The organism is Ruegeria sp. HKCCD7296 (assembly GCF_013110775.1).
In the GTDB taxonomy this organism is placed as follows: domain Bacteria; phylum Pseudomonadota; class Alphaproteobacteria; order Rhodobacterales; family Rhodobacteraceae; genus Ruegeria.
In genome coordinates this window covers 1-115,343 of sequence record NZ_WVRF01000014.1, presented here as the reverse complement: position 1 = coordinate 115,343, position 115,343 = coordinate 1, and the positions used below count along the sequence as shown (strand labels likewise).

Below are 115,343 nucleotides of genomic sequence, written 5' to 3'. Positions count from 1 at the left end.
GGCAAAAATTTCGAATCCTGCATGAAATGCGACCAAGTCTGCATGCCGAATACTTGGAGGATGACGTTCTTTGGGTCAACAACTGATCCAAGGGATGCGCGCTATGCAGTTTGGTTTGTCCGAAGAACAAGAGATGATCGTTTCGACCGTCCGCAGCTTTGTTGAAAACGAAATCTACCCGCATGAAGAGGCCGTCGAACGCAGCGGTACGGTCCCGCTGGAGCTGGGCAACGAAATCAAACAAAAATGCATCGATCTGGGTTTTTATGCCTGTAACTTCCCTGAAGAGGTCGGTGGCGCGGGCTTATCCCATCTGGATTTCACCCTTGTTGAGCGCGAGCTTGGCCGAGGCTCGATGGCACTGACGCATTTCTTTGGACGCCCTCAAAACATCCTGATGGCCTGCAACGAAGAGCAACGCGAACGCTATCTGCTGCCCGCCGTGCGCGGCGAAAAGATGGATGCTTTGGCGATGACCGAACCGGATGCCGGGTCGGATGTGCGCGGTATGAAATGTCAGGCGGCGCGCGATGGTGGTGACTGGGTTGTAAACGGTTCGAAACACTTCATCTCGGGCGCGGAACACGCGGATTTCTTCATCGTCTTTATCGCAACAGGCGTGGACGAGACCCCCAAGGGCCCCAAAAAGCGCATCACTACTTTCCTGGTGGATCGCGGCACCCCGGGCTTTGAAGTGCGCGAAGGGTACAACTCGGTAAGCCACAAGGGCTACAAGAACTATATCCTGTATTTCGATAATTGCCGTCTGCCGGATGCGCAGGTTCTGGGCGAAGTCGATGGTGGTTTTGCCGTGATGAACGAATGGCTCTACGCAACCCGCCTGACGGTTGCGGCGTTCTCGGTTGGGCGCGCGCGGCGCTGCTTTGACTATGCGCTGAACTATGCGGCCGAGCGCAAGCAGTTCGGCCAGCCTATCGGAAAGTTTCAGGGCATCGGCTTCCAGATCGCAGACATGATCACCGAGATCGACGCCGCCGACTGGCTGACCCTCGCCGCCGCCTGGCGGCTGGATCAGAACCTGCCATCGAACCGTGAAATTGCCTCGGCCAAGCTTTACGCCTCGGAAATGCTGGCGCGGGTGACGGATGTGACGCTGCAAATCTATGGTGGTATGGGCCTTATGGACGACTTCCCGATCGAACGGTTCTGGCGCGATGCGCGCGTTGAACGCATCTGGGACGGCACCAGTGAGATTCAGCGCCATATCATCAGTCGTGATCTTCTGCGTCCACTGGGCGCCTGACCATGAACAAAGACCTAACTCGGCTGCTGCGCCCCAAAACCATCGCTGTCATTGGCGGTGGTGCCTGGTGCCAGCAGGTCATTCTGCAATCCGAACGTATGGGCTATGCCGGGCAGATTTGGCCAGTGCATCCCAAAGCCAACGAGATCGCGGGACACAAGGTTTATGGCCACATCGAAGACCTGCCTGAAGCCCCGGATGCGGTGTTCATTGGCATCAACCGCCACGCCACGATTGAGGCGGTTCAGGTCCTCTCCAGCATGGGCGCGGGCGGGGCGGTCTGCTTCGCCTCGGGTTTTTCCGAAGCCGTCGCTGAAGATGATAGCGGCGGGGACTTGCAGGCGCAGCTGATCGCCGCAGCCGGTGAAATGCCCATTCTTGGCCCTAACTGCTATGGCTACATCAACGCGCTAGACGGAGCCCTGCTGTGGCCTGACCAGCACGGGGCGACGCCGGTGGACAAAGGCGTGGCGATCCTGACGCAAAGTTCGAACATCTCGATCAATCTGACCATGCAGAAACGCGGTTTGCCGATTGCCTATATGGTGGCCTGCGGAAATATGGCTCAGACCAGCCAGGCGCAGATTGCTGCGGCCCTGCTAGATGATCCACGCGTGACAGCCGTGGGCCTGCATATCGAAGGCTTCAAGGACATCCGCGAGTGGGAGGCGCTGGCCGTCAAGGGGCATGAAAAGGGCATCCCGCTTGTTGCCCTCAAGGTCGGTGCATCGGAACAGGCGCAGGCAGCGACTGTCTCTCATACGGCATCTTTGGCGGGCAGTGATGCAGGCGCGCAGGCGCTGTTGGACCGGCTTGGCATCCCGCGCCTGACTGCGCTTCCGGATTTCCTCGAAACGCTCAAACTTCTGCATTGCTACGGGCCGCTTCCCGGCGGCCGTATCGCTTCGATCAGCTGTTCCGGCGGGGAAGCAAGCCTGATTGCAGACATGACGGTTGGCACTGACCTGACTTTCCCAATGTTAAGCGATGATAAAAAGGTTCGCTTGCGAGACGCGCTCGGTCCGATGGTCGCGTTGAATAACCCGCTGGACTATCACACCTATATCTGGCGCGATGAAGAGGCGATGGCCCGGGCATGGTCAGGTATGACTGGCGCGGATATCGATTTGACGTTTTCTATTGTCGACTACCCGACCACCGATCCAACTGACTGGGCCAGCGCGACCCGAGCGGCTTTGAAGGTGCGCGCTGACACTGGAGCGCGTTTTGCTGTTGTCGCTACATTGCCAGAACTGCTGCCGGAGGATGTCGCGCAAGACTTGATGGCTGGCGGAGTGGTGCCATTTATGGGCTTGCGCGAAGCGCTGGCCGCAACACGCGCAGCGGGTCAGATCTGTGCGCCTTGTGTACAGCCTGTTTTGCTGCCGGGCTGTGCCGAGGTGTCCCGAACCCTGACCGAAGGTGAGTCGAAACAGGCGCTGGCCAAGTTTGGTTTACGTATCCCGCAAAACCGTTCGGTCAGAGGTAGGGAAGAGGCCCGCGCGGCGGCTCAGGACATGAACGGCCCCTTTGCTGTAAAAGGCGTGGGGCTTGCTCACAAATCAGAACACGCCGCCGTTCGGTTGGGCATTCAGGCGGAAGATGTTGCCGCTGTTGCCGCTGAAATCGGCACGGAAATCATTCTGATAGAAGAGATGATCACCGGCACTGTCGCCGAACTTTTAATTGGCGTCTTTCGGGACCCAGCGCATGGATTTGTGCTGACATTGGGGGCAGGGGGCGTGTTGACCGAACTGCTGCGCGATACGGTTTCGTTGTTGGTGCCCAGCTCTCCTGCGGAGATCCGCAGCGCCCTTGGCACATTGAAGATAGCACCCTTGCTAGAAGGCTATCGCGGTCAACCTGCGGCTGATATGGATGCGATCATTGCCGCAGTCCAGGCCGTACAGGCCTATGTCACGCAAAATGCCGACGCGCTTGGCGAGGTCGAAATTAACCCGCTTCTGTGCACGCCTGAAAAGGCGGTTGCTGTGGATGCTTTGATAAGAAAGGCCTGAGAATTGGACCCGATCAAAACCCGACGTGATGGAACGATCCTTGAAGTGACGCTAGACCGACCCAAGGCCAATGCCATCGATCTGGCCACCAGCCGCAGAATGGGTGAGGTTTTTGCCGAGTTCCGCGATGACCCGGACCTGCGCGTGGCCATTCTGACCGGCGCGGGCGAGAAATTCTTTTGCCCCGGCTGGGATCTGAAAGCTGCTGCTGATGGTGACGCGGTGGACGGAGATTATGGCGTTGGCGGGTTTGGAGGTCTGCAAGAGCTGCGCGACCTGAACAAGCCTGTGATCGCAGCCGTAAACGGCATCGCGTGCGGGGGCGGGCTAGAGCTGGCCCTGTCAGCGGACATGATCCTTGCCGCTGATCACGCCACTTTTGCTTTGCCGGAAATCCGATCAGGCACTGTGGCTGATGCAGCCAGTGTCAAGCTGCCAAAACGCATTCCCTATCACATCGCCATGGAACTGCTTTTGACCGGGCGCTGGTTCGATGCTGAAGAAGCTAATCGCTGGGGTTTGGTGAATGAGATTGTCACCGCAGATCAACTTATGGACCGCGCGTCGGAACTGGCGCGTTTGTTGGCGTCGGGACCGCCCCTGGTTTACGCCGCAATCAAAGAGATCGTGCGCGATGCGGAAGATTCCAAGTTCCAGGATGCGATGAACCATATCACCAAACGTCAGCTGCGCACTGTGGACGTACTCTATGCCAGTGAAGATCAACTGGAAGGTGCCCGCGCCTTTGCCGAAAAACGTGATCCGGTGTGGAAAGGGAAATAAACAAACCCGGCGATCAGTAGGTGAATTTGCCATTTACTGATCCACGCTGCGGGTGCACATTAAGTTATGCCTTATTTCGAGCGTAAACCCTACGAAAACCCGTCGCGCGTAATTAGCTCTGTTGCATCGCAGCCGGACACGCAACCGATTTCGGATATCGCGCGCCGCGTGCTTGAGACAGAGCGCGGCAACCAAAAACACCTCAAAGGGCCTTTTACCTGTCGCAAGATCTGCCATCCCGGCGGTACGGCCACAATCTTGTTGTCCTTTGCTGCGGCTGAAGGTGACGAGCCGGTTGAAATGCAGTTCGAACCTGGTGATCTGACCAATCCGAATGGGGATATTCTGCCTGCGAACCGCGTCAACGTTATTCCGCCCCAGATTCGATTGGCCGCAGGTGAGGCCACAGATGTAGCGGTAGTTGTCACTGTACCGGACCTGACGGAACCGGGCGCTTATCATGGTCGGATCGCCTGCACCGGGACCGAGCAGACTTCGATCGTTGTGGTGTTTGAGGTTGCAGGTGCTCAGACCTGACGGGTCACGAGGTAATCCATGAACTGCGCGAGAAATGCACGCGGGGTGTCTTGGGTGCCTGCAAATACCTGCGCAAATTCCTGACGGGCGGAAGCAAGAAGATCGTTGGCCGCATCTTGCGCAAATCGGATGCTGCCATAGTGATCCATACGCTCAAGCACCCATTCAACATCTTGACTTGAGCGATTTTCGCGCGGGTTTGATAGCAGTTCGGCCAATCGCTTCTGTTCCGGCTCATCTGCGTGCAGACCAAGTTGCCCCAACATCAGCGTACGCTTGCCCTCATAGATGTCGCCGCCAATTTCCTTGCCGTATTTATCTTGCGAACCAACAAGGTTGAGAACGTCATCCTGAATTTGAAACGCCGCGCCCAGAAAGAAACCGAACGCGTTGAAGTCATCCAAATTCAGTGTGCCCGAGGCGACATCCTGCGGCCGTGCAATCAATGCGCCGATCCGCATGGGGTGAATGAAACTGTACCAGCAGGTCTTTTTGAGACACATCCGCAGATAGTCCGAGGCGCCCACGTTTAGCCGATTGTCCCGTATCCAACCCAGCTCCAACGCCTGACCTTCGATGGACTGCTGTAGCAGATGGTCGAACTCGTCCACGACACGCATCCCGGTTTCCAGTCCAAGCGACCCCAGATTTTGCCGCAACAGCCGCAGGGCCAGCGCCTGCATCCCGTCGCCTGTATTTATGGCCAAAGGGATCCCAAGCCGCTGGTGCATACATGCACGCCCACGCCTGAAATCGCTTTGGTCTTCGATATCATCGTGGATCAGAAAGGCATTGTGCAAAAGCTCCAGCACAGCTGCGGACACTCGTGCTTCCTCGGTGTTGCCGCCAAAGGCTTCGCATGTGGCCAGCAATAGCGCGGGCCGTAGTCCTTTGCCTGATGTTTCGATGTAATCCCGTATCGGACCATACAGGTAAGCCTGGGGTTCACCCGTTGGCAAAAGCCCCAACAGAGTTTCGCGCGCGCGATCCCCGTAAGAGGTCAGCTGTTTCAGAAACTCCTGCTGTGCCGCAGGGTCCAGATGCGCGGTTCCGGGTTTCAAAGGTTAACCCTTCTGCGTGATGATCACGCGAGGTTTGCTGCTCTGCGCGCTGGCGGGGGCAAACCCGGTTCCAGCAGAGGCAAAGGGTGCATCCGTTATCGGCAGGGCTCTGGACAGCACATCAGACTGACCGCTGTCCCGGCCCAGATCATAGGCCACATCTTCGGCAACCTCATCTCCGGGTATCGGAAGATCTGCCGTTGGTTCATAGCTGGCCATCAGATCAAACAGTTCTTTTGGCGGGCAAATCATGCGCAGCGCTTCGGCAATGGCCGGGTCTTCGATGATACCGCCGGGTTTTGAATACTCTGCAGCCGGTTCACCGATGGCTGCCAATGGCCCGTCACCACCGCGATCAATCCCTGCGGTGTCTTGGCCCATTTTCAGTGCAGCTTCGACCGCGACAGCAAACCTGTTGTCCCACGGCAGACCCGCTTGATAACGCGCGTAGTCATAGGCGCGCAGCGGTTTCAGGATATCAGGCTCGTGCAGGTCCCAGATCTGGCAGGGCTCGGCATCCGATCCGCTGCGTTGCAGGATCGCGTTGACTGCCCGGCGCGCGGCCTCATTCGCCCCTTCCATTGTGGCAAGGTCAGTAAAGGTGCGCACATAGTCGGATGCCAGAAAGAAATTCGGGATCAGCGTGGCCGCATCTGGCCGCAATCGCCAACTGTTGATGCGGTTGACAAGCAGAGGTTCCACATTGCTTTGGCGTTTGGGATCTTCGGGGTCCTGCACGATGTCGGGATCAAGGAACCAGTAGTGCATATCCTCATCCCGCAGCAGAGTCTCGCCATCCACGTTGAGACTGCGTTTGAGCTGCTCCCAAACTTCTTTTGCAATCTCTTCCCGGGTGCAATTGCGCGCGGTCTTTCCGTTCAAGCCCGGCTTGTCCCATTCCGAAATATCAATTGAAAGCAGGCCTTTGGTTTTGCCTTCAGCCCAGTTGTCAAAGTTGATCCCCGGCCAAAACTGTTTTTGCGACACGGCGGTCAGAGCCCACGGGCTATCGATGAAGATCACATGCCCGTTTGTAAGTGTGACCTCTTTGGTCAGATAGAACTGAATACCGTTCATCCACTGAACGTCGTTTGCTAGCAGTGGCAGTTTGGCAAGCGCCGGATCGGCTGCCATCATCTCGGGCGTGAGAAGTGGCGCGATGCGCTCGATCGGCATGGCACTGATGAACCAGTCGCCTGTTACGTTCTGTTCTCTGCCATCCTGTTCAACCGTCGCACCGGTGATCCGCCCGTTTTGGCATTCGATGCCTGTTACCTTGGACTCGAAGTTGTAAACGACCCCCTTGCTTTTGAGGTAATCCAGCCAGGGCTGAATCCATACTAAGTTGGTCGGTCCGTTCAGCAACCTGTTGCAATGCGGCTCAGGCGTGGCAATGCCCAACTGCAGCTGCACGGCAATGTCGCCAACGGTCTTGGTGCTGGCAGTCGTGGCTTTAGCGGCCACCAGAGACCGTGTCAGGCCGATGGCAAGAAATTTCTGATACGCTTCCGAACGGTCTTCCGCCCCGATGAAATCCCACCATCCGATCCGTTCATATTCGTCGAACCGGCGTTCCTTGCAGGACGTCGCTATCCGCCACATGCAGGCAACGAAATGCTCGACATCCTCATATGCTATCTGGTCCCTTGGCGAGAGCGCGAAGGCAATTGTCTTGAACGCATCCGCCACGTCTTTGAGGGTGCGAGGAAATCGCTCGGGTACAATGATGCCGGGCTTGTCGAACTGACTGACCAGAACCTGAGTGGTCGGCACCAGATTATCAAAGCACGTGCCTTTGTCGTAATAAGGCGTACGGGCCATCGTGTCGGTAATATGTCGATAGAAGTTCGGGAAGAACCGGAACCCATGCTCGCCTGGCAACCATGGGCGTTTCACTCCGGGCGGATAGCTGGCCCCGTCCATCTCGGCCCAATTCTCCAGCGCTTTGATATGCTTTGCCTTCGAGCCGTGATCGCCTTCACCCTTCATCACAGGGATACTGCGTGCCTTGCCGCCGGGGATCATTTGGCGTTCGTGGATCTCAACCTCGAAACCGCGTTCGATCAGTTCGTGCGCGGCGCTCATGCCGGCCACGCCACCCCCAAGAATGACAACCTTTTCAGCCATCTGATGTTCCTTTCGCGGAATAGACGTCAAAGCGCAGGGTTATGTCCGACAGGCTGGCTTCGCCAATGCCAAACCCCTGCACCCGATTCATCCAGCTGTAATGCAGGTTCGAGGTCAGGTAGCGCGACGCCACCCGTACAGGGGCCGACGCAGGCAGGTTCCCCTTCAACAGTGCGGCATAACCATCGGGGCCAAACTCACACATGCCGGTATCTTCAAACAGGATCGGAGCGCCGCCGTCCGCTGGCTTGATCAGCGCTTTGGCATGGAGAAGCCCCACGCCGTCAGGACGCACACGCATCCAGTCGCCTCCAACCGGTTCAATCACCCCATTCAAATGAGGGCCTTCGACCGTACCGCCTTCCTTGATGGCGAAATGCAACCAAACCCCGTCCGGCGTCTCGCCCGAAGGGTGGAAATCGCTGGCGAAGGGGACAACGAACTTGGCGATATGGTCCAAAACCGGTGGTTGTGGCGCGGGGTTTGGCTTTTGCACCGGTGCTGTCTTGGGGGCAGTGTCCGGTCCTGGGTCATACTCATGGCCGCCAGACGTCAATACCGGACGCCAGCAAAGTGTCTTGTCCTGTGCTACCGAGGGAAGGGTTGCCGCAAAGCGCTGAAGCCCGGTTTTCTTATCATAGCTCAAAGGCCAGCCGCGAATGGCCCGCTCGGGGCCGCCATCCGGTGAACAGATCAGCCGCATTGTGTCATGAGGCGAAACGGATGGTCCAGCTTCTATCAAAGCTCGCTTGTCACCGGTTGCACTGATCGTTTCTGACCAGCGCAGGGTTACACCCCGGTCTGTAAACTCGCGCACAGCCAAGCCTCCGGTCAGCAGGTGAGGGTGCAGATGGCCTGTTCTTCCTTTATCCGCAGGCGGAATTTCTGTTGCACACGGAAGACATGCTCACCTTCCGACGAAGTCTGCAAGTACTTGACCGCGATTTCAGATGGCACCACGATTTCAACAGGTGCGCCTTGCAGCGACACAAGCGCTGCGTTATTCGCGGGCAGGGTGCCCGAACGCAGCAACGGACCATCCAGAAACGGCAGAATGCTGTCCCGCGGCAGCACCATCGAGTTTTCCAGCGGCGTCGTCACGGCCTGGAACAGGCCATTGCCCATCACACAGGCATAGGGGCCCAGATACCCGCGCGATTCCAGTTCATTGATACCCGCAACCACCGCTTCGAACACTTTGGTGCCGGTGTAGGTTGTCTTCTTTGCTGACGACGAACCAGAAGATGTCTCACCCGCTTCCAGCAAGCCTTCGTATTTGCCGCCGCCGCTGACGGTATAGATCGGTGGCAAAGAGGTGGGCGCGCTAGAGTTGGGTTTGGGACCTTGCCCGGTGCCCGGTTGGCCGTTGAAGATGATGTCGTCTTCGACCCGTGCCACAATCGCAGCCGCACGGCGGAACATGATCAACGCCGCGGACAGCTCGGGGTCGGCCATCTGCGCGCTTTTCAGATAGACGTTCACAGACACAGTGGTCAGGCGCGTGGTGTCAAAGTCGTTGACACCAAGGCGTTTTGCAGTGCCGTTTTCGTTGTCGACCAGTTCAAGCCGGTTCAGCGGGACCGATTGTGTATCAGCGGGGAGCGGCCCGTATAGTGGCAGAAAACTTGCGGCCACCCGCGCGCGGAGCGCCTCATCATGGACGGCTTTGTTCACGGCGTTCCACTGGGCGTCGCCCCAGTCCAATGCATCGGTCATGTCAAATCCCTCTTGGTTTTGCCGCCATATTTGGCGGTTCACTTGGTTTTGTTCAATTTTTTTTCGGTCAGTTGGTCCAGAAATTGTCTGGCCCGATCTTCCTGCACAATAGCCCCAATGCTGCGCGCCAGCGTTAGTGCCTGCACGGCTTCAGCCCTGGCTGCATCTATTTTCCCGCTTGCCGCGAAGGCCTTGGCTCGCACGCGGTGATATTCAGGCTTGTTTAGCGTTTCTCCGCGTTCCCAGCCGGGTGCGCAGACCGCCTCGAGCCGGTCCATCGCCCTATCGAGGTCACCATGATCGATCATTATTTCCGACAATACGATCTGATTCTGCGGGAAAGTGAAGTTGCCGCCTGATTTCGAAATCAGGTTCATGCGCGCTTCGATCTGTTCGGGCACATCAGCAAGGTCGCCTTTCCCGGCCTGTGCAAGACCCATATAGATGTCCTGCATGGCGTGCAGATACAGGAACCCTTCCTCATCTGCGATCTTGCGGGCTTCCTTCATCGTTACGTCCATCCTGTCCCACTCACCAGCGTAAGGCAGGAACATGCAGCAGGCACCCATGATATAGACCAGATTGGGCGCGTGGTTCAGCGCCCTGCTGACTTCAATGGACTTAAGACGCGCAGTTTCAGCTTTGTCGAACTTACCTTGCTGCCATAGCAGGCATCCTTGAATCGCCAACAGCGAAGCCATGGTCGAAGACTGCGTCATCGGCATCATCGCCATATCAAGTTCTGGCGATATCAGGGCAAAGGCCCGGTCAAGCTGACGCTCACATTCGGCGAACTCACCACGGAAGTAATGGGTGAAGCTCAGCGCGCGGGCGGTGAGAACGTTGGCAACCGGATCCCCGGTCATTCCAGCCATCGCATCCAGCGCCTGTCCCATCTCCATTGCGTGATTCATTTGGCCACCAACAAAGAAATTGGTCCAACGGCAGAAGGTTGCAGCGAAAAGCGTCTCTCCATCACCCAGAGACTGGGCAAGCTCCATGGCGCGCGCGGCTGTCTCTCCGACCTGATCAGCAGACCAGCCATAGATCGCCATGTAAGCGGGCAGAATGTTCATCTGAACGCGCAATTCGAACCCGTCACGTTCGGCAGTTGCGGGCATGGACCCGAGATTGCGCAGCGCCGCCCGAAAGGCTGAGATCGCGGGCAAGTTCGCGAGTCGGGACAGGGCTTGCTCGCCTGCGGTGAACCAGTGGGCGACAGCTTCGTCCTTTAAACCACCCAAATCGCAGTGATGCGCGATGGTGTCAGGGGCTGGGTTGCCAAAGGCCTTGTGCTTTTCAAGTAGGGCTTTGCCAATTTTCAGATGCAGTTTTTGACGATCGTCGCGTAGCAGAGAGTTATAGGCGGTATCCTGAACAAGCGCGTGGCTGAACGTATAGGTGGCGGACCCTTCGTCGCTGGTCGCCAACAGTACACCGGCCGCCATCAATTCCAGCAAGGCTTTGTCGACATCCATGCTGTCCTGGGCGACCGCGTCGATCATGCGTGCTGAAAAGCTGCGCCCGATGACTGATCCCAACTGCGCAACAGGTTTGGCGTTTTCCATTCTGTCAAGGCGTGACATCAACGAATCCTGCAGCGTGGATGGAACGCTCAGCGCATCCAGCACCTCGGCATTGATCGGCGCGTCGGCGGGTAGCTGATCCAGAACCGCCTTTGTTATTTCCTCAATGAACAGAGGAACCCCATCCGCTTTTTCAATGATCTGACGGATCAGAATAACTGGCAGACTAAAGGGCTCGGCCACACGGCGTACCAACTCGGATGCCTCTGTCCTTGCAAGCGGTGACAGATCGACGGTTGCCGCCTTGTCCAGGTAATGCTCTGGCGGCTCGTATTCAGGCCGGTGTGACAGAACCATAAGTACCGGGAAACCTGCCAGATTGGCAGCAAGTGTGTCCAGAAAATCCAATGTGGTGGCATCTGCCCAGTGAACATCTTCTATAACCAACAGCAACGTGCCGCGCCTGTCGCATATGCTGGCAAGGCTGCGCAGAAGCACATCCATGGATTTCCGCGCCTTTTTCAGCGGATCAGGTTCGGCGGGCGCGCCCGAGTCGACACCTGCCAAATCCAGCAGGACGGGCAAGTCCGTTTCGTTCACACGCGAGGCGGATTGAACAAAACCTGTTACCGCAGCCTGGATATTTTCGTCGGATTGGTCGCCTGACACACGTCGTAACTCGTTTATTATAGGGTGTAGAGGTAGACTGGTCAGGTGTGGCGTACATTGTAGGGTAAGCGGTTTGACCCCGACCGTTTCAGACAGCGACTTGATCAGTCTCGACTTGCCTATACCTGCCGCGCCGCCGACAAGTGCCATTCTGCCGGCCCCTTCCTGTGCTGCAGACCAAAGCTGAGTCAAAGTCGACAGGTCGTCGTGCCGTGCCACCAGTTTGACTGCAGATTGTCCGGTCCGGGCCTCAAATCGACTGGCAGATACGGTTTCCTTGAGCACGCAAAAGACTTTGCGCTGGTCTTCGAACCCTTTCAAATCATGGCTACCGCGCGGCTCGAATTCGAACGTTCCCTGTGTCAGCCGCATTGTTTCTGATGAGACGATCACCTCCCCAGGCTTAGCGAGCCCTTGCAACCGGGACGCAAGGTTCGCCGTCTCGCCAACCAAAAATTCCTCAGACCCAAGGCTTTTCGAGGACACGATGCCAACAACGACCATTCCGGTTGCGATTCCTGCACGCAGATTAAGTTTTTCACCGAATTTGTTGTCCAGGTTTTGAACAGCCTCAATGGTTTCCAAAACTGCCCTTACAGCCCGCTCAGCGTCGTCTTCCATTGCTTTGGGATACCCAAAATACACCATGATGCCATCGCCCTGACGATAGGCCAGATGACAGCCATGCTGTTTCAAGGTGCCGATGGCTGTATCCAAGTACAGATTCATGATCTGCATCAGGTCTTCGGGATCATAGCGCTGTGCAAGCTGCGTGGATCCGACGAGGTCGCAAAAGACCAGAGTCAGTTGCCTTCGTTCGGCCTCGGACTTTACTCCATCTCGGCTTGACGCGTCTTTGCTTTTGAGTTCCGCCTGAGCTTTGCGAAACCTTTTTCTTTCCCCAACGCTCAACCCAAGGTCGCGCAGTTCCGGGTCGGTCAGATCGTCCAAAAGCTGGTCGTCCACGCCTTCTTGCCGGAACATCGATAAATGATCCGTCAGACCGGCCAGATTTAGAACTTTGGAAATACGTTTTGCCTCAAGGACCCGCGTCATAGTCTTGCGATCCCGCCCATATTTTTCCCCTCATAGTCCCCACAGTTTATATTGTATTTGCATAGGCAAAAATAGAGAGGATTTTTTAGAAGGCGCTTGACGCAAGGGCAACTTCGTTAACGAGTTATCTTGTTTGAAGAAATCCTGTTGAAATTTCAACCCGCCTTTGCTGCCTTCAGTTGGGAATAGTGAGTCAGGGTATCAAAGCGATATTGGAAAGGGGGAATCCCGTTCCACAGGTTCGTTTTTGCTGCTCAGCTTGCCAATTGAAATCGGTTAAGAAATGAATTGCAGCAACCCAATGACAAAGAACGAGGCCGCGTGTTGAATTAGAACGCTACGAGGTACTCGACCCAAACAGCGTTCAAGGCCAACAGGATCGCTGATTGACAAATACCCGGCCCTCGCTCAATGCAGTAGGTATGATCACAAGTCTGAATTCACGGAGCGCGGCCCCAAAAATGCCCAATCTCACCCAGCTGGCCAAAAAACACGGTACCGACAAGGGACTGACGGATCTGGCTCATGGTTACACGCGGCTGTACGAGCTTCTGTTTCACCCGCTTCGGGACAAGCCTATTCGGTTGCTTGAAATGGGGTTGTTGCGCGGTGGCCCCGAGGTGCGGGGGCGTCGGGCAGACCGTGAAACGGATCGCGTTCCATCGGTTGATATGTGGCTGGAATATTTCGAACATGCTCATGTCACGGGTCTGGATATCTCGGACTTTTCTTGGCGCAAGGGGCCTAGGTTTGATTTCGTCCAATGCGATATGGAAAAGCGTGAGAACATCAAAGCTGCAGCGGCCCAGTTTGAACAGCCCTTTGATGTGATCATCGACGACGCTTCGCACGCCTCGCATCATCAGCAATTCGCGCTTTTGGAGATGTGGCCAAAACTCAAGGATGGTGGGATTTACATTATCGAGGACCTCCACTGGCAACCGGGCACGTTTGAGAACCCGGATTTTCCCAAGACGGGAGATCTATTCCATGACTTCCAACGTACCCGTAGGTTTGCGCACTCTGATCAGGAGATCGAGCGCGATCTGAACGCTCTTGCGGATGAAATCGGGTTCGCCTTCGTCTTCCCCGACAAGTTCAAGCGACGCGGCGCACCCAAAATCCTAGCGATGCAAAAAGTACTTGGTCAATATGATTGATAGCCTATCGCTCTCGATACCTTTCGGCCCATTTTTGCGTTCAAGTTATGACCCGCAGGATTGTGTCGGATGACCAGCGACAAAAAAATGGCTGTCGTGCTGTGCACGGACGAAAACCAGATTTGGCAGGCGGCCTATGCGTTGGTGCGATCATTCTTGCTCGACACGACCAACGAGATTCAGCATTACCTTTATGTCTCGGCTCAGGTAGATCCGCGGTTGGAAACTCTGTTTTCAAGATATTTCAGGATCGTCTATTGTTTGGACGATATTGTCCCGCCCGAAAAATTCAAGTCGCATGGTTACGTGTCCCAGGCGACTTTGCTCAGGCTAAAAGCACTAGGCGATCTGTCTCATTTGCACGAATTTGTACTGTATCTTGATAATGACATCGTGCAACGTTGGGGGTCGCCGTCAGACCTGATGCAGTTGCAGGGTTTTGAACAGCCCATTGCGGCCGTGGCCGATAACACCCGCTGGACGCAGGGCCGGTTCTGGAAAAACGCAGACTTCAATTTATTACCTGCAGGCGCGCAGCAAAAGTACTTCAATGCCGGTATGCTGTTCGTCAACAGCAGGGCTTTGATTGCGGAAAACATCTTTGAAAAGGCGCTTGGCGCGTTGACTGGTGCGAGTGATCCTCTGCCCTTGGCCGACCAAAGCGCACTTAACATTGCTGTGGACGGAAACTGGCTAGAGTTGTCGCCATCGTGGAATTGGCAGCACTCATACCTGCCGGGCAAGATCATAGCTTTGCTGAACCCCCGTTACGTTCACTTTACAGGACCAGTCAAACCCTGGGCCAACACGACCCGCGAAATAGAAGAGATCTATACCCTGTCCCTTTTGGCTTTTCTAAAGCACTTCGGACTTGATGATGTGCATAATGAAATCGCGGCTGAGAATTTTCCGAAGAAACGTCTGACGCACTACATGAAAAGAACGCATGGCATTTCGGAGAAAACGTTGTCCAGATACGACAAAAGCTTGCCCTACTTTTCAGACGGCACATTTGCAGACCGCCAATCCGGCATTCTTGCTTTTGGGGCGGATGCCGAAAGGCAGGACTACCCGTTTCCTGAACTGTTTAACTTCCTTGGATTGAATCCAGATTGAGCCCTAAGGTCTGTTGGCGTGTGTCGGTCCCGCCGGGGTGGCGGAACCGGATCTATGTCAGGCCGTAGAACCCTTGAGTCGAATGGCCGTGCCCAAGCTGCCTGCGCAGACACCGACCACGACGGCGATGACAAGCTCTAAACCTTCGACTTGCGCGAATTGAAAGCCAGCAAACACCAGCGTTTCGAATATACCGACTGCGCCACCCAATGCCGCGCCCAGCCACAGCTTGCGGGTCATCATGCCAAGGGCCAGCCCCAGAATGCCGGGCAGGCTTAGGATGTTGCCGCCTATCGTTCCCAGTATCTCTAGCATCTCCGCTCCCCCTTCAATTCGAGCTGTTGTTCAGGAAGTCACGGATATCGTCGCCAGATGCGGTCGCATGTTCTTCCAGAACTTCGCCTTCAAGTCCCGCGGTCACATTCTCATATGTTTCCAGGTAGTTCGGCGGCAGGCTGTGCGCGATACCCTGGTGGCAATCGATACAGGTCATGCCTGTGTCGATAGCGCGCTGGTGTTCCGACGCGGCGCGGGTTTCCTGAATGGTAAAGTCCATATAGTCGAAGTTGTGACAGTTGCGGCATTCGCGGCTGTCGGACGCTTTCATCTTTTTCCACACCGCCGAGGCCATTGCCAGCCGGTGATCCTCGTATTTCTCGGGCGTGCTGATGGTTCCGGCAAGCTCGTGATAGACGTCTTTCACGGCCATGATCTTGGCTTTGATCTTGTGGTTCCACTCATCCGGAACGTGGCAATCGGAACAGATCGCACGCACACCGGAATGGTTGTTGTAGTGGATCGTCTCGCGGTATTCGCCCAGATTCGTTTCCATGGTGTGGCACGAAACACAAAACTCTTCTGTATTGGTCAATTCCAGGGTCCAGTGAAACCCACCCCAGAACAGGATACCGGCCAGAAATCCTGCAAGGATCAGAAAGCCCGAGCTGAACATTACCGCCGGTGTCCAGATCGCGTTCCACAGTCGACCTAAAAAGCCGCGTTTTTCGGGGGAGTCTGCCATGTCGCTGCTCCTTTCAGTCTTGAGTTGAATCAGTTGCCAGTTGAGGGCTGGAACACGTTATCGACCAGCGGCGGCGCGTCCGCTTGCGGAACGTGGCACTGATTGCAGAAATACCGGGTTCCTGCGATGCGATCCAACTCGCGGCCTTCGCGGTCCAGATAGTGGGTCATCGAAAGGGTCGGTGCATTTCTCTCGCCAGCTTTGGACCAGTCATGGCAGGACAGGCACTGATTGGTGCGCACATCGATCTGATATTGTTCGATCGAGTGTGGGATCAGCGGCGGCTGCTGGCGATAATTGCGCTGCATCCGTCCTTCTACATTTTTGTGGATTTGATCCAGCGGGATCGGTTCGTCCACGTCCGCGCCTCGCAGGGTTTCAACTTGTACGGATTGCGCGAGGGCCCATCCGCTCAGCAACAATACGGGTAGAAGGGCAATTCCGCCTGTAACGATTGATCTTTTCATCTTGGCACTCCCCTAGATAGGTCTGGCAGCGCGCGGTTCAGGCGCGGCAACTGGATCGGAAGGTTGAACGACGTGGTCGTCAAACCGGTGAGTAAAGTTAAAAACGTCGACTGCGCAGACATCGATGCAACGTCCGCAGTTTGTGCAGTCGGGTGACAGGATCAGTGGCGTGTGTCCCGACTTGCCTTTCAGCGCGGGTGAGATCACCTGATTTTCCGGACAGACCGCATAGCAATCCATGCAGTCGTCACAGGCGGCGCGATTGGTGGCGCTTACACGTAGCAGGCTTTTTGACCCGATCAGGCCATAGAACGCACCGACTGGACACAGATGACCACACCAGCCATGACGTGAGACAATCACGTCAAAGATAAAGATCGCGGCAATCATGGCCCAAACAAAACCCATGCCGAAAACCAGTCCGCGATGGAGCATGGTGATCGGATTTACCAGCTCCCACGCGATCACACCGCTCAGGCCCGACACAAGCAAGACAGTTGCCAGAACCCACAGGCGCGAACTGCGCTTGGGCTGCCAACCTTTGGGCAGATCCAGCTTGCGATGCAGCCAGTTCGCGGCATCCGTCACCGGGTTGATAGGGCAAACCCAGGAACAATAGACCCGACCGCCGATCAGCGCATAAACCGCCAAAACGATCAGCCCGCCGATCAGTGCCGTCACCTCAGGCAAATGACCCGCAACGAAGCTTTGCAACAGGATGAAAGGGTCTGTCAGGGGCAACACGCCCAGCGTCAGCGACCCCGCCAGGTTTCCTTCCACGATCCATATGCCGAACCACGGACCCAGCAGAAACAGAACCAGAAAGAACAGCTGACTTACGCGGCGCAATAACAGATAGCGATGTGCGCCGATCCAACCTTTGCTTTCGACTGCCTCGTGACCTACAGGCATATGCGTGCGGGCGCTCATTGTCCGACTCCGGGTAGTTCATATCCGGGGGCAAACCCGCCCGGAGAAACCAAGTTGTCGGTGCCAGGTCCTGGCAAACGGTCGGGCAAATCAATGATCCCTTCGACAACCGGCGCGCCCTTGGCAGCCTTTTCTTCCCAGCCTTTCCGGTAGTGTTCTGCCGAACTACCACGCGCCAGCCGCGTAGGCAGAACCTTGATGGCTGCTTCGGGTAGAACACAGCTTTTTTCGCACATGCCGCAGCCAGTGCAGCGATCGGAATGGACGGTCGGAATGAACAGCGCGTGATGACCGGATCGAGTATTATGCTCGGTCTCGAGCGTGATCGCTTCATCAATCACCGGACAAACGCGGTAACAGACATCGCAACGCAGGCCGAGGAAGTTCAGGCAGTTCTCTTGATCGACCAGCACCGCGACGCCCATTTTGGCATCGTCGATATTGTCCAACCCGGGGTCCAATGCCCCTGTTGGACATGCGGTCACACAAGGAATGTCGTCGCACATTTCGCAGGGAATATCCCGCGCGGTGAAAAACGGCGTTCCGGTTGCTACCGCATCCGATCCAAGTTCGGCCAGCTTCAGGGTGTCGTAGGGGCAATCCCGCACACACAGACCGCAGCGGATGCAGGCCGACAGAAACTCCTTTTCCGGCAATGCGCCGGGCGGGCGCAAAGCCTCGGCTGGCAGCGCGCGGGCGTCGCGGGCCAGATAGGCCAGCACCGACCCGGCGACAACGCAGCCGCCCGCCGCGCGGGCCGAGTCCTGCAGGAACCGGCGCCGTTGCGGCGAAAGGGGTGTGTCGACAAGAGGCATGGGAATTACCCGTACAATCCTTGCTGGTTACGCGCGCTCGACCTTGCAGGCGCACTTCTTGAAGTCGGTCTCTTTCGAAAGCGGGCAGGTCGCGTCCAGCGTCAGTTTGTTGGTTAACTGATGCTCGTCGAACCAGGGCATGAAGACCAAACCACGCGGCACCTTGTTCCGGCCTCGGGTCTCCACTCGGCTGGTGACTTCCCCGCGACGGGTGGACAGGACAATCTCTTGCCCGCGCCGCAAGCCGCGATCACGCGCGTCTTCTGGGTGCATGTACACCACAGCCGACGGATAAGCGCGGTGCAGTTCCGGAACCCGGCGAGTCATCGAGCCCGAGTGCCAGTGCTCCAGAACGCGGCCCGTTGACAGCCACAGATCGTACTCCTCATCGGGCACTTCGGCGGCAGGTTCGTACGGCGCAAAGATGATCTTGGCTTTACCGTCTTTGTGACCGTAGAACTTCACATCCGCGCCTTCGGGCACGTAGGGGTCATATCCTTCGCGGAAGCGATAGAGCGTTTCCTTGCCATCCACGACCGGCCAACGCATGCCGCGTGCCTGATGATACATGTCGAACGGAGCAAGGTCATGCGCATGACCACGCCCGAAATCGGCATATTCCTCGAACAAACCTTTCTGGACGTAGTAACCGAAATGCTCGGCATCGTCGTTGTCGAAGCCTTCCGCAGTTTCGGACAGCGGGAATTGGTCAACCTTGCCGTTGGCGAACAGCACGTCATACATGGTCTTGCCGCGATGTTCGGGCATCTTGGCCAGCAGCTCTTCGCCCCAGACCTCTTCGACGGTGAAGCGTTTCGAAAACTCCATCAACTGCCACAGGTCGGATTTCGCTTCGCCCGGCGCCTTGACTTGTTGACGCCAGAATTGGGTGCGGCGTTCCGCGTTGCCATATGCACCTTCCTTCTCGACCCACATCGCGGTGGGCAAGATCAGGTCGGCAGACACCGCCGTAACTGTCGGATAAGGATCAGATACGGTGATGAAGTTTTCCGGATTGCGGTAACCGGGATAGCCTTCTTCGTTGATGTTGGGCGCAGCCTGCATGTTGTTGTTGCACTGAACCCAGTAAGCGTTCAGCTCACCATCTTTCAGTTTGCGGTGCTGCAACACGGCGTGGAAGCCGGGCTTTGGCGGGATGGTGCCAGCCGGAATGTTCCAAGCGGTTTCGCAAATTTCCCTGTGCTCATCATTCGCGACGACCATGTCGGCGGGCAGGCGATGGGCAAAGGTGCCGACCTCACGCGCGGTGCCACAGGCCGAGGGCTGACCGGTCAGCGAGAAGGGCGAGTTGCCGGGTTCCGATATCTTACCCACCAGCAGGTGCACGTTGTACATCAGAGAGTTCACCCAGGACCCGCGTGTGTGCTGGTTGAAGCCCATGGTCCACAGGCTCATGACCTTGCGTGTTGGGTCTGCATATTGCTGCGCCAGTTTTTCCAGCTTATCCGCAGGGACGCCGGACAGCTCGGAAGTGTACTCCAGCGTGTAGGGTGCGACAGCCTCGGCGTATTCCTCGAAACTGATGGTTTCCAGCTTGCCCGAGTTCGGGTTCGCGGCTTCCTGCTGCAACGCATTGGTTTCACGCAGGCCATAACCGATATCGGTTGCGGTCTTAGTGATATTGACGTGGTTACGCACGAAATACTCGTTCACCGCGCCATTCTGGATGATGTAGTTGGCGATATAATTCAGGATTGCCAGGTCTGTCTGTGGTTCGAACACCATTCCGTTGTCGGCCAGTTCGAACGAGCGATGCTCGAAGGTCGACAGTACATGCACTTCGCATCCCGGTTTTGTCAGGCGCGTATCCGTCAGGCGCGACCACAGGATCGGGTGCATCTCGGCCATGTTCGAACCCCACAGCACGAAGGTATCGGCGTGTTCCAGATCGTCATAGCACCCCATCGGCTCGTCGATGCCAAAGGTACGCATGAAACCCACAACAGCCGAGGCCATGCAATGGCGTGCATTGGGGTCGATATTATTTGACCGGAAGCCTGCTTTCATCATTTTGGCCGCAGCGTAACCTTCCCAGACGGTCCATTGGCCCGAGCCGAACATGCCGACGCTGGTCGGGCCTTTCTTGGCCAGGGCCTCTTTCCATTTGGCGGCCATGACATCAAAGGCTTCATCCCAGCTGACGGGCTCAAATTCACCGTTCTTGTCGTATTCGCCGTTGGTTTTGCGCAGCAGTGGGGTGGTCAGGCGATCCTTGCCGTACATGATCTTGGACAGGAAATAGCCTTTGATGCAGTTCAGACCCCGGTTCACGGGTGCGTCGGGGTCGCCTTGTGTGGCGACAACGCGGCCATCCTTGGTGCCAACCAGAACCGAGCATCCAGTGCCGCAGAAACGGCAAGCGGCCTTGTCCCAGCGAATATCGGGCGCATCGGCCTGCGCATTGGCCTGACCGGCGGCCATCGGAATGCCAGCGGCCGAGGCCGTTGCGGCAGCGGCGGATGCCTTTAGAAAAGTACGACGGGATTCAGAAACAGTCATTGCATGGGCCTCCTGCTGGTCGGTTGGCTTTGGGCATTTGATTGCGGAGATGTCTCCGCCGGATCTTCGAAATGGTGATATGTCAGCGACAAAGAGATCACGCCGGGGATCTGGTGCAGATCCATAATGGTGTCCGAGGCCAGCTTTTCAGCGGTATCCTCGACAACCACTACAAACCGGCCATCCTCGGCTTCGGCATGAAGCTCGACGCCTTGGGTTCCAGTCATTGCCGCACGCGCGGCGTCGGTGTGATCTGGGGCGATGTGGACGAGACAGCCACAGATATTCATTAGGTCACCTCCGGGTGTTGTGGGGTGGGGCGGTGCATCGAGATGGCCCCGGCGGGGCAGGCAGCAGAGCAGCTTCCGCAACCGATACAGACTTCGGTATCAAGCGCAGGCTCCGCCCGTCCGCCCAGTTGCAGACGAAAGCGGATGGCGTCTTGCTCGCAATTGTCCTGGCATACGCGGCAGCTGACCCCGTTCATTGACAGGCAGCTTGCCGCATCAACTTGTGCACGCCACGGCCATTGGGCCACACGTTCGGGCAACAGCGCAAGTGTTGGGCACGCTTGGGCGCAGTCTCCACATAGGGTGCAACCATCTGCGGAAAAGTCGAGAGTGGGAAAACCACCGTCATCGAATGTGATGACGTTTTCGGGGCAAGCCGAGGCGCAATCCTCGCAGCGTGTGCACAGATCTGCAAAGTCCGAAACGGCCGCGCCCGGCGGGCGGATCGCATCGCGATCTTCCCTAAGTATGCGCGCGCTGAGAAAAGCGCGTCTACTCGTCATCTGGCTCATGGCTGGTGACTCGAATGTGGACATTTTTTGTTCGCGTGTTTGTTTTGATAACCGCCAAGTCGCGAATCTGACTTGATCCAAGTCATATTCGTTCAGAAATTTTATTGATCACTTTGACACTTTGGCGGCTTTCTTAGGCGTTCAATTCAATCCGGGTGCCGGGAAACCGTTGAACAATTTCCTCTGCGTGACTGTCTGGGGCGGCGCATATGGCGGTTGAAAGCCCATCTGCTAGGCTTGCGTTCGGTGCTGAAACCGAAACTGTTCTGTTGCGGCGCACTGGCCCTGCAGAGGTGAGGATATGTCCAAGCCCGTGACCTAGCTGTGTGCCCAAGGATGACGACGTAGCAACGGCGCGGTTCCGCAACGCAATGCGTTTCAACACCCTTTGATCCGGTTTGGCCAACCCAACTTTCCAAGGCGTTCCATCGCTTCGCGTGCCCAAAGCGGCGACCTCTCCCATGTTTACCAGAACATCTCGCAAGCCAAAGTCGCGTAGCAGAGCAGCGATGCGATCGGTGATGGCACCCTGCGCGATGCCGTTCAACGTCAAGGCCGATTGGCCCGGATCCGGAAGGCGCACATTAGACGCGTCAAAAGACACTTTTTCCCAACCAACCAGGCGTTGAGCCTCAATCAAGTCTTTGGGGCGAGCCCCGTTCGCCAAACCCAACCACATCGGTTGAATACTTGGATCGAACGCACCTTTCGAAGCTTGGTGCAGGGCTGTGCACAAGCTCAACACATTCAACAATTCCTGAGCCGGAGCAGTAAGTACACCGTCCCGGTTCAACCGGCTCAGCTGCGAGTCTGGGCGGTACAAGCTAAAGATGTCTTCCAGTCGGGAAATTTCCGCTTCAACAGCAGCAATGATCGGTGCGGCATCCGTGTTCGACAAACCAACCAGCCGCAAACTTGCAGCAGCACCCAACGCCGTTCCATTCCATCGCGCGTCCGAGGCCCATGCCGGGTTCGCCGCCGCGCACGCGGCTGAGATAAACAGAAATCGACGGCGGGATAGGGCGGTCATACAGGGGTCTCCAACGACAGATCAAGATCAACAGGGCCGAGCACTTCTGCATCGGGGATGTCTGGAAGGGGCATCGCCGTCCCGCCGTAAGTGTCAACAAATGTCTGAGCGTCAGTGGGATTGGCAAACGGCACCACCTCGCGCGCGCCCATGCCCCCGGCCACATTGCCGCCGACGACAAAGGTCGCGTCATTTGCGGCGATCCAGTTGGATATCCCCGGCTGGCGCCAACTTGGCGCAATTCCCATATCGCTGACATAAACGGCCGTGATTTTCGCGTCACGTTCCGGACTTTTGAGATATGCCACCATGTCCCGCACTTGCGCAAAGAACAGTGGGGCTGGGTAGCCTTCCAGGTGAATCTGTCCCTTGGGTCCGCCATGCTCGGCGATGTTCATCTGGCAGAAGAAACTCAGCGCATCTGGGGTCAGATCGACCGGATCGGGGGCTTCGGCGACCTCTTCCTTGCAAGCCGCCAGCGCGACCAGCGCGATCAGCGCGAGACGTTTCATGGTTCAACCCTCCGGAATGCAAGCCGGGCGAGGGCGAAGGCCAACACGGGCCAGATCAGCAGAGACGCAGGCGCGGCCCAGACGGGAAGGGCTTGCGCAGCCCCGGTCATGCCGGATGCCATGGCCACGCCTTCGGTCGCGGCGATGTTCCACAGTCGGAATGCGTCGGCCGGGTTGGCCACCATCACCCATGGAAAGACGGATTGGGTGAAGGTGCCGCCCTTGTCCATGACGACGGCCCCCAACAGGCCCAGATCATAGAGGACGACAAAAACCAGCCAGAGCCCGGCCGACAAACCCGCCGCCGCCGTGGCCCCCTTTGCCAGGGCAGACAGAAGGTATCCCAGCGCCAAAAACACGGCGCCCAACAGGATCGAAGTGAGGATGAGGCGCGCCAGTGCCATTAGGCTTTCGGGCCCTGCGCCGCCAAAGAACGCGGCCACCGCGCCTGCGGTGCCGAAGCCGACGGCCATGGCAAAGGCCAGCGCCGCCAGATGGGCGGTGAACTTACCCAACAGGATTTCCCCGCGACCCGCCGGGTAGGACAACAGCAGCGACAGGCTGCCCCGATCCAAGTCGCCTGCAATCGCGTCGAACGAGATCATTAGGGCCAGCAAGGGCGCAAGATAGACCGACAAGGTGGTCATCGACGCGACCGAGACGGTCAGCATGTCCACGCCCAGTGTGCCGGTTGGTGCGCTGCCCGCAAATGTAAGGGCTAAAGCGAACAGCACCATGATCAATGTCGCAACCAGCAGCCAGCGGTTGCGGCTCAGGATCAGCATTTCGGTGCGGGTGACGGCGAGGAAGCGGGTCATTTCAATTCCTCCTGTGCGTAATGGCGATAGAGGTCTTCCAGTTTCGGCGGTGTCATCTCGACATCCGCCACCGCGTCGCCCATGCCAGCGATGCGGCGCAGGGCTTCCATCTTGTCGGCTGGGCTACAGAGTAGTTCCACCGACGCGCCGTTGATGCGGCTGCCGCCCAATTCGGCGGCCAAGGCATCAGCATTGACGCTGGCGCGTACTTTCAAGCGGATCGGTAGACCGGCCAAAGCCGACAGATTGTTCAGCGTGTCGTCGGCGACCATCTGACCCTTGCGCATGATAGCGATCAGATCGGTGCGAGCCTCGACCTCGGTGAGCGCGTGGGATGCGATCAGTACGGCGGTGCCTTGCGCAGCCAGCTCGTCGATGATGGCATAAAGATCCTGCCGGGAAATCGGGTCCAAGCCGCTTGTCGGCTCATCTAACAGCGCCACTTTTGGCTGGCCCAGCAGCACCTGCGCCAGACCTAATCGCTGCCGCATGCCTTTCGAATAGGCACCAATCCGGCGGTCCAGCGCGTCGCTCAGGCCAACGCGTTCCAGAAGGCCGGGCACATCAGCTTTTGCGCCGGACAGTTTCGCAAACAGAGTCAGTTGCTCGCGTCCGGTCAGGGCAGGGTGGAACGACACTGCCTCGGGAAGGTAGGCCGTCTCGCGCCGCGCTTGCGCGCTGCCCGGGGTTGCCTCTCCGATCCGGATTGTTCCACCGTTGATCGGCGTCAGGCCGAGGATGGATTTGATCAGCGTCGACTTGCCCGCGCCGTTATGGCCCAGCAGCGCAACGCGCTGTCCAGAGGCAAGAGACAGGGTGATGTCGTCAAGGACGCGGGTTTTGCCTCGGTCCTTGAGAACATGGTCGATTGACAGGGCCTTATCCGTCATGAGGCACCTTTTTCATTGCTGGGGGTTCAGGGGCTTGCATCAGTGGATTGCTGTCCATCACACCCCCCGGCAGCAGCGCCGGGAAGGCCGATTGCGACCAGCGCACCAGCTGCACGGCAGGGGAGCCGAGCAGCAGTTTGGCTGCGGGTTGGGTCCACAGCACATGGTCCATCGAGTCATTGGGGCGATAGGGGGCATCGGCAATGCCGTTGCCGTCCACATCAAAGGCGGCGAAATCGGACCAGTAATTTCCGCGCCCGTCCTCAGACCACTCGACCCACTTGGTCGAGACGTATTTCACCTGTGTCCGGTTGCCGACAAAGGCGTTTCCAACGATGCGATTGCGCTCGCTACCAGCGGTAAAATGGATGCCGATGCCGCACCCCTGGAACCAGTTGTCGGTGAATTCGTTCTTGTTCGAGTTATACAGAAAGGTGCATTTCTCTTTCGCACCTTTCACAACGTTGCCGGTGATGACGCTCTTGTTGGCATAGTTCAGCATCACGCCATGTTCGCGGTCGCCAATCGAGACATTGTTGGCCACGGTCACATTGGTCGTAAACATCACCGCGTAGCCCAGATCGTTACCGATCGAGACATTGTCGCTGACCACTGAATTGTCCGCGTACATGTAATGCACCGCGAAACGCAGATCGCGGAACAGGTTGCTGGTAAAGGTGTTCTTCTTCGACGAATTCACAAAGATCCCGTCGCGGCCATAGCGAATGTCGTTGTCTTCAACCCGCGCACCCGGCGCATTCCAGACATAGACGCCATTGCCGCGGTCGTTCATGCGCTGGTCTTGTCGTCCTTCGATCCGGTTGCGCCGCACGATGCTGTCTTTCGCACCGTGGATGTCGATGCCATAGAGATTGCCTAGCAGGACATTATCCTCGACCACCGGTGCGAATGCCGTCTTGGTCAGCTGGATTCCGCTGTCGATCCCGTCATGGTCCGAGCCTGAGCCGATCACCGTCAGCCCGCGCACCGTCACGCCCGGCCCGGTCACGGTGATAACGCTGCCTTGGCCTTGTCCGTCGATGGTGGCCTGTCCCAGCCCGTCAAGGGTGACGGGCCGGTCCAGAACCAACGTTTCAGTATAAACACCGGGGCTCAGGCGGAGGGTGTCTCCATCCGCCGCCTGCGCCAGTATCTCGTTGATGGCCCCCGCCCGGTTGGGCACATCCCAGTCCGCCGCCCAAAGGGGCGAGCCGAGCAGGAGCGGTATGAGCAGGGACCAGCGCATTGCTTATGCGCTCCGCGGCTCAACAAACATCCGGCCGCGCATCTCCATGTGCAGCGCATGGCAGAACCACTGGCAATAATACCAGTGTACACCAGGACGGTCGGCGATGAAGGTGACAGACGCGGTGGCTTGTGGTGCCACTTCCATTGCGATACCGAAGTTCGACAGGCACAGCCCGTGGGTCACGTCATCCACGTCATCCAGGTTGGTGACATAGATGGTTACTTCATCACCCTGTTTGACTGTGAACTTCTCCATGCTGAAAACTGGCGCGGTCGAGGTCATGTAGACGCGGACCTTATTGCCGTCCCGGATGGGCTCTTCGGCACCTTCGTCCAGATCAACACCATCGGCCTCGGCCTGTTTGCGGGCATCTTCCCACATCGGATCATTTCGATCCCAGACATTGACCGGGTTCACTTTGGACCGGTGCACAAGGATCGAGTCGTGCGGTTCCGCGAAGGTCGGGCCATCATGAACTACCTTCATCTTGTCGCCCGAGATGTCGATCAACTGCTCGTTTTCAGGCTTCAGCGGACCCACGTTCAGGAAGCGGTCTTTCGAGAACTTGTTCATCGAAATCAGCCACTTGCCATCGGCTTCGGCGGTCTCACCCATCGAGGTCGAGTTGTGGCCGGGCTGATACTGCACATCCACCTTGTCGAGGATCGGATCAACGTCCGAACCACCATAGGCTTCGATGGCCTTGGCGATGTCCCATTTCACCACCTGGCTGTCCAGGAACAGGGTGGTGTAGGCGTTGCCCTTACCGTCGAACGCAGTGTGAAGCGGGCCAAGACCCAGCTGCGGTTCAGCCACGATCGCGGAACGCGGGTCAGCGTTGTCTGCAAACAGCGCGTCCACTTTTTCGACATCAATCACGGACACGGTCGGCGAAAGCTTACCGTTGATCATGATATGCTTCTTGTCGGGCGCGGCGTTCACACCATGCGGCGAGTTCGGGATCGGGATGTAACGGGTCAGGTTGCCGCCTGCCTCTTTGCGCCCGTCCACGACCTTGACGCCGTTCAACTCTTGATAGTTGCCGGCAGCAACGGCCTCTTCGATGCCTTTCAGGTTGAATACGACCACGTGGTCCAGTTCATTCTCGGTCATCTCGGCCAGATTCATGCCCATTTCCGAGTTATATGAGGTGGAGAAGGCGTATTTGCCCTGATAGTCGCAGTCGGTGTTGTCGAGGTTACCAGAGACCATCACCTGCCACGCGATCTCCATCGTATCACCATCGATGGCGGTGAAGATGTTCACGTATTGCGACGGATCGTCGAGAATCTGGCCGTCGTTGACCAGCGGTGCCTCGTGTTCGCCATTGGCAAAGACATAGCCGGTGCGTGGATATTTCTGCGGACGCAGGCCGTGAATATCGTGTGCGTTCGGGATCTCGATGATCTTGTCGCATTTCATCACGTCGCAGCGTACGCGAGCCACACGGGTGTTGGCCTTGTCGTTCATGAACAGGTAACGACCATCATAGGTGCCATCGGTGAAAGACATGTGTGGGTGGTGCAGGTCCCCGTTGTCATAGGTGACCTTGCCGTTCGCGGCTAGGAACTCTTTGGTTTCGGGCAGCAGGCCTTCGGTCAGAATTTTCAGCGACTCATTGGTCTGACCCCAGCCGGTGGCCGAACAGCGATTGAATACTGGCACCCGCATCAGCTCACGCATCGAGGGCACGCCCAGAATGCGCAGCTCACCGGTCTGGCCCGAGGACCAGAAGCCATAGTACTCGTCCAACTCGCCGGGCTCCAGATGAGCATTAGCGGCGGCGCTGGCCTCTTTGGCGGTCATCAGGGTGCTGCCCAGACCGGTCCCGGCCAGCACGGCGCCAGTTGCAGATGCACCCAGCAGCCCGCGGCGTGTGACGTTTAGTTTCTTGTCATGTTCCGACATGATCGTTCCTCCTTTTTAGGAAACGGATTGCGGTTTGGCGTTCGGATGGTTCGCCGGTGGTTGCCCGAGGGGGGTATTAGGTGTGACCGACCCTGTCTTGGCCCGCCGTTTCAACTGGCGGATAACGACGGGACATTTGTCCTCGGACTGGTAGAGCACCTGACAATGCAGGCAGGTGACGCACTCGTTCGGATTGATCTCGCCTGTGGGGTGGATCGCCTGAACGGGGCATTCGTTGGCGCAGGTCTGACAGGGGCTGCCGCAATCCTTGTAACGGCGCAGCCAGTCGAACATGCGGATACGGGCTGGGATCGCGAGCGCCCCGCCCAGCGGGCAGAGGTAGCGGCAGTAGAACCGTTCGATGAACAGCCCGATCCCCAGCAGAGCCAGCGCAAAGACCACAAATGGCCAGTCGCGCATGAATTTCAGAATGATCGCGGTCTTGAACGGTTCGATCTCGGCATAGGTTTCTGCCAGCGGGATTGACACAAAGCTTAGGCCAAAGAGGCCAAGGAAGATCATGTATTTCGCAGGCCAGAGCCGTTCGTTCAGACCCCAGGGCAAAGTCCATTGCGGCACCTTGAACGCCCGCGCGATCTTGTTGGTCAGTTCCTGCAGCGCGCCGAACGGGCACAGCCAGCCGCAATAGGCCCCGCGCCCCCAAAACAGCAGCGCTGCGGCCACGGCGAACCATTGGATGAACACCAGTGGATCCAGCAGGAAGGCATCCCAGCTGAAACCGGTGCGCAGGCTGCCTGCCAGCGCCATCAGGTTCACCACGCTCAGCTGCGCATTGGCGTACCAGCCGATGAAGAACAGAGTCATGGTCAGGTATCCGATGCGGAACCAGTAGAAGACACGCGCGTCCATGGTGGCATGGAACTGGAAGAAGAACGTCGCTGTTAGCACCAACAGCATCACACCCAGAACCGCGATCTCGACAGTACGGTCCTTCCAGATGCGCTGCCATAGTGCGGCTTTGGCGGCGGCTTCACCGGTGGCGTCATCGACCACCACGGGCGCGGCGACCGGCAGCAGGTACTGTTCCGGCAGCTTGTAACCCAGATCGAAGGTTAAGAATGTCTTTTCGACAGCACCAATCGCGCGTTGCACCAGCAGTTGCAAACGGAACGGTTCAGCCGGATCAAACTCGGCATCGGCGGGGATTTTGAAGATGTCGAGTTCGGTAAAGCTGGGTGCATCCGGCGCGGCAACCTTGCCCAAACGGCGCTGTTGTTTGTCAAAAAAGCGCACCGAGCTGTCGCCTTGGATCAGCTGAATCCGGTCAAAGATGCCACCCCGCACATAGCCCGATCCCTTGAAACTGTAAGCCCCGCGTCCCAGCACCAGAATGGCTTGCTCGCCCTCATCCAGCCAGTTCAACAGGTTATGATATTCGGCCTCGCCCAGCAGCGACTTGCCGATCGACGGAACCGAGACAAGCGCCATATGCATGTCGATGAAGGTGTCATCCGGTTCGCCTGGTTCCGGGCGTTTGATGGCCCGTTGATCGCCAGTGGCCTCGAACGCCGCGTTGACCTGCCCGATATCCAGCGTCAGCCGCCGGACCGAGCCGTCGCCCGACAGGGTGGTCCAGTCGTAAACCGCATCCTGCGCCAGATCGACCTCGCGCTTCGGTCCATCGGCCTGCAGCGGAGACAACCCACCCAGCCCCAGCGCCCGCGCCACCTTGATGCCGCCGCGCACAAGGCTGTCGTCGATGACCATGATCGTGACCGTCGCGCCCGAGATGATGTCGAGGTCATGCCCCTCGCCACCGGTTTCGGCCTCGACCCTAAGGTCCAGACCGGCATAGCCTTCGGTCAGCTCGACCATGCGGGAATTGGGGATCCCGATCAGAACGATGGGTTCCGAATGCTTGACCAGTTGCACGCCAGTCAGCACCGCATCCTCATCGATACCGGCGACCACATGGATGGGTTTGCCGGAATACCCTGTCGTGCCCACAAAGTCAGACGTCAAGAATGCCCAGGCGACAGTTTCGCCATCCTTCAGGACAGGCGCTACCGGAACGTCGTCACGTACCGGGCCAAAGGAATCGGCACCGGGGGCCAGATCGGCGGGTTCAATCTCGGGCAGGAAACTGGCCAGACTGTCGGCATGGGCGCTGATCGCCATCAGGCAGGACAGGGAGAAAGCCAGCAGGAAATGGATTGCGCGACTTACGACCACGGCGCACCTCCGAATATTTGGGTGGACGCCATGGACGCGCGCAGGGCGCGTTCAGATTCTTCTTGGGTCGTAAACGGGGGCCCTCGGGTTTCGGGCCACAGTCGTTTCGAGTTATGGTAATTACACGGATCACCAATCCCAGGGAGTACAATTTGCTGGGCGCGGTCCGCGACCAGCAGCGGAGTGTCTGGCACAGGTCCGGCTGTTGTTACCGCGCATAGCGCACAGTCGGCGCATTTCGGGCAGGGCGCGGTTGGATCGGTGTTTTCCTCTTCAAGGTCCACCTCAACCCAAACCGCGCCTGCCTCCGAGCAGATCTGTACCCACATGCTTTGTCCGGGACTCGCCAGCACAGGACCAAGCATTTGCAACAACAGAAGAAGGGCGCCCGCCACTCCACAGACCGCACGCAAGACGCGGTCAGGGAGGATGTGGAGAAAGTGATAGGCGGACATGGAGAATCCAACTCGGAAGTCTTTCCTGAACCGTATGGGATTCCTGCTTGCCGATACTTGACTTTGGTTAGGCAGACGGACTCTTTGCTCAGCCGTCTGCTTCGTCCATCAAACCGCGTACCCAGCGGCCTGCCAGCCATGTCGCTGGAATGCCCAAAGGGACGGACCACAGAAGTGCGGGAACTGGTTCAATCGCTCCGAACCCGATGCCGTGTGAGATTAAACCCAACAAAAACAGGTTGATAGCCACGGTCAGAGCCGTGGCGGGATAGAGCAGAATGGCAAGTTTCCAAACCGGCCATTTGCCGTCAGTGGCTGGTGCCTTCCGAGAAGGTGATTTTGTTCCAGACATTGTACTTTCCAGACGGTTTGCGCATCGGCAGGCGACGGACTTCTTCCAGCGTCTGCGCGTCATAGACGATCACTGCGCCATCATCTTCCCAGATCGAAACCAGCGCGTGGCTACCATCTTTGGTGAACTCCACGTGAGCCACGGTTTTGCCTGGCGCGGGGCGCAGAGTTTTCACGATTTCAAGGCTCTGCTTGTCGATCACGTGCATCGCGTCCTTGTTCGGGCCAAAAAACACATCGGCCCAGACATAAGGCGAGTTTTCATGACTGCGCATGAAGAACCCGGGTCCCTCTGTCTTGATCCGTTTGACGGTTTCCCAGCTTTCCATATCGATCACGGAAACTGTGCCGTCGGTCAGGTGCGGCGTTGCCATCACGGTCGTATCACCATGCTTCCATGTAATCCCAGAACCAAGATGCGGCATCCCCGGTAGATCCAGATCGGCGACCTTGTGCCCGATCACCAGATCAATCACCTGACCGCCTTTGCCACCACGGGACGCCCCCATGACAAACTCATAGCTCTGATCGAAAAAGAAATCGTCCAGATAGTCTGGCGTGGTGATCTTGCGCACGGGGAAAGGATTAGGATTCTTGAACTGGCCTTCAATGCGGAAATCATGCCCGATTCCGAATTGCGGCGGATTGGCACCATAGAACACCTCCCAAATTTCGGGCACGTCCTTCAGGGCCAAAACAAAGCTCTCCCGCGGTGGAGCCTGATAGACGGCAGACACCCTGCTGGGCACGCCTTTCTTGCTTTTGACTTCAATGACAGTGGCAACCGAGAGGTCCGCGGTCGACAGCAGGGACAGGCTGTTGGGCAAGTAATTTGCAACGGCCACCCATTTTCCGTCGCCTGACATGGCGATGTTGCGACTGTTGAGGCCCGCGCGAACGCGTCCAACCTGCTTCAACGCCCAGATGTCGTATTTCTGAACCCAGCCATCGCGGGACATGATGAAAACGTATCGGCCATCTGGGCTGAATTTTGGCCCGCCATGAACGGCAAAAGGGGTCTCGAACCGGTCCAGCACTTCAAACGTGTCGCCATCCAGAACGCTGACGTGATGATCACCGGTCTCCACCGCCAGCGTGATGTTCATCGGGTCACTATCCCACACGGGTGCTTCGACCGGGGTGTAATCCTCGTCCAGAATACGGCTGGCCATGATGTCAGCTTCACCCCATTCCGGGTCGCTCTCGAGCGGAGATTTTAGCCACCCCGCCAGTTCTTCGATCTGCAAAGCGTCGAGCTCATGTGAAAACGCAGGCATCTGTGTCGCGGTGCGGCCCTCGGCGATCACCGCTGCAACCCGCGGTCCCCGCATTCGCTTTAACGTCTCGGGGATCAAAGCTGGCCCAACGCCGCCTAAGCGGTTCTCGCCATGGCATGACGCGCAGTGCTCAGCGTAATCCGCTGGCGCGTCGGCCCATGCCGAACCAGCCGTCAGAACGGAACACAACAGTCCGATCTTCATCTTTTTCCAAATACTCCCGCCGGAGGCTCCCGCAGGCTCCAAAGGTGGCACGATTTGCCGGAACAGGGAGGGGTTATCCAAAGAACTGATGCGCCGGATCATGGCTTTTCCCCCGGAACGGCGTGACCTGCAGGCGCTCTCCTGTGTCATCCACGCCGATTTCTTCGTTAGACAGGTAACAGGCCGGATCTTCGGCCCAGGGATCGCCTGTCAGTTGCAAGGCGCGAATACGCGTGTTGCCACCGCAGACGTCCTTCAGCTCACACGCACCGCAGCGACCTTTCAGTGGGCGAGGACGGGTCCGTAACATGGCCAGCATCGGGTCATCGCTGGTCCAAAGCTCGGAAAACGGTTTGGTTTTCACGTTGCCGACCGTGTAATCGGACCAATAGGTGTCCGGATGAACCCGACCCAGATTGTCGATATTGGCGACTCCCAACCCGCTGGAGTTTCCACCCCATGCGGCCAGATGCGTACGCACATGCGCGGCCTTTTCGGCATCAAAGTGCGCACGGATCCAGTTCAGGAAATACCCTGCATCGGCGTCATTGTTGCCCGTCACGATATCCAACGGTCGCCCGCCTGACGCGGCTTCCCACGCGCGCTCCAACAGCAGGTCCAATCCCTTGCGAGTAAGTTGATGTGCGGCGTCTTCGCCTCGGTTCTTGTCGCCCCGCCCGGCATAGACGAGGTGAGACAAGTAGAACTTGTCGACCCCTTCTTCATCACAGAGCTTCAGCAAGTCAGGCAAGTGATGCTGCGTGCCTTCGGTCAGGCAGAACCGAAGGCCGACCTTGATGCCACGTTTCTTGCATTCACGCACACCGCGCAAGGCGTCAGCAAAAGCGCCTTCGACGCCACGAAACCAGTCATTCGTTGCTCCAATTCCGTCCAGAGAGATGCCCACATAGTTGAACCCCACATCGGCAATCATATCGGCGGTTTCCTCGTAAATCCGCGTGCCGTTGGTCGACAAAGCCAGCATAGGCACCAGATTGCGGGCACGTTTGGCGATGTCGAAGAAATCGAACCGGTCAAGCGGCTCCCCACCCGAGAGGATCAAGGCCGGGACGCGAAACTGGCCAAGATCCTCAAGGGTTACCATGGCTTGCTCATGGCTGAGCTCACCGGGGAACGCCACATCTGCTGAGACGGTATAGCAATGGCGGCACTTCAGGTTGCAGCGTCGCGTCAGGTTCCAGATCACCACCGGCTTCACTGGGCCCGGGCGGCGTTTGCGCACCGGGGTCGGGTTGACCAGTTGGTGCATGTACTCTGTCAGGCGGAACATGTCTCAGCCTTTCTTTTTCAGGCGCAGCCCGGTCTTTTTCAAGATGCGCGTGGAATAAAGGATATCCTTGGCCCGGCAGGCGTCGCCCAGAATTGCGGCGATCTCGGCGCGCTTTTGTTCAACCTCATCGCAGTTGGTGCCATGCACCATGGCAAACAGGTTGTAAGGCCAGTCGGGCAGGGCGCGGGGCCGTTCATAACAATGGGTCACAAAGGGCAGCGCACCGATCTGTGCACCCAGCTTGGTGATGCAGGCATCGTCCACATCCCAAACCGTCATGCCGTTCGAGGTCATGCCCAGTTTGTAGTGATTGGGTGCCGCAGCAATGCGACGGATCACACCCCGTGCTTTCAGGGCTGTCAGCCGTTCAAGCAGATCGGTTTCCTGTAGCTCAAGATCCTTGGCAACCTGCGCATACGGGGTCGGCGACAAGGGTAAGCCCCCTTGCAACGCCTCGATAATCTGTCTGTCGGTTGCATCGATCATGCTGCCACCCGGAAGCCAATGAAAAATTCCTGGAGTTTGGGGAAACGGAGAACATCGATCCCCGTTTCCCGTTCGATGGCATCGGCGGCGGCCTCGATCCCCGCAGGTGTTTCGGTGGCCAGCACGAACCACATGTTCAGCCGGTGCGTACGTTCATAATTATGGGCGACCTCCGGGTGTGCATTGACTTTCGTCAGGACGGTTTCGAAATTTTCAGCCGGAACAGCCATGGCGCAAAGGCAGAAGGCCCCGCCCATAGCAGCAGCGTCGAAAAACGGACCAAAGCGTGTGATGACACGGTCTTCCTTCAGCCGTGTCAGACGCTCCAGCAGCTCGGTTTCGGACAGGCCAAGCTCGTCGGCCACTGCCGCATAAGGATGAGAGGTGAGCGGCAGATCGTCCTGCATCCGGTTCAGGATCGCGCGGTCTTTGTCGTCCAGAGTCATGCGGCAACCTCCCGCGCTTGAATCAAGGCTCCGGTCTGCTTGAAACAGCGGGTCGAAAACAAAACTTTGTTCCGCGCGCCGGCCAACTCGGGCAACTCCATCGCGCCAGCCAGCACACCCAGAGCCTCGTTCCGGGTCCGGGCGTGGATCATCGAATAGAGGCGATAGGGCCAGACATCTTCAACCGGATTTCGCTCATAGCACAGCGTGACACCGGGATAGGCGGCCAGCGCCGGACCGGCCGTGTCAATTTGTTCCGCTGGCAAATCCCAAACGACCATCGCGTTGGCGGACCACCCCAGTGCCCGGTGGCGCACGATAACGCCGAGCCGTGAAATGATACCGGCGGAGTGCAAGGCAACGATCCGCGCCATCACATCATTCACGTTCCGGTTCAATGAACGAGCCAGAGCCTCATAGGGCTCTGCGACCAGTGACAGGCCCGAACTGAGTGTCTGCAGCAAGCAACGATCTCCGTCGCGCATGGCCGATGCGTCGACTTTGCGCGCACTAGGGACGTTCTTGGCGCCAGCAGTCATGCGAAACCCAAGGTCCACGTTGAACGGCCGGACAAGACGCAGATCCAGCACCTGCAACCCCGAGGTCCGGCTGATCCGGGCCAGTGTCTCGTTGACATGTTCCCGGTCCGGGCCTGTTGCGACAAACCAAAGGTTCCAGGCATCCTCTCGCTGGTAATTGTGGTTCACCCCAGGTTCGGCATCGATCAGGGCGGCAACTTCTTCCAACCGATTTTCCGGGGCGGACACAGCTGCCAGAGTGCTGGCCGTCACCGCGCCGGGCGTGATGGTTGCGCCAACCCGCGTGATGCGGCCGGTGGTACGCATCCGGGTCAGCCGGTCAAGTACTTCGGTTTCGTCCAATCCCAGCGCGTCTCCCAGCACTTGAAAAGGGCGCTCTGTGATCGGGAAATCGCGCTGAAAGTCGTCCAACAGGCGGCAATCGATTGGGTCGGTGATATGCTGCATCCGTCAAAGCCCCGTTTTGTGCGCGCGGGCCGTGAAGAAGATGCCCGAAGGGCTGTCGGCATCGATTTCGCGCAATTTCTCAAACGTTTGCGTGTCGTAGACCATCACCTTGTTGGCATCGCGCACGCTGATCCAGACTTCATGCCCGCGCGGCGTGAATTCCATATGCAGCACGGCGGGGCCGGGTTTGAATTCGTGAATGATCTCCTTGCTGACGCTATCGATCACTTGAATGGTATCGTTCAACGGGTGGGCGAAATTCACCCAGACTTGCCGTCCATCAGGGCGGGCCATGGCAAAGACCGGCTGGCCGTGTGTCTTGGTACGCCCGGTTTCCGACAAAGTGTCGGCATCGACCCAGAGCACCTCGTGATGACCCACTGCAGGCAGCACGAATTCGCGCCCGGTCAGCGCCCAGCCTTCCAGATGAGGCATCTTGTAGACGGGCATTTCCTCTTGCCCGCGCCCATAGTCAGGCAGCACACGGATGGGTTCCAGGGTGTCGGCCCACAGATCAAGCGCGGTCAGGCCGTCTTCGCCAAACAGGCCGGTGATATAGGTGCGGCCATTGGCGGTGATCAGCGCGTCATAGGGGTTCTTGCCCATGTCAGGTATCTTGGTGATCGCGGGCTCGCCTTTGGCGAAATCGGCAATCCATGTCTCGCCCGTGTCCCACATGGTGAAGACAAACCGACGTCCTGGCGCGTCCACAAGACCGATGGTTTTGCTGTCGGTGGGTATGTCCGCAACCATTTCCAACGTGTCAGCATCAAACACCCGCACACCACCGGGTTCGTAGTTCGACACGGCAACAAGTGTTCCGTCGTCCGAGATGGCACCGCCAATGGCGTTGCCCGCTTGAACAACGCGGTTCACGATCTGGCGGGTGACGATGTCAACCTTGGTCAGCCCGCCGTCACGGCCAAAGACATAGGCAAAGCGTTCATCGGGCGAATAGACCAGCGAGGCATGGGACAAATCGCCCAAGCCTTCGATACGGGCCAGAGCTGCACGGTCGGATTGATCGACCAAAAGGACCGATCCCTTGGCGCGTTCGATCACAAGACCAAGATCGCCGGTCGCTGTGGGTTCGGCATGTGCGGTGGTCAACATCAATGAGGCTGCAAGGCCGAGTATGAGATGTTTCATTGTGCCTCCTGTTCCAGCAGGTAGCGGGCAATCCATTCGGCCTCTTCTTCGCTGATCAGGGGCCGCCAGGGGGGCATCGCGGTGTCTGGGATGCCGTCAAGGATGACGCCGGTCAGGACGTCCGCATCATAATGTTTCAACGTCTCGCTGCGCAGATCGGGGCCGAGACCGCCTTTAAGCGACAAACCGTGGCAAGAGCCGCAGTCCTGGTGGACAAGGCGTTTCAGGGCGTTGGGGTCGAGGGTGTCAGCGGCGAAGGCGGATGTCGCAATGAGAACAGCCGTTGTCAGCAACACCGAAGGCACCGAGTGCCGCCGCGCGACAGGGCGCTGTACGCCACAGCTTATCGCACCTGTTCTGCACCCCAGCTTAGCCATTGGCTTGCTCCAAAAGCTCGGCCACAGGCCGTTCTGCGTAAAGCGACACAACCTTGCCAATTATGAAGAGCGTGGGTGCTTTCAACCCGGCCTCGCGCACGTCGGTAGCCAATTGGTCCAGCCGAGATACCATGCGGCTTTCATCCGGTGTGGTCGCTTTGCCCACAGCCAGAACCGGTGTGGACCCGGGAAGGTTTTCAGTCATCAGGCCCATGGCGATCTGGCCGATATTGGCAACCCCCATGTAAACCACCAGCGTCGAATCCGGATCGGCCAGACGTTTCCAGTCGAGGTCCAGCACCTTGTCAGCTTGACGGTGCCCGGTGACATACTGCACCGAGGTCGCCAGCCCGCGATGGGTCAGCGGAACGCCGGTAGAAGCGGACGCACCCTGTGCCGCCGTAATGCCAGGCGCATATTCGACAGCAACACCGTGGGCCATCAGATAGGCGGCCTCCTCTGAGCCGCGGCCAAAGATCATCGGGTCACCGCCTTTGAGACGGGCAACCGTGTGACCCGCACTGGCCTCTTCGAGCAGAATGTCGTTGATGCGGTCTTGTGGAACCGTATGGCACTTGGGGGCTTTGCCAACCGGGATCAGCCGTGCGCCTTCCGCGTGAAGGTTCAGGATGTCGGCAGACACCAGCCGATCATAGACCACCACATCTGCTTCTTGCAGCATCCGTAGTGCACGTAGGGTCATCAACTCGGGATCGCCAGGGCCTGCGCCAATCAGAAAAACCTTACCGCTCATGTGCAAACTCGCTTGGTCTGAATGTCATCGAAACCCGAATCTGCCTTGCGCAATAGGGACGTCGCTGGGCCTGCCGGGCGTGTCATGAGAGCAAGGTGGCGCAATCGCAAACCAACCTCCTTGACAAAAGTTAAGGAGCGCGGGATTTGCGCCCACGCTCCTGTCTTTTTTGCCTGTATTTTATTGCCTTAGGGTTCGACGGTGATCATTCCGATCATGTTCTGTGTTTCCCAATGCGGGCCGCACAAATATTCCTGCGGGCCGGGTGTGAGAAACGTCAGATCAACCGATTCCTCAGGGAACAAACGGTCGCTTTCCGGTTCGCTGCCATCTTTCAAAAGAACTGAGTGGCTGGTTCGTTTGTCGACATTCACCCAGCGGACAGTTGTGCCTGCCTTCACGGTCAGCTCAAACGGGCAGAAGTTATATTTATACATCAGCACCACTTCGGCGTCCTCAACGGCAGATGAAGGCTGACCAAACAGCTCGACATAACGCTCTTCTGCCTCGGCACACAGCTCGGCGGTCTCACCCGCCCAAGCAGGCGCGGCCAGGAGCAGCAACGCGGGAAGAAGGCGTGGGGGTTTCATCGTCCAAGTCTCCTCTTCTTGGTGGAAGGGGCCGGATCGCCCGGCCCTTTTTCTTTACTGTTTGACCACGTTGATGAACGCGCTGTCGTCGTCCAGTGCCAAGCTGGTATCCAGCGTCACGTGGTGGAACCTGGCGGCTGCAAAGTCATCGTGGATGGCAAACCCAACAGTGTAGGTCTGGCCTGCCTCCAGCGGCACATCTCCTGGCGCGCCCGAATTCAGAGGGCGGGTTAAAACCACGGTCCATATACCAGCGTCCAAGCTGGCCGAGGCCGTGATTTCGCCGTCATTGACCACGCGTTGCTCCAGCAAGTAGCCATTGGTGGCACTGCCGTCTGCATAGACGCGCATCAGGTCAAGATAGGTGCCGTCGGCCAAGTACTGCTCGATCTGATCCGCAGCCTGCAGCTTGTCCCAACCGCCCAGCGCCTTGCCGCGACGGCCTTTGATTTCGACCTCGGTTCGGCTTTCGCTGATGTATTTGGTCACGGTGTCCTGAGTGTTAAGTCGGCCTGCCGCATCCGCATTGGCGGCAATTGCCTCGGCACCGGGATCAAACGGCATGTAAGAGTTATCCGCGTGGCACGATGCCCAACAGCCCACCTGATCGCCCAGCTCGATTCCTGTACCGGTGATCATCATGGCGACTTTGATCTGGTTGTCGGGGTCCATCTTGCCACCATCGACAAACGGGGCAGGGTTGTGACCAGCATCCGGCCACTGCAAGCGGATATACAGGTTCTCGTCGTCATGCGCTGCCTGGACGGTTGCATCGATCACACCGCGCTTGCCAGGGATCGGAGTAGGCTCCAGTTCGCCTCCCGCAACGATCTTGTTGCCGATCGCATCCAGTTCCTTAGCGTGACATGTGGTGCACTGATCGCCACCCTTGGTCAACGGCCGCGCGCCACCGTGGGACCTGCCGTTCTGAACCCATTCAAACGAAGCCTGACCAGGATAGAACAGTTTCATGTCCGCACCTGGAACAGCCGCCCAATCGATGCCTGTCCCGACATCACTGCCTCCACCTGCGGGGGCTGTGGCCTCTTCACCTGCTGCTTTGGCGCGTTCTTCGGCCACGGCGGCATCCATAGCCGCGGCGATCTGGGCCTGAACGGCCTCTTGCTGCGCCACACGTGCGGCTTTTTCAGCTTCGGCTTCGGCTGCCTCCTTGGCTTCGACCCGCTCAAGGCTGGCCAGGTATTCGGCGGGGATTTCGCGAATGAAATCAGGATTCGGAGCTTCAAGTTTTTCGAGATACTCTTCGTCGGCCCGGTCACGTGCGTCGGAATGCGCGATGCCCTTGTGGCAGTCGATGCAGGTTTGACCAGCGGACATCGCGTTTAGGTGCTGCTGCCGGGCGCGGGGTTTTTGAAATTCTGGCATCATCGATTCAAAATCGTGACAGTTTCGGCACTCGCGAGAGTCGGTTGCTTTCATCCGCTCCCATTCATTCATCGCCAAATGCACGCGCTTGGCTTCGAACTTTTCTCGGGTGTTGATGGTGCCGACCATTTTGCCATAGAGCTCTTTCGAGGCCTTTATCTTGCGGATGATCTTGTGGGTCCAGTCCTTGGGCACGTGGCAGTCTGAACATACAGCCCCTACGCCGGATCGGTTCACATCGTGGATCGTACCGGTGTATTCCTCGTAGACGAAATCGCGCATCTCGTGGCACGAGACGCAGAATTCCTTGGTGTTCGTGGCTTCCATGGCGGTGTTGAACCCACCCCAGAAGATGATACCGGCAGCAAAGGCTGCGGCAATGCCGGCCACGGGCATCCCCCATAGGAAATACCGGCGCCAGATCGGTGGTTTTTTATCAGGTTCGGAGGTCATATCCGGGCTCCGTCTTGGCTGTCTTGACTGGCGCGGCGTGTTAGGCCGACGCGTTTAGCTGATGGGGAAAACGAAGAAAGGGCGGGCGAGGGGCCCGCCCTTTCTGTTTCATGTGTAAATCCGTCAGGTGACGTGGTTTGACCGATTGTAGACGTTGAACTTGCCGGTGGGCGCAAACAGACCCTTCACGCGGCCGATTTCTTCCAGCGTCTTGGCGTCAAAGATCACGATCTCACCGTTTGGTTCTTTCGAGGTCGAGCGGTTCCACTTGGAAACCCAGACCTCAGACCCATCCTGGTTGAACTCGAAGTGGACGGCGACGTTGCCTTCCTCTTCAGTGATCTGGATCGTTTTCACGATTTCACCGGTTGCCTTGTCGATGACCTGCACCGATTGCTGGATCTCAGGCTCGGGGTGCTTGGTCTGGTCAGCCCAGATGTAGTCTGATTCCGGGTGTGTCCGAATGAACAGACCGGGTCCGTCGGTTTCGACTTCGTAGCAGACCTTCCAGGCATCATCCGGGCGACCTTCGGGGTCGTTGCTCCAAACGGTCACGGTGCCTTCACCCAGGTGGGTTGTACCGGCAACAGGGCCGCAATTCGGATCATCCCAGTTGGCGCCCGGGCCGGGGTGCGGCAGCGGCGCGGTGTCGATCAGAGCTTCCAGCTTGTGGGTTTCGGTATCGACCACAACCATCTTGTTCGACGCGTTCGCGGCGATCTGAAAGTAACGGCCGGTCGGGTCAAAGAACCCGTCATGCAGGAACTTGGCGCTGTCGATCTTGTCGATCCGCAGGTTTTCCAGATCGGTGTAGTCGACCTGCCACAACTGACCCAGTTCTTTCACGGCAACGATCCAGGTGGGTTCGTTTGGAGTGGTGTAGATCGCAGCCACGCGGGCCTCTTCCACATAGTCCCCATCGACGTTGTAGCCGCGGGTCGAGACAACCTTCTTCGGCTCCATGGTTTCGGCGTCGACAATGGCGAAGTGCGGAGGCCAGTAGGCCCCACCGATCACGTATTTACCGTCGCCCGAAACTGCCACGTCGCGGGCGTCATAGCCAATGGTCACTTCGGCCACCAACATGTTCTCGGGGTTCTGCCACAGGTCGATCTTGGTCATCTTGCCGTCGCGACCCATCGTGTACCAGAAGCGGCCCGGGTTTTCCGGTTCTTCCAGTTTATGGTGTTCGGAGGCTTTCAGAACGTGCACGGCGTAACCCGTCGGGATGTGCGCCAGAACTTCCTTGGTGTCACCGTCGATCACGGCCACCTTGCCCACGTCACGTTCGATGACCACGAAGAAGTTTTCCCAGTTGCGGCCATGTAGTGGCTCGGTCGGGTAGTCTTCGGGTTCAACATAGACCTTGCGTGTCGCCATCATCTGTTCAAGCGACATTTCCGGTGGCTGGGGCGGTTCCATCTGGATGTAGGTTGCCATATCGCGGATTTCTTCTTCGGACATAACGTCCGAAAAGTTGTTCATCCCGCCTTCGGTCCCCCAGGCGATGATCTTTTCAAGCCGTTCCTGACCCAGCTTCAGGGTGCCGGATTCGGTTACGGTACCGTCGGCGTTTTTGGTTTCCACCAATGGCTCAAGGCTTTTACCTGTCGCCCCTTTGCGCAGCACGCCGTGACAGCCGGCGCAGCGTTCAAAGTACAGTTGTTTGGATGATTCAAAGGCTTCCTTGCTGAGAGTTGGCTCTTCGGCGAAGGTTGGAGCAGCGACGCTGCCCAACAACATTGCCAATCCGACCCCCAATGTGCGGCCAGTTTTGTTGTAGCTGATTCCAAGTGACATGATCACTCTCCATTTGCGTGGTGAGGCAGGAGAGAGACTGAGCCATCACGGAGATGTCATCCTTGACCAAAGTCAACGGCAAGAGCGCAAACTGAGACTTCCAGGTAAAATTAAAGCGTCGAAACGCCAATAAAACTTGACATTTTCACACATGTTTTAAGGGGGTCTTGATTTCTGTTAAGTCCGTGCACCTGCTGCTGCGATAGAGCTTGATCAACGGCAAGCGAGGCTATGGAGAGCAGGGATGTCTTCCGTAATTACACGCGTTTTCAGTGAGGGTTTTCGTGTCTTTTTCCTATTAGCGGGCCTTTACGGTGTATTCGCCGGCGTTGCCTGGGGCGTGTGGTTGGCTTCACTGGACGGGTTGTTGCCGTTTGTAAACCAAAGCTATGCCATGCCACCTGTTATGTGGCACGCGCACGAGATGATCTTTGGATATGCAACGGCAGCATTGGGCGGGTTTTTCTTGACAGCCGTCCCAAATTGGACCGGAGCGCCCGAGGCGCGGGCACGCTTTATCACTGTGGTGGCGTTACTCTGGATTGCTGGCCGGATTGCAGTTTGGTTTTCCGGTTCGTTGTCCCCCGTGACCGTCGCTTTGGTGGATCTGAGTTTCGTGCCTATTCTGGCGCTGAAGGTTGCAAGCCAGTTGATCCGACGTCCCAAGCCGCAGAACATTGTCTTTTTGTATCTTCTCGGTTTGATCTGGACCGCCAATCTTTTGATCCATCTGGATTGGATCGGGGTCACTTCGGACACCTTGATCACAGGCGTTCGGGCGGGCTTGCTTGCCATATGTTCGATGATTGCGATTTTAGGGGGTCGGATTACGCCTGCTTTTACTCGCAACGCAATGAAGCGGGAAGGTCAGCCCGAGGCGTCCTGGCCCGTTTCCGTGCCGCAAGTCGACAAGGCGGTGATGATCTTGGCCTTGCTTTTGCCTCTGCTCGTGCTGACATTTAACATAAGCCCGGTGGCGGGTGGTGTTGCCCTTCTGCTGGGCTGTGTTCAACTGGTGCGCATGGCGCGCTGGAGGGTTGGCTGGGCTCTGCGTAGGCCAATCCTTATCGCGTTACATCTGGGACTGAGTATGCTGGCATTGGGGCTGATTCTCTGGGGTCTGGCAACGGTCGGGTTTGGCAACGAGATCGGCGCGCTTCACATTCTGGGAATTGGGTGTGTTGGCGGTATGACTTTGGCCGTTATGAGTCGTGCCGCCTTGGGTCACAGCGGGCGTCCTCTGGTTGCGCCTTCTCCGATGGTGGTCGCATACGGTCTTATGGCGGCGGCGGCTCTGGTGCGCTGGCTGGGGTCAGAGCTTACAGGCGGCTACATGGCCGCCATGCTGGCGGCTGATGGCCTTTGGATTGCAGCTGTTGGGCTGTATGTCTTTGCGATGTGGCCTGCATTGACAGGACCTCGGGTATCCAGGCCAAGCTGAAAAACCCGATCCGGCCCGACCTAATTGTCAGAGATCAGTGGGCGTTCATTCTTGATATGGCGGAAAACGAGCGCGCGTGCGCGTCTGCCTTGTTCTGGAATGTGACGGGCTGGTTGAGGGACGTAACCCGGTTGCGCAAGCTCCGGAAACAGTTCAAGGATCTCGGCGCGACCATCTAGATGGATGCTGGCCAAAGCTTGTGTGCCGGTAAACAGGCTTTCGGAAGGTGCACCTTCGGCAAAGACGATCTCGTGCCGGTCGAAAAGAATGTGGTAGTAGACAACGTCTTGCGCACCTGTCTCAACCGTGATGCCGGGAATGCCAACAAGTTTGTGCGCCGGAAGCAGAACCTCTGCGCTGTCAAACATACGCACTGCAATTGGTGAACGCAGCATCATGCGGTGTTGTGGTGACACCACGAGATCTCGTTTGGGCAAGCCACTGCCAAGGCTTCCTGCCGCAATCCGAATGGGCTTCAGCTTGGGACGCGGGGCCAGATCCGCAGCATTCAATTTACGCGCTCCAATCCAGCGATTTTTTTTGCGATCCGTTATCCGCAGTTGCGACCAGATCGCCGACCCTTAGATTTTCGATTGAGACAGGTCCGTCCTGTGTCGTGATCTGTGTTCCTGCTGCGACGCAGGGAACATCGACAATCGCCGTAGGGTCAGACGTATCCGGTGCGTTTGTCGGGGTGACGTTCGATCTGACAAAGGAATAGTTCGTTCCGGGGACCAGCGGTTCTGAGGTGATGTATCCAACCAGATTACCTTCAACTTCGACCCGAAATACATCGATGGTGCCGCCGCCGGGTTTGGCGAGGCTATAAGATTCCTCAAGATAGATAGCGCCCGAATCTATCGTAACTGACCCATCAAGGTTGGTCACGACCCCGGATTGGGTCAGGTCGTCGCCGAATTCGTTGTTGAATCGATCGCCGTTAAAGTCGGTTCCGTTGTCTGGGTCGCCATTGACCAGTGTGCCACCGGCCGTGTCAGTTACGTCAAAGCCCCGACGGTCCGTGGCAGCATCATAGGTCCCGGAAAGCGTAATAGTGCCAGTGCTGAAACCGGTAAAATTGACCGAAATGACCCCCGGATCGTAGCCGATATATGAATAGTTCGCCATTGATTAACCCGTCACCTATTACTGCTGATCAGAAGCGTTGATTCACACTTCCGCCATTTCGCGCCGTACCTGTTATCATTGTATGAATTTAAGTCATTTTAGGGCGTATTTTGGTTTCCTGTCAGCAATTTCAGCCACCTGCGCGCGCTCAGTTTCGTGGTCTTGACTTTCGTTAAGGCACCGCTGCGCACCTCCCGCCATTGTGCAAATACTAGCTAATCTGCGCAAAGGAGAGCGCGATGCGAGAAGTCATGACAAAGAGCATGGCTCGCAACATATTCTGTGGCGGGTCACTGTTCTTCATCCTCATCTTTCTGGCCCTGTCGGCCCATTCGCACCTGTATATCGTTAACTCGGAAAACGCCGCCAAACTTGATGAAAGCGTGATCCGCGGCAAGCATGTCTGGGAAAAACACGCCTGTATCAACTGCCACACTATCCTTGGGGAAGGGGCTTACTATGCTCCCGAAGTGGGCAATGTGATGACCCGCTGGGGCGTTCTGGATGACCCGGAATCGGCCTTTGAATCGCTCAAGGGCTGGATGGAAGCACAACCGACCGGCATTCCCGGCCGCCGACAAATGCCCAATTTCAACCTCAGCGACGAAGAAATCCGTGATCTGACCAACTTCCTGATCTGGACGGACAATATCGACGCTCAGGACTGGCCGCCCAACGAGGCAGGCTGAGAAAGGGAACGGAGCAATGAAATACGAATCCCAAAAAATCGCCTACGCCTACTTCGCTGTAGCCATGGCCTTGTTCGCAATACAGGTGATCGGCGGCCTACTGGCCGGTTTCATCTATGTATTCCCAAACTTCCTGAGTGAGCTTCTGCCATTCAACATCGTGCGGATGCTGCACACCAACTCTCTGATCGTCTGGCTGCTGCTCGGTTTCTTCGGTGCAGCGTACTTCCTGATCCCGGAAGAGACTGAACGCGAAATCCATTCGCCAACGCTGGCCTACCTTCAGCTGATCATTCTTGTGGTCGGCACCTTGGGTGTCGTCGTCACCTATGTCTTCAACCTGTTCGAAGGCAACTGGTTGCTGGGCAAAGAGGGGCGCGAGTTCCTTGAACAACCCAAATGGGTCAAGGCGGGCATCGTCGTGGCCGCGCTCATGTTCCTTTACAACGTGTCGATGACCGTCCTGAAGGGCAAAAAGACCGCCATCTCCAACATTCTTCTGTTGGGCCTGTGGGGTCTGGCCTTGCTGTTCCTGTTTGCCTTCTACAACCCCGGCAACCTGTCCCTCGACAAGCAGTACTGGTGGTATGTTGTCCACCTGTGGGTGGAAGGCGTCTGGGAGCTAATTATGGCTTCGATCCTGGCCTACCTGATGCTGAAGCTGACCGGTGTGGACCGTGAGGTGGTCGAGAAATGGCTGTATGTCATCGTCGCCGCCGCGCTGTTCTCGGGCATTCTGGGGACCGGGCACCACTACTACTGGATCGGTACGCCAGCCTATTGGCAGTGGATCGGGTCGATCTTCTCGAGCCTCGAGGTGATCCCGTTCTTTGCAATGATGGCCTTTGCCTTTGTCATGGTCTGGAAGGGCCGCCGTGACCACCCCAACAAAGCCGCGCTGCTTTGGTCGTTGGGATGTGCCACGCTTGCCTTCTTCGGCGCCGGTGTCTGGGGTTTCCTGCATACGCTGCATGGGGTGAACTACTATACCCACGGCACGCAGATCACTGCCGCACACGGCCATCTGGCCTTCTACGGTGCTTATGTCTGCCTCAACTTGGCGATCTTCACCTATGCTATGCCGATCCTGAAAAACCGCGATCCGTATAACCAGGTGCTGAACATGGGCTCGTTCTGGCTGATGACCAGCGGTATGGTCTTTATGACCTTCGTCCTGACTTTTGGCGGAACCGTGCAAACGCACATGCAGCGCGTGGTTGGTGACTACTTCATGGACGTGCAGGACCAGATCGCGGTCTTCTACTGGATGCGTCTTGGTTCCGGTGTGGTTGTGGTTCTTGGTGCGCTGCTGTTCATCTACTCGATCTGGGTGCCCCGGAAAGAGGTCATTGAACCCGGCGCAGCCGAAACCCCTGCGGAGTGATGGATATGGACGGCTCCATGAAACTGAATGAGGGGGCGGCAAACGCCCCCTTCTACCTGCCCCAAGGCGATGAATGCGATGTGTTCTGCGCCGCGTATAACAACGACCTGCCGGTTCTGCTGAAAGGTCCAACAGGCTGCGGAAAGACCCGCTTTGTCGCTCATATGGCGGCCAAACTCGGCCGCCCGCTTTACACCGTGGCCTGTCACGATGATTTGGCCGCAGCCGACCTGATCGGGCGCTATTTGCTGAAAGGTGGCGAAACCGTCTGGGTCGATGGCCCCCTGACCCGGGCGGTGCGCGAAGGCGCGATCTGCTATCTTGATGAGGTGGTCGAGGCCCGTAAGGACGTCACCGTCGTCCTACACCCGCTAACCGACGACCGGCGTATCCTGCCGATTGACCGCACAGGTGAAGAGCTTGAGGCTGCGCCCGGCTTCATGCTGGTGGCTTCATATAACCCTGGATACCAGAATATCCTGAAAACCCTGAAACCCTCGACCCGTCAGAGGTTTATCTCGCTCGAGTTCGACTTCCCGTCGCCTGAAATGGAGGCGCAGGTCGTCGCTCAGGAAAGTGGGTTGCCGCTGGAGCGGTGCAAACCGCTGGTGCGACTGGCGAACAAGCTGCGCGGGCTCAAGGGTCAGGACCTTGAGGAAGGCGTTTCCACCCGTCTGGTCGTTTATGCCGCGACGCTGATTGCGCAAGGCATGTCCACCGACCGCGCCATCCTCGCCGCTATGGTTGAACCTCTGACAGATGACGAGGACATCAAACGCGGGCTCCTCGATCTTGTCACGGCTGTCTTTGGGTGAGGCCGGCCGATGGTCAAGATCGACTTTGAGCCATGGGAACCCGAAGAAACGATCGGGAAACTGTGGCACACCCTAGCCAGTCGCCTCGATGCACCCCAGGTGCATGAAGGAGCCGCGGTTGACCTGTCTCAGGTCGCGGGGCGGCTGGCTGTCCTTTTTCGAGGACTTGGGGGTAGTCCGGGCGTTGAATTGCGCCCGGTCTCACCCGAGGTTTCGCGCCACCGCCTAAGCTGGCGGCGCCGATTGGCGACTGAGGTCGAACTGATGCCCCGCGCATCGTTTGACGGTGAAGTGCTTCGGCTACCGGATCGCCTGGCTGTGTTCCCTGCGCGTGAAGCAAATGGCGCGCTTTATGTCTGGCTGGCCGCCGCTGCGGCTCATGCCGGAACCCGCATCGACGAAGATGACGCATTACGCGCTGACCTGCGCGCCCTGATCGCTGCTCAACACATGGTCGATGCAACATTAGATAACGCCCCCGGGCTCCGTCCGCTTTATACCGAGCTGTGCAAGGGCGTTCTGCATCACCGTAACGTTCCCGACCTGCCGCCCGATGAGGCAGCAGTAGAAGAGCTTGTCCGTCATATGCTGGGCGACCCTGCCCCTCTGTCTTCAAGAGCCGAACAGCTTTTGACTGCAGTAGATAACGACCTGTCTGCGCCGCGGGGCTATCAACATTTCCGCCCGGTTCCCCTGTGGCCCGAATTGCGGGCGGTTGGGTTTTCCGAACATAACGAGGTGGAAAACCCCGAGACTGAGGGCGAACCTGAAGAGTCTGGTGAGAAAACTCACCGGGCCCGCCGCCGAAAGTCCGATCAGGCCGAGCGCAGTGACAGTTTCATACTGCACAAATTCGAAGCGATCCTCAGCTGGGCCGAGTTCCTGAATATCAACCGCCGCATCGATGACGACGATCCTGACAATGCCAAGAAAGCCGCTGACGATCAGGAAGAGATCGGCTTGGGTCAGATCTCAAAAGCGCCGCCAACCAAATTGAAACTGCATCTGGACCTTGCGCCAGAGGATGTGAATCGCGAACGCTTATCTGGTCGGATTCTCTATCCTGAATGGGACGTGCGGACCGGGCAATATCTGCCGGATCACGTCAATGTTCTGCTTTCAGATGCCGATATCCGCGAAGACGCGGCCGAGTTTGGCAAGGATCCCGCAACTGCCCGCCGTATCCGTGCTGTGAAACGCCAGTTCGAGGCTCTGCGCCCTGGTAGGGTGATGACGCGAGGCCATCTGGACGGAGACCAGCTGGACATCGAAGCTGCGGTACGGGCCGAAACTGAGCGAATGGCGAGCGGCGAAGCAAACGAGCGCATCTGGATGCAATCGCGCCCGGAAGCCCGTGATCTGGCGGTGTCGATTCTGTTGGATGTCAGCCGCTCGACCGAAAGCGCGGTCACAGGTCGCGCCGTGATCGACATCGAACGCGAGGCTTTGGCCGCGCTTGCCTGGGGTCTAAACGCCTGTGGCGACGACTTTTCCATCCACGCGTTCAGTTCTTTGAAACGTCAACGTGTCTATGTGCAGCGCTGCAAGCGGTTCGATGAACCAATGGGGGCTAAGGTCGAGCAACGTATTGCCTCACTGCGACCGGGTCACTACACCCGGCTCGGCGCGGCGATCCGCCATTGCTCTGCCGATCTGGCCAGCCAATCCCGCAAGCGTCGGTTGTTGTTGGTTATTACAGACGGCAAGCCCAACGACCTCGACCATTACGAAGGCCGCCACGGTATTGAAGACACCTGCATGGCGGTACGTGAGGCGCGCCGTGCCGGGCAATCGGTTTTTGGCGTCACCATCGACAAAACTGGCAAAAGCTGGTTCCCACGCATGTTCGGGCAGGGCGGTTTCGCTGTCATCCCCGACCCGCACCGCCTGACCATGGCCCTGCCTCAAATCTACCGCCAGCTGGTCGGGGCATGAGCAACGCTTCCTTGATCGACGAATTACCTGGCGAGTTGCTGATGTGGGTTCTGATCATATCGGAACTGCTGGTCTTCGGTGCTGGCCTCATTGCCTTTATGGGCGTGCGACTGACCGATCCTGTGGGCTTTGCCGAGGCGCAATCGCATCTCTATCGCACCGGAGCTGCCTTCAACACTGCGGTGCTGGTCACGTCGGGTTACCTGGCCGCGCAAGCTCTGCACTGGCGTCGCGCCGCGGAACGGTTCAAGGCACGGTTTGCTCTAGTGGCTGCAGTTGCGTTGGGGATCGTATTCCTGGGTATCAAAGGTGTGGAATACGCAGGAAAGGCCGCACAGGGCATCACCTATGAAACCCACCCCTTCTTTCTGTTCTATTACCTTTTGACGGGCTTCCACGCCGCCCATGTTCTGGCCGGGGTCGGAATCCTTCTCGTGGTGGCCTGGCGCGACGATCCACGCAATATCGAAGCAGGCGCGCAGTTCTGGCACATGGTCGATCTGGTCTGGATCATGCTGTTCCCCGTGATCTACCTGCTTGGGTAATTAAAATGCCTGCGTGTTCATCTTTTCACAAATACTCCCGCCGGAGGCTCCCAAACGCGCTCACACGCGCGTGGTTCACCCTGTTGGCGCTCAGCCTAACATCGGCGCTGCTGACGCTGTTTCCGCTTGGACCTAAAATCGTCGGCGCTGGTATTCTGGGTCTTGCGCTGCTCAAGTGCCGCATCATTCTGGCGCAGTATCTGGATCTCGCGACCAGCCCGGCCTTGCTGCGTGGGTTTTCCGGGGTTCTGACGGGCTTTGCGTTGATCGTCTTCGTCCTCTATCTGCTCTGAACAAAAATGTGCCGCCCCGAAGGGCGGCAGTTTTTCAAGCAAAGGGGTGCTTTGAACTATTGTGCGGCCATTGGCATGCGCGCGATCTGACAGCGCTGCCACAGGGCTGAAAGCGCACCGACCAGATGGTCGATATCCTCGTCCGTATGAACCGGAGACGGCGTAATCCGAAGGCGTTCGGTGCCTTTGGGAACCGTGGGATAGTTGATGGGCTGAATGTAGATGCCGAATTCTTCCAGCAGCGTGTCCGAGATGAACTTGCATTTCACCGGATCGCCCACCATCACCGGGATGATGTGGCTGGGGTTGGGCAAATGAGGAATGCCTTCGGCATCCAGACGGGCCCGAACCTGCGCCACCCGCTGTTTTTGCAAGTCTCGTTCCGCGCTCGATTGTTTCAGATGCTGGATCGAGGCCGCAGCCCCAGCCGCGATCGACGGCGGCAATGCGGTGGTGAAGATGAACCCGCTGGCAAAGCTGCGGACGAAATCACACAGCGCGGCAGAGGCCGCGATATAGCCGCCCACCACACCAAAGGCCTTGCCCAATGTGCCTTCAATAACGGTCAGCCGATCCATCAGCCCTTCGCGCTCGGCAATGCCGCCTCCGCGAGGGCCATAAAGACCGACGGCGTGGACTTCGTCGAGATAGGTCATTGCGCCGTATTTGTCGGCCAGATCGCAAATCTCTTTGATCGGGGCAATGTCGCCATCCATAGAATAGACAGACTCGAATGCGATCATCTTGGGCGCGTTGGGGTCGGCGGCGGCCAATTTAGCCTCCAGATCCTCAAGGTCATTGTGGTTCCAGATCACCTTCTGCGCCCGTGAGTGGCGAATGCCTTCGATCATCGAGGCATGGTTCAACGCGTCGGAGAAAACAATCAGATCCGGAATTTTCGCAGCCAGCGTTCCCAACGCAGCCCAATTGGAAACATAACCCGAGGTAAACAGAAGCGCAGCTTCTTTGCCATGCAGTTCAGCCAATTCAGCTTCCAGAAGCACGTGGTCATGCGTGGTCCCCGAGATATTGCGCGTTCCGCCCGCGCCAGCACCGCAGCGGTCCAGCGCATCGTGCATAGCCGTGATTACCGACGGATGCTGGCCCATGCCCAGATAGTCGTTTGAACACCAGATCCGCACATCCCGCTGGACTGGCCCGTCGGTCTGCCGGGCGTTCGGAAAAGCCCCGCAACGCCGTTGCAAATCGATAAAAACCCGGTAATTGCCTTCGTTCTTCAAAGTATCGAGGCTCTGGCTGAAAAATCGCTCGAAGTCCATCTGACATCTCCCGGGATAACTGGCTTTGAGCAGAGCTTAAGTCAGCTGATCTGGTCGTGACATGACAATTGTCAAGTTTGGGGACAAGAATAGGGGTGGTACGCCGCAACGGGCTTTGGCATAGCATTGGTCAAGGTTGATCATTCGGGCGCTGCCCGGAACGGACAAACAGGGGGACGCCTGCATGCCACATGAGGCTCAAAAGGCAATTGCGCGCCAGTCACTGCTTTTGCGCAGCCTGCCTGAGCAGCATGTCGACACTTTGCTGCGTCAGGCCGTTTGGCGACAATACGACCGGGGTGAGACAATTTTTCTTCAGGAAGAAGAAGCAAAGGCAGTCCATGTTGTTCTGGCCGGTTGGGTCAAACTGTTCCGGGTTACTCCGACAGGTGCCGAAGCGGTGGTGAGCGTGTTCACCAGAGGCGACAGCTTTGGTGAGGCCGTGGCCCTGCGTGATGTGCCATACCCTGTATCCGCCGAGGCCGTGTCCCCCTGTGAAGTTATGCACATCCCAAGCCCCGTGTTGCTGTCGTTGATGCGAGAGGACGCGGAAATAGGTGTCTCAATTCTGGCGGCTACCTTTACGCATCTGCATTCACTGGTCGCTCAGCTTGAGCAACTCAAGGCGCAGACAGGCGCGCAGCGCGTAGCTGAGTTCCTGCTGAATTTGTGTGAAGTCGAAAGTGGCACCTGCGAAGTTGAATTGCCCTATGACAAGATGTTGATTGCCGGGCGTCTGGGTATGAAACCCGAAAGTCTGAGCCGCGCGTTTTCGCGTTTGAAAACAGTTGGCGTAAAGATCAACAGGAACCACGCCGATATCGCGGACATCGACGTTCTGCGTGATTATGCTGAAAACGATCCGAGCGAAAGATAGCGCCAACCCGGATAGGATTGATTGATCGGCTCTGTTCACAACAATGCAGGACGCATGGATCAGTGATCCAACCGTGTGGCGGCAGGTCTGTCTTTTGGTGACAGTAGTGACTGATTATTCTCGGTCGGGGCCACTCCTTCGCAAGCATCTTCACGCAAAAAGCAGGTGCCAGATCTTATGAAGGTCGCGTATTTTCGAGCAGAACCAAGGCGTCTGCGACATCTCTGTTTTGCGTGCTGCCGGTAATCGCGTCTAGTATGCCTTCGATGTCAGGGGGAACCTTGGGCGCACGCCCGCAGCGCTGACAGGTCCGCAGATAATCTACGGCCACGCGAAGCTCGAACATTCTGGCTTGCTGATCGCGCGCAGATTGCAGGGCGTGCGAAAACAGGTGGTCGGCTGGCTTGTCCGAGGACTGTAACAGCGCTTCGATTCGATCTGTTTCAGCCTGCGCCCACCCTTCATTGGTTAAATCTTGCTGCGCACGTGCTTCGTTCAGCAGGTCCAGCGCGGACCTTGAATCTTGCGCGTTCAAAGCAACCTCGGCCATCGCGGTCAGAAACAAGGGTTTGTAGTTTCCGGCCCCACTGGCCCACCAAGCCTCGGCTGCGTCGCGCATCACGCTGAGGGTGTCTGGGTTGGGATTTGTCTGTGCGTCTGCCCAACTGCGCCAGACATTGGCTGTTAAAGTCATAAACGGGAACGCATGTTTGACAGCCAACGCTTCCAGCTGTGCCACAACAGGATAGACCTGTTGGGGGTCGCGCCTCAGCAAATGAAGCATGCAAAGATAGGTCAATGTCTGCGCCATGCTGTGTGCATGTTTCAAATCCTGTGCCGCCGACACAGCCTGAAGCTGAATGTCAAGGGCACGGTCTGGCTCGCCGCGAAGCCAGACCGCTATGCTCAGAAAACAGGACGTAATGGCGGCATGATCAGTGCCATAGACATAGGCCAGTCGGCTGTGCTGTTCCGGATCATACAAACTCAGCGCCTGTTTTAGGTGATCACAAGCAGATTCCAGATGCCCGATATGCAGCAACACGGCGCCCATGGCCCGATGCGCGATCATGGTGTGATGCGATTCCTCGTCAAGTTTTGCCAGATCCAGCAATTGCGCTGCAGTGTCCTTGGCCAGATTGTATTCACCCCGCACCAAATGATAAGCGTAAAGGCCATTGAGAACCGGGAAAAGCTGTTCGGTTTCGCCCAGCCGGTTGCACAGGTCGCGTATTCGCGCGTAAGCGGCGCCCGTTTTATCGGCCGCAATGCCTGCAGTCGAACGGAGAACGCCTGCTCGCAGAACCTGAATGCGGGTCTCGTTTCGATCCCGGTCGACAGAGTCGTCCATCTTTTCAAGCAAGGCGACGGCCCGGCCCAATTGTGTCACCGCTTCGACCGCAGCCGACCGTTCGACAGAGCGTTGCCCAGCCAGATACCAATGATCGATCGCCTCCTTCGGCATGTCTGCCATCGTGTAGTGATGGGCAAGTATCTCGGGGCCGACTGCTGCGTCTTGATGTTTGGTCTGTTTCAATGCTTCGACCACGCGGGCGTGCAGCCCTCGCCGTTCGCGTTTCAGAAGGCTGTTATACGCCGTGTCGCGAATGAGGGCGTGACGGTAGGTAAAGGTCTGCTCTGGAACCGTGCCCGAGCTGTTCACGATGTCTGCCTCCACCAGCAAATCCAGACCTGCCCGCAACGCCCTTTCGTCCAACCGCGCAACCTGGGCGATCAGAGGAAACGAGAAATTTGGTCCGATCACCGCCCCTATCTGGGCCACTTCTTTGGCCGAACTCAGTCGATCTAGCCGGGCCATCAAGGCATCATGCAGTGTCTTGGGAACGGAAGATGAGGCCGACGCACCGCCAGCCGCTAAGGTGTCGGTGCCATCAATCAGAAAGTTGGTCTCAATAAGGTCCTTGGTGACTTCTTCGACATAAAGTGGAACGCCGTTGGAACGGGCCGCGATTACATCATAAGCCGCTTTTGGAACAGGTCTGCCATTGGCGACGCCGTCCACGATTTCTTTGATTTGTTCAAAACCCAACTGCTTCAAGTCGACATGAGTTAGATTTGAGGTGAAGGTCCAACCCGGATCAAAGCCCGTGCGATAACTCATCACCATCAGCACAGGTGCATCAGCGAGGCGTTCAACAACAAGGTCGAGCATCAATTTTGTTGTTGGGTCGATCCAATGCGCATCTTCGAACAGCACAAGCAGCGGAGTCTTCCCGGCTGTTTCAAGCAGATGATCCACCAGCATGTCCAGCGTCTGTTTCATCAACTGATCAGGCGTCAGATCCAGCGGACCCAACTGATCCTCGAATGGAACCGACAGAAGTAATGCAGCCAGTTTCAGCGTGAGGTCAGACGGTGCGCCAAACAAGCGCTTTAACTTGTCCAGTTTCTCCGTCGCGCTGTCGTCCACTCGCAATTCTGCCGCGGCCTCAAGCTGGCGAATGACGGGGTACAGTGCGCTGGCATCGTGATAAGGTGAGCATTGAAACCGGATGTGCTGGAACTTGGTTTCGGGAATCGATCGGCTCAGCTCTTCGATCAGGCGGGATTTTCCGATCCCTGCTTCGCCTGACACTAGCGCCACTTGACCATGCCCTTGCCGGGCCAAATCCCATTTGCTGTGCAGGGTTTTGTATTCAAGCGTTCGACCGACAAGCGAGCTCATCGCTGTGTCATCCGAGGCCATGAACCGGCTGAGAGTTTGGCGCGTACCGGTGACCTGCCAGGCTTCAACCTCTTTGGCGAAACCTTTCAACTGAAATGTACCGCGACGTTCATATTCAAACGTATCGCCCGCAAGCTCGTGTGTCGTTGGCGCAATGATTAGGGCGCCTGGGTCGGCCATGGATTGCAATCGCGCGGCGAGGTTTGGGGTTTCGCCCATCGCTGTGCCATCCTCGAACATCTTTTCACCACGCAGATCGCCAACGACGACCAGGCCGGTGGCGATACCGATACGCACCTGAAGCTGTGCGTGGGTCTGCAAGTTGGGGATTTCGCGAATGATCCGCAAGCCCGCGTGTATCGCGCGTTCGGGATCATCCTCATGCGCGTGAGGAAACCCAAAGAACACCATGATGCCGTCGCCATAATAGCTGGCGATATGTCCGTCATATGCGGCGACGGCTGCGGCGCAGGTTTCCTTGAACAGCCTTAAAACTTCGGCCAGATCTTCGGGGTCGAGCTGTTGCGACAACGGCGTCGAGCCCACAAGATCTATGAACATCACCGTCAGCTGCCTGCGTTCGGCGACAATATTGCGTTCGGGAACTGAACGTCCCTGCGTGCCTTCGCGGATGGCCTTCAAAAAGCGCCGTCTTGGACCCAACGGCAATCCAATTGTGATCAGGTCGTCATCGTTGAGTTCCGAGAGATCGCTCAACTCGATCTCATGCCGGGAAAAGGCGTCGGCATATTTGGATAAGCCGTGCTTGCTCAGCCAGTCTGAGATATCTGCCATGTGACCCCGCGAATGACTCAGACGCGACGATGCCAAGCTCTTCGCGTTTTCGTATGATCCCTAAGATCGGCGTCTGGGCCGCGCGGGACGATTGATCTTATCAAGAACGACAGGGCCGCGCGGGTCAAGAGTGTGTTGTGGCAACAAGGTACTGCACGTTCATCGCGTTGCTCCTAAACGCTTCCGTGGGTCCATTTGATCGAACAACCCATCGATGGTGTCTGATCCTGAGGGCCTTGGCCGGTTTCGGCGATTCGAAGCATCGCATCGACAAGTTCCGGCACGCGCGCTCCGGTTTCGCCGCGGCGCAGATTGTCCAGACGTCCACGGTATTGCAGCAAGCCATTTGCGTTCAGTCCAAAGAAATCGGGTGTACAGACTGCGCCATATGCTCGGCCAACGGTTTGTTCTTCGTCGACCAGATACGGGAAGTTAAACCCGTTTTCGCGCGCGAATTCCAACATTCTATCCGGTGCATCTTCAGGATAGTCGCGATAGTCGTTCGACATCACCGCCAAGACTCCAATCCCCTTTGACATTAACAGGTCCATGTCCTGCGTCAGCCGATCTGCCAGCGTTTTAACATATGGGCAATGATTGCAAATAAAGGCGATCAACAGTCCGTTTCGCAGATGATCGGACATCGTGAAAAGTTGGCCGTTGGGATCCTTCAGCGTGAAGTCCGGGGCCTTCCAGCCAAAATTGCAGATTGGGGTGTCTAGCAGCATGTTCTTCCCTGCGAGTGCTAAGAACGGCGTTAGGTTCAATCTAGCGGACAACTTTTGTAAAGTTTAGCGCAAGTTTTTCCTGTCGCGAAGATGAGCGTTTGGTTCCCCCTCAGATCAGCAGTGTCGACAGGCTGGGGAAATAGCTGAGCAAAAGCAGAACCAATGTCACCGCGATCAGGAAGGGCCAGAGCGATTTGAGGATTGAGCCCGGTGTGGTACCGCTCATAGATGAGGCGATGTACAATCCGATCCCGACAGGCGGTGTCAGCAGGCCAAGCACAAGGTTCAAACAGGCAACTATGCCGAATTGATAGGGGCTGATGTCATAGGACCCGGTTGCAATGGGCAGAAGGATAGGTGTGATCAGGATAATCGCTGCTATGCCGTCGATCACCATTCCAACCAGCAACAGAGCCAGATTTACAATCAGCAGAAATACAAAGGGGTTCGAGGTGACGGATGTGATCAAACCGGCCAGATGCTGCGGTATCTCTTCGTAGATAATGACCCAACCAAACACACTGGCGGCCGCAATCATGAACAGGATCATCGAGGCATTGGCAGCGGTGCGTTTGAACATCTCGGCTAGGTTTTTCGGTTTCAGATCGCCATACACCAACCAGCCCACTAGAAAGGCGATCAGGGACGCAATCGCGGCGGACTCGGTCGGGGTGGCGATCCCGAACAGGATGCCGCCGATGATCGACAGCGGGATCAGCAAGGCCGGAGCGGCGCTGATAAGGGACCGGAAAGCCTCGGCCCGCGTCATCCAGCGGCCTTTGGGAAACTGTTGCTGCCAACCAATCAAAGTGATGACCAGCGCGAAAGCACCAGCCAGAATTAAGCCCGGCAAAATACCCGCAATGAACATATCACCTATGGGGATCTGGGCCAGCACACCAAAGATCACGAACATCATCGATGGCGGAATGACCGGGGCCAATAAGCCACCAGCGGCTGTGGTCGCGGCGGCAAAGCCTTTGTCATAGCCTTCTTCATCCATCGCTGGGACCATAGCGCGCGACATCACCGCGATCTGTGCTGTGGCAGAGCCGATGATCGCCGCCATGAACATATTGGCCAGCAGGTTGATATAAGCCAACCCGCCACGAAACCCGCCGACAAACACCCGCGCTAGCGCGACAAGGCGTCGGGTCATTCCGCCCTCATTCATAAGCTCGCCGGTCAGCATGAAAAGCGGAATGGCTAAAAGGCCATAGTTCTCAAGACCCCCGAACATTTTCTGCGCGAAGCTGTCATAAAGAACAGTGTTGCCGCTTTCCCAGATGTACCAGATGGCGGTGATGGCCAGCACGATTGCCACTGGGACAGACAGAAGCAGGGTCGCCAGAAAGACGATGGGACTCATGTTAGCGTTCCCTTCGTAGGGGCGCTCAGCAAGTGCATGGTGGAATGCAAAGTTGCACCAAGCGCAAACAGCCACATGACAAGCCAGAACAGGTATTTTGGCAGGCCCAGGGTCAGTGTCGGCTCGGCATAGATGAAATTGAACGTCTGTCCTTGAAAAGCCAAGGTGTCAAAGCCGCTGAGCGCGATGTCCAGCGGCAGAAACCAGAGCCAACAGAACCACAGCATCGTGACGGAGAAGGCGAACACAACGACATCGACCGTCTTGCGGATTACCCGTTTTGCGTGATCCGGCACATTGTCGGAGAGAATGGAAATCGACACCGAACTGCGATGATGCAACGCGGCGGACGCGCCCAGAAAGGTCATCCAGACCATCGCGTAAATCGCCAGTTCATCGACCCAGAACAGGGCGTTACCCGCCGTGCGGGTGACGACATTCAGCAAAATCAAAACGGTTATGCAGACCGCCAGAAAGGCAGCGCACCACAATTCGACCCGCGCCAAGCCAGCCGACAGCCGATACAACATCGCTGTTCTCCCGAGAAAAAGGGCGCAGGATCGACCTGCGCCCTTTCCGTCATGCCGTTTTCGTTATTTTGTTTCTGCCGCAGTCTGCCGCAAAGCGTCAAGGGAAGAGGTCTTCTCGGACCAGATCCCGTTCCACTCTTCAATCGCATCGCCAAAGAACGAGGCATCGACCTTTTTGTAGGCTTTGCCCGTGCCTTCGATCTGCTCCAGCCATTTAGAATCGTTTTCGACATAGGCGTCGATGGTGCTGTCGACGTGTTTGGCCATCAGCTCAGAAATCATCGCCCGGTCTTCTTCCGACAAACCCGCCCAGACCTTGGCCGATACCAGACCAACCATCGGGAACATCATATGATCCGACTGCACGATGGTGTCAGCGTGCTCATAATACTTCAGAACCCAAATCAACTCGGCATCCATATCGATGGCATCGACCTGGCCGTTGGCCAAAGCATCATAGACCGCAGGCAATGGCATCGGCGTAGGCGCTGCCCCTACCGCGTTGTAGAAGTCGAGGATAGGTGTAAACGGCGTGATCCGCAGCTTCAGGCCAGACAGATCGTCGGCGGATGAAACTTCGCCTCGGCTGACGATCTGACGCAGCCCGGCCATACCATATCCCAAGCCCACGACGCCAACTTGACCCGGTAGCGGCTCAAGCATGGATTTGGCTGTGTCAGACCGAAGAATGCGCCCTGCGTGCCCAATGTCATCTGCCAAATAAGGAGCGTAGAAAGCCCCCAACTCGGGCGCGCGGTTCGACACTTCCGCGACTGTCATGAAGGCCATGTCCAACGCGCCGGTTTGCAATTGCTGCAGCATTTCAGCTTCGTTCCCCAGCTGGCGCGCCGGGAAAACCGACACTGAATGCGTGCCGCCACTGGCCTCATTCAACTCAGCCCCAAAGGCCTCTGCGGCTTTGGTCCAGATATGCGGTGGCGGCGTGATCAGGCCCAACCGGAACTCTTCGGCCTGAGCGGCAACGGATGACATTGCCAGCACAGCCGCAGAGGCGGCAATTTTTACAATATGTTTCATGACTTCCCCTGTTTTGATCTTATTTCACAATGTAACCCAGCCCTCGGGTGGTTCCTTGCCCGGATGCACCGCCTGACAATTTGGGCAAGTGCGATCTTTTTCCGAGGCATAGAACTTCTGATAAACCGGAGGCAGGTCGTCAACGATGGACTTTAGCTGCATTTCTGCGCGATGCACCAGTGATCCGCATTCGAAGCAGTACCATTCGATGGCGTCCAGCTCACCCGTCTGGCGTTTTGGTTCGATAACAAGCCCGATAGAGCCTTCTTGTGGGCGTTGCGGAGAATGGCGCACATGCGGTGGCAGCAGGAACACTTCACCTTCGCGGATCGGAACGTCATAGAACTCCTCTCCATCAAAGATTTTCAGCACCATGTCGCCTTCCAGCTGATAAAAGAACTCTTCGACCGGGTCGTCGTGATAATCCGTTCGCTTGTTCGGGCCGCCAACAACCGTGACCATAAGATCGGCATCTTCCCAAACCTGACGATTGCCCACAGGCGGCTTGAGCAGATGGCGGTGTTCGTCGATCCAGGCCTTGAAGTTAAATGCTTGCAGTTTCGACATGTCCCACTCCCTATCGTCGAAAGTTTGATGTGTTTTTCCACAACGGCAAAGAAATTTTCAGGATCTAGCTATCAGATTTCTTTATACAGCTCAGTGCGCAGCCTTTTCAGACGCGAAGGCCGCATTCGTCGAATGCCTTATGAATGATCGTCTTCTCGGCCTCGGTCAGTTCCAGCATTGGTGGGCGCACACGGCCACCGACCTGACCCAATAATTCCTGCCAGTATTTTCCAAAGGCCGTGGGTTTACCCGCCGGGCGCGTGCGTTTCATGGCATCCCGGACAGGGTTGAGGCTGTCAAACACACGTCGCGCTTCATCCGCCTTTCCGGCAAAAGCCAAATGTGTGTATTCGTTCATCCGCTGATCGACCTTGCTTTGCAGCTGATAAGGCGGGGAGGAACAGAGATAGAGCTTCCAGTCGAGTTCCAGGATATTGTCCAGCCATTCATGTTCGGCTGAGGTTGAGACATGGATCTTGTCTCCGACCATATGTGTCAGCTTCACATACATCTCACGAGGGACTGAGTATTTGATGGCCACGATATTCGGCAAGTCCGCTATGCGTGCGCATTCTTCGGGTTGCATCAGATAACCGCTGTCCGGATGGCTCCACATGGCGATGCCGATGTCCAGTTCGTCACAGAACCGCTTGTAATATTGGTAAAGAACCTCACCGCGATCCTGCACAAAGCTCAGAACCGGCGCGTGCAGCACGATGTAATCCGCGCCGCAGTTCTGGGCATGGTGGGCCAATTCCAACGCCGTATTCATGTTCTGATCCGAGACCGAGACAATCACCCCGGCCTTGCCCGCGCATTCTTCGACTGCAATTTCGAAGTTGCGCTTGCGTTCTTCGATGCTCATCGAAAAGAACTCGCCCTGTTTGCCGGCGACGAACAGGCCCTGAATGTCCAGATCGTCTATCCAATGCCGGATATTCGCGCGCAGCCCGGGTTCATCCAAGGACAGATCTTCATTGAACGGGTTCAATGCTGCAGCCCAGATCCCTGTCATGTTCTCGCGGGCATAAGCTTTTGCGTCGTGTTTGGTGTATTTCATAGAATGCAGTCCCAGTGGCTTTGGCCCCATGAAAAGCACACTGCGACAGTCGATCCAGCCCGATTTCGGGGAAATGGTTATCTGAAAAAATTATACCGCAAACTTACCAATTCAGATTTCTTCTGTGCTGGTCTAGGATTCAGGTATGAAAATAGCAATCATTGGAACCGGCGCAATTGCGCAATATGTTCAGCGCGCCTTACCAAAGCATGAGCACGAAGTGGTGGCGTTTCTCGTCAGACCACATCGTGTTGAGTCAAAAACGCCTTTATTTGTTGGCTCGGTTGATGACTTGCCAGACGGCACCGACATGGTTTTGGATTGCGCCGGGCATGAGGCCTTGGCCGGTTTGGGGCCGCTCATACTTGCTAAAGGTATCGACATCATCAGTGTTTCTGTCGGTGCACTGGCGGACCGGAAGACCGCAGATCGGTTGGAAAGCGCGGCACGGCAGGGTGGGGGACACTTGCATCTGGCCAGTGGTGCCATCGGCGCTTTGGATTGCCTGAGCGCAGCGGCGGTCGGTTCGCTCACATCTGTTACCTATGTTGGGCGTAAGCCGCCAGCGGGGTGGAAAGGATCGCTTGCCGAACACAGCCTGGATCTCGACAAGTTGAGTGACGCAAAAACCCATTTCCAGGGTTCTGCCCGCGAGGCGGCGCTGTCCTACCCAAAGAATGCAAATGTCGCGGCAGCCGTGGCATTGGCAGGATTGGGATTTGATGACACACAAGTTCGTCTGATCGCAGACCCAACGATCCAAAAGAACATTCACGAGATCGAGGCTGAAGGCGATTTTGGCACCTTTCAGTTTCGGATCAGTGGCACAGCACTGCCTGACAATCCAAGAAGCTCGGCGCTTGCAGCGATGAGTGTGCTGTCCAAACTGAACCAGCTTAATAATCCGATTGTGCTTTAACCATGGTTGGGCGTCACTCTCGCATCGTTGATCGTGCTTTGACACGCCTGAAACTGCGTCAACTGCGTCTGCTGGTTGCCGTGGGTGCGCATGGCAACATTCAAAACGCGGCCCGAGAGTTGGGCATTTCTCAACCTGCGGCCACCAAAATGATCCAAGATCTTGAACTGGATTTTGAGGTCAAACTGTTCACTCGCACCAATCGTGGGGTGGTGCCAACCGTTTTCGGAGAGACCCTGATCCGTCACGGCAAACTGATCTTTGCGCAGGTTTCGAATGCCGCGCAGGAATTGGATGATCTGAACGAGGGTAACTCGGGTCGTGTCGTTGTGGGTACATTGCTTGCTGCATCAACCAGTCTCTTGCCTGCAGGCATTGAACTGTTGCTGGAAGACCGTCCGAATGTTGCGGTCAAGATCAACGAGGGCACGAACGAAGTTCTGATGCCTCGACTTCTGTCGGGTGAGATCGATATGGTTGTTGGCCGTCTGCCGTCACACCGGCATCGCGACAAGATTCGGCAGGAAAAACTGTTCGAGGATCGAATCTTAGCGGTTGTTGGCCCTCAACATCCGCTTGTCCGTCGCAAAGACGTGACGTTTGCTCAAACCAAACCCTTTGGCTGGATACTGCCCCCGCAAGAGACTACGTTGCGGCGTCAGGTCGATCATTTCTTTGTTGGGCAGCAGCAATATGTGCCACCGGTCATGATCGAGTCGGTGTCTTATCTGACGAACCGCGCCTTGCTGCAGTCGCGCGACCTGATTGGTCTTATGCCAGCCGAGGTTGTTGCGCAGGATATCGAACATGGTCACCTTGCCAAAGTTGATTGGAACGTGCCCTTCGGTCAGGGGCCGATCGGTGTTTCTTTTCGTGCTGACGATGATCTGTCACCTGCCGGGCGGGCGTTTAAAACGGCACTGCACAAGGCAGCGCAGGGTAAACAAGCCAGCTATTCGCCAAAGTGATACCCGTATTTGTTCAATTCACTTGAAGTAATGCGAAGCATCGAGCGATCTGAAAACAACGCTAAAAGAGGTGTTAGCTTCATGTATCCAGAGCTTAAACTGTTCATTGATGGCACGTGGCGAAAAACCGACCGCGATATCCCGGTGATCAACCCGGCAACCGAAGAAGAGCTTGGGCGGTTGCCCTGCGCATCGGTGAAGGATCTGGATGATGCGTTGGAGGCGGCTGTCAAAGGTTTCCGCGTTTGGAGCCGCACGTCTCCGCGTGAGCGCGCGGATACAATCCTGCGCGCCGCAGCCCTGATGCGGGACCGTATCGACACGATTGCGCACTCAATGACGTTGGAGCACGGCAAACCCCTGAAGCAAGCCCGGCTGGAAGTGATCCGCGGGGCCGAGTTTTTTGAATGGGACGCTGGCGAGGCCATGCGGACTTATGGGCGGATCATTCCGGCGGCTCCGGGTCACAAATTCGCGGTGCATCGCCTGCCAATCGGAGTTGTCGCAGCATTTTCCCCGTGGAACTTCCCCATGAGCCAACCGGCAAGGAAAATCGCTGGTGCGTTGGCTTCGGGCTGTTCGGTGATCCTTAAGGCTGCGGAAGAAACCCCTGCTGGGGCGTTGCATATTGCCAAAGCGTTTGAAGATGCGGGATTGCCTCCGGGCGTTCTGAACCTGGTATTTGGGGAGCCAGCAGAAGTGTCCGGATATCTGATACCACAAGACCCCGTGCGTCTGGTGGCTTTTACCGGTTCAACAGGTGTTGGGCGGCATTTGACCACCCTTGCGGCCCAGCATGATACGCGTGTGCTGATGGAGTTGGGCGGCCACGCGCCGGTCATTGTCTGTGAAGACACGGATGTTCAGGCGGCGGCGACATCTGGTGCGGTGCGAAAAATGCGCAACGCCGGGCAAGTATGCACGTCGCCGACCCGCTTTTTCGTGCACCAAAGCATCTTTGATCTCTACGCCAATGACTTTGTGAAACGGGCAGCGGCCACAGTTGTCGGCAACGGCTTGGAGTCAGGGGTCGAGATGGGCCCGCTGGCCAATGAACGCCGCGTGCCTGCCCTGACCGAATTGGTCGAGGATGCACGGGCCAAAGGGGCAACTGTCGCCACGGGAGGCGCGCCGATAGGCAATCAGGGCTATTTCTTTCAACCTACAGTCTTGTTGAACGTTCCCGATACCGCGCGGATCATGCAGGAAGAGCCTTTTGGTCCCGTGGCGGTCATAAACCCCGTGGCCTCATTGGATGAGGCAATCGATCAGGCAAATTCTGTCCCTTACGGTCTGGCCGGATATGCCTTTACCAACAGGGCGGATTACATCGACCGATTGATCGATGAGGTTGAAGTAGGAAACCTGTCGATCAACACGCTTGAAGCGTCGATGCCGGAAACGCCTTTCGGCGGTGTGAAATCCAGTGGTTCTGGCCGTGAAGGCGGAACAGAGGGGCTTGAGAATTACATGACGGTCAAACACGTCTGGCATTCGGCTGGCATCGTCTGAGAGAATCCGCAACCCGACTTCTGCGCGATTTGCCGCGCTATAGGCTCTTCGCAATACTCGCTTGAAGCGGGTACCAAGGGTAAACGCACACTGCAAGGATCAGGTCGGAGGTATCATGGTCTTCAGGCACAGCCTTCCCGCGACGGCCACAGGTGAAACATCCGAAAGATCTATGGCCGCACCGCTTGGAGTGGCCATCGCCATGGGGGTCGCGTTGGTCTTCATCCTGTCGGTGTTCCTGTACATGTCGCGCGAAACGACAGACCGGATCGGTGAAATGCGAAAGGTCTGGCAGGGCTATTCAGTCGAGACCACCCCTCGCGGCTATTGGATATCGGAAATCCGGGGATATTTCGGCTATGGCGGGTTGATTCACAACTTCAAAAACTACGTCCTGCGGCACGACGCAGAATACTCGCCGACCTTAAAATCCCAGTCGCAGAACCTTCTGACAACCATCGAAACCTACCGCAACGCCGCGCCGTCGCAGACTGAATTGGATGCATTGCAACGCATCGAACGGGTGGCGCTGGAATATATCGGGAATATTCCCAAGATTGAGGCGGGCATAGCAGCCGGCCTGCGTGCCGAAGAAATAGATGCTTTGGTGCGGGTCGACGACAGTGACGCGCTTGCGGCGCTTTCTACGCTGGAGGCACTGTGGATCACCGAGCGCGATCAAAGCTTGTCGGACATGGTTCAGGCGTTCTCTGAAGGGGAACAGCTGGTGCGCCGCTTCTCGGTTCTGCTGGTCGGTTTAATAGCGGTGGTTGGGGTTATTGCCATCCTGACCACGTTGCTGATCTCAAACATCCTGCGGACCAATCGTCGTTTGAAGGCTGAGTTGGAACTGCGCGAGCAAGTGGAACTGGCCGAGCGCAAGCTTGCGCGGGCTGTCGAACAAAGTCCGGCTTCGATCATCATCACAGACACCGAGCTGAAGATAGAATATGCCAATCGCAAGTTCTTTGACCTCAGCGGATATGAGGCGGATGAGGTCTATGGGCACACGCCCAGAATGCTGCAATCGGGACATTCGGGACAGGGGGTTTACGCCGATCTAAGGCAGAAATTGCAACGTGGTAAAAGCTGGTATGGCGTGTTTCGGAATCTCAGCAAGGATGGCAGCCATTATTGGGTTTCAACTGCGATTTTCCCGCTGGTCGATCAGAACGGCAAAGTCACGCACTATATCGGGATTGGCGAAGACATTACCGAAACCCGGCGCACGCATGAGCAATTTGCCCAAGTGCAGAAGATGGAAGCTGTGGGTATTCTGGCAGGCTCGGTCGCGCATGATTTCAACAACGTGTTGATGAGTATCACTGGAAACGCCGATTTGATCGAACTGGATGCGGAAGGGATTGACGACATCCAGACCTCGGTCAACCATATTCGCATCGCTGCGCGCCGGGCTCAGGCATTGGTTCGCAAGATGCTGACCTTCGCCCGACAAAGACCGCGCAACCCCCGTCGCGGCGATATGGTCAAAGCCACGCAAGAAGCGCTGGATCTGATCCGGGTATCTGCCCCGCCTAGCGTTCAGACGCGCTTTGATATCGAGGTCGAAACTGCCTTTTCCGATTTTGATGGCACACTGTTCTTTCAGACCCTTCTGAACCTGTGTCACAATGCGTTTGAGGCTATGGGCGATCAGCCAGGTGAGGTTGCGTTGCGTATCGGCCTGGTCGACAAGGGTGCGTTGGACGATTTGCCGGACGGCGCTATTGGGGTGATCCGTTTAGACGTCAGCGATACCGGCCCTGGCATTGCTGAGGATTTGCAGCAACAAGTGTTCCAACCTTTCTTTTCCACAAAACCCGTCGGCAAAGGCACAGGTCTGGGTCTGACCATCGTGCACAACAGCGTCGAGGAATGTCATGGTCGTGTCGAACTGCATTCAGAACCGGGCAAGGGCACATGTTTCAGCTTGTTCTATCCGTTGATGCCCGCGCTCAGCCCCGAAGATCAGGCTGAGGTCGAAGCAGTGGCAGGGGACGAACATGTCCTGTTGGTCGACGATGACGAGAACATCCTTTACGTGACGCGGCGGCTGCTGACGCGATACGGATATCGTGTCGAAGCTTATTCCGATCCGTTGAAAGCGCGCGAGGCGTTTCGTGAAGCTCCGGAAAGCTATGACATCCTGATCAGCGACCTGATGATGCCCGGCCTGCGGGGGACGGACCTGATCGAATCCGTGCGCGCAATCCGGTCAGACTTGCCTGCTATTCTGATCAGCAGCTATTTCGATGATGCCGAGGTGTCCGTTGCCGGGGCTTCCCCAATCATGGTTCAAAAGCCGCTGGAAATTCAGTCACTTGCCCGAATTATCCGGTCTCAGATGACCTGAGTTTGTAACATTATTTAACATCTCTTCTTAAAACTTAACAAAGGTCAAATTCTCACGAAACAACTGACCCTTAGTGTTCGCCATACCGATCCCCAATCACCCGGAGAGATCGGATTAGCGATAAAGGGGCTTTTAGATGATGACCAAAGCCAGAACATGGTTCTCGGCGCTTTCGACAGCTTCGCTGCTGACGATGAGCGTCGCGTTCCCGGTTCACCAGGCCCTGGCGGATGAGCCGGGACCGGTAGAAGCCATAGAGTTCGACCCCGCCAAGGCGGCCCTTGGCAAACGTTTGTTTTTTGATCCGCGCCTGTCCGGCGACACCGAGCTGTCTTGCGCCAGCTGCCACCAGCCGGAAAACGGGTTTACCGACGGGCAGGCCCTGTCGGATGCCTATTCCGGCAGCTTGCATTTCCGCAATGTTCCCACGCTGATCAACAGCGCCAAGCGGGCAGCGTGGTTCCATGACGGGCGCATAGGCACCAACCTCAACGACGTGACCCGCGAAAGCATCACCGAGACATACTCGATGAATATGGACATGCGTCTGATGCAAGAACGCATCAAGCAGGACCCCGTCTATGTCGAGATGTTCGAAGCCGCCGGCTTTGGCGAGCCTTCGAACGGCGGTGTCCGCAATGCGATTCCGGAATATTTAAAAACGCTGATCTCGCGCGGGGCACCCTTCGACACCGGTGAGATGTCGGATGAGGCCAAAGCGGGGTACGAGTTGTTCAACGCGAGCGGCTGTAATTCGTGCCACTCGGGCGAGCGCTTCACCGATGACCTGCCGCACAATATCGGCGTTGGCGACAATCCCGATATCTGGGCAACTCCGGAACGTCACATCACTTTCGTGACCATGATGAAGTTCCTCGGCGTCGAGAACTACATGAACCTGCGCGCCGATCCTGGTGCGTATATCCGTACCCACACCGCCGACACGTTCGGCACCTTCATGACACCCACGCTCCGCGAGCTGACCTATACAGCTCCGTATATGCATAACGGCTCGATCGCGACGCTTGAAGATGTGGTGGCCTTCTACAACGCAGGTGGTGGTGACGACGAAAACAAGGATCCGCGCATCAAACCGCTGAACCTGAACGAGACCGAGCAAGCACAGCTGGTGGCCTTCCTCAAGGCACTGTCCGGCGATCCGCTGACCGGCCCCGACTTCGTCGCCGAAGAGATCGATACGGACTATGCGCCGATCGAAAACTGGCAAGACGCAACAAACTGAGGAGTGGACCCATGAAAGACCTTAAGTCTTACCTTTCAGGCACAATCGCCACCGCTGCCCTGTTTGCGGTCCTTGGTTCGCAGGCTATCGCGGAAACCAGCATGGAGATTGAGGCCGGCATCGGTGGGGCAGACCCCGACCCTGATGCGCCGCTTGTGGCATTGGGTGAGCCCCCAATCCCGTTGGACAACCCCCAGACCGAGGCCAAGATCGAACTGGGCAAGATGCTGTTTTTCGATCCCCGTCTGGGCGGTAACCCATCGACCCCGTGTTCGTCCTGCCATCTGCCGGATGTGGGCTGGGATGTCGAAGCCCCGATCTCGTTCGGCTATCCGGGCACGACCCACTGGCGCAACAGCCAGACCATCGTGAACTCGGCCTATTACGGCAAACTGTTCTGGGCGGGCTCAAGCAAAAGCCTTGAAAGCCAGGCCAAATCCGCCGCAGGCGGTGCGGTAGCAGGCAACGGCGAGGCCGACATGATGGAGGCGCGTCTGGCCTTTGTTCCCGAATATGTCGAACGCTTTAACGATGTCTTCGGTGATCAATGGCCGCGCATCAGCAACGCATGGCGGGCCATCGCCGCGTTTGAGCGGACCATTGTTCAGACCGACACGCCCTTCGACAACTATCTGCGCGGGGATGATGCGGCGCTGACCGAGGAACAGAAACGCGGGCTTGAGCTGTTTACCGGCAAGGCGCAATGTTCCGAATGCCACAACGGCGCGCTGCTGTCGGATGAGAAATACTACAACACCGGCGTGCCGCCCTATAGCGGCTGGGAAGATGATGGTCTGGCACAAGTGACCTTCCGGTATGAGCTCTATGCCAAAGGCTCGACCGAGGATTTCTATCGTCACACCAAAGACGACCCCGGCTTCTATTTCCGCACCAAGGAAAAGGCCGATCTGGGCAAGTTCCGTACACCATCCCTGCGCTACACCCTCTACACCGAACCCTACATGCATAACGGCATGTTGGAGACGCTCGAGGATGTGGTCGAGTTCTACAATCAGGGCGGCGGCGAAAATGAATTCGCAGCAACCAAATCCGATCTGATCCAGCCGCTTGGCCTGAACGATCAGGAAAAAGCGGATCTGGTGGCCTTCCTGAAATCCCTGTCCGGTGACGAGATTCTGGTCGAAGAACCTGATCTGCCGGATTACCAGCCGCTTCCCGCGGCAGCAGAGGAGTAAGCGTCATGAAAGATCATAACGCAACCGGATGCAGCTGTTCGGGTGAGGCCAAAAAGGCCTGCACCGTGAACCGCCGCCAGTTCCTGTTCGCCTCGGGTGCCACGACCTTTGCCGTGATGGTGGCCATGCCCACCCGTCACGGCCAGGCCGAACAGGTTCCCGCCCTTGTATCCACCTATCCGCGCAAGCTGATCGGCAAACTGTCCGAACTGAAACAGGATGAGCCGGTCGAGTTTTACTACCCGGATGAGGGCGATTATTCGGACTCGATCCTGGTCAAGACCGGCGTGGAAAGCGGCGGTGGCATCGGTCCGCAAAAGGACGTTGTGGCCTTCAACCTCACCTGCACCCACCAGGGCGGGTCGATGTATGACAGCTACAAGCCCGAACATAAGGTGCTGGGCCCGTGCCCGCTGCACCTGTCCACCTATGACGTGACACGGCACGGCATCCTCGTTTCGGGGCAAGCCTACCAGTCTTTACCGCAGGTTCTTTTGGAACTGGACGGTGATGACATCTACGCCGTTGGCATGTTCGGCCTGATCTATGGCCGTTACGACAACCTGATTGCATAAGGGGAGACGGTATCATGGCAACCCCGTATTACGTACCCGAAACAAACGTCCCGCTGCCGCCCAAAGGCGCCGAGGTCATCTCGACCGCCTGTGATTACTGCATCGTGGCCTGTGGTTACAAAGTCTACCGCTGGCCCGTGACGGCCAAACCCGGTGGCCCAACTGCGGACGAAAACGCGTTTGGCGAGGATTTCCCTGTTGCACCTCTGGGTGCCTGGGTCGCGCCGAACCAGCACAATATCGTGCTGCACAAAGGCCAGCCGCACCATGTGGTGATCATTCCTGACAAGGACACGCAATACGTCAACACTGACGGCGACAGTTCCTTGCGGGGCGGGTGTATCGCGCAGAAATGCTATAACCCGCAGACACCGACACGCGACCGTCTGAAGACACCGCTGATGCGGATCTACGGCACATTGATGCCAGTTCCGTGGGATCTGGCGCTGGATGTGGCGGCCGAGGTGGGCAACCACGTCATCGCCAAGCACGGCACCAACGCTTATGGCGTGAAAACCTTCAGCTATCAGTATATCGAGAACACCTATGCGATCTCGAAATACGCGCTGCGCCATATCAACACCGCCAACTTCACTTTCCACGACACGCCGTCCGATGTGACCTCGACCCCCGGTTTCAGGGATGCGGGCTTTGACAACTTTGGCCCCTCCTATGAGGACTGGCGTGACGCGGAAACCCTGCTGGTCTGCGGCACTGATCCATATGAGACCAAGACTATCCTCTATACCCAGTGGATGATGAAGGGGATGCAGAACGGCCAGAAAGAGATCTATCTGATCCCGCGTAGCTCGGCCGGTGTGGCCCATGCAGTCAAGATGGGTGGTCTGCATATCGATGTTCTGCCCGGTACTGACTTGCTGGTCGTCAACGCCATCGCCCGCGTCATCGTGGAAAATGGCTGGGAAGACAGCGACTGGATCAAGAAATGGGTCAACAACAAATGGGAAAGCTCCTCCGGCTTTGGTCAGGGCACCCGGAACACGCCATGGCAGTGGCGCACGACCTGGGGCAAGTTCCAGACCAAAGGCTTTGAAGACTGGAAAGAGTGGCTGCTGTCGCAAGACGAGTTCTCGCCCGAGAACGCAGCCGCCATGGCCGAAATCGATGTGCAGAAAATCTATACTGCCGCCGAATGGCTTGCCAAACCCAAGGCGGATGGCACGCGGCCCAAAACCTCGGTCATGATCGAGAAAGGGTTCTACTGGTCCAACAACACCGGCAACACACAGGCGATTTCCGCGCTAGGCATCATCTGTGGCTGTGGTGGTCGTCCGGGTCAGGTCATTGGCCGGGCCGGTGGACACCAGCGTGGCGGCGTGAAGGGCGGGAAATATCCGCGCAACAAATCGCCCGAGAAGCTGCCGGGTCGCCGTCGCCGCGCCATGGATACCGACCGGTACCTGATCGCAGGTCATACCCGTATGGCCCACGTGATCGGCACCACATGGATCCAGGCCATGTGCGGCAGCCAACAGCTGGCCGACAAGTTCGAGGAACTAACCGTTCGCAACCCGCACCAGATCGCCTCTTTCGACAAGCAAGAGATGATCGACACGTTGAAGGCCCGCGCCGACAGCGGTGGCATGGTGGTGATCAACCAGGACATCTATCTGCAGGACCCGATCGGCAACCGCTACGCCGACATCGTGTTCCCCGCAGCGACCTGGGGTGAAGAGGACTTCTTGCGCGCCAATGGTGAACGCCGTCTGCGTCTCTATCAGAAGTTCTATGATGCTCCCGGTGCGGCAAAACCCGACTGGTGGATCATCGCGCAACTGGCACAGCGGATGGGTTTTGACGGGTTCGACTGGCAGAGCTCGAACGAAGTCGCCGAAGAAGCCGTGCGCTTTACCCGCGGGTCGCGCAAGAACTTCCACGCTGTCTATCGTTTGGCCAAGAAAGAGGGCAAAGGCCTGCACCAGAAGGTCCGTGAGTTTGGCACTGATGGTGTGCAATGCCCGGTCATGCTGGATGCCGATGGCGTAACGCTGATTGAAACCAAGCGTCTGCACGACACAACCCGCACGCTGCCCGATACCGGTGCAGCCGGCGCGGATGTGTTCAACAAGAAGCTGACGCATTTCAACAGCCAAACCGGCAAGTGCAACATTCAGAAATCGCCGTGGGGCCTGTTCTCGGATTATTGGGAATGGCTGAAACCCAACAAGGACGAAGGCGAGCTTTGGGCCACTTCGGGTCGTATTAACGAACGCTGGCAGTCCGGCTTCGACGACCGTCGCCGCCCGTATATCGTGCAGCGCTGGCCGGAAAACTGGGTCGAAATCCATCCCGACGATGCGGCTGAACGCGGCATCGAAAGCGGCGACTATGTGATGGTGTATTCGGAACGCGTTCCGGGCAACAAACACACGCTGCTGGGTGTGGAGGGCGATGACTTTCAGTTCTCGAAACTAATGGAGAACGGGCATATCGAGTTGACCAAAGCGGCGATCACCGCCGTGGCCATGGTCACGCCCGCCATCAAGAAAAGCGTGGTCTACATGGACTTCCTGCACATGCAGCAGCCTGCGAACGCGCTTGAGGGCCGGATCGTCGACTGGATCAGCGGCAACTACAATTACAAGATGGGCGTTGCCAAGCTGCGCAAACTGGGGCCGAGCCCCTACAAGACCTCGTTCCGCACGATGTCCTTTGCGCCGCGCGATATCGCCTGATGAAAGCATGCCGGGGGGCGGACGCCATGCCGCCCCTCTGGTTCGGTCCCACTGCAGAAGGGACCACCTGGAAGGCAGGTATCGGTTGGGAAACCTGCCTTCCACTTCCCAACCCTCCCAACACAAACATGGCAGCTTGATATGAACATTCAGACCAATACCGCCCTGCGAGATGAGGCCACCGGCCTGTTTTCCGAATATGCAAAATCCGAATATGACGTCATTCGTCTGCGAGCGATTCAGGCCCTGACCACCATAGGCGCCAGCAACAGCCCGGCCCTGATCGAAGCGCTGCTGGACGACGATGAGGACGTCCGGCAGGATGCCGCCCAAGCTCTGGGGGCATTGGGTGTGAAAGAAGCAGCCCCGCAGCTACTTGAGAATCTGATTCACGATCCCTGTGGCGAGGTCAAACTGGCCTGCGTGACGGCCCTGGCCGAGCTTAAGGCCGAAGATGCCGCGCCTTACCTGCGCACCCTCGTCACCGGACGCGGGGATGAGATTACATGGGATGAAGACGAGTTGCACCAGGACGAATGGGATGACTGGCTCGACACCCAGATCGCTGCGATCAGGGCGCTGGGGCAGATGGCGGATGCGACTGCGATTGAGCCCATTGTCATTGCTTTGATGGACGAAGACGGGCAGGAGTTGGGCGATGTTGCCTGCGAGGCTTTGGGACGGATTGGCGTACCAGCCGTGCCAACTCTGGGCGTTTTCACACAGTCTTCAAACCGCCGCCTGCGCCACCGCGCCCTACGTACCCTGGCAACGATTGGTGGTGCCGAAGCCGAAGGTCTTCTGCGCAAGGCTTTGAATGATAAGGATGGAGCTGTTCGTTTGATTGCCCATGAGGCACTGATGCCCAACGATCCGGTTTTGGTCGAGCAAGCATTGACGGACTCAGTGGAAGAAATTCGGATTGCCGCGCTCAATCAGTCCGGTTTTTCAGAACCCGAACTGCTGGACCGTATGATGCGTGACCCCGGCGCCAAGGTTCAAATGGCGCTGATCGATCGACTGGATCGTAGCCAGCCTATCGCGGATCAGGAAGACTTGCGCTGGCAAGTGCTGGACTTCCTTGCCACCGGTCAACAGCCCGAGGTATCGGCGCAGGCGTTGGGCCTGTTGTCAGCTTTGGCGCCGACTTTGGTGGCGGATCGCCTGAATGCGCTTTTTTCTGTTGAAAGCGATGACCTCAAGGCTGAGCGCCTGCAATGGGCTATCGTAGATGCTCTTGCAACTTCTCCCCTGCGCGAAGCGGCTGAATGGTTGCAGCGTGCATGTCGCTCACCCTTCCGGTCCGTTCGGCTCAAGGCTGTGGCGTCACTTGCCTTGATTGTTACTGATGTGGATCGCCCGCATGTGAACCAACAACAGGGCCGAGAGTTGCTGCTGTCCTTTGCGTTGGCCCCGATGCCAGTGGCCTCGGAAAAAGAGGAGACCGAGGAAGACGCCCCGCAGAACGATATCGCCGCGCTGGAAGATGCTGGGCTGGACGTCTCAGAAGGGGGCGAGAATGGTCCAACATCAAGCCTCGGTGCAATCCTCGGCCATGACGCTATCGCCGCTGAGATGACACAAGAGGCCGAGGAAGACACGGTTCAACCCCTGACACCGCGCGAGCAGGCGCTGTTGGCCAAGGCAACCCGTCATCCCAAGCGCCGTCGCGTCGCGCTGGACGACGACGCCGAAGCGCTGGACAGAGAGACCCGCATGTCCGCCATCCGCCTGTTGGGCGAAATTCGCGGGATGCAGATCATGCTTGCTCAGATCGCCAAGGACCCCGAAAGCGATATAGCACAACAAGCCTTTGCAGCGCTTGGCGTTTCAATTGTGCGCAACGGGCTAGAGCTGGGCGAAGCGCAACTGATCGATCTGATCACTCAGGGGCTTTCGCACACAGATTCAACACTTTCGCTGCAAGCATTGAAATTGCTGCAAAAGGCCGATCTGCCACCGCAAGACGCGCTGAGAGGTAAGTTGCGGGCGATGGTAAAAACCGGAGACACCGCCTTTCGCATCGATGCCATGCACGTCCTGACCCAATGGGATGGCACCCCCGACGTGGCGCGTAGCCTGCTGGATGACATTTCGGCCCCGGTGCGGCAAGCAGCGATGCGTCTTTTGTCGGTAACTGCTCCGGATCAGGCAGGCGCTGCTATTGTGCCGTTCCTTCTGGCCAACCCCGAGCAACGAATCCTGACCTATGTCAAAGACGACGCCCCTGCAGTGATGTCCATTGGTCGCCAATTGCTGACCGAGTTGCGCGACGAAGACCACCGCGCCGAATGGCCGGTAATGATAAGCGCGCTGGCCGATTTGTTGGGGGAACCTTCACGGGCGGCCTGAACCCGGAGGGACAGATGGTATTTTCGCTGAAACCATGTGCAGCGATTTTGGCAGGGGTATTGGCATTTGCTCCTGTCGCGAAGGCCTCGGATGTTCCCGAGGTTGCCGTTGTGCATCAGATCATCGATTTGAACGCCGATACCCCGGCGCATACCTTTCGGTTTGAACCGAACCTGTTGCGTGTCCCCGCTGGGGCAACCGTGCGTTTCAAAGGGTCTACTGGGCGTCACACGGTAACGTCGATTATCCGAATGATCCCCGTCAGAGCCCGTAGTTTCGAGATCAGAGGCAAGCCCGAGATGGACTTGACCTTCGAGAAAGAGGGTGTGTATGGCATCCGCTGCCGCGTGCATGGCCGCCATGGCATGGTCATGCTGCTGGTTGTCGGCGATCCCAACTCGAACCTGGAAGAAGCGCGCGCCTATCTGCCCAAACTCGGCGAGGCTGAGCAGGCTGGATTTGAAGCGCTGTTCGAACAATTGGAGAACAAAAATGGCTGATGGATGCGCCTGTGACCGCCACGCTCACATGTACCTATCTGTCGATCAGGCACAGAACCGCGGTTTGGCCGTTTCTGATCCGTTGACCGACACGGAAACATTGCCGTTGATTCAAGCGATTGGACGGGTTCTGGCAGAGGACTGTGTCAGCAAGGTCGACATGCCAGCCTTTGATAATTCGGCGATGGACGGCTATGCGGTTCGGACTCAGGATCTGAGCGATGGCCCACTGTTCGATTTGCCCGTCGCTGGACGTATTGCAGCTGGCGACAGCGGCGCGCATTCGGCCCCGGCAGGCAGTGCACTGCGCATCTTCACTGGTGCTCCGGTTCCTGATGATTTCGACGCGGTGCTGATGCAGGAGGACTGCGAGACGACCGAAACCGGCATCCGGTTCACCCGCCGCCCGAAACCAGGGCAGCATATCCGCCGCGTGGGCGAGGACCTGAAAGCAGGTGCCCCGATCTTGCGCCGGGGATGCGAGATCACGGCGCGTGAAGCAGCCGCTTTGGCCTCGGCCGGGTACGGAGCGGTGAAAGTGGTCCGCAAACTGAAAGTTACAATCTTCTCGACAGGAAGCGAGTTGAAGCAGCCGGGCGAAGAATTGGGCCCCGGCCAGATTTACAATTCGAACCGCTATATGCTGTTGGCATTGTTGGACAAGCCGTGGATCGAGCTGACCGACAAGGGCCCGGTTGAAGACAACCCGGTCTTGCTGGAACAGGTCTTGCGTGAAGCCTGTGAAACCTCTGATCTGATTATTACCACGGGTGGTGTATCTGTCGGGGATGAAGATCATATGCCACGCCTTTTCGCGGAAATAGGCGGCCAGACTGATGTGATGAAGGTTGCGATGAAACCCGGAAAACCGATCATGTTCGGACGGCGAGAGGGTGCTTTATATATCGGGCTGCCGGGTAACCCGGTGTCTGCCTATGTGACCTGGCAGATCATTGGATCGCAGATGATGGCGCGGCGGGCCGGGCTGCATCGCACGCCTCAAATGCCAGAGCAGGCGGTTCTGGCCGAGCCGCTTCAGCGCCGCGCGGGTCGTCAGGAGTATCGCCCGGTCCAGATCGAAGGCGTGTCCGTAGAAGGTGCGCCCCGCCTTCGGTTAATGGCCCCATCCTACAGCGGGCGCGTCGCACTGTTGGCGCAAGCCGACGGTTTAGCCATAATTCCGGCAGAGATCGAAGCCATGCCCGAGGGGCAGGGGCTGCATTTTTTGCGGTTCTGATGCCGTTTGTTGCGAGGAATTCTGTTACCGTTCGCGGCTTGCACGACCCAGGTGGCCGCCGGTACAACGGATCAGCGCCAGCCTGTAAAAAACGCTAGAAAGCCATTATGGTCAAAGAACATATTCTTGTAGTTGATGATGATCCCCAGATCACCTCGTTCTTGCAGAGGTATCTGGAGAAGCAGGGTTGTCAGGTCACCTGTGCGGCGGACGGCGATGCGATGGATGCGATCCTGGCGCAAGGTGGCGTGGATTTGATCCTGTTGGACATTGGCCTGCCGGGACGCAGTGGTTTTGACATTACCCGCCAGTTACGGGTCGAATCGAATATTCCGATCATCGTTTTGTCGGGCCGCGACGACATTTTTGACCGCGTTGTAGGATTGGAATTTGGTGCTGACGATTATATCACCAAGCCCTTCGAAGCGCGTGAAGTGCTGGCACGCATCCGGACTGTGTTGCGTCGAAGCCGCGGGGACGAGGACGTGAGCTCTGCAAATGGGTCTGGGTCTCCACTGATCATGTTCGGCGACTGGGTTCTGAACCCTTATGAACGGACGTTGACATCCAAAGACAGTGGTCAGCAAACGCCTTTGACCACAACGGAATTTGATGTTTTGCAGGCGTTTGTCCTAAGCCCGCATATTGTGTTTTCCCGTGATCAGTTGCTGGACAAGGCGCGGGGCCGGGACACTGTCGTAGGCGACCGAACAATAGACGTTCATGTTTTGCGTCTTCGCAAGAAGATCGAGCCCGACCCGACCGACCCCACATATATCAAGACGGTTCACGGTATCGGATATTGCTTTGCGGCGAATGTGCAAAAGTCCGGGGCGTGAAGCGCAGGGCTTTCCGGGCGTCAGGTGGTGCTAAGACACCAGCTCTTCTGCTTCTTTCTTTGAGCTAATGAACTATTTGGCGAAAAGAAGGACTTGCGTTTTAATTTCTGCGGCGAACGTTCCCTGAACATCCTAAATTTGTCGCTGTTGTTAAAGTGCATGACGGAATATGCACTGACAGAGGCGATTGGAGTGCGTCACGATGCGTTGGTGCACAGAAAGTTAGGAACACTTCCACATGCGGTATTCGGCGCTCGCTATTTTGCGACAGGTTCTGAACGGACACAGGGGCTGGGGCCCCGCGTGGCGGGATCCCGAGCCGCAATCGGACTATGATTTTATCGTCATCGGTGGCGGCGGTCACGGTCTGGCAACGGCTTACTATTTGGCGAAGGAACATAATGCAGCCCGCGTTGCAGTGTTGGAGAAGGGCTGGATCGGTGGTGGCAATGTGGGCCGGAATACCACGATCATTCGAGCCAATTACTTGCTGGACGGCAATCAGCCGTTCTATGAGTTGTCGCTGAAACTCTGGGAGAACCTTGAGCAGGACCTTAACTACAACGCGATGGTCAGTCAGCGTGGCATTCTGAACCTGTGCCACACGGATTCACAGCGCGATGCGTATCGCCGTCGGGGCAATGCGATGATGTTCACCGACTCGGGGGCCGAATTGCTGGACACCGACGGTGTGCGTGCGATGTATCCGTTCCTGAATTTTGATGATGCACGTTTCCCGATCCTCGGCGGACTGCTGCACCGCCGCGGTGGTACAGCGCGGCATGACGGAGTGGCCTGGGGCTATGCCCGTGCAGCGGACCAACGCGGTGTCGATATTATTCAGAACTGCGAGGTCACTGGATTTCGCATCGAGAACGGCAAGGTTCTGGGTGTTGAAACCACGCGGGGTTACATCGGCGCCAAGAAAGTGGGCGTTGCAGTTGCGGGTTCGTCCGGCCGGGTGATGGCCCATGCGGGACTGCGTCTGCCGATCGAAAGCCATGTGCTGCAGGCCTTTGTGTCCGAGGGGCTGAAACCAGTTTTGGACGGTGTGATCACCTATGGGGCCGGGCATTTCTATATCAGCCAGTCTGACAAAGGGGGGTTGGTGTTTGGTGGCGATATCGATGGCTACAACACCTATGCACAACGCGGCAACCTGCCGGTGGTCGAAGATGTCGTTGAAGGGGGTATGTCCCTTATGCCGATGATCGGCCGAACACGCCTGCTGCGCATGTGGGGCGGAGTGATGGACATGTCGATGGACGGGTCGCCGTTTATTGACCACACCGGTGTAGACGGTCTCTATTTCAACGGCGGTTGGTGCTATGGCGGCTTCAAGGCAACGCCGGCCTCGGGCTTTTGCTTTGCGCATTTGATGGCCACAGATCGCCCGCATGAAGTCGCCAACGCGTATCGTCTCGACCGCTTCAGAACGGGTCGAATGATCGACGAAAGAGGCGCGGGCGCGCAACCGAATCTGCACTGAGGAAGCCAGGACATGATCATTAATCACCCACTGCTTGGCCCGCGTGATGCATCCGAGTTCACCTATCTGGGCGATGCCGCGTTGATCGAACGGCCAGATTGGCAGTCAGAAACGGCGCAAGACGAATTTCACGACTATGTCTACTTGCGAGACAACCCTGCGGGGACGCATCGCGAGCTTTGGTTTCATGAGCAGGGGGACCGGTCCTGGCTGGTGGTTACCCGCAATACAATGACGCATGAAATTCTGGCAACGGAACTGGCGCGGGATGTTGCCCGCAAGATGGGGCGCGGGAAATGACTCAGAAAAATCGCTTGCAAGGGGGCTTGGTCGACCGCTCGAAAAAGCTGTGTTTTACCTTCGATGGGAAGTCATACGAAGGGTATCAGGGCGACACGCTTGCCTCGGCCCTTTTGGCCAATGATGTGCGGTTGGTTGGCCGATCTTTCAAATATCACCGACCGCGGGGTGTTCTGGCGTCGGGTTCTGAAGAACCCAACGCGCTGGTCGAATTGCGCACGGGCGACCGACAGGAACCCAATACGCGGGCAACGACCGTTGAGTTGTTTGACGGGCTTGAGGCGCGCTCGCAAAACCGTTGGCCCTCTTTGGCGTTTGACGTACTCTCTATCAATGACCGGTTGTCTCCTTTTCTGACGGCGGGGTTCTACTACAAAACGTTCATGTGGCCCAAAGCGTTCTGGGAAAAGCTCTACGAACCGATGATCCGCCGGGCCGCTGGTCTGGGCAGCCTGTCGCAAAAGGATGACCCGGATATTTACGATAAAGGGTATCTGCATTGTGACGTGCTGGTGATCGGGGCGGGACCTTCGGGCTTGATCGCCGCTTTGACGGCGGCTCGTGCTGGAGCAAGGGTCATTCTGGCTGATGAAGACAGTCAGATGGGCGGTCGCTTGCTAGCCGATAGCGACAGGTTCGAGGATGTTTCGAATTCCGATTGGGTCGCGCAGGTTCTGGGCGAGCTGGCGTCGATGGACAATGTCCGCCTGCTGACGCGTACCACCGTGTTTGGTGTGTATGACCATGGCATCTTTGGCGCGCTCGAGCGCGTGTCGGATCACCTTGCTACGCCCGAGGTGGGCAAGCCGCGTCAGATCCTGTGGCGGATCTACTCAAAAAGGTCGGTGCTGTGCGCCGGTGCGACCGAGCGGCCCATCGCGTTTGCGAATAACGATCGTCCGGGCATTATGCTGGCAGGCGCGATGCGTGAATACGCAAACCGCTGGGCAGTGACGCCGGGTCAGCGCGTTGCAATCTTCACAAATAACGACGAAGGCCACTTTGTTGCGCAAGACCTGATCCGCGCCGGTGTTAAGGTTGTCGCCGTGATTGATCCCCGTCGCGATGTCACGCGCATTGCAGAATGCGAGTTGCTGGCGGGTGCACAGGTCACGGATACGCAGGGCCGACTGGGCCTGAAAATGATCACCGTGCAGCTGTCTGATGGTAAAACCCGGCCGATTGAAGTAAGTGGATTGGGCGTCTCGGGCGGGTGGAACCCAAATGTACAGCTGACATGCCACCAGCGCGGTCGTCCCCAATGGTCCGAGGAACTTGCGGCTTTCGTGCCTTCTGCTGATCTGCCACATGGCATGAACGTGGCAGGGGCAGCAGCCGGTGATCTTACCACAGCTGGCGCGTTAGTTTCGGGCTGCAACGCAGCGCTTACGGCGCTGGAGGGGCTGGGGCTTAAAGCCAGCGCAATCGATCTGCCAAAGAGCAATGACGAGGCGGTTCGGATCACGCCGCTATGGCATGTGCCTGGCAAAGGCCGCGTCTGGCTGGATTTCCAGAACGACGTGACTGTTAAGGACGTTAGACTTGCCGAACAGGAAGGGTTTCGCAGCGTTGAACACCTGAAACGGTACACCACGCTTGGAATGGCGACCGATCAGGGCAAGACGGCTAATGTGGGTGCTTTGGCCGTGATGGCCGAGATCACCGGCAAGAGTATTCCAGAAACCGGTACTACCATATTCCGCCCGCCGTATTCTCCGGTGTCGCTGGGAGCTTGGGCCGGGCGCTCGGTCGGCAAGGAATTCAGGCCCACCCGTCTGACGCCCAGCCACCAATGGGCTGAAGAACAGGGCGCGGTGTTTGTCGAAGTTGGCCCCTGGCTGCGCGCACAATGGTTCCCGCAGTCCGGTGAAACCCATTGGCGTCAATCGGTAGACCGCGAGGTTCTGGCCGTGCGCAGCGGCGTCGGTGTTTGTGACGTGACCACGCTGGGTAAAATCGACGTACAGGGCACCGATGCAGCGGCGTTTCTGAACAAGGTCTATTGCAATGGGTTTGCCAAGCTGCCCGTGGGCAAGACCCGATATGGGCTGATGTTACGCGAAGATGGTCTTGTTATGGATGACGGTACCGCCGCGCGTTTGGCCGAGGACCATTTTGTGGTGACTACGACGACGGCCAATGCCGTTGGTGTTTATCGCCATATGGAATTTGTGCATCAATGCCTGTTCCCGGACATGGACGTGCAGCTGATCTCGACCACAGACGCCTGGGCTCAGTTTGCCGTGGCGGGCCCGAAATCTCGAGAGCTGTTGCAGCAAGTTGTTGATGACACATTTGACATCAGCAATGAGGCATTCCCATTTATGGGTTGTGCAGAAATCACCATTGCAGGCGGTGTCCCCGCCCGACTGTTCCGCATCTCGTTTTCCGGCGAGTTGGCGTTTGAGCTGGCGGTTCCCACCCGGTACGGCGACGCATTGATCCGGCATCTGATGGAACTTGGCAAACCCTTGGGTGTAACCCCATACGGGATGGAAGCCTTGGGCGTATTGCGGATCGAAAAAGGCCATGTCACGGGGAATGAACTGAACGGAACCATCAGCGCCCATAATCTGGGTATGGGGCGCATGGTTTCGACCAAAAAAGACAGTATCGGCGCGCCGCTCAGCGCGCGCGCGGCTTTGGTTGATCCCGAGGGTCTGGCGCTGGTTGGCATTCAACCCGTTGAGAACTCTGACACTGTGTTGGCAGGGGCGCATGTCTTTGCCGAGGGTGCACCGCATTTGCGGCAGAACGATCAGGGCTATGTCACTTCAGCAGGATACTCTCCACACTTGTCCAGCAGTATCGGTCTTGCCTTTGTGGAACGCGGATCGCAACGTCTGGGTGAAGTTGTTCAGGTTGTGAGCCCGGTAGACAATTCGAACATCAAAGCAACCCTTGTCAGTGCCCATTTCGTTGACCCTGAAGGAGACAGGCTCCGTGCGTGATTTTGTTGCCAAGACTGCCTTAGGCGGCATTGAGCCCCGCAAAGATGTGATTGGATCGCTTACCCTTCAGGAACGAGATGATATCGCCCTGGCTTCAATCTCTGCCCGTTTGGGTCAGGAAGAAGCGCTAAAAGCCAGGCTAGAGACCGTGTGTTCCGTTGTCGCTCCAAAGCCGGGGCGCAGCGAACAAGGCGAAAACAGAAGCTTGCATTGGTTGGGTGCTGATCAATACCTGTGTGAAGAAGCGCTTTCCGGCCCGTTGGTCTTGGCCCGTCGGCTCGTGGATGAATTGGCAGGTGTCGCCTCGGTCACTGATCAGACGGATGCCTTTGTGCGGATGGACGTATCGGGTCAAGGCGTAGTCGATCTGTTACAACGCCTGACCGTCCTGGATGTTGAACAGATGCTCGCCGGGGCTTTCAGTCGTACCGCCATTCACCACGTGGGATGCTTGCTGCGTTGCAATGAGGCTGGGATGGCCTTTTCGGTGTACGCGCCGCGCAGCTATGCGATCTCAGTTCACCACGCGTTGGTTGAAGTATCCAAGGCTTTGTAGGCGGCGTGCTGGGATGCTTGCTCGCAAGGGCGTGAAACGGATTTGGGTCGCGCCTAAACGCGCCTGCGCCCGATCAGACTGAACCAGGCGTTTCCATGCCAGCGCTGTACTCGCCTCATTGCGCGCGGCCTGTAATACCAATTCATAACTGTGCATGCGGGGTTAAACAGGAATTTCACCCTGAAAACCTATGTCGCGAAAACAAGAAGGCCCGGTGTCCAAGTGTTCTCATGCTCTTCAAGGAATACCAGGCGCCACTGAGAGCCCAACAACAACTGTCTAAAACCTCAGTGACGCGTTGCAGCGCTTGATGGTGTCGCTAACACTAAAATGAGCGAATGTGTTAGTCGTATACTGAGGTGTAAGTGTCGCCTTTTTGACTGAGCTACCCTCACCTAGCATATATTTATTCCAAGTTGAAAAACGCAAAAATATTTGTGCTTGCGCGCTTTGGTCAAGCGGCTTCAACGTATGCCGGAAAATCCAGGGGCGTATGCAAGTGGTTAAAAAACCGGGAGAAGATAAACGGTAAGCCATGCAGCCAAGCGTGGTCAATTGACCGTAGCTCAAATCTGAACTGTGCAAGGTTCTCAGTTGATCTGGCCTGTGGAGCAGAGCGTTTCGCTTAGTGACCCGGGAAATCAACCTGCTCAGTTACATAATCCAAAACGGCATACGCAAGGAGGAGCACCCAACATGTCGATACCTGAACCTTTTACGGACGTTGAAATAGAAACGGCGGATGCCGGTTTCTATGAAAACTACAGCGTCCCGATTGCCCTTATCAGTAAGGCGATCATGGTTGGCTTGGTTTTGTGGGCTCTGGTTTTCCCCGCAAATGCGAATAGCACGCTGGGCAGCCTGAACGGACAGTTGCTCGAAGTTTTCAACAGTTTCTATGTCGTAATTGTAGGCCTGTTTTTCTTCTTCCTTGCCATCGTGGCCATCATTCCGGCAACGGGTCGCCGGGTCATGGGTACTCCTGGAGAAAAACCTGAATTCTCGAATTTCTCATGGTTTTCCATGATGTTTGGAGCCGGTCTGGGTGTAGGCCTGATGGTGTTCGCCACAGCAGAACCGCTGGGCCTTTGGGGATCAAACCCCGTGGTCGTGTCTGGAGCGGTTGAAGGCAACACGCCTGAAGCCCTGCAATCGGCTTACCGCTTCACCTACTTGCACTATGGCTTCCATGCGTGGGCGATCTACGTCGTGACTGGTCTGTCGCTGGCCTACTACGCATACACGCGCGACATGCCGCTCACGATCCGCTCGGCGTTGACACCGCTGTTTGGTCGTTTCGTCAACGGCTTTTTCGGCCATGTGGTCGATGTTTTGGGCGTTGTTGCAACGATCCTAGGTGTGTCCGTTACTATCGGTTACGGGGTCAGCCAGTTTATTGACGGCGTCTACGCCATCACCGGTATGGGCTGGGTCATGGATCTGGGCGGAGAAGTTCCGACTCCCAGCAAAGTTGGCCTGATCACCGGTCTGATCGTCATCATGACGTTGTCGATCATCTCGGCTGTATCGGGTGTTGGCCGGGGTGTGAAATACCTGTCGAACCTGAACCTCGTCCTGTCGATAATCCTGCTGGGCACATTTATCGTATTCGGTTCGTTTGTCTTTGCCATGACCACATATGGCTCAGCGATGATCGACTACATCCTTCACTTCCTGTCGCTTAGCTTTAATGCCTACGGCCCCCTGTCGGCCGAAGCATTTGCTGCGGCTCTACCCGCCGAGGCGCAAGCTCACGCAGCAGACCTGATGGGTGGTGCAACCAACGCCTGGGGTAGCTTTGACGGCTTCAAGGGCGGGCTGGAAGGCGCAGCAGCCGAGTTGGACGAAGCGACCTTGGCCGCAGCTTATGCAGCCGGTGAGCAAGGCCGTCAGTTCGGTTGGCAGGCTGGTTGGACTACCTTCTACTGGGCCTGGTGGATCGCGTTCTCGCCCTTTGTGGGCCTGTTCCTGGCGCGTATCTCCAAAGGTCGCACTGTCCGTGAGTTCATCCTGGGCTGCGTGTTCGCACCGGCACTGGTCTGCTTTGCATGGATGACCGTATTGGGCGGTACTGCGATTGATTTGGAACTGGCAGGCGCCGCTGAAGGTGCGATCATCGGGGCATCGAACACCAACAAGCTGTTCGTGACGCTGTCCTACATGATCGACGGTGGTTTGCTGTCTATGCTGAACGTCATGTGCGTGATCCTGATCATGACCTTTCTGGTCACGTCTGCTGACTCGGGTATTTTGGTGATGAACACCATTATGTCCGGTGGCAGCCAGGAAACGGGTGTCAAGCACCGCATTATCTGGGGCGTGATCCTGACGGCAGTGATCGGTGCGCTGATCCTGGCAGCGGGTGAAAACAACCCGATGGATGCATTGCGCAATGCCATGATCATTGGCGCGCTGCCGTTCACAATGGTGATGGGTCTGATGTGCGTTTCGCTGGGCAAGGCATTGTTCCGCGACAGCCAGCGCGACAAACACGGCACTGTAAGCACACAGGCTGCTGAGTAAGCCCACGATTTGTAGATCGTTTGGTCAGGCCGCTCTGTCACGGGCGGCCTGACTTTTTACGTAAGTTCCCGCGCCAGCTTTGAGTTTCCGCAAAAAAAGCCCCGGGGCGAACCGGGGCTTAGCGGACTCTCGTTTCAACAATGCTTACATGCAGGCTTCAATTGCGCGCTTTGTCATGACCGATACAAGGTGCGCGCGGTATTCTTTGCTGCCATGCAAATCGGCGATCATGTTCGCCGGATTGATCCGAAGGCCCATCAAAGCATCTGGGCGGAATTCCTTGTCCAGGGCTTCTTCGGCCTCGGACCAACGGAAGACACCATCTTCGCTTGCACCCGTCACAGCAACGCGCACGCCATCCGCAAAACGAGCCAGGTAGACGCCGACCAACGCAAACCGTGACGCGGGCTGCAGGAACTTTTGATAGCTCGCTGCCTGCGGTACGGGGAAACGGATCGAGGTGATGATTTCACCTTCGTCAAGCGCAGTTGTAAACATGCCCTCAAAGAACGCATCCGCAGCGATCTGACGCGCATTTGTCACGATGGTTGCCCCGGACCCCAGAACCCCCGCTGGATAGCAAGCTGCCGGATCATTGTTGGCCACAGAGCCACCAATGGTGCCCCGATTGCGCACTGCAGGATCACCGATCTGACCGGCAAGCGCCGCCAGGGCTGGATACGTAGCGGCAGCGTCACGCTCCACAGTGGCATGCGTTGTCGCGCCACCGATCGAGACGGACCCGTCATCCTCAGCGCAAACGCCCTGCATCTCGGCTATCCCACTCATCGACACCAGCTTGGATGGCGCGGCAAGTCTCTGCTTCAGTGTCGGGATCAGTGTCTGCCCGCCTCCCAAAGCCTGCGCATCCTCAGCCCCCAACGCGGCAACCGCATCGGCGATGGTCGAGGGTTTTTCAAAATCGAAACTGTACATTTCGTCTTCCTTTCCGAAAGGCGCGGATCCGCCCTTCATCTGGCTATAAAAATCTCGGGGAGCGCGAGGGGCTGGCCCCTCGCACCCCAACACCTCAGCTGTTCATCGCCGACCAGACGCGAGCCGGGCTCATCGGCATGTCGATGTGATCCACCGCCTTCCCGCCCGAGTTCAACGCATCCAGCACCGCATTGACCACTGCAGGTGGCGAGCCAATTGCACCAGCTTCACCACAACCCTTCACTCCAAGCGGATTGTGCGTACAGGGCGTCTGGCTGGAATGGTCAACACCATAAAACGGCACATCATCCGCGCGCGGCATGGCGTAGTCCATGTACGAGGCGCTGAGCAGTTGGCCGTTCTCATCATAGGCACAGTTCTCAAGCAGAGCCTGGCCGATGCCCTGGCCAATACCGCCATGCACCTGACCGTCGACGATCATCGGGTTGATGATGTTGCCAAAGTCGTCCGCCGCCGTGAACTTTTCGATGCTGACCTGGCCGGTATCCGGATCGACCTCAACCTCACAGGCGTAGGCACCAGCCGGGAAGGTAAAATTGGCCGGGTCATAGAACGCAGTCTCTTCCAGCCCTGGCTCCACTTCTAGCGGGAAGTTGTGTGGAACATAGGCCGTCAGGGTTACATCGCCCCAGGCCACCGATTTGTCGGTTCCTGCTACACTAAACTGACCGTCTTTCAACTCGATATCGGCCTCGGACGCTTCCAACAGGTGCGCGGCGATCTTTTTGGCTTTTTCGATCACCTTCTCAGTTGCCTTGACCATAGCCGAGCCGCAGACAGCCAACGAACGAGAGCCGTATGTGCCCATTCCAAACGGAATCTTCGAAGTATCGCCATGTACGATTTCGACCAACGACTCATCAATGCCGATCATGTCGGCCACAACCTGTGGGAAGGCGGTCTCGTGCCCTTGTCCGTGGCTGTGTGCGCCGACCATGACGCTGATTGAACCGGTGGCGTTCACGCGAACAGTGGCTGCATCATAAAGACCCGCGCGGGCCCCAAGCATCCCAACAATGTTGGATGGCGCAATGCCACACGCTTCGATGTAGCAGTTGATGCCCAAGCCCCGCAGCTTGCCTTTGGCTTCGCTTTGCGTACGACGCGCGGCAAAGCCTGCCAGATCAGCAGCGGCCTCAAGCTTGTCCATCGTTCCGTTGTAATCCCCGGTGTCATAGGTCAGCGCTACTGGTGTGTCATAGGGGAACTGAGTGACAAAGTTCTGACGGCGCAGCGCTATCGGGTCGACGCCCAACTCGCGCGCTGCCTTATCCACTACGCGCTCCAACTGGAACGTCGCTTCGGGACGACCCGCACCGCGATAGGCATCCACCGGAACCGTGTTGGTGAACATCGCTTTCACATTCACCTGAATGACCGGCGTCTTGTAGTTGCCTGCCATCAGAGTCCCATGCAGCCAGGTTGGAACCGAGCTTGAGAAGGTCGACAGATACGCACCCAGATTGGCAAAGGTGTTGGTACGCAGACCGATGAAATTGTTATCTGCATCCAGCGCCAGTTCGATCTTGCTGACATGGTCACGGCCATGGGCATCTGACATGAACGCCTCGGACCGGCTTGAAGTCCACTTGACCGGACGGCCACAAGCTTTGGCAGCGAAGGTACAGAATGCCTCTTCCGCATAGTGGAAGATTTTGGTGCCGAAGCCACCGCCAACGTCTGGGGCCACAACGCGCACCTTGTGTTCGGGTAAGCCCAGAACAAAAGCGCACATCAACAGGCGGATCACGTGCGGGTTTTGCGACGTGGTATAAAGCGTATACTCGTCCGTTCCACGCTTGTATTCGCCAACGGCGACACGCGGTTCCATTGGGTTCGCGACCAGACGGTTGTTGACCAGATCAAGCGTCGTCACATGCGCGGCATTGGCAAAGACTTCATCGACCTTGGCGTCGTCAGTTTCACCCAACTGCCAATCGTAACAGATGTTGTTCTTTAGATCGTCATGAACCAGCGTTGCGCCATCCTGCGCTGCAGCCTTCATGTCGATTACAGCGGGCAGCTCTTCGATGTCCAGATCGATGGCTTCGGCAGCGTCACGCGCCTGCTCAAGGCTGTCGGCCACAACTGCGGCAATCGGATCGCCCACATGGCGCACTTTGCCCTGCGCCAGAATAGGATGCGGAGGTTCCTGCATCGGAGCGCCATGCTTGTCGGTCACTTCCCATCCGCAAGGCATCCCGCCGACGCCTTCAAAATCCTTGCCGGTGAACACCTTGACCACGCCGGGCATGGCTTCGGCGGTAGAGGTGTCTATTGATTTGATCCGACCATGCGCAATGTCAGATCTCAGAAAATGCACATAAGCTTGGCCATGTACGTTTATGTCGTCGGTGTAATTACCTGCTCCGGTCAGAAAGCGCACGTCCTCGCGCCGCTTGGAACTGGCTCCGATGCCACTGTCTTTGGGCATTGCTTGTTCTCCTCCCTGGAAAAGAATTTTCGGCGAAAATTCTAGTGCGCCTCACTCGGCGGCGATGCTGGAAACGTCTTGGCCAGATGCGGCCATGATCGCTTTGACGATGTTGTGATACCCGGTGCATCGGCACAGGTTGCCTTCCAGATATTTCCGGATTTCAGCCTCGGTTGGGCGCGGGTTCTCTTTCAGCAGTGCTGCCGCACTCATCACCATGCCTGGCGTGCAAAAGCCGCACTGAAGGCCATGGTGGTCCTGAAACGCCTGTTGGATCACGTTCAGCGATCCATCCGCATTGGCCTGGCCTTCGATTGTACCAACGTCGGCCCCGTCAGCCTCAGCCGCCAGCATGTTGCACGACTTCACCGCCTCACCGTTCACATGCACGACGCAGGCGCCACACTGCGCAGTGTCACAACCGACATGGGTGCCCGTCAAAGACAGATGCTCACGCAGAAAACCGGACAGCAATGTCCGGCCCTCAACGTCTCCGCTTACGGCCTTGCCGTTCACGGTCATTGAAATCTTCATGAATTTCTCCTCCCTGAATTCCCTTGGTTCAATCGCCCAATACGCGTTTGAACCAGCCTTTCTTTTCTTCCTTTTCCTCACCGTCATCCGAAGTTTCCGCCTCGGGCGCTGGTTGCGGTTCGACCGCGTTCTGAAAATTCTCAAAGAACTGATCAGCCAGTTTTCTGGCAACGCCGTCGATGATCCGTCCTCCCAACTGGGCCAGCTTGCCGCCAACACGAGCGTCGACGCTGTATGTCAGCAAAGTACCTTCGGGGGCGTCTGCCAGACTCACATCTGCAGACCCTTTGGCGAACCCTGCTGCTCCGCCCTTACCTTCACCCGAGAGCTTCACGCTTTCAAGCGCCACGAGATCGGAAAGAGTGACGGCCCCTTTGAAGGTCGCTTTGACAGGCCCCACTTTTTGCACAACCGTTGCTTCGAACCCGTCTTCAACCGAGCCTGTCATCTCCTGACACCCCGGAACGCAGTCTTTCAGAACCTCCGCCGACAAGAGCGCATCCCAGACCTTGGATCGTGGCGCAGCTATGACGCGGCTGTCACTCAGTTCCATTCAATGTCTCCAACCATTTTTTGTTACGCTACGCGGTGTTGGCTGCCCTGCCTATAAGACCTTGGGTGTAGTCGCCGCCCTGCGCGCAGCCAATATAGACCACTGTGACGCTGCATTTCCCTGTAAGCAAACCATTTGTCGTCTACGACCATCGGCCAGTAGGGACGGTTTTCATTGAGTGTTAGGATTGGTTAGGCTGGGACCAAATGGATTACAAAAGGCGATACCAAATGCTTGCCGATTCCGCCCGACGGACAGATTTCAAGAATGTGCTGATTGTTGATGACCATCCTTTGTTTTGCGACGCTCTGTCGATGACCTTACAGACGGTGGCGAAGATTGGCGACATCCACACTGTGGACAGGCTGGAAGGTGCCATGGATCTACTGGCGCAAGGATTAAAACCGGATGCGGTCATGCTGGATCTGAACCTGCCGGATGTGGACGGGTTGGACGGGCTTGTGCGTCTTAAAGCTGCTGCCAATGTGCCGGTCATTGTGGTGTCTTCCCTGACGGACAGCCGTGTTGTCAATCAAGTTATTCAAGCCGGAGCGTCTGGTTATGTGCCCAAGCACAGTCAGCGGGATGTGTTTCGAACAGCAATAGAAGCGGTGCAAGCAGGTGACATCTTTGTGCCCGAAGGCTGCGTGTTGATCGAGGCGGAAGAAGACGACGAACACAGCGATGCAGTAAACCGGCTGGCGACGCTGACAAATCAGCAATCGCGAATACTGCAACTGATCTGCGAAGGCAAATTGAATAAGCAAATCGCCTATGACCTTTCAATTGCCGAGACCACGGTAAAGGCGCATGTTACTGCAATCATGCGGAAATTGGGTGTGCAAAGCCGCACGCAGGCGGTTTTGATCGCCAAGAAAGCGTCGTTTGCCAGCGTCTTGCAAGAGCAGGGCTAAGCGGCATAGTCTCATTCAACCGTCGCGCTTTGAGGGAGGACGCACGATGGACCAAGCAGTCGGGTGTGCGACAGCTCAGGCCCGTGCGCCAGGCATCGTTAAAACGGCATTTGTACATTATGACAGCACCCAGGCGGTCAAATCACTTGAACGCGATTTGGGTGATGGGCCTTTTGCGCTTGTCATTCTTTTCGTAAGCTCCAAGTCAAATGCGTCTGCCGTCATTTCCGAAGCTCAGCGTATTTTTGCGCCAACACCTGTTGTCGGCTGCACCACCGCCGGAGAGTTGGCGAATGATGGCTATTGTGAAGGCAAAATCGTCGCGATTGCCATGCCGCAAAGCCACTTTGAAGCCCGCACTGTCCTTATTTCCGATCTGAACAACATTGATGCGCAGAGCATTATTAACGAGATGATTAATAATCGTCATGCCATGATGGAGTCATCGCCTGACTGGGCGCATGAATTCACATTCCTGATGATCGACGGGTTGTCGACCAAAGAAGATGCACTGACCTCTGAACTTGCAGTTGGCTTGGGGCCGGTGCCTTTGTTTGGCGGCTCGGCCGGGGATGGAACGCGATTTGGGCAAACTTTTGTGTTGCATGAAGGTCGTGCGCTCAGCAATGCGGCCATTCTGGCTCAGGTTCGTACCCGCTGTCCGATCAAAGTGTTCAAAACCGATCACCTAGTGCCGGCCCAACGGCGCATGGTTGTCACCAAGGCTGATCCGGCAAAGCGGATTGTACAGGAGATCAACGCAGAACCAGCCGCGCGCGAATATGCGCGCATTCTTGGAAAAGACCCCGAGCAACTGACAACATTCACCTTTGCCGCCCATCCAGTGGTCGTGCAAATTGGCGGGCAGCATCACGTCCGCGCGATCCAACAGGTGGCTGGCAATGGGGATCTGGTTTTTTTCTCGGCCATTGATGAAGGTTTGGTTCTGACGCTGGCTGAACCTCGTGACATGGTCGAACATCTGCAAACAGAAATTAGTGCGCTGAACGAAAAGCACCAACCGGATACCATTTTGGGCTGTGACTGCATCCTGCGCCGGTTAGAGGCGCAGGAAAAGCAGAAGACGCGCGACATCTCGGATATTCTGGCGCGCAATCATGTGTATGGGTTTTCGACCTATGGCGAACAATACAATTCAATCCATGTGAACCAGACGCTCACCGGTGTTGCGATTTATCAGCCGGAGGATGAGTAACTCATGATCGAGCACCTGACGGACCCCTCCGACACGATAGAGCGTCAAAACGAGAAGCTACGCAAAATTGTCGAAGCTCTTATGCGGCGGGTCGAAGAGTCGACAGATGCTTCAGGAGCTGCATATGCGCAGTTCCAGCGTGCAGCTGTTTTGGAGCAAGAGGTTCGAGCCAGAACAGACGATTTGGAACGCGCACTTGAGCTGCTGAACGAGTCAAACGCAAGGCTGGCGCAGGCCAATCAGGAAACCGAGGCGGCGCGGGCCGACCTCGCCAACGCAATCGAAACGGTTCAGGAAGGCTTTGCTCTGTTCAATCGGGATGATCAACTTGTGCTGTGTAACAGCCGTTTCGGTTCACATATGCCCGACATTCAAGACCGGATGAACCCCGGGCTCGGGTTTTCGGATTATGTCGAATTACTTAGCCAGTCCAAGTTCCTGTCACTACCCGAAGGGATGACCCCGCATGATTGGGGCCAAACTCGCCTGGACCGGCACAGCGAAGATCGCGTGGTCTTTAATGTCCGGCTTGTTGGAAATCGTTGGATGCAGGTGTCCGAGCACCGCACACCAGATGGCGGCACTGTGATCCTACAGACGGATGTAACCGACATTATGCGTATCGAGCGGCAGGAGAGAGACCGCATTCTCGATGACAAAGCCCGCTTGATCCGCGCAACTTTGGAACATATCGAACAGGGTGTCTGCATATTTGACAACAAACACCGCCTGATTGGCTGGAACAATCGTGCCAGCGAATTGTTGGCTGTGCCAATCACCCAATTTCAGATGGGTACACGTTTCGACACTCTGTCCAACCGCCTCAGCGCAAACATTTCTTTCCAAAAGGGGATCACCGAACAGGACTTGTTAAATTGGGTGCGTCGCAGGACCTCGCGACGACCGCTGCAATTTCAAATGCATCGCGGGCGCTCAAAGATTCTGTCTGTTTTTGCTCAGGAAATGCCGGATCGGGGTTTTGTGATCTCTTTTACGGATGTGACGGCGGAACGCAAATCAGCCGAGGCCTTATATGAAGCAAAAGAACTGCTGGAACAGCGCGTGGCGTCACGCACGGTGGAACTTGCCGACGCGCTGAATGAGGCCGAGCGTGCCAACGCGTCGAAGTCGCGTTTTGTGGCCGCCGCCAGTCACGATCTTCTTCAGCCATTGTCAGCCGCAAAGCTGTATGTGGCGTCGCTGGGCAGCGGGTTACAAGGCGAAGATGCCCAGGCTGTTGCTGCAAAAGCGGAAAGTGCGTTGAACAGTGTTGAACACATTCTCGAGGCTTTACTGGACATATCAAAACTGGATTCAGGGCGCGCTCGTGTACACTTGTCCCCAGTTCCTCTTGGACAGCTGTTTTCTCAGATTGAGGACGCATTTCGCCCGGTTGCACAGGCTAAGGGATTGGATTTGCGCTTTGTGGGCACGAGCTCGGTTGTCACCAGTGATGCAAGTTATCTGCGGCGCATTCTACAAAACCTGTTGTCGAATGCGATCCGATACACCGAGGCAGGCAAGGTGCTGGTGGGCGTCAGGCGGCGCAAGAAAACCGTGTCGCTAGAGGTTTGGGATACTGGCATCGGCATCGCACCACATCACAGAGATACTGTTTTTCAGGAGTTTCAGCGTTTGCACTCAGACGCTAGCGCCGCAGAAGGTATGGGGTTGGGGCTTGCGATTGTTGAACGGGCCTGCGGGTTGTTGAGACACCCGATCCATTTGCGGTCCGAGGTTGGCAAAGGTTCGGGGTTCTCGGTTGAAATTCCTCTGGCAAAGACAAGACTGCCGGTGGTGCGCGATCCCTCGGCGCGTCAAAAATCAAACTCTGTATTGCCGTGCAACACTGTCACTTTGCTGATCGAAAACGATGAGAACCTGCGCAATGCGTTGCGCATGACCATCGAGTCTTGGGGTGTTGAGGTTCTGGAAGCGGAAGGCGGAGAAGACGCAACCCGTCTACTACGAGAAATAGGTATACTGCCAGATGTCATTGTTGCCGATTACCAGCTAAATAACGATGAAACCGGGATTGATGCAATAAACGCACTGTTCCACGCGTTTGGCCCTTTGCCTGGGTGTATTATTTCGGCCAATCGGTCCGCTGACCTTGCTGACTACTGTGCGCGTGCTGATCTTCCGTTGCTCTATAAACCTATTGACGCCCAAGTGTTGCGGGCAACTTTGGAAACATCTGTCGCTGGGCGTGATTAACCGCCCCGATTTTTTGCGACCGCTTCAGGGCTGGGGTCTTTTACTTGTTGAAACGGCTGGGTAAGACACCCTTCCACAGTTGTTTCAGGAGGCTCCTTTGGACCGTATCGCCCGCACCATTGCCACCGAGATTAATGCAGGCTCCAATCAGGTCGGAGCCGCGATCAAATTGCTGGATGATGGGGCAACCGTGCCATTTGTCGCCCGCTACCGGAAAGAAGCAACAGGCGGTTTGGACGATGGCCAGTTGCGTTTGTTGTCCGAGCGGCTGACCTATCTACGAGAGCTTGAAGCGCGACGTGAAACCATCCTGAACTCGATCCGGGACCAGGGGAAGCTAACCGAAGACCTGAGCAAATCAATTGCCCGGGCCGAGACCAAGGCGCAACTGGAAGATATTTACCTGCCGTACAAGCCCAAACGGCGCACCAAGGCGATGATTGCGCGGGAAAATGGGCTTGAGTCGTTGGCCGATGCCATTTTGGCCGACCGTGATGCGGAACCGGAAACACTGGCCAAGGCTTATCTTTCCGAGGCGGTACCGACCCAGCGCGACGCGCTAAACGGGGCGCGGGATATTTTGACCGAACGGTTGACGGAAAACGCTGAACTTTTGGGCGAACTGCGGACCTTCATGCAGCGCGAGGCAATACTGACTGCAAAGGTCATCGATGGAAAGGAAAAGGAAGGCGCGAAATTTAGTGATTACTTTGACCATTCCGAGCTTTGGGCCGATGTGCCGTCGCATCGTGCGCTGGCGATGCTGCGCGCCTCGAAAGAAGGCATTGTTACGTTGGATATCGCGCCCGAACCCGAATTTGGCGCGGCGCGGGCCGAGACGATTGTCGCCGCACATCTACAAACGCGCGGGAAGGGGCGAGGAGATGCATGGCTGCGCAAGGTTGCGGGCTGGACGTGGCGTGTAAAACTGTCGTTATCGATGATGGTTGATCTCATGGCGGATCTGCGCAGCCGAGCGCAGGACGAAGCCATTCAGGTCTTTTCGCGCAATTTGAAGGATTTGCTCTTTGCAGCGCCAGCAGGGGCCAAGGCCACTTTGGGTCTTGACCCGGGCATCCGCACCGGTGTGAAGGCGGCCGTTGTTGATGCAACCGGCAAGGTGGTGGCGACCGACACGCTTTATCCATTTCAGCCTAAGAAGGACGTGCGCGGGGCGCAGGCGACCATCCTCGATCTGATCTCGGCCCACCAGATCGAACTGATCGCCATCGGTAACGGGACCGCCAGCCGCGAAACTGAACGGTTGGTTGCAGACACACTTTCCCTGCTGCCGAAGACGGTGAAAGCGCCGACAAAGGTGGTGGTGTCCGAGGCGGGGGCTTCGGTCTACTCCGCCTCTGAACTGGCTGCGCGCGAGTTTCCTGATCTGGATGTTTCGCTGCGCGGGGCAGTGTCCATTGCCCGGCGGTTGCAGGACCCGTTGGCGGAGCTGGTTAAAATCGAGCCCAAATCCATTGGCGTCGGTCAGTATCAGCATGACGTGGATCAACACCGGCTTTCCCAGTCTCTGGATTCCGCGATTGAAGATGTGGTGAATGCAGTTGGCGTCGATCTGAATACCGCTTCTGCCCCGTTGCTGTCGCGTGTGTCGGGTCTGGGTCCGGCACAGGCAGAGGCCATCGTTACCCATCGTGATCTGAATGGGCCGTTTCAATCGCGTAAAGATCTGTTGTCCGTTGCTCGGCTGGGCCCGCGTGCATTTGAACAATGCGCCGGCTTCCTGCGCATCCGGGATGGCGCAGAGCCGCTGGACGCCTCTTCGGTTCACCCCGAAGCATATGACATCGCCCGACGTGTTGTGGCCGCTTGCGGACGCGATATTCGACGCATCATGGGCCATGACGGAGCTTTGAAAGGAATGAGGGCCGAACAGTTCGTGACAGAAGATTTCGGTCTGCCGACGGTTCGGGACATCTTTGCCGAGTTGGAAAAGCCTGGACGCGATCCTCGCCCAAGTTTCGTCACGGCCTCCTTTGCGGATGGCATCGAAGAGATCACTGACCTGAAGCCCGGGATGGTTCTGGAAGGCACCGTGACAAACGTGGCCGCCTTCGGGGCATTTGTGGATGTTGGTGTTCATCAAGATGGGCTGGTCCATGTCAGCCAGTTGGCAGATCGATTCGTCAAAGACCCGCATGAGGTTGTCAAAACCGGGCAGGTTGTGAAAGTCCGCGTTGTCGAGGTGGATGTGCCCCGAAAACGGATCGGCCTGACGATGCGAAAACAGGGCGGCGGTGGAATGAGGCGCTCTTAGTCTTCGATGTGCCTAGTTTCAGGACGCACAGACATCAAGTCGTTGCATTCTGAAGGTAGAGTGGCGTCCAAACCGGGCGGCGTTGTTGCATCGTTTTCATTGAACGCCAAACTGAGTATCAGCAAGAGAGTTCACAGCGCCGCGACACGGACCGAAACGGAATCGAAAGTTCATGCAGTATCACAACAAGCCTTATGACAAGCTTCAGGTCGGCGATACTGCCGAGCTGGTTCGTACCTGCTCTGTCGACGACTTCTATGTATTCGCGAACAATTCCGGCAATCACAATCCGCTCCATCTGGCAAGTGAAGATGGCGACGGTGATCATACCAACGAAGCGGTTGCGCCTGCCATGTTTGTGGGGGCTCTGATCTCTGCCGTCCTGGGAAACGTTCTGCCGGGCGCAGGGACGCTCTACAAGTCGCAGAACTTTAACTTTATTGAACGGGCACATGCGGGTGATGAGCTTGTGTCCAGGGTCACGGTTGCAGAAAAGCGACCGAACCGAGAAGTTGTTTTCGATACAGCTGTGACACGCCCATCCGACAGCGCAGTGATCGTTACTGGGCAAGCTGTTGTCGTTGCACCGGACAAAGAGCTGGCGTTTGCCGAACTGGAATTGCCCGGGCTTGTGGTCAAACGGCATCGGCACTTTGACGCCATGTTGGATAAGGTGCGCCCTCTGCCGCCCATGCCGACGGCGGTCGTGGCCCCTGAGGACCCGAATTCTTTGGGTGGTGCCCTGCTGGCCGCGCACGAGACGATCATTGCCCCTATTTTGATCGGTGATCCCAAGAAAATCGCCAGCGCGGCCGCCGAAATAGGCGCTACGCTCGATAAGTTTGAGATCATACCGCAGAGCGACCATTTCAGCGCAGCCAATACGGCGGTTGATCTTGTTGCTGCAGGTCGGGCCAAGGCGTTGATGAAAGGGCATCTGCACACGGATGAACTGTTGAAGGCCGCGCTGCGACGCGAGAATGGCCTGCGCGCGGGACGCCGGTTTACCCATGTGTTTGTTATGGACGTGCCAGGGCAACCCAGACCGCTATTGGTGACAGACGCGGCGATAAATATCGAACCGGACCTGGAAACCAAGATAGACATTGTCCAAAACGCGATCGATCTGGCCTTGTCTCTGGGGATCGAACAACCCAGGGCGGGCATCCTTTCCGCTATCGAGACTGTCAATCCGGCTATTCGATCTTCGGTGGATGCGGCCTTGCTGTCGAAAATGGCGGAACGCGGTCAGATCACAGGAGGGTTGGTTGATGGCCCCCTTGCCATGGACAATGCCGTCAGCCTCGCTGCTGCGCGATCTAAAGGAATAGTCTCGGACGTTGCGGGCAAAACAGATATTCTGGTGGTGCCCAATCTGGATGCCGGAAACATGATGGCCAAGCAACTGACCTATATCGCGAATGCAGAAGGGGCAGGGGTGGTGATGGGGGCCAAAGCGCCCATCATTCTGACCAGCCGAGCTGATGACGACAAGGCGCGGCTGGCGTCCTGCGCTGTAGCCGCGCTGCACGATGCATTTACTATGTCGCAAACCGGAGCACACGCATGACACATGTCGTGACATTGAACGCTGGATCGTCTTCGATGAAATTTGGTCTGTTCGAGTTGACCAATGACGATCCGATAATGGTTTGCACCGGGGCGGTTGAGCGGATTGGCGAGGGGGAGCCTTTGGTCAAAGCCAAGTCATCTGATGGCAGTGTTTTGGCCAGTGGCACGGCGGGCGAAATCCATGACCATGCCGCGGCCCTGGATTGGGTGTTGAATCTGCTGGCGCGTTCATTTCCAAACAGCGAGGTGACCGCATTTGGACATCGTGTTGTCCACGGTGGTCCGAATATCGATGCACCGCTGCCGCTGACCGAAGCCTCCATTGAAGCGCTGGACAAGCTTTCGCCCTTCGCGCCATTGCACCAACCGCACAATCTGGCCGGGGCAAAGGCGGCGATGAAACGGTTTCCGAACGCTGCCCAGATCGCCTGTTTCGACACGGCCTTTCACCGTAACCACCCGTGGGAGAACGACGTTTTTGCCCTGCCACGCGAGTATTATGAGAAGGGCGTTCGTCGATACGGTTTTCATGGCCTGAGCTATGAATACATCTCGGACCACATGGCCAAGACGGCCCCGTTGTTGCACGAAGGTCGCGTGGTTGTTGCCCATCTGGGCAACGGTGCATCAATGTGTGCAATGATCGGAGGGCGATCTGTTGGCTCGACCATGGGTTTTTCGGCTTTGGATGGGCTGCCAATGGGGTCGCGTTGCGGACAGCTTGATCCCGGTGTGGTGCTGTACTTGATGGATCAGGAGGGGTTAAGCGCCGACGAAATCTCGGACCTTCTGTTCCGCAAGTCAGGCTTGCTGGGCCTTTCGGGGTTATCGAACGACATGCGTACCTTGGAAAAGGCGGACACGCCCGAAAGCCGTCAGGCGATCAGTTACTTCACATTCCGTATTCGGCGGGAGCTCGGGGCGATGGCGGCCATTCTGGGCGGTATAGACGCCTTGGTATTCACCGGCGGGATCGGAGAAAACTCGCGACTGGTGCGCGACCGGGTGTGTTCCGGAATGGGATGGTTGGGGATCGAGCTGAACCCGGATGCGAATGCGGACAATGATCGGATCATCTCAACGGATCTGTCCCGCGTTGTGGTCATGGCGATCCCGACGAATGAAGAACTGATGATTGCCCGCGCCGCAGCGGACCTGTTGGCCGGTCGCCCACATCTGAAAACCGCGTAGCGGCGGTTCATTTCGGCTTATAGGTCCAGCGATAGGTGGGTGGTGTCGGTCCCTTGTTCCTGCCCCCTTGTTGCATCTGTTCCCATGCATGGGCCAATATACCGACGGATCGGGATAGGCAGAACAGACCGCGCGCAAGCGGGGGCGCAAAACCAAGTTCGGCGTAGATAACCGCGGTTGCGCCATCTATGTTCATTGGAACGGGCTTGCCTTTGCGCCGTGCCAATTCTGCCTCGATCGCTTGGCCAATCCGCATAAACCGTCCATCACACGCTTGATCCTTTACGGCTTGAGAAGCCATTGTCATCAGACGCGGAGCGCGCGGATCCGTTGGGGTGTGAAACCGGTGGCCAAAACCAGGCAGTATCGTTCCTTCGCTTTCAATCCAGTCGTCCAATGCCTGTTCCAAGCGACCGGGATGTTCCGCAACGAAATGGTAGAGAGTTACGGCTTGCTCACCAGCCCCGCCGTGAATGTCGCCCAACATATTTACGGCGCTTGCAATCGCGTTGTTGAGAGGTAAGCCACAAGTCACGGCCATGCGTGCAGTTGCAATCGATGGTGCCTGAGGGCCGTGGTCCACCGCCGCGACCAAAGCTGCTTCGAACAATCGGGCCTGCGCGTCCGAGGGGCGATCCCCGCGCACCATGAACCAGATCATCTCCGAGAAACTGACATTTCCGATCAGGTCCTGGATCGGCTCACCGCGCATATCGATCCGGCCGGGCTCCATGTCGATGATGGATGTCGTCCACCAATCGGAAACATCGCTCATATGACCCCCTCCTTGTTCAACGCATCAATTTCTGCGTCGGACAATCCGATTTCAGACCAGATCGCATTGTTGTCAGCTCCAAGTTCAGGTGGTGCGTTTTGTGGCAAGCGCCGCGCGCCGTCCATGACAACGGGACTGCCCGCAAGCTTCATATCTTCGCGTTGAACCCGCACAGACCCGATCAGGCCACGCCCAGAAAGTTGTTCGTCTGCAAGAGCTTCGGCCACTGTCAGAACCTGCCCGGTTGGTACGCCGATGGCATTAAGTTCTCGAACCCAGTCGGTTGCGGCTCTGGTCCGCAGAGTTTGTTCCAGCGCGTCGCGCAAGGCGTGACGGTTTTGTTTGCGGTCTTCGCGGGTTGCGTAGTCGGGGTTGTTTAGCAGATCGTCCCGCCCCAGATGTCTTGTAAGGGCCTGCCACTGTTCATCTCGGTTTGCAGCGATGTTTATTGGGCTGTCGAGCGTCGCAAACGTCCCCGATGGGGCAGACGTTGTGTTTTCATTTCCATGCGCTGCGGGTGTGACGCCGCCGACTAAAAAATTCGACACGACCCAACCCATTGTGGAAACAACGGCTTCGGACATCGCAACATCCAGAAAGGTTCCACGCGGTTTCGCGTTCAACGCCGCAGACACGGCAAAGGCGGCCGTCATCCCGCCGACCGTATCTGCCAAAGGGTAGCCAACGCGGTAGGGTGCAGTGTCCGGTGCCCCGGTGATGGACATCACGCCACTGATGCCCTGAACGATCTGATCATAGGCCGGATCGTCCCGTCGCGGGCCGTCCTGACCGAACCCGGTGATGGCGCAGTAGATCAGGTTTGGATTGACCTTACGCAAGACGTCGTAGCCCAGACCAAGCCGATCCATCACACCGGGCCGGAAGTTTTCGACCAGCACATCAGCAGTTTTTACAAGCCGTTTAAGCAACGCCTTGCCTTTTGACGATTTCATGTCGAGCGTTACCGATTTCTTATCGGCGTTTTGCGCCAGAAAACTGATCCCCATGCCGGCTTTGTTTCTGTCGGGGTCAGCGCCCAGAACGCGGGCAAGGTCGCCGCCACCGGGGCGTTCGACCTTGATCACTTCAGCACCCATCAGCGCCAGTTGATAGCAGCAATACGGACCCGCAAGGACATTTGTCAGATCTAGAACCCGTATTCCTTCCAGCGGTTCAGTCACCTTCGGCGACCCCCGCGGCCCGTGCCCGTGCGCGACGTGCACGGTAGCTTGGCAGAAGCACCAGCAGCACTGCGATAACCAGCAGACCCAGCGTCATCGGACGCTCCCAGATAAATGCAATGCCGTCATAGAGCTGCATCGAACGGGCAAAGTTGTCTTCCATCATCCCACCGAGAATGAAACCGATCAGCAATGGAGCCAGCGGGTAATCGGCGAATTTCAACGCTGTGGCGCAGACACCGAAGCCAACAAGTATCAAAAGCTCAGTCGCATTGTTCTGGCCAATATAGGCCCCCATCAGAGTGAAGAACAAAATGAAGGGGATCAGATAGTTGCGTGGAACCGAGAGAACTTTGGCGATGTAAGGGATCAGCGGCAGGTTCAGCACCAGCAGAACGAGGTTGCCGATGAACATCGACATGATCACGGCCCAGAAAATCTGCGGCTCGTCCAGCATCAGACGCGGGCCGGGCGTGACGTTCAAGGCGATCAAAGCGCCAAGCAGGATCGCCGTCGTACCAGAGCCGGGAATGCCCAGCGTCAGTAGGGGCACGAATGAACCGGTACACGCGGCGTTGTTCGCTGTTTCGGGTGCGGCCAGCCCTTTGATTGACCCTTTGCCGAATTCTTCCTGCTCCTCTTTCGGCGCGATGTTGCGCTCGACCGCATAACCCAGAAAGCTGGCAATGGTTGCGCCTGCGCCGGGCAGAACGCCGATGAAGAACCCTTGAACCGATTGACGACCGACCACTGGCGCTATGGCCTTGGCCTCGGCCTTGGTGATCCGCAGGTCCTTGATTTCACCATCGTCGCCTTTCAGGTCCTTTGGTTTGAGGACTAGAAAAAGTGCTTCGGGCAAAGCGAACATGGCCATAGCAAGCGTGATGAAGCCAAAGCCTGATTGCAGATCCATAATGCCCATGGTGAAACGCGGTAGGTTGAACAACGCACCTTCGCCGACAGTGGCCATGATCAGGCCCAAAACCGTCATGATGACAGCTTTCGCCACCTGACCTGTACCTGCAAAGGCTGCAATAGCCGACAAGCCAACCACCATAAGCGCGAAATACTCGGCGGAGTGGAACAGCAAGGCCACGGAGGACAGGGCAGGGGCGAAGACCATCAAAAGGACCGCGCCCAAAGTGCCGCCCGCGAAACTTGCGATGGCCGCGATGGTCAGGGCTTTGCCCGCTTTGCCCTGTCGGGCCATTGGATAGCCGTCAAAGCTGGAGGCCACCGTGCCTGCGACCCCCGGCGCATTGAGCAGGATCGAAGAAGTTGAGCCGCCGAAGATGGCGCCATAGTAGACACCGGCCAACAGGATCAGCGCCGCTGAAGGGTCACCCATGGAAATCGCAACCGGGATCATGATCGCGATAATCGACATCGGGCCTAGGCCCGGAAGCATGCCGATGAATGTACCGATCAGACATCCTGCGATGACCATCAGCAGGTTTTGAAGTGAAAATGCCGTTTGCAGGCCGATCAGAAGTCCTTCAAGCATGTCAGCCTCCGAAAATGCCCGGCAGGGGGCGCATGTAGATGCCAAGAACTTCCTGCACCAGATACCAGACGGCACCTGTCGCGATGAAAGCGACGGGAAGCATGATATGCCACTTACGTTCACCCAGAATGAACGATCCCAGGATCAGGAAAGCCGAGGTCGAGATCAGAAACCCAACAGGGCGCAGGCAGAGGGCGTAGATCACCATCAGAGCGAGGAGCATCAGCGCCTGATCAAGATGGTAGTCACCCAACCGCCGATAATCGATATCGGCTTTTTTTGGTTCAGCCTTCTCGAAACCCAAGAGAATGATCGTGGTGGTGATGATACCCAGAATCGACAGCACTTTTGGGAAGGTGCTGGGCCAGATTGGGTTTCTCTGCATGAAAGGGGGAAGGCCGCCATCCATCGTGAACCAAGCGGCGTAGCCATATGTTAAACACACACCCAGAAGAATGAGCGCGATCCAGCGATCCAGCGCCATGAGGCCCCCTCCTTTCTTGTCGTTGGGGATGGCAGAGCGGCGGCCCGCTCTGCCGGTAGTGGTTTCAGAGGAAGCCCAGCTTTTTCATCAGATCGCCGATCTGCTGTTCCTGCTGCTCCAGGAATGACTGGAAGTCGTCGCCAGAGTTGTGGATGTTCACCCAACCGTTACGCGCACGAACCTCTTCCCATTCCGGGGTGTCGTACATCTTGGCAATCGCGGCCTGATAGGCGGCCAGCTTGTCTTCGGGCAGTCCAGGGGCTGCAAAGAAGCCACGCCAATTTACGAAGGTGGTGTCGATGCCTTGTTCCTTCATGGTCATCGCATCAGGCGCCGCATCGACGCGTTCTTCCGACGTCACGCCGATGATTTTGACTTCTCCCGCGTTCGCCAGATCAACGGCTTCTGAAAAACCGGTGGACAGCGCCGCGATCTCGCCCGACAGCAGTGCCGCCATGGCTTTACCGCCTGCATCGTAAGGGATGTATTTCACCCCAAGTGCGTCCTTACCCGCAGCTTCCATCACCATCGCGGCCACCAGATGGTCCATACCGCCGGGAACCGAACCGCCACCAATCGCAGTTCCGCCCGGATCGGCGTCAAAGGCGGCAAGCAGGTCATCCATGGAGTTGATGGGGCTGTCTTTGCCCACAACGATCGCGGCATAGTCACCGATGGTGCCCGAGACCAGAGTCAGGTCGCGGAAGTTATGCGGAAATACGCCGGTCAGTGAACGGATTACGATCGGAGTTGAGTTCACCATCAGCGTGCCGTGATTACTGTCGGCGTTTTCGATCAGATAGCCAATGGCTTTACCGCCGCCGCCACCGGACATGTTCTCGTAAGATGCCGTCCCGACCAGGCCAGCATTGGTCAGTGCTTCGCCAGTGCCACGGGCAGTGCCGTCCCAGCCGCCGCCGGCGCCACCGGGGATCAGAAAGTGGATGCTGTCCACAACCTGATGGCCATCTGCTAAAGCCGGTCCTGTCAGGCCAATTGCGGCCACAGCTGCGATCAGGGCGCGGCGGCCCAGTGTGAATGTCGTCATGATGTCCTCCCATTTGACAACCGGCCGCGTCGCGGCTCAGATTGGCGGAACAAAAACACATCAACCTGACATCAACCTGTCATGCGTCAAAAATAGTGCAAAAGCCCCATGAAGTTCCTGCTTGTTGAAGACAGTCCCGACCTTGCACGTGCGATTTGTTCCCGCATGAGGTTAGACGGGCATGTAATTGATCACGCGGCAAATTTGGATGATGCGACGGGGTTTGTGGAAACTCAGGATTATGACCTGATCCTGCTGGACATCATGCTGCCTGACGGGGATGGACGCGACTTCTTAAAACAGCATCGCGCAGGCAATCGGGACACGCCCGTCATTGTGCTGACGGCCCGCAGTCAGGTGTCGGATCGAATCGGTTCGCTGGATCTGGGGGCAGACGATTATGTCACCAAACCCTTCGATCATGCCGAGCTTGAGGCGCGTTGCCGTGCCGTTCTGCGTCGCAAATCCGGGAACGCGAAGACAAGGATCGAAGTGGGCGGTATCGTATTCGATCCACTGGCTGGCCACCTGACTGTCGGGGAACAGACCGTTTCCCTGCGAAACCGCGAACTGCGCTTGCTGGAGTTGTTCATCAACGCGCCCGGACAGGTGTTTTCCAAGCAAAAACTTACGGATCGGTTGTTTTCTTATGACGACACTGTCTCGGACAACGCGATTGAGGTCTATGTGGGTCGCTTGCGCAAGCATTTGGAGCCGTCTGAATTGAAGATCACAACACTTCGTGGTCTGGGATACAGGCTGGATCATGCCTCTTGACCCGAATGTATCAGGGTCGCTGCGGAACCGATTGGTTTTGACACTCATCGGGGGTGCTGCACTTCTTGCGTTTCTGCTTTTTGTCGCGGTCCGAAACTATGCCGCGCAGGTTGCACAACAGGGGCAGGATAATATTCTGAGCGCCTCCGTGACCTCCATACTTGATGCAGTAGCCCTGCGCGAAGGTGAGCTTGAGGTTGATATTCCATACGCCGCCTTCGCAATGCTGAGTACCCCGTCCGACGACCGGGTCTTTTATGCGATTTATCAAGACGGAGAATTTCTGTCTGGATACGAAGACCTTTTACCGTCCTCAGAGCAGTATGACGGCCGGTGGCGCTTTGAATCAAGCCAGGTTCGAGGCGAGACCATCCGTCAGGTCAGTGCCAACCGAACGTTGGTGGGGTTGGACAAGCAAACCGTCATCGAAATTGTGTTGGGGCAAACACAGGATGCGCTGGCGGAAACCCTGGATCAAATCTCACGCAATGCGGCAATCTTGGGGATAGGGTTCTTTGGCCTTGCCGCCGCTTTGTCCTTTTGGGCGACATCGTCGACCATTGGGCAGTTGAACCGGCTGACAACCTCTGTCACCCGACGAGGTCCGCAGGATCTGAGCCCATTCAGGAAACCCGTGCCCCGTGAAATGGCACCATTGGTGGCTTCGCTGAACTCATTGATGGGGCGCCTCGATCAGTCCCTGAGCCAATCCGAAGACTTTATTGCCGAGGCGGCGCACCGCGTACGAACCCCATTGGCAACAGTCAGGTCTTATGCCGATGCGACATTGCAAAGGGTAGAAAAGGAAGAAAACCGTGAAGCATTGCGTTCGATGGTGCGCGCCATTGACGAAAGCTCGCGGGCGGCAGGACAGTTGTTGGATCACGCGATGATTACGTTCCGCGCGGATCACCTTGAACGGGAAGAGATCGATCTGGTCACATTGATCCGGGATTTGGTTCAGCGTTTGACACCCATTGCTGAAATGAAAGACCTTTCGCTGTCTCTGGGCGGTGACCCTACGGTTCATTATTCGGGGGACCCGATCCTCATTCAGAATGCGGTGCGAAACATGATCGACAATGCTTTGAAATATGCACCGCCTGACAGTTCTGTTCGCATTGAAGTGACGTCGGCACCCACGGCTCAGATCCGTGTCAAAGACCGCGGGCCCGGTTTTCCGCCCAACGAAATTGACACGCTGACGCGCCGGTTCGAACGCGGCAAAAACGCAAGCGGAACCATCGGCTCCGGCTTGGGTCTGACCATCGTGCAGGATGTTGCAACAGCCCACGGCGGCGAGCTGGAATTGGCAAATCGGCAAGGGGGCGGCGCGTGCGTTACATTATCGCTCTGATTCTGGTTATCTTTCCTGTGGTTGGGTTGGCGCAAGTCTGGGAAGACAGGCAGGTTTTCAATGCAGAGGCCGGCCATACATCCCTGCGGGTGATTTCTAGCACCGACACTTTTCTTTTCGAGCCGCTAATCGCCGCGTTTCTCAAGGAAAACCCAGGTATCTCGATTGATTACATGGTGACGGGCACGGCAGATATCGACCGTGTCGTCCGCGCGGCCCCTGACGATTTTGATATCGTCATTTCCAGTGCAATGGACCTGCAACTGAAACTGGCAAATGACGGATATGGGCAGGCGATTGACAACATCCAACTACCGGCTTGGGCGCAATGGCATCAAAGTCTGTTTGCCTTTACGTTCGAACCGGCAACGATTGTGATAAATAGCGCGGCTTTTGCGGGTGGTCCCATTCCGGAAACCCGCCAACAGCTTATCGAAATACTTCGTGCGCATCCCGACGATTTTCTGGGAAGGGTAGGGACCTATGATATCCGGCAATCCGGCCTGGGTTATTTGTTTGCAACTCAGGATGCGCGCGCGTCCGAGACCTATTGGCGCCTGATGGAGGTCATGGGCGGGTTGGATGTTCGCTTGTATTGTTGTTCAGCCGATATGATTGACGATCTTGTCAGCGGAGAGATTGCTGTAGCGTACAACGTACTCGGCAGTTACGCTTCAGCACGGGCGGGCAGCAAGGATGTTCTGGAAATCATCCGACCGTCAGATTTCCAAACCACCATGATGCGAACTGCGTTGATTCTAAAAGGCACGCCTGAGGTCGAGGCGGCTTCGTCTTTTGTTCGTCACCTCGTGGAAAGCCAGTCAGACAGAGGCCGTGGCGCTTTTTCACTGCCGCCTCTGGCACCGTATGATACAGAGACCGAGCGTGAAACGATTGGCTTGGACCCCGCTCTGCTTACTTTTTTGGACAGATTGAAGCGCCGCAGATTTTTGGCGGAATGGGAAAGCGCAGTGATCCAGAATTAGCGGCGCCTGCCTTATTCGCGGAAGGCGCGATTGAAATAGTCAGCCATTGGTTTGACCAGATAAGACAGCGGTGTACGCTCGTCGGTTTTAATCAGCGCTTCTACCGGCATGCCGGGCAAAAGCTCTTGCCCGTTCAACCGGTCAATCTGCCTGTCGTTCAGCTCAACTTCGGCGCGATAGAACGTAAACCCTGATTGTTCGTCGGTGAACGTATCAGCAGAGACGTTGTATACTTGCCCGTCCAGTTCAGGTGTTTCTCGCTGGTTAAATGCGGGGAACCGCAAAGCCACTGGCTGACCAACATGCAACTGATCAACATGGATTGCGTCCACTCGGGCTGCCACCAGCAAAGGTGTGTCCTGAGGCACAATATACATCATCGGTTCCCCCGGCTGCACGACCGACTGCAACGCAAAAACCTGACTTCCGTACACTCTTCCGGTAACTGGGGCGCGAATGTCCAGACGGGTCAGGCGCTCGGACAAGGACAGCCTGCGTTCAGACAGCTCGGCAACCTGTGCCTGGACGTCCCGCAAGGTGGTGATCGCCTCTTCCCGCCGGGTTGCGGTCAGTTCGACAATCTGTATTTCGGTCGAGGCGATCTGCCCTCGAAGTCGTGCGACAGCGGCCTCCAGGCGGCCAATCTCACCGTTCAGGCTGGCTTCTTCCCGTTGGAGCGCAAGTACACGGCTGGTTTGTGTCAGTCCGCGGTTCAACAGGCTTTGCTGATCTTCCAGTTCATCTTCGATCAATTCGACCTGGCGCCGCAAAGAGACCAGTTGGGCCTGCGTGCCTTCGATCTCGCTTTCGATTTGAACAACTTGTTTGCGCAGTTGTTCATCCTGACGGGACAGCGTTTCCAGTCTGGCCTCGAAAAGGTTCTGCTGCCCGGCAATCAGGTCGGCCCCAATGCCGTATTCTTTCTGAACCTCGGTGAGCTGGGTTGTCAGTTCCGCAGGTGTCAGGCCATCCCGCTCTGCCTCTAACCTGGCGCGCCGGACTAAAAGTTCGAACAGTTGCGCCTCGACAATAGTTTGTTCGGACGAAAGGAAGGTATCGTCCAGACGCAGCAGCATGTCGCCTGAAGACACCACATCCCCGTCGCGTACGAAAATTTCTCCGACCACGCCGCCGTCAGGGTGTTCGACGACCTGCCGATTGCTTTGCACTTCGATCACCCCCGAGGACACAATAGCACCGGCCAGGCGCGTCTTGACCGCCCAATAGCCCAATCCGCCCACCAATAGGAACAGCGCAAGAAATCCGACCAGCGCAGGAATTTTCATGCTCCAGACCTGTTCTGGTTTTTTCGTTGGTTTCTTCGCCATCATTCACCTACAGGGCTGAGCTTACGCTTGATCGCGCCTGCGTTCTGCACCATCGCGTTCAGGACTTCGTCTCGGCTGCCGAACTTTACTACCTGGCCCTTTTCAACAACGGCCAGATCATCGCATTCTGAAATGGCCTGCGGTCTGTGCGTCATGATGATTGTTGACTTGCCTGCGGCTTTCAGGCCGCGGACCGCCGTGTTCAATGCATCGGTTCCATCTGCGTCCAGTGCCGAGTTCGGCTCATCCAAAATCAGAAGGACGGGATTTCCATATAGCGCTCGTGCCAGAGCGATCCGCTGTTTCTGTCCCCCGGACAATTGGCTGTCATTGCCTTCCAGAAAGGTGCCGTAACCTTTTTCCAGAGACAGAATCAACTCATGCGCGTTGGCTTTCTTGGCTGCTGCTACAACCGCCTCGGAATCCGGGTTCTCGGACATTCTGGCAATGTTTTCAGCAACCGTTCCGTTAAACAGGGTCACCTGCTGCGGCAAGTAACCGATATGGCTGCCCAGATCGTTTGGGTCGTATTGATCCAGTGTTGCACCGCCCAACCTGATTTCACCGGCGGCAGGTCGCCAAAGCCCCAGCAATGCCTTTGCCAGTGTTGTCTTTCCTGATCCGCTTTTCCCGATGACACCCAAGGCTTTGCCGGGTTCCAGCTTCAGGTTTACGTTTCGTAATGTCGGAGTTGAAGCCCCCGGAGGTATCACCGTCAGGGATTTTGCTTCGAGTTGCGCCTTCGGCACGGGAAGACGAATGCGCTTTTCTTCTGGCGGAGTATGATCCAAAAACCTGTTCAATGAGACCCAAGCCGTTCGGGCGCGTTCCACAACATTCCACTGGCCTACAGCTTGTTCGACAGGCGCCAGGGCGCGGCCAAGCAGGATCGATCCCGCAATCATCGCGCCGGGAGTCATTTCGTTTTGCAGCACCAACCATGCGCCCAAGGCCAGCATGGCTGATTGAAGAAACAGCCGTAACGATTTGGTAAGTGACGTAAAACTTCCAGTCCAGTCGCTTGCTGCGACAGACTGCGTCAAGGCATCGGATCGCTGCTTCAGCCACCGCTTTGTGACGTCTGCCTGCATCCCTTGCGAACGTACTACTTCTGCCGCTTGTCTGGCGTGCTCGGAAAAGGCATTGGCCCGCGCAGTTGCGGACTGGGCCTCGGCAACTTTCCTGCTGGTCATCGCCTGATTGAGCAGGGCGATTGCCACAAGCACCACACCGCTGCCCACGGCCAGCCATCCAAGCAGTGGGTGAAACAGGAAAATCGCGCCTAAAAAGACCGGCGTCCACGGAAGGTCCATGACTGCCAGAAGAACCGGGGACGAGCATAGGTTTCGAATGGATTCCAGATCGCGCAAAGCGGTTGCAGGGGCAGAGCGCACCTGAGGAACAAGGGACCGACGCATAGTGGCTTCGAACACACGCTCGTCCAGTTGGGATTGGAACCGTGCGCCAAACCGCGCAACGATACGGCCACGAGCAAAGTCGAGCATCGCCATAAGCGCGTAAAGCATGGCGACGAGCAAAAACAGAGCGGTCAAAGTCTCGACCGCGCGCGAGCCCAAAACCCGGTCATATACCTGCAACATGAACAGGGGACCCGTTAGCATCAGCAAATTAACGAAGATGCTGAACAGGAACGCCAGCGCTAAAAAAGCGATGCCTTGGTTCCGCACATTGCGCAGTTCGTGGCGCTGAGGCGCAGATAGGCGGTGTTCAGATTTCACTGTTTTTGATCCTAATCATTCCAGGAAGCATCGCCGCATTAAAAAAATAGTTCAGCCTTGCCAAGTTTGCACATGTTTTTTTGAGCAAGAAACCGCAAACAACACGTTAAGAACAGCGTCATTTAGCCATGGGTTCAAATTTACGCCAGGTAGACCAGCACTGCGATGGGATTTGAGTCCAGAACGAATTGACCCCTATCTCGCAAATCCCGGGTCAAAGCTGTTCCGCGCGATCAATCTCGGTTCTGTGTCCCTTTCAAAATGAGATTGGCGGCGATTGGTGCGCCGATGATGACCAAAACGATCCTTGTCAGATGGTGAGTGATCACAAAGCCCAGATCGGCGCCCGATACAATAGCCAGAACCGTCATCTCGGCCTGCCCGCCGGGGGCGAATGCCAGAAACGCTTCGACAGGGTGCCCAAGACCTAAAGTTGTGACTAAGGCGGTGAACACCGCTGCAAGGACGGCAAGCACAATGACATACGTGAAACCCGCGGCCACGACACGGCGAAGTTCGGTCCATGTTACCCCCACAAATTTCACACCGATCGCACAGCCAATAAAAAATTGCGCAGCTAAAATGGCCTCACGTGGCGGCCTGGTGTGGATGAAGTCTCCAAGGGACAGCGCTGCCGTCAGGATCATTGGCCCCAAGATCGATGCCCCGAACAGGCCGATGCGCTCGCCGCCCTTCCAACCGATAACAGCGGCGACCAACATAAGTGCCAATTCGTGTATCGGGAGGTCCCGCGCAGGCTGGCCTATGGGATTGGTTAAGTCCGCGTCGTAGAAAACTGTCAGGAATACTGGGGCTAGGGTGACGATGATCAAAACGCGCGTTCCATGTATCAGCGACAAAGTGCGCGGGTTGGCCCCTGCTTCAGTGCCGAAAATGATCATGTCTTGAAGCCCACCCGGCATTGCCGCGTAAAACGCGGTTTTTGGGTCAAAACCCCAGACTTTGCGGAAAAACGGCACACCGACCATCGCGATTAACAGGATAAAGAATGGAACCAACAGAATCGAAGAGGCCATTTTGGGCAGTTGCACAAACAAGTCAGGTGTAATCGATGCCCCGACCGCAACGCCTAGTATGGTACGCGCTGCAACCGAGACCTGCCCAAAACCTTCCATGGGGGCATGAGCCAGAGCAGCAATCAGACACGCGCTCATAGGGCCAAACAAGAAGGGCAGCGGCAAGTTCAATGCCCAAAATACACTGGTGCCCAGAACCGCCAGGCCGAACGTCAGTGCCCGTTTGGTCATCAAAGAGGGTGAATTCAAGAGGGTGGGCACAATGGAGGTTCCGGCGTCGTTGACTCAGTGTGTATCCAAATGTATACACATGGACGCAAGTAAGCAAGTGAGCCTGTGATGACGATTCAAGACGCCTCCTTCCAGCCTGGTCCACAAGGCAATTCTGCGTACCAGCGCCTGCTGGACGAGATTCGCGGGGGCACTCTTTTGCCCGGCAATCGCCTGCGCGAGATTGAATTGTCTGAACGGCTTGGTGTCAGCCGCACCCCGGTGCGCGAGGCGATCCGGCAATTGGAGGCTGACGGGCTGGTCACACATGTTCCGCGGCAGGGCGCGACAGTGCGCAGTCTGGACTACGCCGAAGTCATGGAGCTTTACGAAATGCGCGCAGTGCTGGAGGGCACTGCCGCCCGGCTGGCGGCCCGCGCGGCGTCGGACATCGAACTGGATGAATTAGGCATATTGAATGACCGGCTTGCCGAGGCGGGCACAGGTCCTGACGCGGCTCAGATCAACAGGGTTTTCCATGCCACGCTTCTGGATGCCGCCAAAAACCGGTTTCTGGCCAAATCCATGCTGTCACTGCAAAAGGCTTTGCTGATCCTTGGCCCTTCGCAATTGTTGGACAGCGACCGTGCCGACGCGGCAGTGGCGGAGCATCGGCGTATCATGGCCGCTCTGAAGGCCCGCGATGGCGCGGCGGCTGAAACGGAAATGCGCGCACACATTCAGGCCGCGCAACGGATGCGAATCCGTGCGTTACAGGAACGCGACCGCACAACCGATGAAATTCAATAGGCAGTCAGAATATGGCTACCCAAAAGAAAGCTTACGATATTGCTGTCATTGGCGGTGGAAACGCCGCCTTGTGTGCCGCGATGACTGCCGCCGAGGCGGGTGCCCGCGTATTGATCCTTGAGACCGCTCCAAAACCATATCGCGGAGGGAACTCGCGCCATACCCGGAACTTTCGGTGTATGCATGCGGGTCCGTTAGGCCCTTTGGTCGATGCGTACAGCGAGAATGAATACCTGTCCGACCTGATGAAGGTCACCGATGGGAAAACAGATGAGCATCTCGCCCGCTTGGCCATACGCACGTCCGAGGAATGTCTGCCATGGATGGAAAAGCGCGGGGTTCGCTTTCAACCGTCTCTGTCCGGGACACTTTCATTGGCGCGAACAAACGCATTCTTTATGGGCGGCGGAAAGTCTCTGGTGAATGCGTACTATAGGACAGCGGCGGCTCTGGGCGTCGACGTGCTGTATGAAGCCGCTGTGACGCATTTGGAGCTGAGCGGCGATCGGATCGAATGGGTGGATTACACCTGCGAAGGCCAGTCTCACCGCATCGCACCGAAAGCAGTCATAGTCGCCTCGGGCGGGTTTCAGGCTGACACGGATTGGCTAACCCGCGCATGGGGGGAACCCGCGAAAAACTTTCTGATCCGTGGCACTCCGTATAACCGGGGCGTAGTTCTGGCTGACCTTCTGGATCAAGGCGTCGAGAGCGTCGGCGATCCTACGCAGTGCCACGCCGTGGCCATTGACGGGCGTGCGCCGAAATTCGATGGGGGCATTGTCACGCGGCTGGACTGTGTGCCTTTTTCCATCGTCGTGAACAAGAAAGCCGAGCGGTTTTATGACGAGGGCGAAGACGTATGGCCCAAGCGCTATGCAATCTGGGGCCGATTGGTGGCGGCGCAGCCGGATCAGGTTGGTTACGTCATCATTGATGCAAAATCGCTGAACCTGTTCATGCCGTCGGTTTTCCCGCCTCTGAAGGCGGATACATTGGAAGAACTGGCCGGAATGATGGGTCTTCCGGCAGACAAGCTGTCAGAAACGGTCGCCGCGTTCAACGCGGCCTGTGGCGACACCAGTGGCTTTCATCCTACCGAATTGGATGGCGTGGCGACCTCGGGATTGAAACCACCTAAAACCAACTGGGCGCGCCCGATTACCGAACCGCCTTTTTATGGCTACTCGCTGCGCACCGGTGTGACCTTCACATATCTGGGGCTGAAGGTTGACGATACGGCCCAGTGTTCGACACCGGACGGCAAGATCAAAAACCTCTGGGCAGCAGGCGAGACCATGGCCGGATCGATTTTGGGGCAGGGGTACCTGGCTGGGTTTGGCATGACCATCGGAACCGTCTTTGGACGCATCGCAGGACGTGAGGCCGCTGCTTATGCAAATTGATCTGATGCAAGAAGCCCGCCGTCAGGCCGAGGTTTGCAACGCCTGCCGGTATTGCGAAGGCTACTGCTCGGTCTTTCCATCGCTTCATGCTCAACGCGCATTCTCGGACGGCGATATCACGCAACTGGCCAACCTGTGCCATAACTGTCGGGGCTGTTATTATGCCTGTCAGTATACGGCGCCACACGAGTTTGACCTGAACCTGCCCAAGGCTCTGGCAGAGGTACGCCGGGACAGCTGGGAAAGCTTCGCTTGGCCGCAACCTCTGGCCCAGCGGTTTCACACCCAAGGAGGGGCCATAGCTTTGGCACTGGTGATAGGGTTTGCTTTCATGTTCTTGGCTATTCGCGTGATCAGGTCTGACGGGGGGCAGGGGTTCTACGCCGTATTGTCACACAATGCGATGGTCGCAATCTTTGCGCCGGCGTTCCTACTGCCTCTTATAAGTGTCGTCGTCGGTCTGAACCGCTATTGGCGTACGGTTGGGGGTAAACCGATAAAGTGGGCAGACCTAAAAGTTGCTTTAAATCATACGGGCAAAATGCAGGATCTGGCTGCTGGACACGGTGAAGGCTGCAACTTTGAGGACGAAGACCGGTTTAGCCAAGCTCGTCGTCACGTGCATCACACGATCATGTACGGATTTCTGCTGTGCTTCGCCTCGACTTCAGTAGCGACGGTTATGCACTATGGTTTCGGAATGCACGCGCCATACGGGTTTTGGTCATTACCTAAACTATTTGGAGTCACTGGTGGCGTTCTGCTGACTATTGGTTGCGGTGCTATGGCGCTTCTCAAACAAAAGTCAGACCGCGATCTTGGTGATCCTTCGGCATGGGGAGGCGATATCGGCTTTATCCTGTTGCTGGGTTTTGTCGGTCTGAGTGGGCTTGTCCTGTACGCAATGGGGTCAACCCAGATGATGCCGGCACTTCTGGCGGTTCATCTCGGATCGGTGCTGACGTTTTTTCTGCTCATGCCTTTTGCCAAGATGGCACATGGGTTCTATCGCCTTGCGGCCCTAATTCGGGATGCACAGAGGAAACGGGTTGCAAGCGTGTAAGCAGTATCCTCTCGCGAATCTAAAACTCTTGGGTGTGGTGAGCCTTCCGTTCTAAAGTTTTATTCTGAACTCAGGCGAGGGTCGCGTTGCCTGTCTTATCATCTTCCGTGCAACATGCTGTTTTAATAAAAAGATTGCACTTTGGGTGTGAACCCACCCAGAAGTCTCAAGGGTCGTTGCGACGTTTTCCGCTATCTCAGTTTCATCAATTCA

Annotated in this window: 99 protein-coding genes (1 of these 99 running past the window's edge); 43 read left to right on the top strand and 56 right to left on the bottom strand. The window is 57.0% G+C overall.

The genetic code is table 11. The features are described 5' to 3' along the window. Positions 1-23: the 5' end (the start) of a GlxA family transcriptional regulator gene (locus GS632_RS17240; RefSeq protein WP_171727710.1), read on the bottom strand. 916 nt of this gene lie to the left of the window's left edge; the window shows 23 of its 939 coding nt (coding positions 1-23); it begins with the start codon at positions 21-23; the stop codon falls past the left edge of the window. Positions 24-103: 80 nt separating this feature from the next. Between GS632_RS17240 and GS632_RS17235 the strand changes: the two genes are divergently transcribed. From GS632_RS17235 to GS632_RS17220, 4 genes are all read left to right on the top strand, one after another. Further along, complete coding sequence (locus tag GS632_RS17235; RefSeq protein ID WP_171177226.1) at positions 104-1,264, top strand: acyl-CoA dehydrogenase family protein; 1,161 nt, start codon at positions 104-106, stop codon at positions 1,262-1,264. Positions 1,265-1,266: 2 nt separating this feature from the next. After that, on the top strand, positions 1,267-3,282 hold the full coding sequence (locus GS632_RS17230; RefSeq protein ID WP_171177224.1) for an acetate--CoA ligase family protein: 2,016 nt from the start codon (positions 1,267-1,269) through the stop codon (positions 3,280-3,282). 3 nt (positions 3,283-3,285) lie between these two features. Then, complete coding sequence (locus GS632_RS17225; RefSeq protein WP_171177222.1) at positions 3,286-4,065, top strand: carnitinyl-CoA dehydratase; 780 nt, start codon at positions 3,286-3,288, stop codon at positions 4,063-4,065. Between the two features lie 66 nt (positions 4,066-4,131). Continuing rightward, positions 4,132-4,602, top strand: coding sequence for a hypothetical protein (locus GS632_RS17220; protein ID WP_171177220.1), 471 nt, complete (start codon positions 4,132-4,134; stop codon positions 4,600-4,602). Here the strand turns inward: GS632_RS17220 and GS632_RS17215 are convergent. The 5 genes from GS632_RS17215 to GS632_RS17195 are packed head-to-tail and all read right to left on the bottom strand — an operon-like array spanning position 4,593 to position 12,757. After that, positions 4,593-5,663 carry a polyprenyl synthetase family protein gene (locus GS632_RS17215; protein WP_216601835.1) on the bottom strand — a complete coding sequence of 357 codons (1,071 nt, stop codon included), beginning with the start codon at positions 5,661-5,663 and terminating at the stop codon, positions 4,593-4,595. The two genes, GS632_RS17220 and GS632_RS17215, sit on opposite strands and share 10 nt — an antisense overlap. A gap of 3 nt (positions 5,664-5,666) precedes the next feature. Then, a complete protein-coding gene (locus GS632_RS17210) occupies positions 5,667-7,790 on the bottom strand; it encodes an FAD-dependent oxidoreductase (protein WP_171177218.1) in 2,124 nt (707 codons plus the stop codon). After that, positions 7,783-8,607 (bottom strand): DUF3237 domain-containing protein, encoded by an 825-nt coding sequence (locus tag GS632_RS17205; RefSeq protein ID WP_171177216.1) that lies wholly within the window; start codon positions 8,605-8,607, stop codon positions 7,783-7,785. Before GS632_RS17205 ends, GS632_RS17210 begins: the two co-directional genes overlap by 8 nt. 14 nt (positions 8,608-8,621) lie before the next feature. Continuing rightward, on the bottom strand, positions 8,622-9,506 hold the full coding sequence (locus GS632_RS17200) for an encapsulin (RefSeq protein WP_171177214.1): 885 nt from the start codon (positions 9,504-9,506) through the stop codon (positions 8,622-8,624). A 38-nt stretch (positions 9,507-9,544) separates the two neighbouring features. Further along, positions 9,545-12,757, bottom strand: a complete 3,213-nt coding sequence (locus GS632_RS17195) for an adenylate/guanylate cyclase domain-containing protein (RefSeq protein ID WP_171238280.1) — start codon at positions 12,755-12,757, stop codon at positions 9,545-9,547. A gap of 461 nt (positions 12,758-13,218) precedes the next feature. Between GS632_RS17195 and GS632_RS17190 the strand changes: the two genes are divergently transcribed. Together GS632_RS17190 and GS632_RS17185 are read left to right on the top strand one after the other, a co-directional pair. Beyond that, positions 13,219-13,917 carry a class I SAM-dependent methyltransferase gene (locus tag GS632_RS17190; RefSeq protein WP_171177210.1) on the top strand — a complete coding sequence of 233 codons (699 nt, stop codon included), beginning with the start codon at positions 13,219-13,221 and terminating at the stop codon, positions 13,915-13,917. Between the two features lie 69 nt (positions 13,918-13,986). Further along, positions 13,987-15,033, top strand: a complete 1,047-nt coding sequence (locus GS632_RS17185) for a glycosyltransferase (protein WP_171722230.1) — start codon at positions 13,987-13,989, stop codon at positions 15,031-15,033. 57 nt (positions 15,034-15,090) lie between these two features. Here the strand turns inward: GS632_RS17185 and GS632_RS17180 are convergent, their stop codons facing one another. The 28 genes from GS632_RS17180 to GS632_RS17045 form a co-directional block, all read right to left on the bottom strand. After that, entirely contained in the window at positions 15,091-15,348 is a 258-nt protein-coding gene (locus GS632_RS17180) for a hypothetical protein (protein WP_171177206.1), read from the bottom strand. A gap of 13 nt (positions 15,349-15,361) precedes the next feature. Then, positions 15,362-16,054, bottom strand: a complete 693-nt coding sequence (locus GS632_RS17175) for a NapC/NirT family cytochrome c (RefSeq protein WP_171177204.1) — start codon at positions 16,052-16,054, stop codon at positions 15,362-15,364. Positions 16,055-16,083: 29 nt separating this feature from the next. Continuing rightward, on the bottom strand, positions 16,084-16,521 hold the full coding sequence (locus GS632_RS17170; protein ID WP_171177202.1) for a nitrate reductase cytochrome c-type subunit: 438 nt from the start codon (positions 16,519-16,521) through the stop codon (positions 16,084-16,086). A 12-nt stretch (positions 16,522-16,533) separates the two neighbouring features. Continuing rightward, positions 16,534-17,451, bottom strand: coding sequence for a quinol dehydrogenase ferredoxin subunit NapH (gene napH / locus GS632_RS17165; RefSeq protein WP_171177200.1), 918 nt, complete (start codon positions 17,449-17,451; stop codon positions 16,534-16,536). Beyond that, the gene (gene napG, locus GS632_RS17160) at positions 17,448-18,266 is read right to left on the bottom strand and encodes a ferredoxin-type protein NapG (protein WP_171238281.1); all 819 of its coding nucleotides are present in this window, start codon (positions 18,264-18,266) and stop codon (positions 17,448-17,450) included. Before napG ends, napH begins: the two co-directional genes overlap by 4 nt. 27 nt (positions 18,267-18,293) lie before the next feature. After that, positions 18,294-20,786, bottom strand: a complete 2,493-nt coding sequence (gene napA / locus GS632_RS17155) for a nitrate reductase catalytic subunit NapA (protein WP_171177196.1) — start codon at positions 20,784-20,786, stop codon at positions 18,294-18,296. Further along, positions 20,783-21,076: a chaperone NapD gene (locus tag GS632_RS17150; protein WP_171177194.1), complete on the bottom strand. Its 294-nt coding sequence runs from the start codon at positions 21,074-21,076 to the stop codon at positions 20,783-20,785. The genes napA and GS632_RS17150 overlap by 4 nt, the downstream gene beginning before the upstream one ends. Continuing rightward, complete coding sequence (gene napF, locus GS632_RS17145; RefSeq protein ID WP_245224427.1) at positions 21,076-21,612, bottom strand: ferredoxin-type protein NapF; 537 nt, start codon at positions 21,610-21,612, stop codon at positions 21,076-21,078. The genes GS632_RS17150 and napF overlap by 1 nt, the downstream gene beginning before the upstream one ends. A 109-nt stretch (positions 21,613-21,721) precedes the next feature. Then, positions 21,722-22,618 (bottom strand): FAD:protein FMN transferase, encoded by an 897-nt coding sequence (locus tag GS632_RS17140; RefSeq protein WP_171177192.1) that lies wholly within the window; start codon positions 22,616-22,618, stop codon positions 21,722-21,724. Continuing rightward, positions 22,615-23,130, bottom strand: a complete 516-nt coding sequence (locus GS632_RS17135; RefSeq protein ID WP_171177189.1) for a nitrous oxide reductase accessory protein NosL — start codon at positions 23,128-23,130, stop codon at positions 22,615-22,617. The genes GS632_RS17140 and GS632_RS17135 overlap by 4 nt, the downstream gene beginning before the upstream one ends. Continuing rightward, positions 23,127-23,948 (bottom strand): ABC transporter permease, encoded by an 822-nt coding sequence (locus GS632_RS17130; protein WP_171177187.1) that lies wholly within the window; start codon positions 23,946-23,948, stop codon positions 23,127-23,129. Before GS632_RS17130 ends, GS632_RS17135 begins: the two co-directional genes overlap by 4 nt. Then, the gene (locus tag GS632_RS17125) at positions 23,945-24,838 is read right to left on the bottom strand and encodes an ABC transporter ATP-binding protein (protein ID WP_171177185.1); all 894 of its coding nucleotides are present in this window, start codon (positions 24,836-24,838) and stop codon (positions 23,945-23,947) included. Before GS632_RS17125 ends, GS632_RS17130 begins: the two co-directional genes overlap by 4 nt. Then, positions 24,828-26,084: a nitrous oxide reductase family maturation protein NosD gene (locus tag GS632_RS17120; RefSeq protein ID WP_171177183.1), complete on the bottom strand. Its 1,257-nt coding sequence runs from the start codon at positions 26,082-26,084 to the stop codon at positions 24,828-24,830. Before GS632_RS17120 ends, GS632_RS17125 begins: the two co-directional genes overlap by 11 nt. Before the next feature lie 3 nt (positions 26,085-26,087). Further along, a complete protein-coding gene (gene nosZ, locus GS632_RS17115; RefSeq protein WP_171177182.1) occupies positions 26,088-27,995 on the bottom strand; it encodes a TAT-dependent nitrous-oxide reductase in 1,908 nt (635 codons plus the stop codon). Positions 27,996-28,010: 15 nt separating this feature from the next. Beyond that, positions 28,011-30,134 carry a NosR/NirI family protein gene (locus GS632_RS17110; protein ID WP_216599077.1) on the bottom strand — a complete coding sequence of 708 codons (2,124 nt, stop codon included), beginning with the start codon at positions 30,132-30,134 and terminating at the stop codon, positions 28,011-28,013. A gap of 44 nt (positions 30,135-30,178) precedes the next feature. After that, positions 30,179-30,517 (bottom strand): hypothetical protein, encoded by a 339-nt coding sequence (locus GS632_RS17105; RefSeq protein WP_253284504.1) that lies wholly within the window; start codon positions 30,515-30,517, stop codon positions 30,179-30,181. Between the two features lie 214 nt (positions 30,518-30,731). After that, complete coding sequence (locus GS632_RS17100; protein ID WP_171177174.1) at positions 30,732-30,995, bottom strand: hypothetical protein; 264 nt, start codon at positions 30,993-30,995, stop codon at positions 30,732-30,734. After that, positions 30,952-32,475 carry a nitrite reductase gene (locus GS632_RS17095; RefSeq protein ID WP_171177173.1) on the bottom strand — a complete coding sequence of 508 codons (1,524 nt, stop codon included), beginning with the start codon at positions 32,473-32,475 and terminating at the stop codon, positions 30,952-30,954. The genes GS632_RS17100 and GS632_RS17095 overlap by 44 nt, the downstream gene beginning before the upstream one ends. A 73-nt stretch (positions 32,476-32,548) precedes the next feature. Beyond that, complete coding sequence (nirJ, locus tag GS632_RS17090; protein WP_171177171.1) at positions 32,549-33,766, bottom strand: heme d1 biosynthesis radical SAM protein NirJ; 1,218 nt, start codon at positions 33,764-33,766, stop codon at positions 32,549-32,551. 3 nt (positions 33,767-33,769) lie between these two features. Beyond that, entirely contained in the window at positions 33,770-34,252 is a 483-nt protein-coding gene (locus tag GS632_RS17085; protein WP_171177169.1) for an AsnC family transcriptional regulator, read from the bottom strand. Then, positions 34,249-34,698, bottom strand: a complete 450-nt coding sequence (locus GS632_RS17080; RefSeq protein ID WP_171177167.1) for an Lrp/AsnC family transcriptional regulator — start codon at positions 34,696-34,698, stop codon at positions 34,249-34,251. Before GS632_RS17080 ends, GS632_RS17085 begins: the two co-directional genes overlap by 4 nt. Further along, positions 34,695-35,684: an AsnC family transcriptional regulator gene (locus GS632_RS17075; RefSeq protein WP_171722227.1), complete on the bottom strand. Its 990-nt coding sequence runs from the start codon at positions 35,682-35,684 to the stop codon at positions 34,695-34,697. Before GS632_RS17075 ends, GS632_RS17080 begins: the two co-directional genes overlap by 4 nt. A 3-nt stretch (positions 35,685-35,687) precedes the next feature. Beyond that, a complete protein-coding gene (locus tag GS632_RS17070) occupies positions 35,688-36,833 on the bottom strand; it encodes a cytochrome D1 domain-containing protein (RefSeq protein ID WP_171621084.1) in 1,146 nt (381 codons plus the stop codon). Further along, positions 36,830-37,210: a cytochrome c gene (locus tag GS632_RS17065; protein ID WP_245223280.1), complete on the bottom strand. Its 381-nt coding sequence runs from the start codon at positions 37,208-37,210 to the stop codon at positions 36,830-36,832. The genes GS632_RS17070 and GS632_RS17065 overlap by 4 nt, the downstream gene beginning before the upstream one ends. Beyond that, complete coding sequence (cobA, locus tag GS632_RS17060) at positions 37,203-37,964, bottom strand: uroporphyrinogen-III C-methyltransferase (RefSeq protein WP_171177160.1); 762 nt, start codon at positions 37,962-37,964, stop codon at positions 37,203-37,205. Before cobA ends, GS632_RS17065 begins: the two co-directional genes overlap by 8 nt. A 188-nt stretch (positions 37,965-38,152) precedes the next feature. After that, entirely contained in the window at positions 38,153-38,554 is a 402-nt protein-coding gene (locus tag GS632_RS17055; RefSeq protein WP_171177158.1) for a plastocyanin/azurin family copper-binding protein, read from the bottom strand. Between the two features lie 54 nt (positions 38,555-38,608). Then, complete coding sequence (locus tag GS632_RS17050) at positions 38,609-40,393, bottom strand: NapC/NirT family cytochrome c (protein WP_171177157.1); 1,785 nt, start codon at positions 40,391-40,393, stop codon at positions 38,609-38,611. Between the two features lie 123 nt (positions 40,394-40,516). Further along, a complete protein-coding gene (locus GS632_RS17045; protein WP_171177154.1) occupies positions 40,517-42,193 on the bottom strand; it encodes a cytochrome D1 domain-containing protein in 1,677 nt (558 codons plus the stop codon). Between the two features lie 244 nt (positions 42,194-42,437). On the opposite strand from GS632_RS17045, the gene GS632_RS17040 reads away from it, so the two are divergent. Further along, positions 42,438-43,634 (top strand): NnrS family protein, encoded by a 1,197-nt coding sequence (locus tag GS632_RS17040; protein WP_171177152.1) that lies wholly within the window; start codon positions 42,438-42,440, stop codon positions 43,632-43,634. A 20-nt stretch (positions 43,635-43,654) separates the two neighbouring features. On the opposite strand, the gene GS632_RS22200 is transcribed toward GS632_RS17040, so the two are convergent. Further along, positions 43,655-44,146 carry a Hint domain-containing protein gene (locus GS632_RS22200; protein ID WP_253282814.1) on the bottom strand — a complete coding sequence of 164 codons (492 nt, stop codon included), beginning with the start codon at positions 44,144-44,146 and terminating at the stop codon, positions 43,655-43,657. A 1-nt stretch (position 44,147) separates the two neighbouring features. After that, the gene (locus GS632_RS22195; RefSeq protein ID WP_253282816.1) at positions 44,148-44,762 is read right to left on the bottom strand and encodes a Hint domain-containing protein; all 615 of its coding nucleotides are present in this window, start codon (positions 44,760-44,762) and stop codon (positions 44,148-44,150) included. Positions 44,763-45,001: 239 nt separating this feature from the next. Between GS632_RS22195 and GS632_RS17030 the strand changes: the two genes are divergently transcribed. The 6 genes from GS632_RS17030 to GS632_RS17005 all read left to right on the top strand — a co-directional run bounded on the left by GS632_RS17030 (position 45,002) and on the right by GS632_RS17005 (position 50,423). Then, the gene (locus GS632_RS17030; protein WP_171722226.1) at positions 45,002-45,451 is read left to right on the top strand and encodes a cytochrome c; all 450 of its coding nucleotides are present in this window, start codon (positions 45,002-45,004) and stop codon (positions 45,449-45,451) included. A 16-nt stretch (positions 45,452-45,467) separates the two neighbouring features. Beyond that, positions 45,468-46,835 (top strand): cbb3-type cytochrome c oxidase subunit I, encoded by a 1,368-nt coding sequence (locus GS632_RS17025; RefSeq protein ID WP_171177150.1) that lies wholly within the window; start codon positions 45,468-45,470, stop codon positions 46,833-46,835. Further along, positions 46,835-47,650: a CbbQ/NirQ/NorQ/GpvN family protein gene (locus GS632_RS17020; protein WP_171094613.1), complete on the top strand. Its 816-nt coding sequence runs from the start codon at positions 46,835-46,837 to the stop codon at positions 47,648-47,650. Before GS632_RS17025 ends, GS632_RS17020 begins: the two co-directional genes overlap by 1 nt. A 9-nt stretch (positions 47,651-47,659) precedes the next feature. Continuing rightward, positions 47,660-49,585: a nitric oxide reductase activation protein NorD gene (locus tag GS632_RS17015; RefSeq protein ID WP_171177148.1), complete on the top strand. Its 1,926-nt coding sequence runs from the start codon at positions 47,660-47,662 to the stop codon at positions 49,583-49,585. Then, positions 49,582-50,130: a cytochrome c oxidase subunit 3 gene (locus GS632_RS17010; protein WP_171177146.1), complete on the top strand. Its 549-nt coding sequence runs from the start codon at positions 49,582-49,584 to the stop codon at positions 50,128-50,130. Before GS632_RS17015 ends, GS632_RS17010 begins: the two co-directional genes overlap by 4 nt. Positions 50,131-50,213: 83 nt before the next feature. After that, positions 50,214-50,423, top strand: a complete 210-nt coding sequence (locus tag GS632_RS17005; protein WP_245223281.1) for a nitric oxide reductase F protein — start codon at positions 50,214-50,216, stop codon at positions 50,421-50,423. A gap of 56 nt (positions 50,424-50,479) precedes the next feature. Here GS632_RS17005 and hemA read toward each other — a convergent pair whose 3' ends face one another. Beyond that, entirely contained in the window at positions 50,480-51,703 is a 1,224-nt protein-coding gene (gene hemA, locus GS632_RS17000) for a 5-aminolevulinate synthase (protein ID WP_171235100.1), read from the bottom strand. 184 nt (positions 51,704-51,887) lie between these two features. Here hemA and GS632_RS16995 point away from each other — a divergent pair, with 184 nt between their 5' ends. Further along, positions 51,888-52,580 carry a Crp/Fnr family transcriptional regulator gene (locus GS632_RS16995; protein ID WP_171177140.1) on the top strand — a complete coding sequence of 231 codons (693 nt, stop codon included), beginning with the start codon at positions 51,888-51,890 and terminating at the stop codon, positions 52,578-52,580. 175 nt (positions 52,581-52,755) lie between these two features. Here the strand turns inward: GS632_RS16995 and GS632_RS16990 are convergent, their stop codons facing one another. The 7 genes from GS632_RS16990 to GS632_RS16960 form a co-directional block, all read right to left on the bottom strand. Beyond that, positions 52,756-56,061 carry an adenylate/guanylate cyclase domain-containing protein gene (locus GS632_RS16990; RefSeq protein WP_171238288.1) on the bottom strand — a complete coding sequence of 1,102 codons (3,306 nt, stop codon included), beginning with the start codon at positions 56,059-56,061 and terminating at the stop codon, positions 52,756-52,758. Between the two features lie 173 nt (positions 56,062-56,234). Beyond that, positions 56,235-56,789, bottom strand: coding sequence for a thioredoxin family protein (locus tag GS632_RS16985; RefSeq protein ID WP_171238289.1), 555 nt, complete (start codon positions 56,787-56,789; stop codon positions 56,235-56,237). A gap of 109 nt (positions 56,790-56,898) precedes the next feature. Next, positions 56,899-58,158: a TRAP transporter large permease gene (locus tag GS632_RS16980; protein ID WP_171177133.1), complete on the bottom strand. Its 1,260-nt coding sequence runs from the start codon at positions 58,156-58,158 to the stop codon at positions 56,899-56,901. Beyond that, the gene (locus GS632_RS16975) at positions 58,155-58,688 is read right to left on the bottom strand and encodes a TRAP transporter small permease (protein ID WP_171177131.1); all 534 of its coding nucleotides are present in this window, start codon (positions 58,686-58,688) and stop codon (positions 58,155-58,157) included. Before GS632_RS16975 ends, GS632_RS16980 begins: the two co-directional genes overlap by 4 nt. Before the next feature lie 63 nt (positions 58,689-58,751). Beyond that, positions 58,752-59,726, bottom strand: a complete 975-nt coding sequence (locus tag GS632_RS16970; RefSeq protein ID WP_171177128.1) for a TRAP transporter substrate-binding protein — start codon at positions 59,724-59,726, stop codon at positions 58,752-58,754. Between the two features lie 24 nt (positions 59,727-59,750). Next, positions 59,751-60,293, bottom strand: a complete 543-nt coding sequence (locus GS632_RS16965) for a 3-hydroxyanthranilate 3,4-dioxygenase (protein WP_171177126.1) — start codon at positions 60,291-60,293, stop codon at positions 59,751-59,753. A gap of 106 nt (positions 60,294-60,399) precedes the next feature. After that, the gene (locus tag GS632_RS16960; protein WP_171722225.1) at positions 60,400-61,353 is read right to left on the bottom strand and encodes a dihydrodipicolinate synthase family protein; all 954 of its coding nucleotides are present in this window, start codon (positions 61,351-61,353) and stop codon (positions 60,400-60,402) included. Between the two features lie 145 nt (positions 61,354-61,498). On the opposite strand from GS632_RS16960, the gene GS632_RS16955 reads away from it, so the two are divergent. The 17 genes from GS632_RS16955 (at position 61,499) to GS632_RS16875 (ending at position 85,562) form a co-directional block, all read left to right on the top strand. Then, complete coding sequence (locus GS632_RS16955) at positions 61,499-62,272, top strand: aspartate dehydrogenase (RefSeq protein ID WP_171177122.1); 774 nt, start codon at positions 61,499-61,501, stop codon at positions 62,270-62,272. Positions 62,273-62,274: 2 nt separating this feature from the next. Further along, positions 62,275-63,240 (top strand): LysR substrate-binding domain-containing protein, encoded by a 966-nt coding sequence (locus GS632_RS16950; RefSeq protein WP_171177120.1) that lies wholly within the window; start codon positions 62,275-62,277, stop codon positions 63,238-63,240. 81 nt (positions 63,241-63,321) lie between these two features. Continuing rightward, positions 63,322-64,752, top strand: coding sequence for an NAD-dependent succinate-semialdehyde dehydrogenase (locus GS632_RS16945; protein ID WP_171177118.1), 1,431 nt, complete (start codon positions 63,322-63,324; stop codon positions 64,750-64,752). Positions 64,753-64,867: 115 nt separating this feature from the next. Further along, positions 64,868-67,105 (top strand): PAS domain S-box protein, encoded by a 2,238-nt coding sequence (locus GS632_RS16940; RefSeq protein ID WP_171238292.1) that lies wholly within the window; start codon positions 64,868-64,870, stop codon positions 67,103-67,105. Positions 67,106-67,244: 139 nt separating this feature from the next. Continuing rightward, positions 67,245-68,348, top strand: a complete 1,104-nt coding sequence (locus GS632_RS16935; protein WP_253284503.1) for a cytochrome-c peroxidase — start codon at positions 67,245-67,247, stop codon at positions 68,346-68,348. An 11-nt stretch (positions 68,349-68,359) separates the two neighbouring features. Beyond that, positions 68,360-69,544 (top strand): cytochrome-c peroxidase, encoded by a 1,185-nt coding sequence (locus tag GS632_RS16930; protein ID WP_171177114.1) that lies wholly within the window; start codon positions 68,360-68,362, stop codon positions 69,542-69,544. Between the two features lie 5 nt (positions 69,545-69,549). After that, on the top strand, positions 69,550-70,119 hold the full coding sequence (locus tag GS632_RS16925) for an arsenate reductase (azurin) small subunit (RefSeq protein WP_171177111.1): 570 nt from the start codon (positions 69,550-69,552) through the stop codon (positions 70,117-70,119). A 14-nt stretch (positions 70,120-70,133) separates the two neighbouring features. Continuing rightward, on the top strand, positions 70,134-72,815 hold the full coding sequence (locus GS632_RS16920; RefSeq protein ID WP_171722224.1) for an arsenate reductase (azurin) large subunit: 2,682 nt from the start codon (positions 70,134-70,136) through the stop codon (positions 72,813-72,815). Between the two features lie 141 nt (positions 72,816-72,956). Next, positions 72,957-75,167, top strand: coding sequence for a HEAT repeat domain-containing protein (locus GS632_RS16915; RefSeq protein ID WP_171177107.1), 2,211 nt, complete (start codon positions 72,957-72,959; stop codon positions 75,165-75,167). A gap of 14 nt (positions 75,168-75,181) precedes the next feature. Then, on the top strand, positions 75,182-75,667 hold the full coding sequence (locus GS632_RS16910) for a hypothetical protein (protein ID WP_171238294.1): 486 nt from the start codon (positions 75,182-75,184) through the stop codon (positions 75,665-75,667). After that, positions 75,660-76,904 carry a gephyrin-like molybdotransferase Glp gene (glp, locus tag GS632_RS16905; protein WP_171177103.1) on the top strand — a complete coding sequence of 415 codons (1,245 nt, stop codon included), beginning with the start codon at positions 75,660-75,662 and terminating at the stop codon, positions 76,902-76,904. The genes GS632_RS16910 and glp overlap by 8 nt, the downstream gene beginning before the upstream one ends. A 107-nt stretch (positions 76,905-77,011) precedes the next feature. Next, complete coding sequence (locus GS632_RS16900) at positions 77,012-77,743, top strand: response regulator (RefSeq protein WP_171235114.1); 732 nt, start codon at positions 77,012-77,014, stop codon at positions 77,741-77,743. Between the two features lie 238 nt (positions 77,744-77,981). After that, a complete protein-coding gene (locus tag GS632_RS16895) occupies positions 77,982-79,232 on the top strand; it encodes a sarcosine oxidase subunit beta family protein (protein WP_171722223.1) in 1,251 nt (416 codons plus the stop codon). Positions 79,233-79,244: 12 nt separating this feature from the next. Beyond that, on the top strand, positions 79,245-79,532 hold the full coding sequence (locus tag GS632_RS16890; protein WP_171177097.1) for a sarcosine oxidase subunit delta: 288 nt from the start codon (positions 79,245-79,247) through the stop codon (positions 79,530-79,532). Next, entirely contained in the window at positions 79,529-82,483 is a 2,955-nt protein-coding gene (locus GS632_RS16885) for a sarcosine oxidase subunit alpha family protein (RefSeq protein ID WP_171722222.1), read from the top strand. The genes GS632_RS16890 and GS632_RS16885 overlap by 4 nt, the downstream gene beginning before the upstream one ends. Next, complete coding sequence (locus GS632_RS16880; protein WP_171177093.1) at positions 82,476-83,039, top strand: sarcosine oxidase subunit gamma; 564 nt, start codon at positions 82,476-82,478, stop codon at positions 83,037-83,039. Before GS632_RS16885 ends, GS632_RS16880 begins: the two co-directional genes overlap by 8 nt. 696 nt (positions 83,040-83,735) lie before the next feature. Then, positions 83,736-85,562, top strand: a complete 1,827-nt coding sequence (locus tag GS632_RS16875; RefSeq protein ID WP_171177091.1) for a BCCT family transporter — start codon at positions 83,736-83,738, stop codon at positions 85,560-85,562. A 144-nt stretch (positions 85,563-85,706) separates the two neighbouring features. Here GS632_RS16875 and GS632_RS16870 read toward each other — a convergent pair whose 3' ends face one another. The 4 genes from GS632_RS16870 to GS632_RS16855 all read right to left on the bottom strand — a co-directional run bounded on the left by GS632_RS16870 (position 85,707) and on the right by GS632_RS16855 (position 90,040). Further along, positions 85,707-86,498 carry a xanthine dehydrogenase family protein subunit M gene (locus GS632_RS16870; RefSeq protein ID WP_171177089.1) on the bottom strand — a complete coding sequence of 264 codons (792 nt, stop codon included), beginning with the start codon at positions 86,496-86,498 and terminating at the stop codon, positions 85,707-85,709. A gap of 94 nt (positions 86,499-86,592) precedes the next feature. Continuing rightward, a complete protein-coding gene (locus GS632_RS16865) occupies positions 86,593-88,953 on the bottom strand; it encodes a xanthine dehydrogenase family protein molybdopterin-binding subunit (RefSeq protein ID WP_171177087.1) in 2,361 nt (786 codons plus the stop codon). A 51-nt stretch (positions 88,954-89,004) separates the two neighbouring features. After that, entirely contained in the window at positions 89,005-89,487 is a 483-nt protein-coding gene (locus tag GS632_RS16860; protein WP_171177085.1) for a (2Fe-2S)-binding protein, read from the bottom strand. A gap of 28 nt (positions 89,488-89,515) precedes the next feature. Next, on the bottom strand, positions 89,516-90,040 hold the full coding sequence (locus GS632_RS16855; protein ID WP_171238297.1) for a CoxG family protein: 525 nt from the start codon (positions 90,038-90,040) through the stop codon (positions 89,516-89,518). Positions 90,041-90,270: 230 nt separating this feature from the next. On the opposite strand from GS632_RS16855, the gene GS632_RS16850 reads away from it, so the two are divergent. From GS632_RS16850 to GS632_RS16825, 6 genes are all read left to right on the top strand, one after another. Next, positions 90,271-90,954, top strand: coding sequence for a response regulator transcription factor (locus GS632_RS16850; RefSeq protein ID WP_171177081.1), 684 nt, complete (start codon positions 90,271-90,273; stop codon positions 90,952-90,954). Positions 90,955-91,000: 46 nt separating this feature from the next. Further along, positions 91,001-92,170 (top strand): FIST N-terminal domain-containing protein, encoded by a 1,170-nt coding sequence (locus GS632_RS16845; RefSeq protein ID WP_171177079.1) that lies wholly within the window; start codon positions 91,001-91,003, stop codon positions 92,168-92,170. 3 nt (positions 92,171-92,173) lie between these two features. Further along, positions 92,174-94,387, top strand: coding sequence for a PAS-domain containing protein (locus GS632_RS16840; protein WP_171177077.1), 2,214 nt, complete (start codon positions 92,174-92,176; stop codon positions 94,385-94,387). Between the two features lie 97 nt (positions 94,388-94,484). After that, the gene (locus tag GS632_RS16835) at positions 94,485-96,662 is read left to right on the top strand and encodes a Tex family protein (protein WP_171238298.1); all 2,178 of its coding nucleotides are present in this window, start codon (positions 94,485-94,487) and stop codon (positions 96,660-96,662) included. 172 nt (positions 96,663-96,834) lie between these two features. Then, on the top strand, positions 96,835-98,232 hold the full coding sequence (locus GS632_RS16830; RefSeq protein ID WP_171177073.1) for a bifunctional enoyl-CoA hydratase/phosphate acetyltransferase: 1,398 nt from the start codon (positions 96,835-96,837) through the stop codon (positions 98,230-98,232). Next, the gene (locus GS632_RS16825; protein WP_171177070.1) at positions 98,229-99,425 is read left to right on the top strand and encodes an acetate/propionate family kinase; all 1,197 of its coding nucleotides are present in this window, start codon (positions 98,229-98,231) and stop codon (positions 99,423-99,425) included. The genes GS632_RS16830 and GS632_RS16825 overlap by 4 nt, the downstream gene beginning before the upstream one ends. A 7-nt stretch (positions 99,426-99,432) precedes the next feature. Here the strand turns inward: GS632_RS16825 and GS632_RS16820 are convergent, their stop codons facing one another. From GS632_RS16820 to GS632_RS16800, 5 genes are all read right to left on the bottom strand, one after another. Then, the gene (locus GS632_RS16820) at positions 99,433-100,200 is read right to left on the bottom strand and encodes a citryl-CoA lyase (RefSeq protein WP_171177068.1); all 768 of its coding nucleotides are present in this window, start codon (positions 100,198-100,200) and stop codon (positions 99,433-99,435) included. Next, positions 100,197-101,381, bottom strand: coding sequence for a CaiB/BaiF CoA-transferase family protein (locus GS632_RS16815; RefSeq protein ID WP_171177066.1), 1,185 nt, complete (start codon positions 101,379-101,381; stop codon positions 100,197-100,199). Before GS632_RS16815 ends, GS632_RS16820 begins: the two co-directional genes overlap by 4 nt. Further along, positions 101,374-102,885, bottom strand: a complete 1,512-nt coding sequence (locus GS632_RS16810) for a tripartite tricarboxylate transporter permease (protein ID WP_171177064.1) — start codon at positions 102,883-102,885, stop codon at positions 101,374-101,376. The genes GS632_RS16815 and GS632_RS16810 overlap by 8 nt, the downstream gene beginning before the upstream one ends. A gap of 1 nt (position 102,886) precedes the next feature. Further along, the gene (locus GS632_RS16805) at positions 102,887-103,369 is read right to left on the bottom strand and encodes a tripartite tricarboxylate transporter TctB family protein (RefSeq protein ID WP_171177062.1); all 483 of its coding nucleotides are present in this window, start codon (positions 103,367-103,369) and stop codon (positions 102,887-102,889) included. Positions 103,370-103,433: 64 nt separating this feature from the next. Continuing rightward, complete coding sequence (locus GS632_RS16800; protein ID WP_171177060.1) at positions 103,434-104,417, bottom strand: tripartite tricarboxylate transporter substrate binding protein; 984 nt, start codon at positions 104,415-104,417, stop codon at positions 103,434-103,436. Positions 104,418-104,525: 108 nt separating this feature from the next. Between GS632_RS16800 and GS632_RS16795 the strand changes: the two genes are divergently transcribed. The 3 genes from GS632_RS16795 to GS632_RS16785 are packed head-to-tail and all read left to right on the top strand — an operon-like array spanning position 104,526 to position 107,537. Beyond that, positions 104,526-105,194, top strand: coding sequence for a response regulator transcription factor (locus GS632_RS16795; RefSeq protein ID WP_171177058.1), 669 nt, complete (start codon positions 104,526-104,528; stop codon positions 105,192-105,194). Continuing rightward, positions 105,184-106,551, top strand: a complete 1,368-nt coding sequence (locus tag GS632_RS16790) for a sensor histidine kinase (protein ID WP_171177057.1) — start codon at positions 105,184-105,186, stop codon at positions 106,549-106,551. Before GS632_RS16795 ends, GS632_RS16790 begins: the two co-directional genes overlap by 11 nt. Then, positions 106,530-107,537 carry an ABC transporter substrate-binding protein gene (locus tag GS632_RS16785; RefSeq protein WP_171177053.1) on the top strand — a complete coding sequence of 336 codons (1,008 nt, stop codon included), beginning with the start codon at positions 106,530-106,532 and terminating at the stop codon, positions 107,535-107,537. The genes GS632_RS16790 and GS632_RS16785 overlap by 22 nt, the downstream gene beginning before the upstream one ends. 11 nt (positions 107,538-107,548) lie before the next feature. On the opposite strand, the gene GS632_RS16780 is transcribed toward GS632_RS16785, so the two are convergent. From GS632_RS16780 to GS632_RS16770, 3 genes are all read right to left on the bottom strand, one after another. Then, positions 107,549-108,823: an HlyD family type I secretion periplasmic adaptor subunit gene (locus tag GS632_RS16780; protein ID WP_253284502.1), complete on the bottom strand. Its 1,275-nt coding sequence runs from the start codon at positions 108,821-108,823 to the stop codon at positions 107,549-107,551. 41 nt (positions 108,824-108,864) lie between these two features. Further along, a complete protein-coding gene (locus tag GS632_RS16775) occupies positions 108,865-110,604 on the bottom strand; it encodes a type I secretion system permease/ATPase (RefSeq protein ID WP_171177050.1) in 1,740 nt (579 codons plus the stop codon). Positions 110,605-110,837: 233 nt separating this feature from the next. After that, entirely contained in the window at positions 110,838-111,872 is a 1,035-nt protein-coding gene (locus GS632_RS16770; protein ID WP_171238338.1) for an AbrB family transcriptional regulator, read from the bottom strand. A 108-nt stretch (positions 111,873-111,980) separates the two neighbouring features. Here GS632_RS16770 and GS632_RS16765 point away from each other — a divergent pair, with 108 nt between their 5' ends. From GS632_RS16765 to tcuB, 3 genes are read left to right on the top strand one after another with little or no spacing between them, the layout of a single operon-like run. Then, entirely contained in the window at positions 111,981-112,661 is a 681-nt protein-coding gene (locus GS632_RS16765) for a GntR family transcriptional regulator (protein WP_171177045.1), read from the top strand. A gap of 11 nt (positions 112,662-112,672) precedes the next feature. After that, positions 112,673-114,067: an FAD-dependent tricarballylate dehydrogenase TcuA gene (gene tcuA / locus GS632_RS16760; RefSeq protein WP_171238300.1), complete on the top strand. Its 1,395-nt coding sequence runs from the start codon at positions 112,673-112,675 to the stop codon at positions 114,065-114,067. Continuing rightward, entirely contained in the window at positions 114,057-115,130 is a 1,074-nt protein-coding gene (tcuB, locus tag GS632_RS16755) for a tricarballylate utilization 4Fe-4S protein TcuB (RefSeq protein WP_171177041.1), read from the top strand. The genes tcuA and tcuB overlap by 11 nt, the downstream gene beginning before the upstream one ends. The last annotated feature ends 213 nt before the right edge of the window (positions 115,131-115,343 follow it).

Bases quoted from the DNA above. Each gene is read 5' to 3' on its own strand.
- GS632_RS17235 (WP_171177226.1), top strand. From the start codon at position 104: ATGCAGTTTGGTTTGTCCGAAGAACAAGAGATGATCGTTTCGACCGTC.
- GS632_RS17230 (WP_171177224.1), top strand. From the start codon at position 1,267: ATGAACAAAGACCTAACTCGGCTGCTGCGCCCCAAAACCATCGCTGTC.
- GS632_RS17220 (WP_171177220.1), top strand. From the start codon at position 4,132: ATGCCTTATTTCGAGCGTAAACCCTACGAAAACCCGTCGCGCGTAATT.
- GS632_RS17210 (WP_171177218.1), bottom strand. From the start codon at position 7,790: ATGGCTGAAAAGGTTGTCATTCTTGGGGGTGGCGTGGCCGGCATGAGC.
- GS632_RS17200 (WP_171177214.1), bottom strand. From the start codon at position 9,506: ATGACCGATGCATTGGACTGGGGCGACGCCCAGTGGAACGCCGTGAAC.
- GS632_RS17195 (WP_171238280.1), bottom strand. From the start codon at position 12,757: ATGACGCGGGTCCTTGAGGCAAAACGTATTTCCAAAGTTCTAAATCTG.
- GS632_RS17190 (WP_171177210.1), top strand. From the start codon at position 13,219: ATGCCCAATCTCACCCAGCTGGCCAAAAAACACGGTACCGACAAGGGA.
- GS632_RS17185 (WP_171722230.1), top strand. From the start codon at position 13,987: ATGACCAGCGACAAAAAAATGGCTGTCGTGCTGTGCACGGACGAAAAC.
- GS632_RS17180 (WP_171177206.1), bottom strand. From the start codon at position 15,348: ATGCTAGAGATACTGGGAACGATAGGCGGCAACATCCTAAGCCTGCCC.
- GS632_RS17175 (WP_171177204.1), bottom strand. From the start codon at position 16,054: ATGGCAGACTCCCCCGAAAAACGCGGCTTTTTAGGTCGACTGTGGAAC.
- GS632_RS17170 (WP_171177202.1), bottom strand. From the start codon at position 16,521: ATGAAAAGATCAATCGTTACAGGCGGAATTGCCCTTCTACCCGTATTG.
- napH (WP_171177200.1), bottom strand. From the start codon at position 17,451: ATGAGCGCCCGCACGCATATGCCTGTAGGTCACGAGGCAGTCGAAAGC.
- napG (WP_171238281.1), bottom strand. From the start codon at position 18,266: ATGCCTCTTGTCGACACACCCCTTTCGCCGCAACGGCGCCGGTTCCTG.
- napA (WP_171177196.1), bottom strand. From the start codon at position 20,786: ATGACTGTTTCTGAATCCCGTCGTACTTTTCTAAAGGCATCCGCCGCT.
- GS632_RS17150 (WP_171177194.1), bottom strand. From the start codon at position 21,076: ATGAATATCTGTGGCTGTCTCGTCCACATCGCCCCAGATCACACCGAC.
- napF (WP_245224427.1), bottom strand. From the start codon at position 21,612: ATGTCCACATTCGAGTCACCAGCCATGAGCCAGATGACGAGTAGACGC.
- GS632_RS17140 (WP_171177192.1), bottom strand. From the start codon at position 22,618: ATGACCGCCCTATCCCGCCGTCGATTTCTGTTTATCTCAGCCGCGTGC.
- GS632_RS17135 (WP_171177189.1), bottom strand. From the start codon at position 23,130: ATGAAACGTCTCGCGCTGATCGCGCTGGTCGCGCTGGCGGCTTGCAAG.
- GS632_RS17130 (WP_171177187.1), bottom strand. From the start codon at position 23,948: ATGACCCGCTTCCTCGCCGTCACCCGCACCGAAATGCTGATCCTGAGC.
- GS632_RS17125 (WP_171177185.1), bottom strand. From the start codon at position 24,838: ATGACGGATAAGGCCCTGTCAATCGACCATGTTCTCAAGGACCGAGGC.
- GS632_RS17120 (WP_171177183.1), bottom strand. From the start codon at position 26,084: ATGCGCTGGTCCCTGCTCATACCGCTCCTGCTCGGCTCGCCCCTTTGG.
- nosZ (WP_171177182.1), bottom strand. From the start codon at position 27,995: ATGTCGGAACATGACAAGAAACTAAACGTCACACGCCGCGGGCTGCTG.
- GS632_RS17110 (WP_216599077.1), bottom strand. From the start codon at position 30,134: ATGGCGATCAGCGCCCATGCCGACAGTCTGGCCAGTTTCCTGCCCGAG.
- GS632_RS17105 (WP_253284504.1), bottom strand. From the start codon at position 30,517: ATGTGGGTACAGATCTGCTCGGAGGCAGGCGCGGTTTGGGTTGAGGTG.
- GS632_RS17100 (WP_171177174.1), bottom strand. From the start codon at position 30,995: ATGTCTGGAACAAAATCACCTTCTCGGAAGGCACCAGCCACTGACGGC.
- GS632_RS17095 (WP_171177173.1), bottom strand. From the start codon at position 32,475: ATGAAGATCGGACTGTTGTGTTCCGTTCTGACGGCTGGTTCGGCATGG.
- nirJ (WP_171177171.1), bottom strand. From the start codon at position 33,766: ATGTTCCGCCTGACAGAGTACATGCACCAACTGGTCAACCCGACCCCG.
- GS632_RS17085 (WP_171177169.1), bottom strand. From the start codon at position 34,252: ATGATCGATGCAACCGACAGACAGATTATCGAGGCGTTGCAAGGGGGC.
- GS632_RS17080 (WP_171177167.1), bottom strand. From the start codon at position 34,698: ATGACTCTGGACGACAAAGACCGCGCGATCCTGAACCGGATGCAGGAC.
- GS632_RS17075 (WP_171722227.1), bottom strand. From the start codon at position 35,684: ATGCAGCATATCACCGACCCAATCGATTGCCGCCTGTTGGACGACTTT.
- GS632_RS17070 (WP_171621084.1), bottom strand. From the start codon at position 36,833: ATGAAACATCTCATACTCGGCCTTGCAGCCTCATTGATGTTGACCACC.
- GS632_RS17065 (WP_245223280.1), bottom strand. From the start codon at position 37,210: ATGGCTAAGCTGGGGTGCAGAACAGGTGCGATAAGCTGTGGCGTACAG.
- cobA (WP_171177160.1), bottom strand. From the start codon at position 37,964: ATGAGCGGTAAGGTTTTTCTGATTGGCGCAGGCCCTGGCGATCCCGAG.
- GS632_RS17055 (WP_171177158.1), bottom strand. From the start codon at position 38,554: ATGAAACCCCCACGCCTTCTTCCCGCGTTGCTGCTCCTGGCCGCGCCT.
- GS632_RS17050 (WP_171177157.1), bottom strand. From the start codon at position 40,393: ATGACCTCCGAACCTGATAAAAAACCACCGATCTGGCGCCGGTATTTC.
- GS632_RS17045 (WP_171177154.1), bottom strand. From the start codon at position 42,193: ATGTCACTTGGAATCAGCTACAACAAAACTGGCCGCACATTGGGGGTC.
- GS632_RS17040 (WP_171177152.1), top strand. From the start codon at position 42,438: ATGTCTTCCGTAATTACACGCGTTTTCAGTGAGGGTTTTCGTGTCTTT.
- GS632_RS22195 (WP_253282816.1), bottom strand. From the start codon at position 44,762: ATGGCGAACTATTCATATATCGGCTACGATCCGGGGGTCATTTCGGTC.
- GS632_RS17030 (WP_171722226.1), top strand. From the start codon at position 45,002: ATGCGAGAAGTCATGACAAAGAGCATGGCTCGCAACATATTCTGTGGC.
- GS632_RS17025 (WP_171177150.1), top strand. From the start codon at position 45,468: ATGAAATACGAATCCCAAAAAATCGCCTACGCCTACTTCGCTGTAGCC.
- GS632_RS17020 (WP_171094613.1), top strand. From the start codon at position 46,835: ATGGATATGGACGGCTCCATGAAACTGAATGAGGGGGCGGCAAACGCC.
- GS632_RS17015 (WP_171177148.1), top strand. From the start codon at position 47,660: ATGGTCAAGATCGACTTTGAGCCATGGGAACCCGAAGAAACGATCGGG.
- GS632_RS17010 (WP_171177146.1), top strand. From the start codon at position 49,582: ATGAGCAACGCTTCCTTGATCGACGAATTACCTGGCGAGTTGCTGATG.
- hemA (WP_171235100.1), bottom strand. From the start codon at position 51,703: ATGGACTTCGAGCGATTTTTCAGCCAGAGCCTCGATACTTTGAAGAAC.
- GS632_RS16995 (WP_171177140.1), top strand. From the start codon at position 51,888: ATGCCACATGAGGCTCAAAAGGCAATTGCGCGCCAGTCACTGCTTTTG.
- GS632_RS16990 (WP_171238288.1), bottom strand. From the start codon at position 56,061: ATGGCAGATATCTCAGACTGGCTGAGCAAGCACGGCTTATCCAAATAT.
- GS632_RS16985 (WP_171238289.1), bottom strand. From the start codon at position 56,789: ATGCTGCTAGACACCCCAATCTGCAATTTTGGCTGGAAGGCCCCGGAC.
- GS632_RS16980 (WP_171177133.1), bottom strand. From the start codon at position 58,158: ATGAGTCCCATCGTCTTTCTGGCGACCCTGCTTCTGTCTGTCCCAGTG.
- GS632_RS16975 (WP_171177131.1), bottom strand. From the start codon at position 58,688: ATGTTGTATCGGCTGTCGGCTGGCTTGGCGCGGGTCGAATTGTGGTGC.
- GS632_RS16970 (WP_171177128.1), bottom strand. From the start codon at position 59,726: ATGAAACATATTGTAAAAATTGCCGCCTCTGCGGCTGTGCTGGCAATG.
- GS632_RS16965 (WP_171177126.1), bottom strand. From the start codon at position 60,293: ATGTCGAAACTGCAAGCATTTAACTTCAAGGCCTGGATCGACGAACAC.
- GS632_RS16960 (WP_171722225.1), bottom strand. From the start codon at position 61,353: ATGAAATACACCAAACACGACGCAAAAGCTTATGCCCGCGAGAACATG.
- GS632_RS16955 (WP_171177122.1), top strand. From the start codon at position 61,499: ATGAAAATAGCAATCATTGGAACCGGCGCAATTGCGCAATATGTTCAG.
- GS632_RS16950 (WP_171177120.1), top strand. From the start codon at position 62,275: ATGGTTGGGCGTCACTCTCGCATCGTTGATCGTGCTTTGACACGCCTG.
- GS632_RS16945 (WP_171177118.1), top strand. From the start codon at position 63,322: ATGTATCCAGAGCTTAAACTGTTCATTGATGGCACGTGGCGAAAAACC.
- GS632_RS16940 (WP_171238292.1), top strand. From the start codon at position 64,868: ATGGTCTTCAGGCACAGCCTTCCCGCGACGGCCACAGGTGAAACATCC.
- GS632_RS16935 (WP_253284503.1), top strand. From the start codon at position 67,245: ATGACCAAAGCCAGAACATGGTTCTCGGCGCTTTCGACAGCTTCGCTG.
- GS632_RS16930 (WP_171177114.1), top strand. From the start codon at position 68,360: ATGAAAGACCTTAAGTCTTACCTTTCAGGCACAATCGCCACCGCTGCC.
- GS632_RS16925 (WP_171177111.1), top strand. From the start codon at position 69,550: ATGAAAGATCATAACGCAACCGGATGCAGCTGTTCGGGTGAGGCCAAA.
- GS632_RS16920 (WP_171722224.1), top strand. From the start codon at position 70,134: ATGGCAACCCCGTATTACGTACCCGAAACAAACGTCCCGCTGCCGCCC.
- GS632_RS16915 (WP_171177107.1), top strand. From the start codon at position 72,957: ATGAACATTCAGACCAATACCGCCCTGCGAGATGAGGCCACCGGCCTG.
- GS632_RS16910 (WP_171238294.1), top strand. From the start codon at position 75,182: ATGGTATTTTCGCTGAAACCATGTGCAGCGATTTTGGCAGGGGTATTG.
- glp (WP_171177103.1), top strand. From the start codon at position 75,660: ATGGCTGATGGATGCGCCTGTGACCGCCACGCTCACATGTACCTATCT.
- GS632_RS16900 (WP_171235114.1), top strand. From the start codon at position 77,012: ATGGTCAAAGAACATATTCTTGTAGTTGATGATGATCCCCAGATCACC.
- GS632_RS16895 (WP_171722223.1), top strand. From the start codon at position 77,982: ATGCGGTATTCGGCGCTCGCTATTTTGCGACAGGTTCTGAACGGACAC.
- GS632_RS16890 (WP_171177097.1), top strand. From the start codon at position 79,245: ATGATCATTAATCACCCACTGCTTGGCCCGCGTGATGCATCCGAGTTC.
- GS632_RS16885 (WP_171722222.1), top strand. From the start codon at position 79,529: ATGACTCAGAAAAATCGCTTGCAAGGGGGCTTGGTCGACCGCTCGAAA.
- GS632_RS16875 (WP_171177091.1), top strand. From the start codon at position 83,736: ATGTCGATACCTGAACCTTTTACGGACGTTGAAATAGAAACGGCGGAT.
- GS632_RS16870 (WP_171177089.1), bottom strand. From the start codon at position 86,498: ATGTACAGTTTCGATTTTGAAAAACCCTCGACCATCGCCGATGCGGTT.
- GS632_RS16865 (WP_171177087.1), bottom strand. From the start codon at position 88,953: ATGCCCAAAGACAGTGGCATCGGAGCCAGTTCCAAGCGGCGCGAGGAC.
- GS632_RS16860 (WP_171177085.1), bottom strand. From the start codon at position 89,487: ATGAAGATTTCAATGACCGTGAACGGCAAGGCCGTAAGCGGAGACGTT.
- GS632_RS16855 (WP_171238297.1), bottom strand. From the start codon at position 90,040: ATGGAACTGAGTGACAGCCGCGTCATAGCTGCGCCACGATCCAAGGTC.
- GS632_RS16850 (WP_171177081.1), top strand. From the start codon at position 90,271: ATGCTTGCCGATTCCGCCCGACGGACAGATTTCAAGAATGTGCTGATT.
- GS632_RS16845 (WP_171177079.1), top strand. From the start codon at position 91,001: ATGGACCAAGCAGTCGGGTGTGCGACAGCTCAGGCCCGTGCGCCAGGC.
- GS632_RS16840 (WP_171177077.1), top strand. From the start codon at position 92,174: ATGATCGAGCACCTGACGGACCCCTCCGACACGATAGAGCGTCAAAAC.
- GS632_RS16830 (WP_171177073.1), top strand. From the start codon at position 96,835: ATGCAGTATCACAACAAGCCTTATGACAAGCTTCAGGTCGGCGATACT.
- GS632_RS16825 (WP_171177070.1), top strand. From the start codon at position 98,229: ATGACACATGTCGTGACATTGAACGCTGGATCGTCTTCGATGAAATTT.
- GS632_RS16820 (WP_171177068.1), bottom strand. From the start codon at position 100,200: ATGAGCGATGTTTCCGATTGGTGGACGACATCCATCATCGACATGGAG.
- GS632_RS16810 (WP_171177064.1), bottom strand. From the start codon at position 102,885: ATGCTTGAAGGACTTCTGATCGGCCTGCAAACGGCATTTTCACTTCAA.
- GS632_RS16805 (WP_171177062.1), bottom strand. From the start codon at position 103,369: ATGGCGCTGGATCGCTGGATCGCGCTCATTCTTCTGGGTGTGTGTTTA.
- GS632_RS16800 (WP_171177060.1), bottom strand. From the start codon at position 104,417: ATGACGACATTCACACTGGGCCGCCGCGCCCTGATCGCAGCTGTGGCC.
- GS632_RS16795 (WP_171177058.1), top strand. From the start codon at position 104,526: ATGAAGTTCCTGCTTGTTGAAGACAGTCCCGACCTTGCACGTGCGATT.
- GS632_RS16790 (WP_171177057.1), top strand. From the start codon at position 105,184: ATGCCTCTTGACCCGAATGTATCAGGGTCGCTGCGGAACCGATTGGTT.
- GS632_RS16780 (WP_253284502.1), bottom strand. From the start codon at position 108,823: ATGAAAATTCCTGCGCTGGTCGGATTTCTTGCGCTGTTCCTATTGGTG.
- GS632_RS16770 (WP_171238338.1), bottom strand. From the start codon at position 111,872: ATGACCAAACGGGCACTGACGTTCGGCCTGGCGGTTCTGGGCACCAGT.
- GS632_RS16765 (WP_171177045.1), top strand. From the start codon at position 111,981: ATGACGATTCAAGACGCCTCCTTCCAGCCTGGTCCACAAGGCAATTCT.
- tcuA (WP_171238300.1), top strand. From the start codon at position 112,673: ATGGCTACCCAAAAGAAAGCTTACGATATTGCTGTCATTGGCGGTGGA.
- tcuB (WP_171177041.1), top strand. From the start codon at position 114,057: ATGCAAATTGATCTGATGCAAGAAGCCCGCCGTCAGGCCGAGGTTTGC.